General features: G+C 50.5%; 112 protein-coding genes, 10 pseudogenes and 4 riboswitches (1 of these 126 only partly in view). Of the genes and pseudogenes, 41 read left to right on the top strand and 81 right to left on the bottom strand.

Translation table 11 applies throughout. The features are described from left to right. Nucleotides 1–11: 11 nt before the first annotated feature. Entirely contained in the window at nt 12–191 is a 180-nt protein-coding gene (locus tag GHH_RS04625; protein WP_015374287.1) for a hypothetical protein, read from the top strand. Between the two features lie 90 nt (nt 192–281). Next, nucleotides 282–833: a spore protease YyaC gene (yyaC, locus tag GHH_RS04620; protein ID WP_015374286.1), complete on the top strand. Its 552-nt coding sequence runs from the start codon at nt 282–284 to the stop codon at nt 831–833. A 48-nt stretch (nt 834–881) separates the two neighbouring features. On the opposite strand, the gene ptsP is transcribed toward yyaC, so the two are convergent. From ptsP to glcT, 4 genes are all read right to left on the bottom strand, one after another. Next, the gene (gene ptsP / locus GHH_RS04615; protein ID WP_015374285.1) at nt 882–2,618 is read right to left on the bottom strand and encodes a phosphoenolpyruvate--protein phosphotransferase; all 1,737 of its coding nucleotides are present in this window, start codon (nt 2,616–2,618) and stop codon (nt 882–884) included. Then, a complete protein-coding gene (locus GHH_RS04610; RefSeq protein ID WP_011230496.1) occupies nt 2,618–2,884 on the bottom strand; it encodes a phosphocarrier protein HPr in 267 nt (88 codons plus the stop codon). Before GHH_RS04610 ends, ptsP begins: the two co-directional genes overlap by 1 nt. A 106-nt stretch (nt 2,885–2,990) precedes the next feature. Further along, nucleotides 2,991–5,015, bottom strand: a complete 2,025-nt coding sequence (gene ptsG / locus GHH_RS04605; RefSeq protein WP_015374284.1) for a glucose-specific PTS transporter subunit IIBC — start codon at nt 5,013–5,015, stop codon at nt 2,991–2,993. A 231-nt stretch (nt 5,016–5,246) separates the two neighbouring features. Next, entirely contained in the window at nt 5,247–6,104 is an 858-nt protein-coding gene (gene glcT / locus GHH_RS04600) for a glucose PTS transporter transcription antiterminator GlcT (protein WP_015374283.1), read from the bottom strand. Nucleotides 6,105–6,305: 201 nt separating this feature from the next. On the opposite strand from glcT, the gene GHH_RS19620 reads away from it, so the two are divergent. After that, nucleotides 6,306–6,434 carry a hypothetical protein gene (locus GHH_RS19620; RefSeq protein ID WP_015374282.1) on the top strand — a complete coding sequence of 43 codons (129 nt, stop codon included), beginning with the start codon at nt 6,306–6,308 and terminating at the stop codon, nt 6,432–6,434. Between the two features lie 90 nt (nt 6,435–6,524). On the opposite strand, the gene GHH_RS04595 is transcribed toward GHH_RS19620, so the two are convergent. The 5 genes from GHH_RS04595 to GHH_RS04575 form a co-directional block, all read right to left on the bottom strand. Next, nucleotides 6,525–7,694, bottom strand: coding sequence for a cation:proton antiporter (locus tag GHH_RS04595; protein ID WP_015374281.1), 1,170 nt, complete (start codon nt 7,692–7,694; stop codon nt 6,525–6,527). A gap of 305 nt (nt 7,695–7,999) precedes the next feature. Next, nucleotides 8,000–9,292 (bottom strand): ATP-binding protein, encoded by a 1,293-nt coding sequence (locus GHH_RS04590; RefSeq protein WP_015374280.1) that lies wholly within the window; start codon nt 9,290–9,292, stop codon nt 8,000–8,002. A 56-nt stretch (nt 9,293–9,348) separates the two neighbouring features. Next, entirely contained in the window at nt 9,349–9,594 is a 246-nt protein-coding gene (locus GHH_RS04585; protein WP_011230486.1) for a YueH family protein, read from the bottom strand. 65 nt (nt 9,595–9,659) lie between these two features. Continuing rightward, on the bottom strand, nt 9,660–10,409 hold the full coding sequence (locus GHH_RS04580) for an SDR family NAD(P)-dependent oxidoreductase (protein ID WP_015374279.1): 750 nt from the start codon (nt 10,407–10,409) through the stop codon (nt 9,660–9,662). Nucleotides 10,410–10,676: 267 nt separating this feature from the next. Continuing rightward, a complete protein-coding gene (locus GHH_RS04575) occupies nt 10,677–11,351 on the bottom strand; it encodes a hypothetical protein (protein ID WP_015374278.1) in 675 nt (224 codons plus the stop codon). 171 nt (nt 11,352–11,522) lie between these two features. On the opposite strand from GHH_RS04575, the gene GHH_RS04570 reads away from it, so the two are divergent. The 3 genes from GHH_RS04570 to GHH_RS04560 all read left to right on the top strand — a co-directional run bounded on the left by GHH_RS04570 (nt 11,523) and on the right by GHH_RS04560 (nt 12,977). Beyond that, entirely contained in the window at nt 11,523–11,717 is a 195-nt protein-coding gene (locus GHH_RS04570) for a hypothetical protein (protein ID WP_015374277.1), read from the top strand. 200 nt (nt 11,718–11,917) lie between these two features. Beyond that, a complete protein-coding gene (locus tag GHH_RS04565) occupies nt 11,918–12,502 on the top strand; it encodes a cell wall hydrolase (protein ID WP_013145941.1) in 585 nt (194 codons plus the stop codon). A 295-nt stretch (nt 12,503–12,797) separates the two neighbouring features. After that, the gene (locus GHH_RS04560) at nt 12,798–12,977 is read left to right on the top strand and encodes a DUF2187 family protein (RefSeq protein WP_013145942.1); all 180 of its coding nucleotides are present in this window, start codon (nt 12,798–12,800) and stop codon (nt 12,975–12,977) included. Between the two features lie 30 nt (nt 12,978–13,007). Here the strand turns inward: GHH_RS04560 and GHH_RS04555 are convergent, their stop codons facing one another. From GHH_RS04555 to GHH_RS04520, 8 genes are all read right to left on the bottom strand, one after another. Next, complete coding sequence (locus GHH_RS04555) at nt 13,008–13,691, bottom strand: NAD(P)H-binding protein (protein ID WP_015374276.1); 684 nt, start codon at nt 13,689–13,691, stop codon at nt 13,008–13,010. Between the two features lie 53 nt (nt 13,692–13,744). After that, on the bottom strand, nt 13,745–14,242 hold the full coding sequence (gene queF, locus GHH_RS04550) for a preQ(1) synthase (protein ID WP_015374275.1): 498 nt from the start codon (nt 14,240–14,242) through the stop codon (nt 13,745–13,747). Nucleotides 14,243–14,294: 52 nt separating this feature from the next. After that, complete coding sequence (gene queE, locus GHH_RS04545; RefSeq protein ID WP_015374274.1) at nt 14,295–15,029, bottom strand: 7-carboxy-7-deazaguanine synthase QueE; 735 nt, start codon at nt 15,027–15,029, stop codon at nt 14,295–14,297. After that, a complete protein-coding gene (gene queD / locus GHH_RS04540) occupies nt 15,029–15,466 on the bottom strand; it encodes a 6-carboxytetrahydropterin synthase QueD (RefSeq protein WP_015374273.1) in 438 nt (145 codons plus the stop codon). Before queD ends, queE begins: the two co-directional genes overlap by 1 nt. After that, on the bottom strand, nt 15,463–16,134 hold the full coding sequence (gene queC, locus GHH_RS04535) for a 7-cyano-7-deazaguanine synthase QueC (protein ID WP_015374272.1): 672 nt from the start codon (nt 16,132–16,134) through the stop codon (nt 15,463–15,465). Before queC ends, queD begins: the two co-directional genes overlap by 4 nt. A 172-nt stretch (nt 16,135–16,306) precedes the next feature. Further along, nucleotides 16,307–17,419: a GerAB/ArcD/ProY family transporter gene (locus tag GHH_RS04530; RefSeq protein ID WP_015374271.1), complete on the bottom strand. Its 1,113-nt coding sequence runs from the start codon at nt 17,417–17,419 to the stop codon at nt 16,307–16,309. 26 nt (nt 17,420–17,445) lie between these two features. Further along, nucleotides 17,446–18,531 (bottom strand): Ger(x)C family spore germination protein, encoded by a 1,086-nt coding sequence (locus GHH_RS04525; protein ID WP_015374270.1) that lies wholly within the window; start codon nt 18,529–18,531, stop codon nt 17,446–17,448. A gap of 11 nt (nt 18,532–18,542) precedes the next feature. Then, the gene (locus GHH_RS04520) at nt 18,543–20,057 is read right to left on the bottom strand and encodes a spore germination protein (RefSeq protein WP_015374269.1); all 1,515 of its coding nucleotides are present in this window, start codon (nt 20,055–20,057) and stop codon (nt 18,543–18,545) included. A gap of 140 nt (nt 20,058–20,197) precedes the next feature. On the opposite strand from GHH_RS04520, the gene GHH_RS04515 reads away from it, so the two are divergent. Beyond that, complete coding sequence (locus GHH_RS04515) at nt 20,198–21,808, top strand: methyl-accepting chemotaxis protein (RefSeq protein WP_015374268.1); 1,611 nt, start codon at nt 20,198–20,200, stop codon at nt 21,806–21,808. A 59-nt stretch (nt 21,809–21,867) separates the two neighbouring features. Here the strand turns inward: GHH_RS04515 and GHH_RS04510 are convergent, their stop codons facing one another. Both GHH_RS04510 and GHH_RS04505 read right to left on the bottom strand, forming a co-directional pair. Continuing rightward, a complete protein-coding gene (locus tag GHH_RS04510; protein ID WP_081601519.1) occupies nt 21,868–22,908 on the bottom strand; it encodes a hypothetical protein in 1,041 nt (346 codons plus the stop codon). Nucleotides 22,909–23,079: 171 nt separating this feature from the next. Beyond that, on the bottom strand, nt 23,080–23,826 hold the full coding sequence (locus tag GHH_RS04505) for a FixH family protein (RefSeq protein WP_015374266.1): 747 nt from the start codon (nt 23,824–23,826) through the stop codon (nt 23,080–23,082). A gap of 267 nt (nt 23,827–24,093) precedes the next feature. Between GHH_RS04505 and GHH_RS04500 the strand changes: the two genes are divergently transcribed. The 3 genes from GHH_RS04500 to GHH_RS04490 all read left to right on the top strand — a co-directional run bounded on the left by GHH_RS04500 (nt 24,094) and on the right by GHH_RS04490 (nt 27,325). Then, nucleotides 24,094–26,226: an ATP-dependent Clp protease ATP-binding subunit gene (locus GHH_RS04500; RefSeq protein WP_015374265.1), complete on the top strand. Its 2,133-nt coding sequence runs from the start codon at nt 24,094–24,096 to the stop codon at nt 26,224–26,226. A 282-nt stretch (nt 26,227–26,508) separates the two neighbouring features. Further along, nucleotides 26,509–26,916 (top strand): nucleotidyltransferase domain-containing protein, encoded by a 408-nt coding sequence (locus tag GHH_RS04495; protein ID WP_015374264.1) that lies wholly within the window; start codon nt 26,509–26,511, stop codon nt 26,914–26,916. Then, complete coding sequence (locus GHH_RS04490; RefSeq protein WP_015374263.1) at nt 26,906–27,325, top strand: DUF86 domain-containing protein; 420 nt, start codon at nt 26,906–26,908, stop codon at nt 27,323–27,325. Before GHH_RS04495 ends, GHH_RS04490 begins: the two co-directional genes overlap by 11 nt. 27 nt (nt 27,326–27,352) lie before the next feature. On the opposite strand, the gene GHH_RS04485 is transcribed toward GHH_RS04490, so the two are convergent. The 5 genes from GHH_RS04485 to GHH_RS04465 form a co-directional block, all read right to left on the bottom strand. Then, on the bottom strand, nt 27,353–28,006 hold the full coding sequence (locus GHH_RS04485) for a TetR/AcrR family transcriptional regulator (RefSeq protein ID WP_015374262.1): 654 nt from the start codon (nt 28,004–28,006) through the stop codon (nt 27,353–27,355). Between the two features lie 11 nt (nt 28,007–28,017). Next, a complete protein-coding gene (locus tag GHH_RS04480; protein ID WP_015374261.1) occupies nt 28,018–29,043 on the bottom strand; it encodes an ABC transporter permease in 1,026 nt (341 codons plus the stop codon). Further along, nucleotides 29,040–29,768, bottom strand: coding sequence for an ABC transporter ATP-binding protein (locus GHH_RS04475; protein ID WP_015374260.1), 729 nt, complete (start codon nt 29,766–29,768; stop codon nt 29,040–29,042). The genes GHH_RS04480 and GHH_RS04475 overlap by 4 nt, the downstream gene beginning before the upstream one ends. A gap of 132 nt (nt 29,769–29,900) precedes the next feature. Further along, the gene (locus GHH_RS04470; RefSeq protein ID WP_015374259.1) at nt 29,901–30,419 is read right to left on the bottom strand and encodes a GNAT family N-acetyltransferase; all 519 of its coding nucleotides are present in this window, start codon (nt 30,417–30,419) and stop codon (nt 29,901–29,903) included. Nucleotides 30,420–30,648: 229 nt separating this feature from the next. Then, nucleotides 30,649–32,343, bottom strand: a complete 1,695-nt coding sequence (locus GHH_RS04465; protein ID WP_015374258.1) for a M3 family oligoendopeptidase — start codon at nt 32,341–32,343, stop codon at nt 30,649–30,651. Nucleotides 32,344–32,642: 299 nt separating this feature from the next. Here GHH_RS04465 and GHH_RS17950 point away from each other — a divergent pair. From GHH_RS17950 to GHH_RS04445, 4 genes and pseudogenes are all read left to right on the top strand, one after another. Further along, nucleotides 32,643–32,894: pseudogene (locus GHH_RS17950) on the top strand (transposase); the annotation flags it as partial. 288 nt (nt 32,895–33,182) lie between these two features. Further along, nucleotides 33,183–33,363, top strand: a riboswitch (Lysine riboswitch). A gap of 76 nt (nt 33,364–33,439) precedes the next feature. Beyond that, nucleotides 33,440–34,864: an amino acid permease gene (locus GHH_RS04455; RefSeq protein ID WP_015374257.1), complete on the top strand. Its 1,425-nt coding sequence runs from the start codon at nt 33,440–33,442 to the stop codon at nt 34,862–34,864. A gap of 122 nt (nt 34,865–34,986) precedes the next feature. Beyond that, on the top strand, nt 34,987–37,008 hold the full coding sequence (locus tag GHH_RS04450; protein WP_015374256.1) for a S9 family peptidase: 2,022 nt from the start codon (nt 34,987–34,989) through the stop codon (nt 37,006–37,008). A gap of 18 nt (nt 37,009–37,026) precedes the next feature. Then, the gene (locus GHH_RS04445; protein WP_014195275.1) at nt 37,027–37,575 is read left to right on the top strand and encodes a short-chain dehydrogenase; all 549 of its coding nucleotides are present in this window, start codon (nt 37,027–37,029) and stop codon (nt 37,573–37,575) included. A 61-nt stretch (nt 37,576–37,636) separates the two neighbouring features. On the opposite strand, the gene GHH_RS04440 is transcribed toward GHH_RS04445, so the two are convergent. After that, nucleotides 37,637–38,203, bottom strand: coding sequence for a phosphate propanoyltransferase (locus tag GHH_RS04440; protein ID WP_015374255.1), 567 nt, complete (start codon nt 38,201–38,203; stop codon nt 37,637–37,639). Nucleotides 38,204–38,292: 89 nt separating this feature from the next. After that, the gene (locus GHH_RS04435) at nt 38,293–38,742 is read right to left on the bottom strand and encodes a MarR family winged helix-turn-helix transcriptional regulator (RefSeq protein ID WP_014195273.1); all 450 of its coding nucleotides are present in this window, start codon (nt 38,740–38,742) and stop codon (nt 38,293–38,295) included. 216 nt (nt 38,743–38,958) lie between these two features. Here GHH_RS04435 and GHH_RS04430 point away from each other — a divergent pair, with 216 nt between their 5' ends. Then, on the top strand, nt 38,959–39,693 hold the full coding sequence (locus tag GHH_RS04430; RefSeq protein WP_015374254.1) for a ZIP family metal transporter: 735 nt from the start codon (nt 38,959–38,961) through the stop codon (nt 39,691–39,693). A gap of 88 nt (nt 39,694–39,781) precedes the next feature. Here GHH_RS04430 and GHH_RS04425 read toward each other — a convergent pair whose 3' ends face one another. The 5 genes from GHH_RS04425 to GHH_RS04405 all read right to left on the bottom strand — a co-directional run bounded on the left by GHH_RS04425 (nt 39,782) and on the right by GHH_RS04405 (nt 44,341). Beyond that, nucleotides 39,782–40,324, bottom strand: a complete 543-nt coding sequence (locus GHH_RS04425; RefSeq protein ID WP_015374253.1) for an acireductone dioxygenase — start codon at nt 40,322–40,324, stop codon at nt 39,782–39,784. Between the two features lie 29 nt (nt 40,325–40,353). After that, nucleotides 40,354–40,986, bottom strand: coding sequence for a methylthioribulose 1-phosphate dehydratase (locus GHH_RS04420; RefSeq protein ID WP_015374252.1), 633 nt, complete (start codon nt 40,984–40,986; stop codon nt 40,354–40,356). Next, nucleotides 40,983–41,645, bottom strand: a complete 663-nt coding sequence (mtnX, locus tag GHH_RS04415) for a 2-hydroxy-3-keto-5-methylthiopentenyl-1-phosphate phosphatase (RefSeq protein WP_015374251.1) — start codon at nt 41,643–41,645, stop codon at nt 40,983–40,985. Before mtnX ends, GHH_RS04420 begins: the two co-directional genes overlap by 4 nt. Next, the gene (mtnW, locus tag GHH_RS04410; RefSeq protein WP_015374250.1) at nt 41,642–42,883 is read right to left on the bottom strand and encodes a 2,3-diketo-5-methylthiopentyl-1-phosphate enolase; all 1,242 of its coding nucleotides are present in this window, start codon (nt 42,881–42,883) and stop codon (nt 41,642–41,644) included. The genes mtnX and mtnW overlap by 4 nt, the downstream gene beginning before the upstream one ends. A gap of 77 nt (nt 42,884–42,960) precedes the next feature. Beyond that, nucleotides 42,961–43,069: riboswitch (SAM riboswitch) on the bottom strand. A gap of 84 nt (nt 43,070–43,153) precedes the next feature. Beyond that, nucleotides 43,154–44,341 (bottom strand): pyridoxal phosphate-dependent aminotransferase, encoded by a 1,188-nt coding sequence (locus tag GHH_RS04405; protein ID WP_015374249.1) that lies wholly within the window; start codon nt 44,339–44,341, stop codon nt 43,154–43,156. Between the two features lie 97 nt (nt 44,342–44,438). Here GHH_RS04405 and GHH_RS04400 point away from each other — a divergent pair, with 97 nt between their 5' ends. The 6 genes from GHH_RS04400 (at nt 44,439) to GHH_RS04375 (ending at nt 51,629) form a co-directional block, all read left to right on the top strand. Continuing rightward, the gene (locus GHH_RS04400; RefSeq protein WP_015374248.1) at nt 44,439–45,251 is read left to right on the top strand and encodes a carbon-nitrogen family hydrolase; all 813 of its coding nucleotides are present in this window, start codon (nt 44,439–44,441) and stop codon (nt 45,249–45,251) included. Between the two features lie 94 nt (nt 45,252–45,345). Continuing rightward, a riboswitch (SAM riboswitch) is annotated at nt 45,346–45,514 on the top strand. A 138-nt stretch (nt 45,515–45,652) separates the two neighbouring features. Next, nucleotides 45,653–46,843 (top strand): S-methyl-5-thioribose kinase, encoded by a 1,191-nt coding sequence (mtnK, locus tag GHH_RS04395; protein ID WP_015374247.1) that lies wholly within the window; start codon nt 45,653–45,655, stop codon nt 46,841–46,843. Nucleotides 46,844–46,912: 69 nt separating this feature from the next. Beyond that, entirely contained in the window at nt 46,913–47,980 is a 1,068-nt protein-coding gene (mtnA, locus tag GHH_RS04390) for an S-methyl-5-thioribose-1-phosphate isomerase (RefSeq protein ID WP_015374246.1), read from the top strand. Beyond that, a complete protein-coding gene (locus tag GHH_RS04385) occupies nt 47,967–49,127 on the top strand; it encodes a sugar ABC transporter substrate-binding protein (protein WP_011230449.1) in 1,161 nt (386 codons plus the stop codon). The genes mtnA and GHH_RS04385 overlap by 14 nt, the downstream gene beginning before the upstream one ends. Next, a complete protein-coding gene (locus GHH_RS04380) occupies nt 49,124–50,674 on the top strand; it encodes a sugar ABC transporter ATP-binding protein (RefSeq protein WP_015374245.1) in 1,551 nt (516 codons plus the stop codon). The genes GHH_RS04385 and GHH_RS04380 overlap by 4 nt, the downstream gene beginning before the upstream one ends. Then, a complete protein-coding gene (locus GHH_RS04375; protein WP_015374244.1) occupies nt 50,616–51,629 on the top strand; it encodes an ABC transporter permease in 1,014 nt (337 codons plus the stop codon). Before GHH_RS04380 ends, GHH_RS04375 begins: the two co-directional genes overlap by 59 nt. Nucleotides 51,630–52,016: 387 nt before the next feature. Here GHH_RS04375 and GHH_RS04370 read toward each other — a convergent pair whose 3' ends face one another. Further along, nucleotides 52,017–52,511 (bottom strand): methylated-DNA--[protein]-cysteine S-methyltransferase, encoded by a 495-nt coding sequence (locus GHH_RS04370; protein ID WP_015374243.1) that lies wholly within the window; start codon nt 52,509–52,511, stop codon nt 52,017–52,019. Further along, nucleotides 52,501–54,717, bottom strand: coding sequence for a PAS domain-containing sensor histidine kinase (locus GHH_RS04365; RefSeq protein WP_011230445.1), 2,217 nt, complete (start codon nt 54,715–54,717; stop codon nt 52,501–52,503). Before GHH_RS04365 ends, GHH_RS04370 begins: the two co-directional genes overlap by 11 nt. Nucleotides 54,718–54,981: 264 nt before the next feature. On the opposite strand from GHH_RS04365, the gene GHH_RS04360 reads away from it, so the two are divergent. Further along, complete coding sequence (locus GHH_RS04360) at nt 54,982–56,751, top strand: B12-binding domain-containing radical SAM protein (RefSeq protein ID WP_015374242.1); 1,770 nt, start codon at nt 54,982–54,984, stop codon at nt 56,749–56,751. 56 nt (nt 56,752–56,807) lie between these two features. On the opposite strand, the gene GHH_RS19115 is transcribed toward GHH_RS04360, so the two are convergent. The 8 genes and pseudogenes from GHH_RS19115 to GHH_RS04335 all read right to left on the bottom strand — a co-directional run. Beyond that, nucleotides 56,808–56,957, bottom strand: coding sequence for a hypothetical protein (locus tag GHH_RS19115; protein WP_015374241.1), 150 nt, complete (start codon nt 56,955–56,957; stop codon nt 56,808–56,810). Next, the gene (locus tag GHH_RS19110; RefSeq protein WP_011230441.1) at nt 56,950–57,117 is read right to left on the bottom strand and encodes a hypothetical protein; all 168 of its coding nucleotides are present in this window, start codon (nt 57,115–57,117) and stop codon (nt 56,950–56,952) included. Before GHH_RS19110 ends, GHH_RS19115 begins: the two co-directional genes overlap by 8 nt. Continuing rightward, nucleotides 57,114–57,269 (bottom strand): hypothetical protein, encoded by a 156-nt coding sequence (locus tag GHH_RS19105; RefSeq protein ID WP_011230440.1) that lies wholly within the window; start codon nt 57,267–57,269, stop codon nt 57,114–57,116. Before GHH_RS19105 ends, GHH_RS19110 begins: the two co-directional genes overlap by 4 nt. Nucleotides 57,270–57,330: 61 nt before the next feature. Then, nucleotides 57,331–57,530 (bottom strand): annotated as a pseudogene (locus tag GHH_RS04350) (glutathione-dependent formaldehyde dehydrogenase); the annotation flags it as partial. Between the two features lie 85 nt (nt 57,531–57,615). After that, complete coding sequence (locus tag GHH_RS04345; RefSeq protein ID WP_015374240.1) at nt 57,616–58,860, bottom strand: MFS transporter; 1,245 nt, start codon at nt 58,858–58,860, stop codon at nt 57,616–57,618. Nucleotides 58,861–59,025: 165 nt separating this feature from the next. Beyond that, nucleotides 59,026–59,298, bottom strand: a pseudogene (locus GHH_RS04340) (ABC transporter permease subunit); the annotation flags it as partial. Beyond that, nucleotides 59,294–59,473: pseudogene (locus GHH_RS19690) on the bottom strand (sugar ABC transporter permease); the annotation flags it as partial. The pseudogenes GHH_RS19690 and GHH_RS04340, both read right to left, overlap by 5 nt. Nucleotides 59,474–59,606: 133 nt before the next feature. Continuing rightward, nucleotides 59,607–59,846, bottom strand: a pseudogene (locus tag GHH_RS04335) (sugar ABC transporter substrate-binding protein); the annotation flags it as partial. Between the two features lie 117 nt (nt 59,847–59,963). On the opposite strand from GHH_RS04335, the gene GHH_RS04330 reads away from it, so the two are divergent. After that, nucleotides 59,964–60,164, top strand: coding sequence for an alpha/beta-type small acid-soluble spore protein (locus tag GHH_RS04330; RefSeq protein ID WP_015374238.1), 201 nt, complete (start codon nt 59,964–59,966; stop codon nt 60,162–60,164). Between the two features lie 12 nt (nt 60,165–60,176). Here GHH_RS04330 and GHH_RS04325 read toward each other — a convergent pair whose 3' ends face one another. The 3 genes from GHH_RS04325 to GHH_RS04315 form a co-directional block, all read right to left on the bottom strand. After that, entirely contained in the window at nt 60,177–61,226 is a 1,050-nt protein-coding gene (locus GHH_RS04325; RefSeq protein WP_015374237.1) for an anti-sigma factor domain-containing protein, read from the bottom strand. Beyond that, nucleotides 61,223–61,963, bottom strand: coding sequence for an RNA polymerase sigma factor SigI (gene sigI, locus GHH_RS04320; RefSeq protein WP_041470423.1), 741 nt, complete (start codon nt 61,961–61,963; stop codon nt 61,223–61,225). Before sigI ends, GHH_RS04325 begins: the two co-directional genes overlap by 4 nt. 424 nt (nt 61,964–62,387) lie before the next feature. After that, complete coding sequence (locus GHH_RS04315; RefSeq protein ID WP_015374235.1) at nt 62,388–63,803, bottom strand: amino acid permease; 1,416 nt, start codon at nt 63,801–63,803, stop codon at nt 62,388–62,390. Between the two features lie 315 nt (nt 63,804–64,118). On the opposite strand from GHH_RS04315, the gene GHH_RS04310 reads away from it, so the two are divergent. Together GHH_RS04310 and GHH_RS04305 are read left to right on the top strand one after the other, a co-directional pair. Continuing rightward, entirely contained in the window at nt 64,119–64,460 is a 342-nt protein-coding gene (locus tag GHH_RS04310) for a DUF485 domain-containing protein (RefSeq protein ID WP_015374234.1), read from the top strand. Continuing rightward, nucleotides 64,460–65,995, top strand: coding sequence for a cation acetate symporter (locus GHH_RS04305; protein WP_015374233.1), 1,536 nt, complete (start codon nt 64,460–64,462; stop codon nt 65,993–65,995). Before GHH_RS04310 ends, GHH_RS04305 begins: the two co-directional genes overlap by 1 nt. A gap of 59 nt (nt 65,996–66,054) precedes the next feature. Here the strand turns inward: GHH_RS04305 and GHH_RS04300 are convergent, their stop codons facing one another. The 9 genes from GHH_RS04300 to murB form a co-directional block, all read right to left on the bottom strand. Further along, nucleotides 66,055–66,549, bottom strand: a complete 495-nt coding sequence (locus GHH_RS04300; RefSeq protein ID WP_015374232.1) for a GNAT family N-acetyltransferase — start codon at nt 66,547–66,549, stop codon at nt 66,055–66,057. A gap of 26 nt (nt 66,550–66,575) precedes the next feature. Then, the gene (gene menC, locus GHH_RS04295; RefSeq protein ID WP_015374231.1) at nt 66,576–67,703 is read right to left on the bottom strand and encodes an o-succinylbenzoate synthase; all 1,128 of its coding nucleotides are present in this window, start codon (nt 67,701–67,703) and stop codon (nt 66,576–66,578) included. Beyond that, nucleotides 67,700–68,539 (bottom strand): GNAT family N-acetyltransferase, encoded by an 840-nt coding sequence (locus GHH_RS04290; RefSeq protein WP_015374230.1) that lies wholly within the window; start codon nt 68,537–68,539, stop codon nt 67,700–67,702. Before GHH_RS04290 ends, menC begins: the two co-directional genes overlap by 4 nt. Then, nucleotides 68,514–69,683, bottom strand: a complete 1,170-nt coding sequence (locus tag GHH_RS04285; protein ID WP_015374229.1) for a M20 peptidase aminoacylase family protein — start codon at nt 69,681–69,683, stop codon at nt 68,514–68,516. The genes GHH_RS04290 and GHH_RS04285 overlap by 26 nt, the downstream gene beginning before the upstream one ends. Before the next feature lie 116 nt (nt 69,684–69,799). After that, complete coding sequence (locus GHH_RS04280; protein ID WP_015374228.1) at nt 69,800–70,225, bottom strand: threonine/serine exporter family protein; 426 nt, start codon at nt 70,223–70,225, stop codon at nt 69,800–69,802. Nucleotides 70,226–70,240: 15 nt separating this feature from the next. Further along, a complete protein-coding gene (locus tag GHH_RS04275; RefSeq protein WP_015374227.1) occupies nt 70,241–70,984 on the bottom strand; it encodes a threonine/serine exporter family protein in 744 nt (247 codons plus the stop codon). Between the two features lie 839 nt (nt 70,985–71,823). Further along, nucleotides 71,824–72,450, bottom strand: coding sequence for a VC0807 family protein (locus GHH_RS04265; RefSeq protein WP_015374226.1), 627 nt, complete (start codon nt 72,448–72,450; stop codon nt 71,824–71,826). Nucleotides 72,451–72,495: 45 nt separating this feature from the next. Then, nucleotides 72,496–73,437 (bottom strand): diacylglycerol kinase family protein, encoded by a 942-nt coding sequence (locus tag GHH_RS04260; protein ID WP_015374225.1) that lies wholly within the window; start codon nt 73,435–73,437, stop codon nt 72,496–72,498. 110 nt (nt 73,438–73,547) lie between these two features. Continuing rightward, nucleotides 73,548–74,462, bottom strand: a complete 915-nt coding sequence (gene murB, locus GHH_RS04255; protein WP_015374224.1) for a UDP-N-acetylmuramate dehydrogenase — start codon at nt 74,460–74,462, stop codon at nt 73,548–73,550. A 153-nt stretch (nt 74,463–74,615) separates the two neighbouring features. On the opposite strand from murB, the pseudogene GHH_RS18760 reads away from it, so the two are divergent. From GHH_RS18760 to GHH_RS04245, 3 genes and pseudogenes are all read left to right on the top strand, one after another. After that, nucleotides 74,616–74,765, top strand: a pseudogene (locus GHH_RS18760) (encapsulin); the annotation flags it as partial. 8 nt (nt 74,766–74,773) lie between these two features. Beyond that, the gene (locus tag GHH_RS18755; protein ID WP_020754493.1) at nt 74,774–74,980 is read left to right on the top strand and encodes a 2Fe-2S iron-sulfur cluster-binding protein; all 207 of its coding nucleotides are present in this window, start codon (nt 74,774–74,776) and stop codon (nt 74,978–74,980) included. 129 nt (nt 74,981–75,109) lie between these two features. Next, nucleotides 75,110–75,646, top strand: a complete 537-nt coding sequence (locus GHH_RS04245) for an HD domain-containing protein (protein WP_013146000.1) — start codon at nt 75,110–75,112, stop codon at nt 75,644–75,646. 711 nt (nt 75,647–76,357) lie between these two features. Here GHH_RS04245 and GHH_RS04240 read toward each other — a convergent pair. The 3 genes from GHH_RS04240 to asnB all read right to left on the bottom strand — a co-directional run bounded on the left by GHH_RS04240 (nt 76,358) and on the right by asnB (nt 82,190). Then, a complete protein-coding gene (locus GHH_RS04240) occupies nt 76,358–77,398 on the bottom strand; it encodes a ribonucleotide-diphosphate reductase subunit beta (RefSeq protein WP_015374223.1) in 1,041 nt (346 codons plus the stop codon). Between the two features lie 74 nt (nt 77,399–77,472). Continuing rightward, the gene (locus GHH_RS04235; protein WP_081601517.1) at nt 77,473–79,830 is read right to left on the bottom strand and encodes a ribonucleoside-diphosphate reductase subunit alpha; all 2,358 of its coding nucleotides are present in this window, start codon (nt 79,828–79,830) and stop codon (nt 77,473–77,475) included. A gap of 54 nt (nt 79,831–79,884) precedes the next feature. Continuing rightward, nucleotides 79,885–80,080, bottom strand: a riboswitch (cobalamin riboswitch). 202 nt (nt 80,081–80,282) lie between these two features. After that, nucleotides 80,283–82,190 (bottom strand): asparagine synthase (glutamine-hydrolyzing), encoded by a 1,908-nt coding sequence (gene asnB, locus GHH_RS04230; protein WP_041470420.1) that lies wholly within the window; start codon nt 82,188–82,190, stop codon nt 80,283–80,285. Between the two features lie 286 nt (nt 82,191–82,476). Here asnB and GHH_RS04225 point away from each other — a divergent pair, with 286 nt between their 5' ends. Together GHH_RS04225 and GHH_RS04220 are read left to right on the top strand one after the other, a co-directional pair. Next, nucleotides 82,477–83,367 (top strand): C39 family peptidase, encoded by an 891-nt coding sequence (locus GHH_RS04225; protein WP_015374220.1) that lies wholly within the window; start codon nt 82,477–82,479, stop codon nt 83,365–83,367. 129 nt (nt 83,368–83,496) lie between these two features. Then, on the top strand, nt 83,497–85,083 hold the full coding sequence (locus GHH_RS04220) for a multicopper oxidase family protein (protein WP_015374219.1): 1,587 nt from the start codon (nt 83,497–83,499) through the stop codon (nt 85,081–85,083). 262 nt (nt 85,084–85,345) lie between these two features. Here the strand turns inward: GHH_RS04220 and GHH_RS04215 are convergent, their stop codons facing one another. The 5 genes from GHH_RS04215 to GHH_RS04200 form a co-directional block, all read right to left on the bottom strand. After that, a complete protein-coding gene (locus tag GHH_RS04215; protein ID WP_014195232.1) occupies nt 85,346–85,618 on the bottom strand; it encodes a DUF86 domain-containing protein in 273 nt (90 codons plus the stop codon). Further along, nucleotides 85,602–85,757, bottom strand: coding sequence for a putative DNA polymerase beta domain protein region (locus GHH_RS19395; RefSeq protein ID WP_015374218.1), 156 nt, complete (start codon nt 85,755–85,757; stop codon nt 85,602–85,604). The genes GHH_RS04215 and GHH_RS19395 overlap by 17 nt, the downstream gene beginning before the upstream one ends. A gap of 325 nt (nt 85,758–86,082) precedes the next feature. Then, nucleotides 86,083–86,286 (bottom strand): copper chaperone CopZ, encoded by a 204-nt coding sequence (gene copZ, locus GHH_RS04210; RefSeq protein ID WP_011230404.1) that lies wholly within the window; start codon nt 86,284–86,286, stop codon nt 86,083–86,085. A gap of 21 nt (nt 86,287–86,307) precedes the next feature. Then, on the bottom strand, nt 86,308–88,704 hold the full coding sequence (locus tag GHH_RS04205; protein WP_015374217.1) for a heavy metal translocating P-type ATPase: 2,397 nt from the start codon (nt 88,702–88,704) through the stop codon (nt 86,308–86,310). 15 nt (nt 88,705–88,719) lie between these two features. Continuing rightward, a complete protein-coding gene (locus GHH_RS04200; protein ID WP_013523213.1) occupies nt 88,720–89,031 on the bottom strand; it encodes a metal-sensing transcriptional repressor in 312 nt (103 codons plus the stop codon). Between the two features lie 35 nt (nt 89,032–89,066). Between GHH_RS04200 and GHH_RS04195 the strand changes: the two genes are divergently transcribed. Beyond that, nucleotides 89,067–89,510 carry a cytochrome c biogenesis protein CcdA gene (locus tag GHH_RS04195; protein WP_370736689.1) on the top strand — a complete coding sequence of 148 codons (444 nt, stop codon included), beginning with the start codon at nt 89,067–89,069 and terminating at the stop codon, nt 89,508–89,510. Between the two features lie 54 nt (nt 89,511–89,564). Here the strand turns inward: GHH_RS04195 and GHH_RS17935 are convergent, their stop codons facing one another. The 3 genes from GHH_RS17935 to GHH_RS04180 all read right to left on the bottom strand — a co-directional run bounded on the left by GHH_RS17935 (nt 89,565) and on the right by GHH_RS04180 (nt 92,750). Beyond that, the gene (locus tag GHH_RS17935; protein WP_023633952.1) at nt 89,565–90,803 is read right to left on the bottom strand and encodes a peroxiredoxin; all 1,239 of its coding nucleotides are present in this window, start codon (nt 90,801–90,803) and stop codon (nt 89,565–89,567) included. A gap of 137 nt (nt 90,804–90,940) precedes the next feature. Next, nucleotides 90,941–91,669 (bottom strand): sulfite exporter TauE/SafE family protein, encoded by a 729-nt coding sequence (locus GHH_RS04185; protein WP_014195228.1) that lies wholly within the window; start codon nt 91,667–91,669, stop codon nt 90,941–90,943. A gap of 109 nt (nt 91,670–91,778) precedes the next feature. Further along, nucleotides 91,779–92,750 carry a F510_1955 family glycosylhydrolase gene (locus GHH_RS04180; protein WP_014195227.1) on the bottom strand — a complete coding sequence of 324 codons (972 nt, stop codon included), beginning with the start codon at nt 92,748–92,750 and terminating at the stop codon, nt 91,779–91,781. A 205-nt stretch (nt 92,751–92,955) separates the two neighbouring features. On the opposite strand from GHH_RS04180, the gene GHH_RS04175 reads away from it, so the two are divergent. After that, on the top strand, nt 92,956–94,026 hold the full coding sequence (locus tag GHH_RS04175) for a YncE family protein (protein WP_015374214.1): 1,071 nt from the start codon (nt 92,956–92,958) through the stop codon (nt 94,024–94,026). A gap of 60 nt (nt 94,027–94,086) precedes the next feature. Here GHH_RS04175 and GHH_RS04170 read toward each other — a convergent pair whose 3' ends face one another. The 4 genes from GHH_RS04170 to GHH_RS19390 all read right to left on the bottom strand — a co-directional run bounded on the left by GHH_RS04170 (nt 94,087) and on the right by GHH_RS19390 (nt 96,528). Then, on the bottom strand, nt 94,087–94,587 hold the full coding sequence (locus GHH_RS04170) for a ubiquinol-cytochrome c reductase iron-sulfur subunit (RefSeq protein WP_015374213.1): 501 nt from the start codon (nt 94,585–94,587) through the stop codon (nt 94,087–94,089). 62 nt (nt 94,588–94,649) lie between these two features. Continuing rightward, nucleotides 94,650–94,778 (bottom strand): hypothetical protein, encoded by a 129-nt coding sequence (locus tag GHH_RS19615; protein ID WP_011230394.1) that lies wholly within the window; start codon nt 94,776–94,778, stop codon nt 94,650–94,652. Between the two features lie 353 nt (nt 94,779–95,131). Further along, nucleotides 95,132–96,067, bottom strand: coding sequence for a hypothetical protein (locus GHH_RS04165; protein ID WP_031205679.1), 936 nt, complete (start codon nt 96,065–96,067; stop codon nt 95,132–95,134). A gap of 371 nt (nt 96,068–96,438) precedes the next feature. Next, nucleotides 96,439–96,528 carry a helix-turn-helix domain-containing protein gene (locus GHH_RS19390; protein WP_015374211.1) on the bottom strand — a complete coding sequence of 30 codons (90 nt, stop codon included), beginning with the start codon at nt 96,526–96,528 and terminating at the stop codon, nt 96,439–96,441. 228 nt (nt 96,529–96,756) lie between these two features. Between GHH_RS19390 and GHH_RS04160 the strand changes: the two genes are divergently transcribed. Then, nucleotides 96,757–97,722: a multicopper oxidase family protein gene (locus GHH_RS04160; RefSeq protein ID WP_015374210.1), complete on the top strand. Its 966-nt coding sequence runs from the start codon at nt 96,757–96,759 to the stop codon at nt 97,720–97,722. 134 nt (nt 97,723–97,856) lie between these two features. Here the strand turns inward: GHH_RS04160 and GHH_RS19610 are convergent, their stop codons facing one another. After that, on the bottom strand, nt 97,857–97,988 hold the full coding sequence (locus GHH_RS19610) for a hypothetical protein (protein WP_255347947.1): 132 nt from the start codon (nt 97,986–97,988) through the stop codon (nt 97,857–97,859). A 297-nt stretch (nt 97,989–98,285) separates the two neighbouring features. Here GHH_RS19610 and GHH_RS04155 point away from each other — a divergent pair, with 297 nt between their 5' ends. After that, nucleotides 98,286–98,666, top strand: a complete 381-nt coding sequence (locus GHH_RS04155) for a hypothetical protein (protein WP_015374209.1) — start codon at nt 98,286–98,288, stop codon at nt 98,664–98,666. A gap of 322 nt (nt 98,667–98,988) precedes the next feature. Then, complete coding sequence (locus GHH_RS04150; RefSeq protein ID WP_011230387.1) at nt 98,989–99,243, top strand: GlsB/YeaQ/YmgE family stress response membrane protein; 255 nt, start codon at nt 98,989–98,991, stop codon at nt 99,241–99,243. Between the two features lie 515 nt (nt 99,244–99,758). Here GHH_RS04150 and GHH_RS04140 read toward each other — a convergent pair. The 3 genes from GHH_RS04140 to GHH_RS19385 all read right to left on the bottom strand — a co-directional run bounded on the left by GHH_RS04140 (nt 99,759) and on the right by GHH_RS19385 (nt 102,505). After that, complete coding sequence (locus GHH_RS04140) at nt 99,759–100,559, bottom strand: ExeA family protein (protein ID WP_011229854.1); 801 nt, start codon at nt 100,557–100,559, stop codon at nt 99,759–99,761. Next, complete coding sequence (locus GHH_RS04135; protein ID WP_015374208.1) at nt 100,552–101,799, bottom strand: IS481 family transposase; 1,248 nt, start codon at nt 101,797–101,799, stop codon at nt 100,552–100,554. Before GHH_RS04135 ends, GHH_RS04140 begins: the two co-directional genes overlap by 8 nt. 142 nt (nt 101,800–101,941) lie before the next feature. Further along, nucleotides 101,942–102,505: a DUF6431 domain-containing protein gene (locus GHH_RS19385; protein ID WP_011229852.1), complete on the bottom strand. Its 564-nt coding sequence runs from the start codon at nt 102,503–102,505 to the stop codon at nt 101,942–101,944. A 395-nt stretch (nt 102,506–102,900) separates the two neighbouring features. Here GHH_RS19385 and GHH_RS18740 point away from each other — a divergent pair, with 395 nt between their 5' ends. Then, a complete protein-coding gene (locus tag GHH_RS18740) occupies nt 102,901–103,077 on the top strand; it encodes a hypothetical protein (protein ID WP_015373950.1) in 177 nt (58 codons plus the stop codon). Nucleotides 103,078–103,089: 12 nt separating this feature from the next. Continuing rightward, nucleotides 103,090–103,268: pseudogene (locus GHH_RS19685) on the top strand (transposase); the annotation flags it as partial. Nucleotides 103,269–103,355: 87 nt separating this feature from the next. Here GHH_RS19685 and GHH_RS18730 read toward each other — a convergent pair. The 6 genes and pseudogenes from GHH_RS18730 to GHH_RS19295 form a co-directional block, all read right to left on the bottom strand. Next, nucleotides 103,356–103,460: pseudogene (locus tag GHH_RS18730) on the bottom strand (HAD family hydrolase); the annotation flags it as partial. A 494-nt stretch (nt 103,461–103,954) separates the two neighbouring features. Next, nucleotides 103,955–104,701, bottom strand: a complete 747-nt coding sequence (locus tag GHH_RS04125) for a TatD family hydrolase (RefSeq protein ID WP_015374206.1) — start codon at nt 104,699–104,701, stop codon at nt 103,955–103,957. Further along, nucleotides 104,688–105,887 carry a 7-cyano-7-deazaguanine synthase gene (locus GHH_RS04120; RefSeq protein WP_015374205.1) on the bottom strand — a complete coding sequence of 400 codons (1,200 nt, stop codon included), beginning with the start codon at nt 105,885–105,887 and terminating at the stop codon, nt 104,688–104,690. Before GHH_RS04120 ends, GHH_RS04125 begins: the two co-directional genes overlap by 14 nt. Beyond that, on the bottom strand, nt 105,887–106,516 hold the full coding sequence (locus tag GHH_RS04115; RefSeq protein WP_015374204.1) for a hypothetical protein: 630 nt from the start codon (nt 106,514–106,516) through the stop codon (nt 105,887–105,889). Before GHH_RS04115 ends, GHH_RS04120 begins: the two co-directional genes overlap by 1 nt. A gap of 233 nt (nt 106,517–106,749) precedes the next feature. Further along, nucleotides 106,750–107,406: pseudogene (locus tag GHH_RS19300) on the bottom strand (IS3 family transposase); the annotation flags it as partial. Nucleotides 107,407–107,640: 234 nt separating this feature from the next. Further along, the gene (locus GHH_RS19295; protein WP_041470418.1) at nt 107,641–107,913 is read right to left on the bottom strand and encodes a transposase; all 273 of its coding nucleotides are present in this window, start codon (nt 107,911–107,913) and stop codon (nt 107,641–107,643) included. Nucleotides 107,914–108,057: 144 nt separating this feature from the next. Between GHH_RS19295 and GHH_RS04100 the strand changes: the two genes are divergently transcribed. Next, nucleotides 108,058–108,936 (top strand): IS982-like element ISGsp1 family transposase, encoded by an 879-nt coding sequence (locus GHH_RS04100; protein WP_011231214.1) that lies wholly within the window; start codon nt 108,058–108,060, stop codon nt 108,934–108,936. A gap of 458 nt (nt 108,937–109,394) precedes the next feature. Here GHH_RS04100 and GHH_RS18725 read toward each other — a convergent pair whose 3' ends face one another. Continuing rightward, entirely contained in the window at nt 109,395–110,531 is a 1,137-nt protein-coding gene (locus tag GHH_RS18725; protein ID WP_015374200.1) for a hypothetical protein, read from the bottom strand. Nucleotides 110,532–110,915: 384 nt separating this feature from the next. On the opposite strand from GHH_RS18725, the gene GHH_RS19380 reads away from it, so the two are divergent. Further along, entirely contained in the window at nt 110,916–111,173 is a 258-nt protein-coding gene (locus tag GHH_RS19380; RefSeq protein WP_371198469.1) for a transposase, read from the top strand. 70 nt (nt 111,174–111,243) lie between these two features. Beyond that, a complete protein-coding gene (locus tag GHH_RS04085) occupies nt 111,244–111,582 on the top strand; it encodes an IS3 family transposase (protein ID WP_015374199.1) in 339 nt (112 codons plus the stop codon). A gap of 202 nt (nt 111,583–111,784) precedes the next feature. Here the strand turns inward: GHH_RS04085 and GHH_RS04075 are convergent, their stop codons facing one another. Continuing rightward, nucleotides 111,785–112,585, bottom strand: coding sequence for an ExeA family protein (locus GHH_RS04075; RefSeq protein ID WP_015374198.1), 801 nt, complete (start codon nt 112,583–112,585; stop codon nt 111,785–111,787). Continuing rightward, a pseudogene (locus GHH_RS04070) lies at nt 112,578–113,457 on the bottom strand (DDE-type integrase/transposase/recombinase); the annotation flags it as partial. The pseudogene GHH_RS04070 and the gene GHH_RS04075, both read right to left, overlap by 8 nt. A gap of 102 nt (nt 113,458–113,559) precedes the next feature. Between GHH_RS04070 and GHH_RS04065 the strand changes: the two are divergent. Further along, a protein-coding gene (locus tag GHH_RS04065; RefSeq protein ID WP_015374196.1) for an IS1634 family transposase crosses the window boundary here: on the top strand, nt 113,560–114,541 show its 5' portion. Its footprint extends 677 nt past the window's final position; the window shows 982 of its 1,659 coding nt (coding positions 1–982); the start codon lies at nt 113,560–113,562; its stop codon lies off the right edge, out of view.

Raw genomic sequence — 114,541 nt, 5'->3', positions numbered from 1 at the left:
GGGGGATCAGCATGTACGATAAACATTTATACGTCTTTGACGGCAACACCCCGCGCGAAGCGGTCATCCGCAACTATACGACAGACGACTTTGCTGATCTCATCCGCGTGCAGCAAGAAAGTTTAGAAGACGAAGAATCGCTCAACCATGCCGTGTTAATGGAATGGCGCAACCCGTTTAAGCAAACATAAGGAAAAATTTGCAACCCTGAAAAGAAAGGAATCGCCGGCAGCGGCCGCGAATAAGAAAAGGAGACTATCGACAGAAAGGAATCGCGATCGATGAGGACGATTTCCTACAGCGATCCGCTCGCTCCTTTGCTCATTCGCAACGAACTGTTTTCCTTGCTGCCAGCGCACATTTCCCGTTTGACCGTCGTTTGCATCGGCAGCAACCGCATCAACGGCGACAGCTTAGGGCCGTTCGTCGGCACGCTGCTGGAAAACGCTTATCCGGATCATTTGACCGTCATCGGTACACTTAGGAAGCCTGTCGATGCAACGAACATCCATCGTGTTTCCGAGCGGCTGCAACACGAGCGCGGAGCGTATGTGGTGGCAATCGACAGCATTGTCGGGCCGCAGCCGTTTGTCCATACGATCGCCATCCGCCCTGGCGCCCTTTCCCCTGGCACGGCGCTCGGCAAATCGCTGCCACCGGTCGGAGACATCAGCGTCATGGGAGTCATGATGGAGGACACGGCCGATGTAAGCGCGCTTCCGTATACGAATTTGCACATAGTTTACCAAATGGCGAAAGTTATCGCTATCGGCCTTTCGCTTACGGTCCGGCAGCGGTATGGCTATGAATCGTCGACGCCGCTGTTGGCATAACGCAAAACGAAAAAAGCGCGGCGAACGTAAACGTCGCCGCGCTTTCATTCAGGCAAGTGAAAATGTTCGTTTGACAAACGACACGACTTCCTCAGCCGTGCCGAGCGACAACACCGTCTCTTTGATGCGAGCCGCCTCTTCTTTCGACAATTGTTTCAACTGAGCGCGCGCCGGCAAAATCGAGGTGGCGCTCATGCTGAACTCATCAAGGCCAAGGGCAAGCAAAATCGGAATCGCGATCGGGTCGCCGGCCATTTCTCCGCACATCCCGACCCATTTTCCTTCGCGATGGGCGGCATCGATCACGTGGCTGATGAGCCGCAAAATCGCCGGGTTGTACGGCTGGTACAAATACGCAACCCGCTCATTCATCCGATCGGCCGCCATCGTATATTGGATCAGGTCGTTCGTTCCAATGCTGAAGAAATCGACTTCTTTCGCAAACTGGTCCGCCATGACGGCAGCTGCCGGGATTTCCACCATCATGCCGACTTCAATTCCATCCGCAACGGCAACCCCTTGGCGGAGGAGCGCCTCTTTTTCTTCAAGCAAAATGGCTTTCGCTTGGCGGAATTCATCGAGCGTCGCAATCATCGGGAACATGATTTTCAAATTGCCGTACACACTCGCCCGCAACAAGGCGCGCAGCTGCGTCCGAAACATGTCTTGCATCTCAAGGCAAAGGCGGATCGCCCGGAACCCTAAGAACGGATTCATTTCTTTCGGCAGCTGCAAATACGGCAGCTCTTTGTCGCCGCCAATGTCAAGCGTCCGCACAACGACCGGCTTGCCATTCATTTGTTCCAGCACCGTTTTGTAAGCCACAAACTGTTCGTCTTCCGTCGGCAGTTCCGAGCGTCCCATGTATAGAAATTCTGTGCGATACAATCCGATTCCTTCCGCTCCGTTCGCCAACGCTCCTTTCACATCGTCTGGCGTGCCGATGTTGGCAGCCAGCTCGACATGAATGCCGTCAGCCGTCACGGTCGCCTCGTGAACGAGTTTCGCCCATTCTGCCTTTTGCGCCTCATAGCGGGCCCGTTTTTGTTCATATTGGGCGAGCAACTCCGGCGATGGATTGATGATTACTTGGCCGTCGAGCCCATCGACAATGACGATGTCGCCGTTTTTTACTTCCGCCGTCACCGTCTTCGTGCCGACGACGGCAGGGATTTCGAGCGAACGGGCCATAATTGCTGAATGCGACGTCCGCCCGCCGATGTCGGTGGCAAATCCTTTCACATATTGGCGGTTCAGCTGCGCCGTATCGGATGGCGTCAAGTCTTCCGCGATGATCACGACTTCCTCAGAAATGAGGCTCGGGTTCGAGATTGTGACGCCAAGCAGATGGGCGAGGACGCGCTTTGTCACATCGCGGATGTCAGCGGCCCGTTCTTTCATATATTCATTGTCCATCGCCTCGAACATCGAGATGAAAAACGAGGCGGTTTCATCGAGAGCGTACTCGGCATTGACGCGCTCCGTTTGGATTTTTTCTTTAATCGGGTTCAACAATTCTGGGTCGTCAAGCACAAGCAAGTGGGCGGCAAAAATGGCCGCTTTATCTTCGCCAAGCTTTTCCAAGGCATGCTGCTTGATGGCTTCCAGCTCTTCTTTCGCTTTCGCCACCGCCGCCTCAAGCCGCGCTACTTCCGCTTCAACATCGGCAACAGCCCGTTTTTCGGCTGCCAAATCAGGGGTTTCTAAGCGGTATGCCTTCGCGATGGCAATACCGCTCGATGCAGCAATCCCATGGATCGTTTTTTCACGGATTGCGTTTCCCATTATTCTGCAAGACCTTCTTTCGCCAACGTATCCGTTAACGCCGCCATTGCTTCCGCCGCATCGGCCCCTTCTGCCGTGATTTTGATCGTTGCCCCTTTCGGAATGCCTAACGACATGACGCCCATGATCGATTTCAAGTTCACCGTTTTGCCGTTGTACTCAAGCTGGATTTCGCTGTTGAATTTGCTCGCCGTTTGCACCAAAATCGTCGCCGGACGAGCGTGGATGCCGGAATCAGAAACGACTTTAAACGTTTTTTCTGCCATGTTCATCATTCCCCTTTTCTTCAATTTTTTCTTTGCCATCATATCAAATGCAGGGGCGGGAAGGCAACGGAAAATGCTTGTCCCCGCCCCGCGGCGAATAAGCAGCTTAGCGGATCGTCACAACAGCGTCTTCTCCTCGAGCAACTGAGCCTTGCTTGTTGACGTGAACCGTTTCGCCGGCTTGGAGATTCGTGAAAATCACCGGTGTGACGATCGATGGGGCGTTCTGTTTGACATAATCAAGGTCGACGCGCAAAATCGGCTGTCCTTTTTTCACTTCGTCGCCTTCCTTCACAAGCGCTTCAAACCCTTGGCCGTTCAGCTTCACCGTATCGATGCCGACGTGGATCAAAATTTCATGCCCGCCGGCCGACTGAATGCCAATGGCGTGCTTCGTCGGAAAGACGTTGATGATCTTCCCATCAACCGGAGAGACGACCGTGCCGTCCGTCGGCATGACTGCGAACCCATCGCCCATCATTTTTTGCGAAAACACTTGGTCCGGCACTTCAGCGAGCGGAACGATTTCTCCGGACATCGGCGAAGCGATCGTTTCGGACTCCGCGGCTTCCGAAGCCGCTGTTTTCGGCATTTCTTCTTCCGCCGCACGGGCCGGCGCTTTTCCTTGCATGATGTCTTGAATTTGCCCTTTTAATATATCCGATTTCGGACCGAAAATCGCTTGCACGTTGTTGCCGACTTCCAGCACCCCGGCAGCGCCAAGCGCCTTCAGGCGGTCTTTATCGACTTGGCCAATGTCATGGACCGACACGCGCAAACGTGTAATGCAGGCGTCCAAATGTTCGATGTTTTCCTTTCCGCCAAGAGCAGCGAGCACTTCATACGGCAGGTCGCCAGCAGCGGCCGCCTCGGCTTTCGGTGCTTCCTCGACCGTTTTTTCCCGGCCCGGCGTCGCCAAATCCCATTTGCGGATCGCAAAGCGGAACCCGAAATAATAAATCACGGCAAACACCAAGCCGACCGGAATGACGAGCCACCATGCCGTTCGGTTTGGCAGAACGCCAAACAGCAAGAAGTCAATGACCCCGCCGGAGAACGTCATCCCGATTTTGACGTTCAACAAGTGCATGATCATAAACGACAAGCCGGCAAAAACGCAGTGAATGGCAAACAGCACCGGAGCGACAAACAAGAACGAAAATTCGATCGGTTCGGTAATCCCAGTCAAAAACGATGTCAACGCAGCCGATCCCATAATGCCGGCCACAACTTTTTTGTTTTCTGGCCGCGCTTCATGGTAGATGGCAAGCGCCGCTGCCGGAAGGCCGAACATCATAAACGGAAACTTCCCGGTCATGAACGTGCCGGCCGTCAGTTCCACGCCGTCTTTCAGCTGCTCGAAAAAGATTTTTTGGTCGCCATGGACCACTTGCCCGGCTTTATTGACGTATTCGCCAAATTCAAACCAAAACGGTGCATAGAAAATATGATGCAAGCCAAACGGAATCAACGCCCGTTCGATGACGCCGAAAATAAAGGCGGCCAACGGTTTGTTCGCATCGATCATATTGTGCGAAAACGCATTGAGCCCGTGCTGAATCGGCGGCCAGATGAATGTCATGATAATGCCAAGCACGACCGCAGACGCCGCCGTCACGATCGGCACGAACCGCTTGCCGGCAAAAAAGCCGAGATATTGAGGCAGTTCAATATTGAAGTATTTGTTGTACATGTAGGCGGCCAAAATCCCGACGATAATCCCCCCAAAGACGCCGGTTTGCAGCGTCGGGATGCCGAGAATGTTGGCATACGACGGGTCAGCGCCGACCATATCGGCCGTTACACCTAAGATGACGCTCATCGTCACGTTCATAATCAAGTAGCCGATGATCGCCGCCAAGCCTGCGACTCCGTCCCCGCCGGCAAGGCCGATCGCTACGCCGACCGCAAACAAGAGCGACAAGTTGGAGAAGACGATGCCGCCCGCTTGCTCCATCACGTTGGAGACGAGCACGACCCAATCGGCTTTTAATGCGGGAATTTTATCCGTGAGCGCCGGGTTTTTCAACGCATTGCCAAACGCCAGCAAAATCCCGGCCGCCGGCAAAATCGCCACCGGCAACATGAGCGCTTTCCCGACTTTTTGCAGCGTGCCAAACGCTCGCTTCATCTTCATAACCTCCTTTAGGTTCCTTTTCTTAAGTTTTGCAGCAAACAGCCGATTCATGTATCGAAAATGGAGCGGACGCTTCCGAGGGGCATCGGCGCAATAAAAAAGGCATGACTAAAGAGAGGCAAAAAGAACGCTTACAACAGCGCGCATACATTCGCAACTGTTGCCGCCTTATTTGCCCTCTTTACTCATGCCTGATCGAGTCAGTAACACGTAAAGCGAGACAACCTATGCAGTTGTATTGTTCTTTTTCTCCGCCAGCCGTTGCAAATGCAACGTCAAATAGACCGCCTCGGCATCGTCCGCCGGCAGATGAAGCGTTTGCTGCATGACCTTAACCAACTTCCATGCTAGATTATAGCACAATGGATACGCTTCCTTCAAGATTTTCGACAAATTTTTTGGTTCTTCGACTTTTTCACCTTTTTTCATCCGCTCAATCGCATAGCGCAAATGGCGGACGAAACGCAAATAATGAACGCTCTCGCGGTCGATGTCAACGCCAAGCTGTTGCTCGACGATCTTGACAAGGTCAGCAATGAGCTGGGAATATCGATTCGCTTCCGACACGCTTCGTTTCGAAATCGCGCTATGAATATGAAGAGCAATAAAGCCTGTCTCCCCTTCAGGCAGGGAGACTCCGAGCTTTTGTTCAATCGTGCGGGCCACTTCATGGGCAATTTCATATTCCAACGGATACAAGCTTTTCGTCTCAGCCAAAAACGGGTTTTTGACGTCCAATCCTTGTTCAAGCCGCTTTAATGTAAAGGCGATATGGTCCGTCAGCGCCACATGGATGTGCTCGTCGAGCGGTGCGCCCACGCGTTGCTGAATATGTTGAACCACCTCGCTCATGAGGGCGATGAATTCTTCGCTCAATTCCGGAAGCAGCTTTTTGTATTGCTCTTGTTCGCGTTCGTTTTTGAGGACGAAACATTTTTCCACGGCACTTTCCGCAATTTCATCCCCCTTTTTTTTGCCGAAGCCGATCCCCTTGCCGAGCAGGACGACTTCGCCATACGCCGGATGGGAAGCGATTAACACGTTATTGTTGAGCGTTTTTTCGACGCGAAACGGCTGTTCCATCAGGCTCCCTCCTTTCCGCACCCATCGTCTGCCGCTAGTCTATGCAGACTACATTATAAACCGGACGGGCCATCGCTCTCAATGACGTTTTTTGGATGGGGAGATGCTCTTCTCGACATACTAATAAGAGGGCTGGGAGGGAGGAAAGGTTTTGCGGGCATACGGCAAGCGGAGCGAAACGGGCCGAAAGGAGGGGATCGCATGTCGAACAAAGGGAGACAAAACAAGGTGAGCCAAGAAACAGCCAACCCGACCGTCTCCAAGGCGGAGGCAGAAATGGCCAAAGACAGCGTGGATACGGCCAAACAAGCGAAAAAGAACCGCTCGTAGCGACAGCGAGGCTGCCCTTTCTTGGGGACAGCCCCGCTGTTTTGCCGCTATAGCGCCGGCCATCGGCCCGGCCGCCCACTTCGACGGCGACTAGGCCGTCCGGCGCACCGGATGAAGACGGCTGAAAATCATCTTCAATAACGGCGGCGTCACAACAGTCGTTACCAATACGACGATGATCATGACCGCAAACATGTCTCCATCAAGCAGGCCGGCTTCCAAGCCGATGCCGGCGATGATGAGCGCCACCTCACCGCGCGACACCATGCCAGCGCCGACCGCCAGCGAGCTTCCCCACGAAAATCCGGCCCATTTTGCCCCCAGCGCGGCGCCGACAAGCTTTGTCAAAATCGCGAGCGCACTCCAACCGACAATCAGCGGCCAATGCTCGACGATGCCGGAAAAGTCGGCCGCAACCCCGATGGAGGTAAAAAAGACAGGGACAAACAAAGAATAGGCGATCGTTTCCATTTTCTCAAATACTTCTTCCCGATAGTCCGTAAAACTCGCGCCAAGCCCGGCCATATAGGCGCCGATGATCGCCGCCACTCCCGTCGCTTCAGCGAAGTAAGCAAACGCAAAGCAAATGATCAAACCAGCTGACACAACCGTTTCCGTCACACGCAGCGGGGCAAACCACTTTAGCACGAGCGGGATGGCTTTCCAAGCGAGCAAAATGGCAACGGCAAAAAAGATGACTTTTTTCAGCACAACCGCTCCGAGGTCAACGTCACCGCCCGTCAAGCTCAATAAAAACGCCAGCGCGATGACAACCAACACATCGTCGATCACCGCTGCGCCGAGAATCGCAGATCCTTCCTTCGATTGCAGCTGTCCCATCTCTTTGAGCGCCTGCACGGAAATGCTGACGCTCGTTGCGGACAGCAAAAGTCCGAGGAAAAGAGCTGTGCCGGTTTCCATGCCGAACGCTGCGCTAGCCGCATACCCGGCGAGCAGCGGAACGAGAATGCCGAGCACTCCGACCGCCACAGCAGCTTTTCCAGTGCGCCGAAACTGGTCCATATCCGTCTCAAGGCCGGCGATAAACATAAGCAAAATGACGCCGATTTGGCTTAACTCCTGCAAAAGGTCGGTATCCTCGATCACACCGAGCACGCTCGGACCAAGCACAATGCCGATGAGCAGCTTGCCGAGCACGGCGGGCTGGCCAAGGCGCACGGCAAGATCGCCGGCAAGTTTGGCGGCGAACAAAATGACTGCCAGTTGGGCGATGAACACACCATCACATCCTTTTCCCATTATCCCTCCCCAAACTACGTTTATCATGTGCAATAGGTTTCATTTTTAACGGATTTCCGAAAGAAGTCTCCCACTTCAAGCAAAGCTAAGTCGGAATCGTTCCCTGCACGATCGGCAGTTTCGACCCTAAACAACTGAAAGAGAAATTTTACGAACCAAAACGCGCTGTGCACCGACAGGGCCTATGATGATCCGCAAAGCATCGGCCTCTGCCTGCCATGCAACTCGGCTGCCTATCAGCCATCGATTGAGCCGTTAGCCCAAAAAAAAAAACAGACATCCTCGCTCTGCGTGGACGCCTGTTGTTATGACAGCGCATTTTGCCGGCCGTTTGCGGCTTTGACGCCGCCGGACGGAAACGTCAAATGAACAGTCGTTCCCTTCCCAACCTCGCTTTCGATCCGCATCGTTCCTTTATGTTCTTGAACGATTTTCATGCTTGTCGTCAGCCCGAGCCCCATTCCTTTTTCTTTCAAAGTGAAAAACGGTTCACCGATTTTCTGCAGCCGCTCTTTCGAAATGCCGACGCCGGTGTCGGCAACATCGACATAGATCTTCCCGTCCGCTTCCGCAACGTGGACGTATAAAATTCCGCCATCAGGCATCGCTTCGATGGCATTTTTCATAACGTTCAACAACACTTGAACAATTTGGTTTTGATCGCCGTACACACAAGCTTTCGGAGCGGTGTTATGGACGGAAATGGAAACGTTGTTCAACGTCGCCTCATGGCCAATCAAGCTGATGACATACGAAATGGCCTCGTCTAGCAAAAACGGCCGATAATCGTGGCTTTGCGGCTTGGCGAGCACCAGCAGCTCGCTCACAATTTGGTTGATGCGGCCGAGTTCACTTAACATAATGCGCATATAATGATCATTCACTTCGCGCGTTTCTTGCATCATCTGAATAAATCCTTTCATGGAGGTGAGCGGATTGCGGATTTCATGGGCAATGCCGGCGGCCAGCTCGCCAAGGACGGACAGCTTTTCTTTTTTCAAGAGCAGCTCCTCGGCAAGCTTTTGCTGGGTAATGTCGCGGCCGATCGTCAGCAGCCCTTTGCGCGCTCCGTTTTCGTCAAAGAGCGGCACTTTAATGACGTCAAACGTCTTCACTTCCCCATCCGGCGTCGCAAACGACTCCTCGCGGCGGGTGACCGTTCCGCTTTTCCATGCTTCGCGGTCCGATTCGATGCACTGCTCGAAAGCGTCCTTAAAAAACGGCACCAGCTCGCCAAGTTCACGATCGGTTTTCCCGACATAGTCGATACGCTCGAGATGATAAAGCCGCTGTCCGAAATCGTTGACGCGCAGCCATCGACCCTCGCTGTCTTTAAAGCAAACGAAATCGGGCATCGAATTGATGAGCGTAAGCAACTGTTGTTCATTTTCTTCGATCTTTTCCAGCTGCTCGCGTTTTTTTAACAGCTGGTACAAAAAAATAGCCGAGAGCAAAATAAACACGGCCCCTTTGGCGGCGCCAAGCGCCATATATACAGCGCGGCTGATCGACAGCATATTGAGCAGGGTGTCGGTGGCGGCAATCCATAAAATGCTGCCTATGATATATACTGCGATTACCTTTGTTTTGTTGACCACGTTGTCATCGAACCCCTAACATGCAAAGTCGCTGGCGGCCACGGTCGCCCTCTAGGCTACATTTCCCGCGCCCAGCCGAGCAACCGCACGGCCAAGAGGGCGGCGCGCTCATGGTCAAGCCGCTTTTTTAGCGATGCCTCAAGCCGCTCGGCCACCGCCTCCGCCTCTTCCTCATAGGCGAACGAAAATGACCACTCAAGCGCCGGAATGGCAATCACGATATATTCTTCTTTTCGATTTTCGTAAATGTAGACATTAGCCGGAGCTTGTCCGTCCATCACCGGCGTTTTGCGGATTTTCATTTTTCCGTCCCACCTTTTCCTTTCAAGCCGTCCCCATTTTGTTTATTTTAACAAACGCCCGCTCCCTACTCAATATAAATCATTTTCCTTGTCATTCCCCCGTCGATGACCAAATTGACCCCGGTGATAAAATCGTTTTCCTCATCGCATAAATACAGACAAGCGCGGGCGATATCGTCCGGTTTGCCGACGCGGCCGGCCGGGTGCTGCCGGTGGTCAATGTCTCGCAGTTGCCCATAATCGCCCGTTTCAATCCAACCGGGGCTGATGCAATTGACGCGAATGCGATCATCCGCAAACGACACCGCCAGCGCATGGGTCAAAGCGACAAGGCCGCCTTTCGATGCAGCGTACGCCTCGGAATTCGGCTCGGACATGAGCGCCCTTGTCGAGGCAATGTTGACGATGGCTCCGCCTTTTGCATTGCGGCGCATATATTTCGCTGCTTCTCGAGAAGCAAAAAAAGCGCTGCGCAAATTCGTTGACAGCACGTCATCCCACTCCTCAACCGTCAGCTCATACGGCGACTTCCAGCGTGAGACGCCAGCATTGTTGATCAAATAGTCAATGCGGCCGAAGCGGCCGGCAGCTTCTTGTACAAACCGTTCAATATCGTCCACCTTCCGCACATCCGCTGCCACAAAGATCGCCTGGAACCCGTCCGACTGCAATTGCGCGGCGAACGCTTCACCGTTTTGAATATCGCGGTCGATGATCACGACGTTCGCTCCCTGTTTTGCGAATGCTCTAGCGATCGCCTTGCCGATCCCATTCGCTCCACCGGTGACAATGGCTGTTTTCTGTTCCATGCTCATGTGCAATCTCTTCTCCCTTCCTTTGCTCCGTTTGCTTTCGGGTGGGATCCAACTGAAAACGGTAGGCTTTATGCATGACCTGTCTCCCACGATAAGGAACATTTGTTCTATTCATGACCATTTTATACCTTTCGTTCTTTTGGTGCAAGAGGAAGGTGGATGAGGAAAGATACCGATTCATCCCCACTTGCGCTCATGCATGGAAGTAAGGATTTTCTCGGCCCGAGATGTGAAAAAGACCGCCATTCGGCGGTCTTTTTTGGCATCTTACCGATAGGGGCCATACGAGATTGGAAAGCCAGGCGCATACGGGGTTCCTCCGCCATAATATGGAGGCAGCGGCGCGGCAGGATAGCCATAGCCATACGGCATCACCGGGGCATACGGCTGCGGCGCCATCGGTGGATAGTACAGCGGCGCATATGGATGTGCGCCAGGAACGAAACTTGGTGTTGCACCAGCAGCCATTCCAGACAGCGTGCCAGGAACGGCCACGGGAGCCGCGCTGCCAGCCGGGGGAACGTTTTCTGCATACGGAGCTGTCATGCCATATGGAATAGCGGCGTCATGAGGCGTCATCGGCGGCGTGTTTTCTTTCCCACCCATCGACCAAACGGAAGCATGGGCCATATTCGGCATGGCTCCTAAACCGAGCGGCGGCGCCGGCAGCATCATATCGGAGCTGTCCGGACTGTCTGGACTGTCAAGATGGACCGGACTGACAAGCGGCGCTGGCGGCGCAACCGGTGGACACCAATAGCCATAAGGCGCGGCCGGCGGATAATACGCCATCGGCATCACTTGAGTCGGCATCGCTTCGTTTGGCGTCGTTGCCGATAGCGGAGCCATCGGCGGCACATTATTCTCCATCCACCCGGCTTCATTGTCATGGCCGGAAGAGGTTGAAAACGGACCATTCATATACGGTTCCCAATGATTCATTGTTCTCTCCCTTTCTTGCTTATATTCTTGGGGCGCGTACCCACCCATATTGTATGTCGGAACAAGCAAAGGGTGTTTGCCCGGCCAAAATATAGGTATTTAACCCAACAGGCGTCTGTGATACGATAAATAACGGTGACGATGCCGAATCAACGCTTGGGGGGACATGCGATGGATGAAGCACTGGCGGCCAAGCAAATCGATGAATTGCGCAACGGAATCATCTCCGAACTGTTGGTGAAAAAAGAGGACTTCCCTGTTTTTCGTGCCGTGCTTGTCAAACAGCCCGACTTCAAACGATTTCGCGGCATCGCCCAGCGCGGCGGTCATGTTATTTACCACTATATGGATGCTCCGCGCAACTAAAAGCCCCTCTTCCCATGGCTTCACACCCGGCTTTCCGTCCTGGAAGCCGGGTGTTTTTGCTCACGGAGAATTTTCCATCCCTCTCTATGAAACTAGTCATTTCAATGCCTCGCGCGTTTTTTCCATCATTTCGATAATGACTCATCGCGTGATCCTTGTTACTCTAGTAGCGAGTTTGCAAGACAAAAGGAGGGATGTGGATGAAACAAGCAAAAGCATGGGTGACGGCTATGTTGTGCGGCATATTTTTCTTTGCCGGCCATGCCGATGCGGCGACAATCCACACCGTCAAGCGCGGCGACACGCTTTGGAAAATCGCGAAACAATACGGTGTGCCGCTGAAACAACTGCAGCAGACAAATCGCAAAGGCGATTGGCTATATCCTGGTGAAAAACTCGTCATCCCTGATGCCGGCATCACGGCGGCAGAGAAAGATTTGCTCGCTCGCCTCGTCCATGCCGAGGCGAAAGGGGAACCGTACGCCGGGAAAGTGGCCGTGGCAACGGTCGTGCTCAACCGCGTCGACCATCCGGATTTTCCGGATACGATCCGCGCCGTCATTTATGAGCGCTCTGGCGGCCATTATGCATTCACGCCGGTCGCAAACGGATCGATCAACGAACCGGCCGACCGTGAATCATACCGCGCCGTTGAAGAAGCACTTGCTTTTCGCGGTTTAGGAAACGGCTCGCTCTATTTCTATAATCCGAAAACGGCGAAAAGCAAATGGCTGCGCTCGCGCCCAGTGACCGTCGTCATCGGCAACCACGTCTTCGCCAAGTAAAAGAAGGATAGGCTGCCTCAAAAGACCGTTTTCTCCTAAGCGAGGCGCCATATATGGTCTTTTGAGCATATTGGATGCATATATGCATCCATAAGGAAGGTGCCCAAACTCTTTTTCAGGGCACCTTTATTTTAGGAAATAAATCTCTTTACTTGCGCATAAAAATAAGGCACACTAGTAAAAAAGCGCCTAATCCCCGCCAATCGGGGAGCGGCGACGGAATCAGGCAAGCCTCGATTCCCGCGGCCGTTCGCTTGAGCGGTCCATCCATCATTTTGATTAAAGGAGAATGATGATGATCAAAAAAGCGAAAGTCGGAGATATTATCGAATTTAAAAATGGGCTACGCGGCATTGTGGAGAAGGTGAATGAAAACTCCGTCATCGTGGATTTAACGTATATGGAAAACTACCGTGAACTCGATTTGCAAGAACGGACAGTTGTCAATCATAAAAACTATAAGATCATCGAATAAAAAAGAGGCCGCCAAGAGCCTCTTTTTTGTTTACGAAATGCGGGCGAGTTCATCACATTCATAGATATGGACGCCGCTCGTTGCTGACGCCGCCCGGTAAAACATCGCCAAAGCAAGCTGATGGGCATCAACCGGCTTATACTTTTTCCATTTGCCGACGAACAAAAACGGCAACCGGCATAACAACCACCCGGCAAGCGTCTCGCCAAGGCGGAACTCCCGACGCTTGCCGACAAGCAGCGACGGGCGAAAAATATGGAGCGATGGGATGGAAAGCCGCTGCAACGCCTCTTCCGTTTCCCCTTTGACGCGCTGGTAAAAAAACGGCGAACACGGGTTGGCGCCAACCGAAGAGACGGTCAAAAAGCTTTTCACGCGGCACTTTTCCGCCAGCGCCGCCGCGCGCAGCGTATATTCATAATCGACTTGAATGAACCGTTGCTTTGTTTTCGCCTTTTTGCGCGTCGTCCCAAGGCAGCAAAACACATCGTCCACATAAAAATATCGTTTGTACGATTCAAGCCGCGCAAAATCGACGACGACTTGCTGCAGCTTTTCATGTTCCACCGGCAGCGGCGTGCGGACAAAAATGGTCACTTGCCGGTACAAATCCGACTCAAGCAGCAACTTGAGCAGCTCTCCGCCGACCAAGCCGCTCGCCCCAAGCAAAAGAGCTGTTCTTCGCTCCAACGCCAAAACCTCCAAGGCAAACATTCATTGTCCATTATATAGGAGTTGGAGCGAAAAAACTACCTCTTTTTTCATCTCTAGCGGTTGTCGACTTTTTCTGGATACAAGTCGTGGTTGAGCAGCCGGTATTCCGCTATTTTTTCGTATTTTGTCCCCGGGCGCCCCCAATTGCAGTACGGATCGATGGAAATGCCGCCGCGCGGGGTGAATTTGCCCCACACTTCGATATAGCGCGGTTCCATGACTTTAATCAAATCGTTCATAATGATGTTGACGCAGTCTTCGTGAAAGTCGCCATGATTGCGGAAGCTGAACAAATACAGCTTCAACGATTTGCTTTCGACGCATTTTTTGTCCGGGATGTAGCTGATGTAAATCGTCGCGAAGTCCGGCTGCCCGGTTTTGGGACATAGCGAGGTGAACTCCGGACAATTGAACTTCACGAAATAATCCCGGTCAGGATGTTTGTTGTCAAACACTTCAAGAAGATTGGGGTTGTACGTAAACGAATACGTTGTCCCTTGATTGCCAAGCAGCGTCAAGTCTTTCAATTCTTCCTCTTTTCTTCCTGCCATTCCTTCATTCCTCCCTCATTATTCATTGCCGGGCGAATCGCCGCACCCCGCTTTACACGCCGCGCTTGTTTCCCCAAAGAAGCGTGTGCAGCTGCGGCAGGATGTGGACGTCTGCCAGCTCTTCCGAATCGGCGGCTTGTTCCACGAGCCATTCCAACCGACTGAGAAGCTTCGCGCGGAGTGCATCCACATCCGAATCGGCCACATCGGCGTTTCCTGTCTGCAAATAAAACGGAACACCTGGGTAGCGGCAGTGCACCTCTTTCGCATACGCCAAATCGGCGTCATCAAAGACGACGACTTTCAAGCTGATGCGCCGCACCCGGCTTTGGTCAGCCTGCAGCCGTTCCATGATTTGATCGAGCGCCGACCAGTCGGTGTCCATCCCCGAGCTTGGCGGCTTCGGGGAAAGGGTGACATCGTCAATGTCAAGCAGCCAATCCTGCCAACGGCTCCCTTGCGTTTCAACCGCAACCCGCATCCCTTTTTCATGAAGAAGCGCGATGAGCTCCCCAAGAGCCGCAATCAGAAGCGGGTTGCCGCCTGAAATCGTCACGTGGCGGAAGCGGCGGCCGCCCATGGCTTCAAGCCGCCGCCAAATGTCGTCTGCCGTCAACTGCTCGATCTCGTCTTTCGCTGATCCGTCCCACGTAAACGCCGAATCGCACCAGCGGCAGCGATAATCGCAGCCGGCTGTGCGGACGAACATCGTCTTTTGGCCGATCACCATTCCCTCTCCTTGGATGGTCGGACCAAAAATCTCTAGCACCGGAATCGTGCGCGCCATTACCGCTCCCCCGCTTTCGGCCGGTAGACGACATAACTTGTCGGCGTTTCGCGGACAAACACTTGCAAACATGTCGGCTTGTGCGGCAGCGTATCCAAATAGCGCTGAATCGTTTCATAAATCGTGCGCGCCACCACTTCCGTCGTCGGAAACCGATTCGGGTCATGACCGTCAAACCAATCGCTATGGTCATTGAGCAACGTATGATCCAGCTTTCCATGCACAAGCTGTTTGATCGTTTGAAAATTGACCAAAAATCCGCTTTCATCGAGCTCATCGCCAGCAATCGTCACATTGACGATGTACGTGTGGCCGTGCACGTTGGCGCAGCTCCCGGCCGCTTCGTGCGGGATGAAATGGGCGGCGGCGATGTGCATATCTTTGTTCAGCTCATAGCGGTAAGGGTGCATCACTTGCGGATAAAGCTGGTGCATCATGGCCGCTCCACCCCCGCTTTTTCCCGCAAATATTCATCCAACCCGCGCTTGCGCAGCAAGCATGCCGGACATTCGCCGCAGCCGTCGGCGATGATGCCGTTATAGCACGTCAGCGTCTTCGTGCGAATGAACTCGAGCGCCCCGAGCTCATCCGCGAGCTTCCACGTCTCCGCTTTCGTCAGCCACATGAGCGGCGTATGAATGACAAATTCGTAATCCATCGCTAAATTCAGCGTGACGTTCAATGATTTGATAAACACATCGCGGCAGTCCGGATAGCCGCTGAAATCTGTTTCGCACACTCCGGTGACGAGATGGCGCGCGCCCCGCTGTTTGGCAAACACCGCGGCGAATGATAAAAACAACAAATTGCGCCCGTCCACAAATGTCGTCGGCAGCTCGCCTTCCTTTTGTTCAATGGCGATGTCCCGGCGCGTTAGGGCGTTCGGCGCCAATTGCCCAAGCAGCGACATATCGAGCACCGTATGACGAACGCCAAGCTCAGCGGCAATTGCCTGAGCGACTTCAATTTCGCGGCGATGACGCTGCCCATAGTCAAACGTCACCGTTTCCACTTCACCAAACTGTTTTTTCGCCCAAAACAAACACGTCGTGCTGTCTTGGCCGCCGCTGAAGACAACGACCGCCTTTTCTTCATTCATCTTCATCATGATCAACCTCCTTCTGAATCAGCAGCAGAAGAGGTTTCCAAAACAAAAAAGGCCATACCCCTAGGATACAGCCGTCCCTAGTTTTTTATAGAGGGTTTTGCTAGAAACCTCTCCCGTACAAGCGTACGGAATTGCGATTCTTCTGTTTTTCTTCTTTACTATACCATACTTATGGCTTTTGTTGTAGCGTCTTTTTCACTTTTTCCGCTGTCCATACATACACATACAGGAGCGGAACATACACCGCGACAAGATAAAACCCTGCCTTCGCTGTCCATTCCGTCAACTGCTCAATATCTGTCTTCTCTTGGAAAAACAGCGTCCCGACAAATAAGCAAGCGAGCAACACGGGAAGCGAACGGCGCTGCTGAACAGCGAACAGCTGTTTGATCACGCGCGTCGCCGCCCAAATAGAGACCGCGATGATCGGGAACACAACGAGCACATAAATCGAGATGACAATATACTCCATCCGCTCGATAAACGGCACTTCCGGAATTTTGGCCAGCGTCAGCGTCGGCCATGTAATATGCTGAATTTGCTCTTTGTTATAAAACACGATGGAAATAAGGATCAAAACAAAATAAATGAACATCGTAAATGCGTTGGCCGCATGCGCCCACTTTTGCGAGGACGGAGCCTGTTTTAAAAACGGGTAATACATCAGCAGCATTTCAAACCCTAAATATTGCAGCACCATCTCTTTCGATGCTTTTGCCAATTGCCCAAACGAATGGTCGAACACCGGCAATAAATTCCGGTATTGAGCATACTCAAGCGGAAAGAAAACCATCGGAAAAATCGTCAACAGCGGAGTCACCACCCCCCAAACGCATAAGCCGACAACGACGCGAAACCCGCCGGAGACGGCGTAATACGTCAGCAGCAAAAACATAAGGCTGAACTGCCACGCCCCCATCAACGGGAACACCCATACTTTAATGATTTCAATGTATGATTGAAGCACCATAAACGCCGCCAACGCGTAGTAAAAAAGAAGTCCAAGGCTCAGCACCCCGCCGATCCACCGCCCGAAGTACTGTTCATGAAGCGACACGAGGTCTCCGCCTGATGGCAAATGCGACAGCAGCCGATACATCAGCCAAATCAACACGTGCGCCGCCAGCCCGGCCATTAAGACTGCCATCCAGGCATCCTGCCCCGCCTCTTTCATCAGTGGACGCTGAAAATTGAGTGCCCCGACCCCAACTTGCGTAGCATGAATGACAAAAAACACAAGAAACGGGGAGATGAGAAACCGTTCCTGAATGGCCTGCTTCATCCTAATCCCTCCTCATGTTCCCCGTCTTATTCGCCAATGCCGGTATGGACGATATCCACCGTGACGTGCGGGCGGATGTCTAGATCCGGGTATTCACGGTAAAACGCGTCGGAATCCCAATGTCTTGTCACACTGCGAACAAAATCGCCGATGCCGAGCGGGTCAATCCGTTTTTTCTGAAAATAACGGAATAACCGACGCATATTATGCTCCAATTCGTTTTGCATTTTTTTCTTCACATCAGCAAACAAATCTTGACCCGGCTGATCGAGCCATGACGGGTAATCCCGCACCGACGCATGGATATGGACGAACACATCAAGCACATGGCGGCTTCCATCACGCTTCCATTCATATTTCGACTTCGCCCATAAGTTTTGCAGCATCACCCGATCCTCGCCCTGTTTCCCGCGATTCCCAACCTTCAGCTGGTAGACGCCGTTTTTCGTTTCTCCAAGCAAAATTTTCATTAAAAACGAATCACGCAAACTCACATGCCCGACATATTGGTCGTCGCGAAACAACGCGACCCCTTCAAGCTTGACGAAATCTCCTTTTTTTTCAAAATACGGCAAAAACGGATCGCTGCCTGGGGAAAAATAGCGATACAAAAACAAGTGCAAATTCGTTTTCGGCAAGTTCATCGACTGCTCATTCTGCTCCACCAGATTCGGCAAATACAACGTATCGCTCAGCGTCGTTTTCGCCGTGATTTTCAGCAGCTCCTTCGCGCTTTCTTCCGCTACGCCAAGCAGCAAATGACTGCCGACTTTGTTGTTGCGCGCGAGGCTGTGCGTAATTTGCGTCACCCCCCGCCGAGCAAACTCCTTGCCGAACAAAATCAAGCGCAGCTGCCCTTCCTCAACCGGCAGCGCGGATTTCGATGACAGGCGCGGAATCAAGTCGTAGACCGTCGGCGACGTCGTCGTCAGCACATTCGGCTTTGTCATCGGCCCTTGCTTAAACGTCGGGTACACCGCAGTGCCCGTGTAGCGGCCGTTCTCGAAATCATACCCCATCTGTTGAATAATTTGAATTTCGTCAATCGGCCGCGAACTGACGCAGCCGCCAAGCAACAGCAGCGCACCGACCCATGCGAGCCCACGCCTCATCATGATCCCCCTTACTCATCAATGTCGCGTTTTTGCTTCGCCGCATTCGGATCGTAACGAACCCGCGACCGCGGACGAAGAAACATCGGCCGCTCCGCCGTTTCACTGTATGGCGAACGAATGAATGTATCGCGGAAGCTGCGAACACGAAATGGATAAAACGGCAGCAAATACGGATAACCAAACGACTGCAGCCGCCCTAAATGAATGAGCAGCCCGCAGACGGCAAAGATAATGCCGATCCCGCCCCAGAAAGCGGCAAACAAAATAAATGGAAACCGGATGAACCGAATCGTGTTGGACATTTTGAAAATCGGCGTTGTAAACGAAGCGAGCGCCGCCAACGCGACGACAATCAACAAAATCGTACTCGTCAGCCCGGCATCAACGGTTGCTTGCCCGATGACAATCCCGCCGACAATCCCGAGCGTTTGCGCGACTTTCGTCGGCAGCCGCGCCCCGGCCTCGCGCAACAGCTCAATCGTAATTTCCAAAAACAGCACCTCGAGCATCGGCGGAAATGGCACGTTCGAGCGTGAATAAATGATCGGTCCAAGCAAGTCTTCGGGAATCATTTCATAATGATACGTCAGCACCACCACATAAATCGGCGACGCCAACACGGAAAACGCAACGCCGAAAAACCGAATGAGCCGGAAAAACGTACCGAGCACCCATGGCAAGTAATAATCTTCGGGCGACGTAAAAAAATCGAAGAGAGCGGCGGGGCCAATCACGGCATACGGGGAGCCGTCGCAAAAAATGGCCACCTGACCCGACACAAGCGCATAGATGACCCGATCGATCCGCTCGGTCGAGATAAAAAGAGGAAACGGCGTCCGTGAATTATCCGCGAGCAGCTGATCCAAAATAGCGTTGTCAAACACGACGTCAAAATGAATGGACTCAAGCCGCTGCGTCACCGTTTGAATGACTTCCGGATTGGCGACGCCATCGATGTAGGCGATGACCACTTTCGTTTTCGACACCGAACCAATCGACATTTCCCGAAAGACAAGATTCGGCGTCACCACTTGCCGGCGGATGAGATGCAAGTTGACCCCGACGTTTTCCACAAACCCGACTTTCGGTCCGACGACGCTGAATTCGTTTTCCGAATCATTGTTTTCCCGAAGCCCTAAATTTTCGGCGGCGGCGCTCATGAGCGCCGCTTTGTTTGGTTGCCCGCGGAATGTGACCGCGACAAACCCTTTCAGCACCTTCTCTTCAATCAGCGCCGTGTCTTCACTCACCTCAATGCGCTGAATCGGCACGATTTGCTGCAAGTCTTCCAAGCGGACCGTCGGATGGTTTGGAATGTCGTTTTGCAAATGGCAAAGAATCCGCTCTTGCAGCACTTGCGGATCGACGAGTGAATCAAAATAATAAATCGACAGCTCCTTGCCTCCCACAACAAACGACACTTCGACAAAATCGCTCGATTGCCGCAGCGTTTCCCAAAGCTGCGAAATGGGCCGCTGAGGGGGGCGTTTTTTCTTTTTTTTCCAAAATGAGAATAAACCCACGAACATCCCCTCGCCTTTCCGTTTACGGAATAGTCTCCCAACCGATCGATATTTTTATGCATCCCCCTTTCATCCTATTGATTCGACAAAATCTTCTATATATTATTGAAAATAGACAAATGAAAAAAGGAGAATCGTCTATGAGCGAACTGACGAACCAGCGCCGGGCGAAACGAGCGTTGAAAAAAGTGACAGAAACGGCGGAAGCGCTGCGGGAGATGATCGACCGAACCCGTCCGCTTGAAGAACAGCTTGACCGCATCCGCACCTTTTTAGACGAGCGGCTCGGCCGTGATGAATATTTTGTTCTTGTCGATGAAAGCGGATACGGAGTTGTCCATACGAACCGCCTTCGCGAGGGAAGGGTGTTTGCCGACCCAGTCGGGCTGGCTGCCGCCCGCACGAATGAGCCGCTCTTGCAAGTGTACGAACGCGATACGGGCGAGGTGCTGATTGACGCCAGCTGCCCGTTTTGGACGGAGCCAGGCGGAAGGCGGTTCAATTTGCGGATGGGGCGGCTCATGCACCGTCCGTATTTGCAATGGGTGTTAGCAAGCGTCGCCATTGCGCCCGCAGCCGTTGGGCTGGCCGCTTCCATCGCAGGGGCGCCGCCCGTTTTTGCCGCGCTGTGCGCCGCTCTCGCTGGGCTTGGGCTTGGCGCCGCCTGGCATCGGGCCATTGCCGCCGAGCTTCGCCATTGGTACAGCGTCGCCCGCACCGTCTCCTCGGGTCAATTGCAGACAGAAGTGAAAACGACGGGAAAACGGGATGAATTTCATCAAATCGCCTACGAAATCAACAAAATGATTCTCGGCATCCGCACGATCATCCATGAGCTTGGCAAAGCGGCCAAAACGGTGCATGATGTGAGCGTTGAACAGCAGATGGAAATGCGCCGCCTCTCTGAATCGTTTGACGAAATCGCCGCCGCCGTCGAAACGTTCCGCGAAGGGGCGAAACAACAAACGACCGCCGTCGAGCAAGCGGGTGACGTCATCGGGCAGATGGTGGAACGCGTGCAACTCATGCGGGCCGCCGTTGAACGCGTCGTAAGGCAAGCGGGCGACGCTTGGTCGTCAGCAGCAGAAGGCATCCGCCTCATTGAGGAAACGAAAACAAACATGGACGCGATGCAGCGCGGCATCGGCGAAATGACTGCCCTCATCGACAAAGCAGCCAATGAAGCAGCGCGCGTTCATGAGATGATCGCCGCCATTCGCACGATCGCCAAACAAACGAACTTGCTCGCCCTAAACGCCTCGATCGAAGCGGCGCGGGCGGGTGAAGCGGGCCGCGGTTTTTCGATCGTCGCCGAAGAAGTCCGAAAGCTCGCTGAAGATACAAACGCGTTCGCCGCTGAAATTTTTGCTTCGCTCGACGCCATGACGAACGCGCTCAAAGAAACGGTGCAAGCTGTACAAGGAAGCGGCCTCCGCGTTGAAACAACGAAAGACTCGCTTTGGAAAACAGGGGAAACGTTCACATCGTTTCAAGGCATGTTCGCCCAACTGAACGACTTGCTTCAGCAAAACGAAGCGTATGTTAACGCCATCACCGCCGACGGCGAGCAGCTCGGCGGACTGATGGAAGACGTACGCACCGTCGCCGCCGATTTTTCAAACATGGTGCAAGAAACGGCGGCTGGGCTTGAGCAACAAACGCTCGCCCTTCACCAGCTGGCTCGGGAAGCCGACACGTTGGCTGCGGCAGCGCGCGATTTAGAAAACATGATCGCCCGCTTCCACTCATAACGCAACGAAGCCCTTTCGTCCCCCTTCACCAAAAAACTTTGGGGAACGAAAGGGCTCATTTACTGGCGCGGCAGCTGCCGGCGCCAAAGAAGCCACAAAAGCACAAGACTCATATAGCCAAACAGCGGATAGATGAATGACAGCAGCTCCCCGTAATGAAACGGGCTGACCGCCGCAAACAGCAAAACGAGCAGCACGCCCAGCCATTTCCCGCCAAGCGGCGCCCAAACGCGCACTTGGCGTGCAAGTCCAAACATGCCGCCGATGACCGATGTAAAAATTTCTCCGTAAATGACGACGACATAAAGCCAATACAACACAGTAAAAAACGTATGAACGACTTCGGCCATTGGAATATCATAATCGTCCTTGTGTGGAAACGACAGCAGCACCATATGGTTCAACAGCAGCAAAACCGTCAGCACCATTCCGCCTAACATCGCTCCGCGCCTCACCGCTCGCTCATCGGTCGCTTCGCGGGCGATGGGGACAAGCACCGCTTGGGCCATCGCCAAGTTAAAAGCCGCATAGGAAAACGGGGACAACATCGCCTTGAGGGAATAGTCCACCGCAGCCATGTCCGGACGGCATAAATCGCCCGCCACGATTGTTTTCACAAAGGCGATGGCGCTGAACAGCACCATCATCGGCGCGACAAACACGTTGACGCCAAACAGCCCTTTGCGGTCAAGCAGCATAACCAAAAGCGCCAACCCGAGCGTCAGCGCGACGCCTGCCTGCCGCGGCCATCCGATCTGCTCTTCAAACACCGCTCCCGCCCCGGCGATCATCACCGCCGTCACCCCGGCGATCATCGCCGTCATCACGAGCGTCACAAACGGGCTCAACATGTTCCCGAACAAATAACGATTCAATTCATCATAGGACGCGGCTCCGATGCGGCGCGCCATCACCATGAGCCGCGCGCCGCCCCATGTGAACAAAACGCCGCTGACCGCCACCCCGATCGTCCCAGCCATTCCGTAGCGGGTAAAAAATTCAATAATTTCCCTGCCAGTCGCAAATCCCGCTCCAATCACCGTGCCGACGTAAACAGCGGCGATTTGCCATGCTTCCGACCACTCGTGTCTCTTGCCCAAATCCTCCATCTCCCTCTCTTGTCCGTTGCTTTATTGCCATATATATGTCCGGCATGGACAAGAAAGACGACAGAACGAAAAAAGAAGGCATCCGAGACAAGATGCCTTCTCACACACCGCAAACTCTCTTCATTTCATGAATATGACGTGCGATGTGAAATCGCGTTTCCATCAATGAACCGTCACCTGTTCGACTTGATGTTCGTGCAGCCCGCCGCTTCCTTCGACGTGCACTTTCACCGAATACGTTCCCTTGTTGGCAAACGTGGCCATGGCTTCGTATTCGCCGTTTCCTTTTTCATCTGCATCCACAAATTCATGCTTATTGTCCGCCTGCCAAATTTCAAAGCGAACGGTGGCGTTCGTAAACGGCTTCCCATCTTTGGTGAGGTGAACGGTCAATGCCGCCGGTTTTCCGGCTTCGAACGAACGGGACGACAGCGAAATGGCGACGGCGCCATGATGGTGTTCTTCAGCACTGCCTTGGGAATTTTCGCGCGCACCGTCAGCCGTCGCCGCCTGTTCCGGGCTGCCGGCGACAATATCTTTCTTCGGCATGTTATGCATGTCGCGCGCCGTCACATGGGCGACCACCGAATATGTTCCCGCTTCGGTGAACGTTTTTTCCACCGAGTATCGGCCGTCGCCGTCATGCTTCGCTTCAAGCATTTCCCGCTCGTCGCTTCCATGCTTCCATACTTCAAACTTGACTTCGTTCGCATCGTCTACTTTTTCGCCGCCGTACGTCACGACGCAGGCGAGCTTGGTCGGTTTGTTCAAATCGATATGATCCGGCGCATCGATTTTCACGTCAAGCACGGCCGGCGTCTCGGCTTGCTTGTTGTGATTTGTACAAGCAGCCATGATCATCATCCCCAAAAGTACAACAGCAAACGCGAAACCAACCTGTCTTCTCATCTTCACCTTTCTCCTTTTTCCTTCAAATTCATGATCATCATGAGCACCAAAGACGGAGTCTTTTCCGCCTCTTTTTCTGTTTTTCACTTTATCATAGCTTTGCCGCACCTACATTAGTATTCACCATTTTTTCAAAAACATTTCATCGTTATTACAATTTTTTTGTACAAAACACTTGAAAGTCAAAAAAGGTCAAAGTATAATAAAGTCAGAAAGTCAAAGAAAGTCAAAGTCAAATCCCGAATAAGAGAAAAGGGGGTATGTCTCATGCTATGCCAAGCATGCCAACAACGTGAAGCAACAGTGTTTGTCAACTTGCAATGGAACGGGGAAAAACAACAACTTCACCTGTGCCATGAATGCTATGAAAAGCAAAAACAACAACTGTCCATTCCGATGAACTTCGGCTTTTCACCGTTTTCCTTTGATGACTTCTTTACTAGCCCGTTCACAGCCGCCAACGCCGGAATGAGCGCGCCGAAAACGATGGCGAAGCGCCCGCAAAGCCATGGCGGTGGATTTTTGGATCAATTCGGCCGCAACTTGACGCAAATGGCGAAAGCGGGCTTGATCGATCCGGTCATCGGCCGCGACAAAGAAATCGCCCGCGTGATCGAAATTTTAAACCGCCGCAACAAAAACAACCCGGTGTTGATCGGGGAGCCGGGTGTCGGGAAAACAGCCATCGTTGAAGGGCTCGCGCTGAAAATCGCCGAAGGGCAAGTGCCGGAAAAACTATTGAACAAAGACGTGTACTTGCTTGACGTGGCGTCGCTTGTCGCCAACACCGGCATCCGCGGTCAATTTGAAGAGCGGATGAAGCGGCTCATCGCCGAACTGCAAGAGCGGAAAAACATCATCTTGTTCATTGACGAAATCCATCTGCTCGTCGGTGCTGGAGCCGCTGAAGGCTCGATGGACGCCGGCAATATTTTAAAACCGGCGCTTGCCCGCGGCGAACTGCAAGTCGTTGGGGCGACGACACTCAAAGAATACCGGCAAATTGAAAAAGACGCGGCTCTTGAGCGCCGCTTCCAACCGGTCATCGTCCACGAGCCGACCGTTGAGGAAGCGATCGCCATCTTAAAAGGCATTCAGCCAAAATACGAACAATTCCATCATGTCCGCTATACGGACGAAGCGATCGAAGCGTGCGTGAAATTGTCGCACCGCTACATTCAAGACCGCTTCCTCCCGGACAAGGCGATCGACTTGCTTGACGAGGCCGGCTCGAAAGCGAACTTGCGCCTCGGCCCGACCGATGAAAAGCAGCTGCAAGAGCGGCTGATGCAAATCGCAAAAGAAAAAGAACAAGCGGCGAAAGAAGAAAACTACGAATTGGCGGCGAAACTGCGCGCTGAAGAGCTGAAGCTTGAAAAACAACTCGAGCAAGGCGTCACCCAAGAACGCCCAACAGTCGATGTGGCGGACATCGAGCAAATCATTGCCGAGAAAACCGGCATCCCGGTCGGCAAACTGCAAGCCGATGAAAAAGAAAAAATGAAACATCTCGAAGAAAACTTGGCGAAAAAAGTGATCGGCCAAGCGGAAGCGGTGAAAAAAGTCGCGAAAGCCATTCGCCGCAGCCGCGCCGGCTTGAAAGCGAAACACCGCCCGATCGGTTCGTTCTTGTTCGTCGGCCCGACCGGCGTCGGGAAAACGGAGCTCGCCAAAACGCTCGCCGAGGAGCTGTTTGGCACAAAAGACGCCTTGATTCGCCTCGATATGAGCGAATACATGGAGAAACATTCGGTCTCGAAGCTGATCGGTTCGCCGCCGGGCTATGTCGGCTTTGAAGAAGCCGGACAGCTGACGGAAAAAGTGCGCCGCAACCCATACAGCATCATCTTGCTTGACGAGATTGAAAAAGCGCACCCGGATGTGCAGCACATCTTCCTGCAAATTTTGGAAGACGGCCGCTTAACCGACAGCCAAGGCCGCACCGTCAGCTTCAAAGACACCGTCATCATTGCGACAAGCAACGCCGGCGCAACCGATAAAAAAATCACCGTCGGCTTTGAAAAAGAGGGCAACGGGCAAACAAGCGTCCTTGACTCGCTCGGCGCCTACTTCAAGCCGGAATTTTTGAACCGCTTCGACGCCATCATCGAGTTCAAGCCGCTCGAAAAAGCGCACTTGCTTGAGATCGTCGACCTGATGCTCGCCGATGTCAAAGCAGCGATGCGCGAGCAAGGCATTGAACTCGAAGTGACCGAAGCGGCGAAAGAAAAACTGGCCGAACTCGGCTACCATCCGGCCTTCGGCGCCCGCCCGCTCCGCCGCGTCATCCAAGAGCATGTCGAAGACAACATCGCCGACTGCCTGCTTGACGCAGATCAATCGGTGCGCGCAATCCGCATCGACGTTGCAGGAGACGCCATTGTGGCGAAAATCGCCTAATTGTGGCTTAACGGCCAACGCGCACACCTATATCATCCATCATCCGAATGACTGGAACACCGTCTCATCCCGTTTTTCGGAGTGGGGAAGTGTTTTTAGGGAAGAGCAGCAAAAAGAGCCGCCCCGAAGTTTGTATGTAAGGAGGAAATGAATCAATCAGCCCCTGCTTCTTTCGCTCAGAGGGATTGGCGCATCATCGCCATCCCTTTTTCTTTTTCCGTCTTTTCTCCAGGAACGAAAAAATTTTGCTATAATGAAGAAAAACGCAAGGGGGCACCGCGATTGCCAAACGAAATGGAGACGATCATCGTTGAGACGCTCCGCCCGGCTCTTCACCCGTTCGTCATCTACTTGTTCGGTTCAGCCGCCCGTGGGGCGATGCGCCCAGACAGCGATGTCGACATCGCCTTTGTCAGCGACGGCGTGCCGCATGATCCGTATGAGCTGTTTCGGCTCGCTGGGGAGTTGGCTGGCAAGTTAGGACGCGATGTCGATCTTGTCGATTTGCGCCAAGCCAGCACGGTGTTTCAAGCGCAAGTCGTCTCGAGCGGAAAGGTGATCGATTGTTGCGACGAACGGAAACGAATGGAGTTTGAAATGAAAACGTTGAAAATGTATGCAAAGCTGAATGAAGAGAGGGCGCCAGTATTAAAACGAATTGCAGAAAGTGGGTCGGTGTATGAAACATGATGTGATTTTGAATAAGGTCAGCATCATTGAACGATGTCTGAAACGAATTGACGAAGAATATGACCATGATCCAAAAAATTTACAAAATTACACAAAGCAAGATTCGATCGTTCTTAATTTGCAGCGGGCTTGCGAGGCATGCATCGATTTGGCCATGCATATCGTGGCCGAGCAGAAATTCGGACTGCCGCAACATAGCCGCGATGCGTTCTCCCTTCTTGAAGAACACGGCGTGATCTCTCCTGCCGTAAGCCAAAACATGAAGGCGATGGTCGGATTCCGCAACATCGCCGTTTGCGACTACCAACAACTGAACCTTGGCATTTTGCAAGCCATCATCGACCACCATCTCGATGATTTTAAACACTTTGCCAAAGCCATCCTCGATTATGCCAAGAAAAACGGCTAGGCCGGCTCCCACGCGGAAGCCGGCCGTCTAGCGCCGCAAACCGTTCATCAACACGTGAATCGTCCGCTCCATCTCCGCCTCATCGTCCCAATTGTGGTCAGGCAAAAGGAGAAAACGGGCGGCCAAAAAGCCGGCGAGCGATGTGATCGTCAGGCGGATGACGGAATCGACCGGCAGCTCGACCAACTCTCCTTTCTCTTGAAAATGGCGGACAATACGGGCAAATTTTGGATACACGTGCTCTGTAAACACGCGTTGAAAACATTGTTTAATCTCGGAATGAAAGGCGAGCTCCTGCCAAAGCACGCGAATCGCCGGCAAATACGTTTTCACAAAGGCGTAGCGGTTGGCGAGCACCGCGCGCAAAAACTGTTCGTACGTCTCATATTCGTTGTCAAACACTTCGCGGACGAATTCTTTCGCCAAAAACGGGGCGACCGACTTAAACAACGTCGGCGTGACGATGGCCAGCAGCAAATCTTTTTTCGTCTTATAATGGCGGAAGATCGTCCCTTCCGCCACCCCAGCCTTTTTGGCGATTTCGCTCGTCGACGTCGCCGCATAGCCTTTCTCGGCAAACATTTCAACGGCAGCTTCCAAAATTTTCAGCTGCTTTTCACTGAACTGCCCTTCCTTGCCGCCGATTTGCAGCAATTCCTGAATCCATGAATGCTCGCTCATGACTCTACTCCTTACAGCTTGCGGTATTTTTTCAGCGCTACTACATTTAATAGCATAAAGAGCAACGTAAAGCCAAGCAGCACGTACACATCCACGGCGATGGCGCGCCACCCTTCTCCGCGCACCATAATGTCGCGCAGCGCGTCCGCCCCGTAGGTGAGCGGCATGATGACGCTCAGCGAGCGAAGCCATTCTTCCATCGTGTCAAGATTGAACAAGCCGGAGAAAAACACTTGCGGCACGACGATAAGCGGGATAAACTGCACCATTTGCAGCTCGTTGTTGGCGAACGCCGACAGCAGCATCCCAAGCGCAAGCGCCGTCATCGCCAGCAAAAACGTAATGAGCAGCACATACCAAAACGAACCTTCCATCATCATGTCCAGGACATCAATGGCAAACCATGAAATTAAGCTTGCCTGAATCGTCGTAAACAACCCGAACCCGATCATGTAGCCGGCGACCATTTCCCAGCGCCGAAGCGGCGTCGCCATCAGCCGTTCGAGCGTCCCGTTCGTCCGCTCGCGCAAAAACGATACCCCGGCGATCAAAAAGACGAAAAAGAAGACGAAAAAGCCGATCAACACGGGGCCGAAATAATCAAATGACGCCATATCGCTTGACCCGTGCCAATACGTGGTGTTCAGCTGAAACGGGGGCTTTGGCGCCATGGACTGAAACGCCTGTTGCACCGCGGCCATCACCGCCTGGTTGGCAGTCGGGTCGCTTCCTTCCAGCGTGACGTGCAGAGCGCTTCCGTTCATGTCAAGCCATGCGTCAATGTCTTGATCGTCCAGCTGCTTTCGCGCCTGTTTAGCCGACAGCTCTTTCACTTTCGCCCCTGCTTCTTTCAACTTGTCCACAACCGCCTCAGGCACGTGTTCGCTGACGGCAATGGCTGGTTTGTATTGTTCTCCATTAAACACCAAATCCATTAACAACAAGACGAACATCGGCGCGACAATCATAAGCGCCAGCGTGCGCTTGTCGCGGAAAAACTGGCGGATGATGCGGACGACAATGGCCAACACTCTCATCGACGGACACCTCCAAACGTCAAAAACGCTTGCTCAATCGTTTCCGCCCCTGCTTCCTGTTTCAATTCATCCGGGCGGCCGACGGCGATCAGACGGCCTTCGCGAATCATGCCAAGCCGCCCGCACTTTTCCGCTTCATCCATCACATGGGTCGTGACGACAATGGTTGTGCCGCGCTGGCGAATCCGCTCGAGCTCCGCCCAAATCGATTGGCGCAGCACCGGATCGATGCCGACCGTCGGCTCATCCAAAATGAGCACGTCCGGTTCATGAAGCAAGGCGATCGCCAGCGACAGCCGGCGCTTCATCCCTCCTGAATATTGGTGCACCGGCTTTTTTCGATCATTCGTTAAGTTGACAAGCGCCAGCATGTCATCGATCCGCTCTTTTTGTTTTTTCCCTCGCAACCCGTAGATGGAAGCAAAAAATTGCATGTTCTCCAGCGCGGTCAATTCTCCGTACAGGGCATCCGACTGGGCCATAAAGCCGATCCGCTTCATGGCGCCAAGATTGGGCATATTCACGCCCAGCACGCGAATCGTCCCTTCACTCGCTTGATCAATGCCGGCGATCATGCGCACCAACGTCGTTTTTCCTGCACCCGACGGGCCGAGCAGGCCGAAAATTTCTCCCGCGCGGACATCCAACGACACATCGTCGATGACCACTTTTTTTCCAAACCGCTTGGAGACACGCTCGACTTGAATACATGGATTGGCGGTCATTGCTTTTCTCCCCCCCTCTGCTCAGTAGTGAGTAATCACTCATATATAGTATAAAAAAGATAAACCCTTTCGTAAAGTGAGTAATCACTCACAAAATGAATTTTTTAAGCTGCCGACGGTTCGGCAGCCCACCTACTGTTCCATCAATTGGACGTCTCGCCAGCCGTAGCACCACTCCCATAACGCTTTCCCTCCGATTTCCACCCTTTCCTCGGCCACTTTTTCACCGCCAAGCCGTTCGTAAAAACCGCGTGACGGATTGTCGGCAAGCACCCAGACAGTCAGCGAATGAATGCCTTTTTGCGTCAAATCGCGGGTCAACGCTTGAACGAGTTGCCGGCCGAGCCCTTTTCCTTGCACCTCTTTAAGCAAATAAATCGCATACAGCTCCCCGTCATACTTCGCTATCGGACCGTCGGCTGCCCGATTTGGTCCGCCGGAGACAAATCCAACGACGCGCCCGTTTTCCTCGGCGACAAACACAGAATGACCCGATTGGCTGAGCACCTTCTCCCATAAGGGTTGTTTTTCTCCCACTGACAACGTCTCCAAGTATGCGTCTGGCACGATGCCGCTGTATGTCGTCTTCCAACTTTCAACGTGGACCGAAGCGATGGCCGATGCGTCGGCCCATGTGGCTTTACGGATCATCGTTTTCCCCCTTTTCCCCAGTTTGATAGAAGTTTTCAAATTGAACGCTCTCCCTCCTACGCTTGAGCTTTGAGGTGGGAGATTCTTGGGAACACCCGCCCCACAGCAGGCTGTCAACCAAGCCATCCCCACCCTCTTCTGCTCACGTGTGGAAGTGGGGGTCTTCTCGGCGCGAGATGATAAAGAAAAGCAGGGCGGTGCCGTTCCCGCCCGCCTTTTTTGCTTCTTTTTACAAGGCTTTGTCATCGACGCTGTCGAGCCATCGTTCAATATGGCCGACGACCGAAGCGACCGCCCCGTCAGCAAACGGCGACTGTAGGTTGGCGCTTTGGACGAGCTCGGTGAACGGCCGGCTGCCGCCCAATCGACAAAGCGCCACATAGTCGCGCCACGCCGCAGCCCGGTCGTCTTGCGCCCGCTTCCAAAATTGGAACGCGCACACTTGCGCAAGGGTGTAATCAATGTAATAAAACGGGTCGGTGTAAATGTGCCCTTGCCGCTGCCAAAACCCGCCGCGCTCAAGGTAGTCATGGCCGGCGTAGTCTCTTGTCGGCAAATACGCTTTTTCGATGCTGCGCCAGACACTCTTCCGCTCCGCTGGCGTCATATCCGGGTTCTCGTAGACGGCGTGCTGAAATTCATCGACCGCCACGCCGTACGGCAAAAACAAAAGCGCGTCGCTCAAATGGGCGAACCGGTATTTGTCGGCGTCGTCGGCGAAAAAGAGCTCCATCCACGGCCAGGTGAAAAACTCCATGCTCATCGAATGGATTTCACACGCCTCAAGCGTCGGCCAGTTGTATTCCGGAATGTCGTAATGGCGGCTTTCATACACTTGGAACGCATGTCCGGCTTCATGGGTGAGCACATCAATGTCGCCGGACGTCCCGGTAAAGTTCGAGAAAATAAACGGCGCCTTGTAATCATCGATATACGTGCAATAGCCGCCGCCCGCCTTCCCTTTTTTGGCGACGAGGTCCATCAATTCGTGTTCGACCATATAGCGGAAAAACTCGCCGGTTTCCGGCGACAGCTCTTCATACATGCGCCGGCCGTTTTCGACAATCCAGCTGGCATCGCCTTTTGGCGCCGGGTTGCCGGTTGGAAACATAAACGGTTCGTCGTAATAGTAGAGCTTCTCGACCTTGATGCGCTGCCGCTGGCGCTCGCGCAGCTTGGACGCGAGCGGGACGATGTGCGTTTTTACCTGCTGGCGATAGCCTGCAACCATGTCGGCATTGTAATCGGTCCGTCCTAAACGGGCATAGCCGAGCTCAACAAAGTTTTTGAACCCAAGCTTCCGGGCGATCGCTGTGCGGACGTGGACGAGCTCATCATACAGCTCATCGAGCTCTTTTTCGTGGTCCGTGAAAAACGAAAACCGCGCTTCGCTCGCCCGTTGGCGCATCGTGCGGTCCGGCGACTCGACAAACGGCTGCAGCTGGGCGAGCGTCCGCTCCTCTCCTTCAAACATGATTTTCGCCGATGCAATGAGCTTCGTATATTCGCTGGCCAGCTTGTTTTCTTTTTGCAAGTCTTCGACAACCGCCGGCGCGTATGTTTTCAGTTGCGTTTCCGCCAACGCAAACAGCTGTTTTCCCCACACTTGTTCCAATTCAGCGCGGAACGGCGAGGAAACAAGCGCGCGGTAATAATCGTTGACGAGCCCCTTGACGACCGGCTCGGTTTCGTCGAAAAAGTCCTGTTCTTGTTTATAAAATTGATCGTTTGTATCAATCGTATGGCGGATGTGGCAAAGGTTCGCCATCGTGCTGTAGCGGCGGCGCAGTGCATTGATCCGCTTCATCGCCTCGTGCTGCAAGGCGGCGCTCCCGGCATGGCGGAACGAATCAAGCGCTTCTTGAAACGATGCTTGCAATTGAGCGATGTCCGGCCGCTCGTAACGAAATTCGGAAAACTTCATGCTCTGTCCCTTCTTTCCTTTCATTTTTACATTTTTTCATCACTCAGCCGACCTACTGTTTATTCGCCATGAATCCTCAAAATCCTTCTCGATTTCCCATTCTCTGGGTTCATCACCACAAATTATACTAATCATTTCACTCATATTTCGCAACCTTTGCATAATATATAAAAAACCACCCATATATGCGCATAAAAAGGCTCTTCACCAAAATTTTGCGCTTTCTCTTTTCCATCGGTCCATTAGGCGCGTTGGAAATCTTTATCTGAGAGAGCGTGCAAACGTTCCGAAAGAATGTGCAAAATCTGGAACAATTGGAGGCTTGGATTCATCGTTATTCGTTTTGTCCTTGTTCAGTTGTGCGAGCCATCGCAAAATCACTCGTCAAACGAACAGACGAAATCATATCATGCATTTTATCGTCTTATTCGAATGGGAAAATGGAGGAAACGAATAACAAGATTAAGCGGATCAAACGTCGGGGATACGGATACAGAAATATCCAACGTTTTGCATTTCGGGTTCGGTTAGAAACAGCTAACATACTTTAATGGCTAGTGCAAGTACATCTTTTAGTTTTTAGTGATGAACCATTCTCTGAACAAATTTCCATTTTATTTCCTCATAGAAAAAGAAGGCAACTATCATGATCTTGATCTTCGCAACCATTTCTATTTTTCAAAAACAAATCATATTCCCATTCGCGCCCTCTTCCCCCTAGAAATAGCGGCCATGGATTGGGAATCTCGTCCCATCTTCTGTATTTCCCAAAAACATATTGACGATTTTTGTCGAATCAGGTAAGATAGTGTCGGCAACCATATACCCCCTCTCCACTTCAATGGGATAGAGGTTGCGGTGAACAAAAGTAGCGCTGCCGAGGCTCGGAGCGGTCCATGACGCAGCGGGAAAGGGTTCACCGCCGAAGTTTGCGGCGCGCTCCGGCGGCGCAAGCTGGGCCTGCGGCCGAACAGGCGCAGGACTGCCATCGCCCTTGGGCGATGGAGCGCTATCGCCATTCAGTTGGATGCGAATCGATCATGCACCCGCTGAAAAGGCGCGGGTGCTTTCTTTTTTCGAAAGGAGCGTTTTGACCTTGGATCAGCAACGAAAACTTGGCATTTGGGTGTTAACCGCGCTTGTCGTGGGCAATATGGTCGGATCCGGCATTTTCATGCTGCCGCGCTCGTTGGCGGAAGCGGCGAGCCCCATCGGCGTGATGCTCGCCTGGCTGTTGACCGGAGCCGGCGTCCTCATGACGGCGGTTGTGTTTGGCAACTTGGCAATCCGCAAGCCCGAGTTAGGCGGCGGACCGCAAATTTACGCGAAGGAGCTGTTTCCGAAAGGCTCCAATCTCTCGATTTTATCGGGATTTATGTCATCATGGGGCTACTGGGTCGGCAACTTTGCCGGCAACGTGGCGATCATTACAACATTTGCAAGCTACTTGTCGACGTTTTTCCCGGTTCTGACGAGCGGCCAAACGGTGTTCACCGCCGGGGCGTTCACCTTGAAGCTTGGGAACTTGTTGACGTTTCTCGTCTGCACGGCGCTCCTTTGGGGGATGCATATCATCATTTTGCGCGGGGTAGAAGGCGCTGGCAAGCTGAATTTTGTTGCCACCGCGGCCAAAGTGCTTGGCTTTTTCCTATTTATCGTCATCGCGCTGTTTGCCTTTGACAAAGCCGTCATCGGCCCGCTTGATGCCCCTCGCTATGACGGGAACGGACAGCCGATCGGTTTGCTTGCGCAAATCAACAATGCCGCCTTGTCGACGTTATGGGCGTTTGTCGGCGTTGAATCGGCGATGGTGTTCGCTTCCCGCGCGCGCAAACAAGCGGACGTAAAACGGGCGACGATCGCCGGCCTGCTCATCGCCTTAGCCATTTACATCGGCATCAGCTTTTTGGTGATGGGCGTCTTGCCGCAACGCGAACTGATTCAATCGGAAAAACCGCTCGTGGACGCCATCAATGCCATCGTCGGACCGGCGGGCGGCTACGTGTTGGCTGGCCTTGGGCTGATCAGCTTGCTCGGCTCAACGCTCGGCTGGATTTTATTGAGCGCGGAAGTGCCATACCAAGCTGCCAAACAAGGACTGTTTATGCCGGCCTTTTTGAAAGAAAACAAGAAAAACGTGCCGAGCTTCTCGCTCACGTTGTCGAACGCCTTCGCGCAATTGTTCATTTTCTCGACCATTTCCCATTCGATGGCGGCGGCGTTTGACTTCGTCATTTACATCGCCACGCTCGCTTATCTCGTTCCATATTTGATTGCTTCCGTCTTCCAGCTGAAGCTCACGCTCACTGGGGAAACGTATGCGGCAGGACGGGAGCGGCTCGCGGACGGCATCGTTGCGGCGCTGGCAACATTGTATTCCGTCTGGGTCGTCATCGCCGGGACGGCGGATATGAAAACGTTCCTGCTCGGCGTTGCCTTGCTGGCAAGCGGCGTGATCTTCTACCCGCAGGTGAAAAAGGCAGCGCAGCAGGCAAATGAAAAGCAAAAACTGTCGGCATAGCCAAAAAACGGACGCCTATCGTTTGGGCGTTCGTTTTTTTCTGTTTTGGGGCAGGATCTTTTCTTTCGTAAGACGAAATATACAAGATGGTTCCATTTTTGAAGGAAAGAGAGGTCCTGCTGATGAATAATAACGAACACCCGACGAAACGCCGCGGCATGACGGCGGAAGATTTGCTTCGCCTCCGCTCGGTGCGCGACCCGCACTACGCCCCGGACGGAACGCGCGTCGTGTTTGTGGAAAAATCGATCGACGAAGAAAACCAATACCGCTCCCATCTATATATGTGGACGGAAGACGGCGCCGTCCGTCCATGGACGTTCGGGCGCTGTCGCGACACGAAGCCGCGCTTTTCCCCGGACGGCGAAACGATCGCCTTTTTGTCCGACCGCTCTGGGCGCACACAGCTTTGGCTGTTGCCTGCCAATGGGGGCGAAGCGCGCCAGCTGACGTTTTTCAAAAACGGCGTGCGCGATTACGTTTGGTCGCCGGACGGGACGTTTCTCATCGCCCTAACGACGCTTGGCGATGATGAAACGATTGAAGACCGCGAAGAGCCGGAAAAAGCAGAAGTGAAGCGAGCCGACCTGAAACCGCGCGTTGTCGAGCGGCTGTATTACAAGTCGGACGCCTCCGGCTTTCTTGACGGCAAACGGGCGGTGCTCGCGCGCATCGATGCGCTGTCAGGAAAAATCGAAGCGTTGACGGGCCGCGAGGAGGAAATCGGTTCGTTTGCGATTTCGCCCGCTGGACGGACGCTCGCCTTTGTCGCCAACCGAAACGAGGATCCGGACACCACCTTTACCCGCGACATCATTTTGCTCGATCTCGAGAAAAAAACAGAAACGAACTTGACGAACGGCTGCGGCGCGTTCGCCTCGCTCGCCTGGTCGCCGGACGGAATGAAGCTTGCCGCCGTCGGCCATGATTTGGCTTGTCTCGGGGCGACGCTTCACCGGCTTTATGTCTTTGAGCCGGAACGTGGAACGAAGCGGGTGTTGACCGCCGACTGGGACGTCCATCTCGGTGACGCCATGGTCGGCGACATGCACGCTGATGCGAAAGGCCCGGGCCCGATTTGGGCGAGCGACGGAAGCGGCCTGTATGTCACCGCCTCGGAGCGCGGACGCGTCAACGCATATTTCGTCTCGCTCGCCGGCCCGATCGTTCCAGTGGTCGAAGGCGATTTTCATCTATACGGATTCACCGTCCATCCGGATGGACGGCAAGCTGTCGCCGCCATCAGCTCGCCTACGTCCGTTGGCGATTTATATGCGGTCTCGCTTGCCGATGGAACGAAAACACGACTTACGCGTGCCAATGAAGCGCTTGAACATGAAGTGGCCTTCGCCGATGCCGAACCGTTTACGTATCGATCGGCGGATGGTTGGGAGATTCAAGGCTGGATCATGAAACCGCCTGAGCTTGACGAAGGAGAAAAGGCGCCGCTTGTCGTCGAAATTCACGGCGGGCCGCATGCGATGTATGGATTTACGTTTTTCCATGAATTTCAGCTGCTCGCTTCATCCGGTTATGCCGTGCTGTTTACGAACCCGCGCGGCAGCCACGGATACGGCCAGTCGTTTGTCAATGCGGTGCGCGGCGACTATGGCGGCATGGATTATGAAGACATTATGGCTGGCGTCGACGCCGCCATCAGCAAGTTCGACTTTATTGACAAAGAACGGCTTGGCGTCACCGGCGGCAGCTACGGCGGATTTATGACGAACTGGATCGTTGGGCATACCGACCGATTCAAAGCGGCTGTCACTCAACGTTCGATTTCCAACTGGCTCAGCTTCTCTGGCGTGAGCGACATCGGCTACTTTTTCACGAAATGGGAAGTCGGCTGCGACGTTTGGGAAGACGCTGAGCGGCTTTGGCATCATTCGCCGCTCAAATACGTCAAACACATGCGCACACCGCTGTTAATTTTGCATAGCGAACGCGATTACCGCTGCCCAATCGAGCAGGCCGAACAGCTGTTTGTCGCCTTAAAGCAGCTCGGGCGGGAAACAAAGCTCGTCCGCTTTCCGGACGCCAACCACGATTTGTCGCGCACCGGCAACCCTGCTCTTCGGCTTGAGCGTCTTCGCCATATCGTCGACTGGTTTGACCGCTATTTGAAAGGAGCATCGCATTAATCCGAAAGGAGAACCACCATGCACGCACTCGTCATCGGTGGGACAGGCATGTTAACCGACGTGTCGCTTTGGCTCGTGCGAGAAGGGTACCATGTATCCATCGTCGCCCGGAACAGGGAACGGATGGAACGGCTCATCGCCCGCGCCGCACATCTGGAGGCCATTACCCCGCTTTTGGTCGATTATCGCGATCATGATGTACTATGTTCCTTGATTCACCAAACAATCAATGAAAACAGAGCCTTCGACCTTGTTGTCGCATGGGTGCACAGCGACGGGAAACAGGCGTTTCCGGCCATCATCCGGGAAAATAGCAGACATCCCGGTCCTTGGCGTCTGTTCCACGTGCTCGGCAGCCGGGCCCATCCGGCCGAGGCAAAGCGGGAACTCCGTTTGTCTTCCGCTTGCCTGTACCGGCAAATTCAGCTTGGCTTCGTGATCGAAGAGCACAGCACGCGTTGGCTCACCCATCAAGAAATCAGCAGCGGCGTCATTGACGCCATTCGGCGTGATGCGCCGTTTCATCTTGTCGGCACACTAGCATCAGAGAAGAAGCGGCCGCATTAATGGGAAGCGCCCTCTCGTTTGTACCGAGAGGGCGCTTTGTCCGCCTTTGGCGCGGATGGTTTCACGATGGAAGCAGTTCGACATAATCGCCCGTTTTCAAGCCGGCCGCGTTCGCTTCATCGGTGTCAATGTGCATATCTAATGCAAAATCTTCGCTGACGCGGACGATCACTTCGTCAAAAATGAGCGCCCGCTTCCCTTGCGTTTTCACTTTCACAACTTGTTTATCGCGGACGCCAAACGTCTCGGCATCTTTCGGCGTCATATGAATGTGGCGCTTGGCAATGATCACCCCTTTGTCGACGGTCACCGTCCCCTTCGGTCCGTGAATCGTAATGCCCGGCGTTCCGTCAATATCGCCGGATAAGCGGACCGGGGGCGCGACGCCGAGCTTGAAGCTGTCGGTTTTCGAAATTTCAAGCTGGGTGAGCGAACGGACCGGTCCGAGGACGCGGACGTTTTCAATTTTCCCTTTCGGCCCTTCGACCGTCACCGTTTCCTTGGCGGCGAACTGGCCAGGCTGCGACAACGGCTTGAGCACCGTCAGCTCGGCGCCTTCGCCAAACAGCGCCGCCATGTGTTCTTTTGATAAATGAATGTGGCGATTCGATACCCCTACTGGAACCATCAATGGTGATCTCTCCTTTTTTGCTGGCTATGGTATGTTCTTTATATAACGTATCCATTTCCGGCAAAATTAAAGAGGCCGACCTCGCGTCAGCCCCTTGTTTTTGCCCCATATCCTAATTTTTTCAGCAGCGCAATCGCCTGCTCTTTTTCTGCCGCCGTCAGCGCCGAAACCGTTTCGTGAATTTTTTCCGCATGCTCGGGAAATACGCGTTCAATAAACCGCCGCCCCTCTTCTGTAATGGACGCGTACGTGACGCGCCGGTCCTTTTCGCAGGCGCGGCGGACGATCAATCCTTTGTTTTCCAGTTTGTCAATGACGTAGGTGATGCTCCCGCTCGCCAGCAAAATTTTTTCGCCAATTTGCTGGAGCGGCTGATCCCCTTTATGGTATAACAATTCTAACACGGCAAATTCGGTCGGATTGACCCCGAATGAGTGGATTGATTTGTTCACTTGGTCGCTTACGGCGCGGTAAGCCCGCGACAATACGATAAACAACTTTAGCGATTGCTCGAGTTCTTGCTCTTTTTGTTCCATGCCATCCAACCCTTTGCATTTAACCATTTCTTACTTGCATTATACTTGAACAGCAAACAGGCAGGCAACCGTTTTTGCCAGGCGCTGGTCCATTTTTCTCGCCAGCGGCCGTTCCTTTCGCTATGATAATTTTGTTATAGGGCAGCGCTTGGGCGATTGTCACATTTGTGGAAACGGCGCATATGAAAAAATAAAGGCTGATGAAGGGGGAATTGGATGAACGGGGTATTGACCGGCAGTGTGCTGTCCGCCTTATCGACCGGACTTGGCGCTGTGCCGATTTTGTTTATGGCCAAATCGCTCACCCACCGCTGGCGCGATGTGCTCCTCGCGTTTTCAGCCGGCATTATGATGGCGGCCTCGATGACAAGTCTTATTCCCGAGGCCCTGCGGTCCGGCGGTTTTGAGGCGCTCGCCATCGGATTGGCGGCGGGGGTGCTCGTGTTAACGTTGCTTGAGATGACCGTCCCCCATATCGACTTGGAGCATACGAAAAGCGGCTTGCAATTCGACGAAAAGGCGATGCTCATCATCGCCGCCATTGCGATGCACAATCTCCCCGAAGGGCTGTCAGTCGGGGTGAGCTACGCCTCAGACGGCGCTTCGCAAATCGGCAATTTGATCGCATTGGCCATCGGCTTGCAAAACGCGCCGGAAGGATTTTTGGTCGCCTTGTTTTTAGTCAATCAGCAGATTGGCCGCTTTAAAGCGTTTGTCATTGCCACGTTAACCGGCGCGGTCGAAATTGTGACGTCTTTGCTCGGCTTTTATTTAACCTCTCTCTTCCGCGGCCTCGTTCCATACGGGTTGGCGTTTGCCGCCGGGGCGATGCTGTTTATCATTTACAAAGAACTCATTCCCGAAAGTCATGGCGACGGCAACGAACGGATCTCGACGTACGCGTTTATTATCGGCATTTTGTTTATGATTTTGTTAACCGAATCGTTTTAGCGATCCCCCCTTCCGTCATCGAGACAGGCGCTCCTCTCCATACAGAACGAAACACCCCGCTGCCTTGCCTGGCAGCGGGGTGTTCTCATTATTGGACGGCCTCTTCTTTTTCTTCATACGGATGGGCGACCCAGCCGGACGGGTCGATGAACAGACGGACGGCTACGACTTGGCGGTCGTCCATGAGCGTAAAGTAGTGCGGATTCCCTTCCGGCACGGAAATGACGTCGCCGGCTTCAAGCTCTACATCAAAATAACCGGTTTCTTTGTCGCCTTTGATGATGAAAATGCCATGGCCGGCCGTAATGGCGCGCACTTCATCTTCCGTATGGATGTGCACTTGTTCAAATTTTTTCAGCAGTTCATCCAAGTTCGGCGTCGCATCGGACAGAGCGACGATATCCCATGTTTTGTAGCCGCGGCGCGCCGCCAAATCTTCAATTTCATCTTTGAACGTCGCCAAAATTTCATTTTTCTCTTCATCCGTGAGTACGTATTTGTCACGCAAATGCTCCGGCAGTTTCGTGATGTCCCAATGTTCATACAACACCCCTTGACTGTTCAAAAACGCGCGCACATTGTCTTCTCCTTCAATCACTTGGCCCGTTTTTCTCACTTTGATGACGGCCATGTCAAAATCCCCCTTCTAAAAGATGTATATTAACCAACCGGCAGGCCGGCCCGTTGCAAAAGCAGCCGCTTCACCTGCCAGCTGAACAAAAACTCCCACGCTTCCAAATGTTTTTTCGCTTCAAACGCCGTTCGTCCCCAGACGGTAATGCCGTGGTTGTGGATCAACACGGCGCCGGCGTCGCCATGAACATGGTTCGCAAACTCCCGAGCCAGCGTCGGGATGTCGGCGTCATTGTTAATGATCGGGATGCGCACTGCGGCGTTTTCTTCCCAAATGCCAAACGCCTTGATGATTTCCTGGCCGGAAAAGACTGCTTCCCCGTTTGACGCATACAGTTCAGAAATCAAATTGTTGTCCACGGTATGAACGTGCAAGACGCAACCGGCGTTTGTGCGGTTGTAAATTTCCACATGCAGCAGCGTCTCCGCTGATGGCTTTAAATGTGTTTTCTCCGCTGGTCGGCCGGCAGCGTCAACGAGCAAGAAGTCCTCATCCGTTTGCTTCCGCTTATCCTTGCCGCTCGCTGTCACCAAAAACGTCAACGGGTCGTCCGTCACTTTGATCGACAAATTGCCGCTTGTTGCGAAAAACCAATCGCGGGCGGCGAGCTCGGCTTTCACTTCCGCAAGCTCGTTCCACTTTTTCACGACGATGCTCATACGATCACCTCCATTCGCTGCAACGCATCCATCACGTCAAAAAACGTCGCAAATGGCGCGTGCGGCAGGTCAAGCTCTTGACATTTTTCAAGCAGAAAATCGCGCGCCAGCACATAGTCGGCTTGCCTGGCCACCGCCAAGTCGGTGATCGAATCGCCGATGACGACGTGATACCCGTCCGGGCGGGCAAGCCTGCGCAATAGCGACGGCTTGCAGCAGCCGCAGCCGTTTTGGCACCGGCTGTCACATGCATGCGGCCATGTGATGCGGATCGTCTCACCGCTGAAATCGGAGCCGTTGCAAAAAATCCGCTCCGGTTCAATGAGCCCTTCAAGCAGCGGATAGACGAAAAAGTCGATGCCGCCGCTCACGATATAGAGCGGGATGCTTTGCTCTTTTGTCCATGCGACAAACTCGCGGAACCCTTCGCGCAAGCGGGCGGTGCTAAGCAAAAAGTCAACAATCTCCCCTTTCAGCGCTGACGGAAGAAGCGAAAACATTTTTCCGACGCCTTCCTGAACGGAGATGCGCTGGGCGAGAATGTCGTCCTTTAGCGCCTCCCACTCCGGCGGGGCGAACTGTTTCATAATCGCGATGATGTTGTCGTTTTCCGTGATCGTGCCGTCAAAATCGCAAAAAAGAACGAGTTGTTTCGTCATGCTTCCACCTCAATAGCGCCCCAGCGGTCGATCGCCTTTTGCAGCGCCTCGTTGTCTTTCGCCGCTTCACGAAGCGGACGGCCGACCAGCGCTGCGTCGATCGCCGCGCGAAACGCCCGTCCGCCGCCGATCGCCCCGTCCGGGTGGCCGTGGATGCCGCCGCCGGCGTTGACGACGCTGTCAAGGCCAAAATCGCGGACAAGGAGCGGCACCAAGCCCGGATGGATGCCGGCCGATGGCACTGGAAACGCCCGGGCAAACGGCTCTTGTTCATCGGTCAGCGCCCGGGCGATGCCAAGCGCCTGCTCGCGCTCCAAGGCGACGCTGCCGTACGGCGACGGGAACAGAACAAAGTCGGCGCCGGCAAGCCGCAAAAGCTTTCCAAGCAAGAGCGACGGGGCGACGCCGTAAAACTCCGACGGCGTGATCGCGCCGCTGAACGCCGGGTGGGCCATGATCGGAACGGAAATCTCTTCATCTTCCCGCAACCCTTGCAGGACGTCCAATCCATAGGCGAACACGTTGAACAACAGCACATCGGCGCCAAGCTCAGCCGCCCGTTTCGCTTTTTCTTTCAGTTCAAACGTTTTGCCGGTCAAGTTGACGGCATACAGCGTCCGCTTGCCTGTTTGTTCGTACACCTCTTCGAGCGCCGCTTTGCCTTCTGTAATGCGCTTCGCAAATGGCAGACGATCGCTGTCAAACAAAATTTCGTCATCTTTGACCAAGTCAACGCCGCCAAGCGCTTGCTTTTTCAACTCTGATGTCAAATACGCCAAATCGCGGCCGACGATGCCTTTGAAAATGCTCATCAACAGCGGGCGGTCGTACACTCCGACCTTTTCGCGAATGCCGGCGATGCCAAAGCGCGGCCCCGGAAACTGCCGCTTCCATTCTTCCGGAAATGCCAAATCAAGCAACCGCACTTCCCCGTCAAGCGACAGCTTGCCGAACGTCGTCACCAACAATGCTGGCAAATCGGCGCTGAAGTTCACCGTCGGATAGGCGATTTTGACGATCGCCCGCTTCAACCGCTTGCCGAAATAGGCGTTTACCCGCTCGCTCTCGCCAAGCTCCTCGACCGCAACGACTTCCCCTTTATGTTTGCGGAGCTGGTCTTGCTCCAGCTGCGGCAAGTCGGTCCATGTGCCGACCGTCAAGCCGAGCGCGATCCCTTCGGCCTTTTTGCGAATGTCTTTCTCGTCATGAAGCAAATACGTCGCAATGACTGCACTCATCGCCCATCCCTCTTTCAATATATGGCGAAATAAAAAAGCCCCTTCCTAAGAAGAGGCGTCATTCATTCATGGCGCTCTTCTTATCTCTCAGCGTTTCCGCTGCAAGAATTAGCACCGTGCTTGGCGCGCGCCAAGCCGGTTGCCGGGCTTCATTGGGCTCGTCCCTCCGCCTGCTCTTGATAAGAAAGCCTGCTCGTTTATGCACTTGTCAAGCAATTGGCAAATTTACTTTGAATTATGCCATCACCGATTGGCGTTGTCAATCATTTTTCAAAAATTTTTTTCAAACAATCCAAGGCGGCCGATCCGCTCCGCTGCTTCGCGAAGCCGCGCTTCATCGGTCAAGAGGCCGACGCGCACATACCCTTCGCCGTGCTCGCCGAACCCGATGCCTGGGGCGACGGCGACATGCGCCCGCTCAAGCAGCATGTCGGCAAACTCAGCGGATGATATGCCTTTTGGCAGCGGAAGCCAGGCGAAAAACGACCCGGATGGCGCCTGCACCTCCCAGCCGGCCTCGCAGAGCGCAGCGATGAACGCATTGCGGCGCGCCTCATACAATGCGACCAGCTCCGTGACACAATCTTGCGGACCAAGGAGCGCCGCGGCGGCCGCTTCCTGGATGGCGCCGAACAAGCTGACATACAAATGATCCTGCAAAAGCTCAAGCGCCCGAATGATCCGCTCGTTGCCGACGGCAAACGCCACACGCCAGCCGGCCATATTGTATGTTTTCGAAAACGTATAAATTTCGACGCCGACGTCTTTCGCCCCATCGACTTCCAGGAAGCTGACCGGTTTCCGGCCGTCAAAGCCGATCGCCCCATAAGCGAAATCGTGCACGACGGCAATGCCGTGCTTGGCGGCAAACGCCACCGTCTCCGCGAAAAATTCCTTTGTCGCCGTCGCGCCGGTCGGATTGTTCGGATAGTTTAAAAACATGAGCTTCGCTCGGTCGGCCACTGCCGCCGGAATGGCTTCATAGTCCGGCAAAAAACCGTTTTCCGCAACAAGCGGCATCATTTCCATCCGCGCGCGGGCAAGCGCGATCCCCGACCAATAGTCCGGATAGCCCGGGTCCGGGGCCAGCACCACATCGCCCGGGTTGACGAGGCAAAGCGGCAGCTCGACAAGCCCGGCCTTGCCGCCGAACAAAATGGCGACTTCGCGGTCTGGATCGATGTTCACCCCGTATTCACGCGCGTAAAACGCGGCGATGGCTTCTTTCAAAAAGAAGTAGCCTTGAAACGGCGAATATTTATGGTATTTCGGATTAGCCGCCGCCCGCTGCATCGCCTCAACGATATGCTTTGGCGTCGGCTGATCCGGGTTGCCTTGCCCTAAATTGATCACGTCGCATCCGGCCTTGATTTTCTCCCCGACTTTTGCGACAAGCGAGGCGAAAAATTGCTTTGGCAGCTGCTCAAGCAACTCGGAAAAAGGAATTTCCATCGTCATCGCCCACACCTTCTTAAAAAATTCTTGAAATTCTAGTGCAACATCATATATCGTAAAAAGCAAAATGTAAAGCAAAATTTTTTCGAGGTGAAAACTCATGACGATCCGCATCGCCTGCCTCCAGCTTGATATTGCGTTTGGCGACCCGAACGAAAACGAACGGCGCGCGGAAAGCGCCATTGAATCGGCCGTCAAGGACGGCGCGAATATCATCGTGCTGCCGGAATTATGGACGACCGGCTACGATTTGACGCGCCTAGATGAGATTGCCGACGAAGGCGCCGAACGGGCCAAAGCGTTCGCCTCCCGCCTAGCGCAAGCACACAGCATCCATCTCGTCGCCGGCTCGGTCGCTAAAAAAACAACAACCGGCGTGACGAACACGATGATCGTGGCCGACCGGAACGGTCAAATCGTCGGCGAATATAGCAAACTCCATCTGTTCCAATTGATGGATGAACATTTGTATTTGCAGCCGGGAAGCAGCTTAGGCTTGTTTTCGCTCGACGGGCTTTCATGCGCCGGGGTCATTTGCTATGACATCCGCTTTCCGGAGTGGATTCGCGCCCATGCTTTGGCTGGGGCGGAAGTGCTGTTTGTCGTCGCCGAATGGCCGCTTCCCCGCCTGCACCATTGGCGGACGCTCTTGATGGCGCGGGCGATTGAAAACCAATGCTACGTCGTCGCCTGCAACCGGGCTGGCCGCGACCCGAACAACGTCTTTGCCGGCCATTCGCTCGTCATCGACCCATGGGGCGAAGTGATCGCCGAGGCGGACGAGAAGCCGGGCATTCTCTCGGCCGACATCGATCCCGCGCTCGTTGCGGACGTCCGTGCGCGCATCCCGGTGTTTGCCGACCGCCGGCCGCACGACTATGAAACGGCAAAAAATTTTTTCAAAACGTATTGACAATCGATTGGCCGACCATGTATCATTCGAATCAAACAACCAAACGATTGAGAACATCGTGAAAATTCCCGAAACTGAATACAAGAAATCGGTACTCTTATCAAGAGTTGGCTGAGGGAATTGGCCCAATGAAGCCCAGCAACCGACCGTAATGCTATCGTGAGATAGGGCGCACGCCAAGGGCGGCGCCGGAAGCGTCATGCTTCCGCAGGGCACGGTGCTAAGTCCAACAGAAAGACCGATGTCTTTCTGAAAGATAAGAGGCGCGAAGAACGAATGAATCTTCAAGCCTCTTTCCGTATGCGAAAGAGGCTTTTTCATTTGTCGGAAACGCCGAGTTTTAGCGCGCGTCAGAACCGGCATTTGAAAACGAGCGAAATGAAAAAAGGGGGAACAAGGCAATGACCACTGTTCAAACATCGGTTTACGAACCGCTGACCGAACCGAAGGCGGTATCTCTCGCTGTCCGCCTCGGCTTATTCCGCGACGGGGCGCCTCTTTTGTGCCGCGAGATCGGCGACGGCAACTTGAACTTAGTGTTTCATATCGTCGACCAAGAAACAAAGCAAGGCGTAATCATCAAACAAGCGTTGCCGTACGCCAAAGTGGTCGGCGAAAGCTGGCCGCTTACGTTAAAGCGCGCCGTCATCGAAAGCAACGCGCTGCGCACGTTTGCGAGCTATGTGCCGCAATACGTGCCGAAAGTCTACTATTCTGACGAATCGCTCGCCATTACGGTGATGGAAGACTTATCCCGTTTGCAAATCGCCCGCAAAGGGTTGATCGAAGGAAAAACGTATCCGCTTTTGTCCCAGCATATCGGCGAGTTTGTCGCCAAGACGGCGTTTTATACGTCTGATTTCGGCATGAACCAGCAAGAGAAAAAGAAATTGGCGCAAAGCTTCGTCAATCCGGAACTGTGCAAAATCACGGAAGACCTCGTCTTCACCGACCCGTTTTTTGACCACGAAACGAACAACTTTGAAGACGAATTGCGCCCAGACGTTGAAGCGCTTTGGCGCGATGACCGCTTGCACCTAGAAGCAGCAAAGCTGAAGCGCAAGTTTTTAACCGAAGCCGATGTGCTCTTGCATGGCGATTTGCATACCGGCAGCATTTTCGTAAGCGCCGACGAAACGAAAGTGATCGACCCGGAATTCGCCTTTTACGGTCCGATCGGGTTTGACCTTGGCCAATTTTTCGCCAATTTGCTGTTAAATGCGTTGTCCCGCCCTGAATTAGAGCGCCAACCGCTCTTTGACCACATCGACCGGACATGGGACGTCTTTGCGTCCGTGTTCTCAACCCTTTGGCGCACCGAGAGCGTGGAAACGTACGCCGCGACGCCGGGCTTGCTCGAGGACGTGCTCCGGCACGCGTTCATCGATGCTGTCGGCTTTGCCGGCTGCGAAGTCATCCGCCGGACGATCGGCCTCGCCCATGTGGCGGACCTTGACGGCATCGAGCACAAAGATGAACGGCTTGTTGCCAAACGGCATGCGCTCCGCCTCGGCCGCCGCTTGATCATTGAGCGGGCTGAGCTGACAGGAACGGATGGCTTCCGCCGGCTGCTCGCCGAAACCAAGCAGTAATGCCATTCGATCCGGCCCGCCGGCGACGGGCCGGACAAACGAACAACGCCAAAAGAAAGGAAGACAGCAATGAGCACATTTGCCATCCCGCGCTCAGTCGAATGGCGCGAGACGCATGTGACGATTTTAAACCAACAAAAACTTCCAACAGTCACGGAATATATCGACTTGCACACCATTGAAGACGTATATGACGCGATCGCCACGCTGAAAGTGCGCGGCGCGCCGGCGATCGGCATCACTGCCGCCTATGGCTTGGCGCTCGCCGCTTCGAGCTATGACACCGAGTCGGTCGATGAATTCCGTCGCCGCTTAAAACAGGATCGCGACTACCTGGCCGGCGCCCGACCGACCGCCGTCAATTTGTTTTGGGCGCTCGATCGGCTCGTCACCGCTGCGGCCGACGCCCTTTCCGTCAACGAGGCAAAAACGGCGCTCATCCATGAGGCGATCCGCATTCAAGTGGAAGATGAGGATGTGTGCCGCCGCATCGGCGAATACGCGTTGTCGCTCTTTCGTCCGGGCGATCGGGTGATGACGATCTGCAACGCCGGCTCGATCGCCACCGCCCGCTACGGAACAGCGCTCGCCCCGTTTTATTTGGCGAAAGAAAAAGGAATCGAGCTATCCGTCTACGCTCTTGAGACACGTCCCGTTTTGCAAGGGGCGCGCCTGACCGCTTGGGAACTGATGCAAGCGGGCGTTGATGTGACGCTCATCACCGACAACATGGCAGCGCAAACGATCAAGGCGAAAGGCATTGGCGCCATCATCGTCGGCGCCGATCGGATCGCGCGAAACGGCGATACGGCGAACAAAATCGGCACGTTCGGCCTCGCCCTGCTCGCGAAGTCGTTTGACATTCCGTTTTACGTCGCCGCGCCGCTGTCCACGATCGATTTGACGACGAAAACAGGTGCGGACATCCCGATCGAAGAGCGCCATCCGGATGAAGTGACCCACATTGCCGGCGTGTGCATCGCCCCGGAAGGCGTCAACGTATACAATCCGGCGTTTGACGTAACGCCAAACGAACTCATTACCGCCATCATTACCGAAAAAGGCATCATTCGCGGCAATTACAACGCAACGCTGCCATCATTATTCACAAAGGAGGAGCAACATGAAACGATTTAAGGCCTTATCTTCCCTTTTTCTTCTTTTCTTTGCCGTGTTCTCCATCTTGGCTGGCTGCACACACGAGCAAGATGCCGTTAGCTCCAAGCCAGCCAACGGAGCCAAGACCACGAACAACAAAACGGAAACGACATCCAGCCACTCGACGGCAACAAGCGACGAGCAAGCGGCCATTCCTGAAAAGTTGAAAAAGCCGGTGAAAATCGCCGCCATTATGCAACTGTCCATCGGCACGTTCTCATCGCAATACATCGCCGGCGTCAAAGAACAAGTGCAAAAATTCGGCGGCGAGGTGCAAATTTACAACGCCGACAACGATTTAACCAAAATGGCATCGTACGTTGAGACGGCCATTACGCAAAATGTTGACGCCATTTTGCTTGACCACGGCCGCGCCGATGCGCTCGAAGGCCCGGTGAAAAAAGCTGTCGCCAAAGGCATTCCAGTTGTGGCGTTTGACAACGATTTGAACATTCCCGGCGTCACCGTCATCGACCAAGACGACTACAGCCTCGCCTGGAAAACATTAAAAACGCTCGCAGAAGACTTAAACGGGGAAGGCAACATCGTCACGATTTGGGTCGGCGGCTTTACCCCGATGGAACGCCGCCATGTCATTTATGACGCGTTCAAAAAACGCTATCCGAACATTAAAGAAATTGCCAAGTTTGGCACGGCGAGCGCCAACACAGCTTTGGACACACAAACGCAAATGGAAGCGATTTTGAAAAAATACCCGAACAAAGGCGACATTGACGCTGTCTTCGCAACTTGGGACGAGTTCGCCAAAGGGGCGACGCGCGCCATCGAGCAAGCTGGGCGCACGGAAATTAAAGTGTATGGCATCGATTTGAGCGATGAAGACTTGCAAATGATCCAAAAACCAAACAGCCCATGGGTGGCGACAACGGCGACCGACCCAGCCGAAGTCGGCCGCGTCCAAGTGCGGTTCGCGTATCAAAAAATCGCTGGAGAAAAAACGCCGAACATTTACTCGCTTGAGCCGCATTTAGTGAAACGGTCCGATCTTCCGGACAAACAAGTGTCGATGAATGAGCTTTCGCAATACATCCCGGGCTGGGGGCAATCCAATGTCGCCATCTCGCCGTGGATGAAAACGTTGGAAGCCCAGGTGAACAAAAAATGAACGGGTTGTCAATGCGGGGCATGGAAAAATCGTTTGGCGCCGTGCGCGTGCTCGACGGCGTGGACTTCGACGTTCGTCCTGGCGAAGTCCACGCCCTTTTAGGCATGAACGGCGCCGGCAAAAGCACGCTCATGAACATTTTGGCCGGCGCCATTCCGCCTGACGCTGGTACGATCACGATCGACGGTACGATATACACGTTTTCATCGCCGCGCGAAGCAAAACAAGCCGGCATCGGCCTCGTCGTTCAAGAAGTTGACACAGCGCTCTTTCCCGGCTTGCCGATTTACGAAAATGTAGCGGCGGACGAGTTCGTCCATGTGAAGCAACGGCCGATTCGCTCGCTGCGTCAAGAAAAAGAGCGGGCCGCCGCCCTGCTTCGCCGCGTCGGCCTGTCGTTGCCGCCGACGAAATTGGTTCGCGACTGCTCGCTCCATGAAAAGCAGCTGATTGTGCTCGCCAAAGTGCTGTCATCCAACGCGCGCTATATCATCCTAGACGAACCGACGGCCGCCTTAAGCGAGGCGGAAACAAGGCGTCTGTTTGCCATCATCGATGAACTGAAGCAGCAAGGCGTCGGCTTTATTTACATCTCTCATAAACTGAAAGAAGTTCAGGAGATCGCTGACCGGCTGACGATTTTGCGCGACGGCCGCGTCGTCTATCACGGAGGCGCCCGCAGCCTGCCGCTTGAGGACATCGTCCTTCATATGACTGGAACGAAGCGGACCGCCGCCGCGAAACAAGCACGCACATACAGAAGCGACATCGCGTTTGCCGCCCGCGGAATGTTGATCGACAAAACCGGGACAACAGTCGACCTATACGCCCACCGCGGCGAAATCGTCGGCATCGCTGGCCTCGTCGGCGCCGGCAAGACGGAGCTTGCCGAAAGCCTCATCGCCCACCGGAACACATCCGGCGAGTGGGAAATTGATGGCAGACGCTATGTGTTCTCATCGCCTTATGAAGCCATCGACGCCGGCCTTTGCCTCATCCCGGAAGAACGGCGCAAACAAGGGTTGTTTTTGCCCGAATCAGTGAAAACGAACTTGACCGTCCGCCTTCTTTCCCGCCTGTCGCGCTGGCAATGGATCAGCCGGAGGAAGGAAACGGACGCCGCCGACGAACTTGTCCGCTCGCTCGGCATCCATCCGCCGTCGCCTTCGACCGCTGTCCGCCACTTAAGCGGCGGCAACCAGCAGAAAGTCGTCATCGGCAAATGGCTCAACACAAACGCACGCGTCTTTTTGTTTGACGAACCGACCAAAGGAATCGACGTCCATGCGAAACAAGAGGTGTTTTCCATCATTCGCTCCCTTGCCGATGAAGGAAAAACGGTGCTGTACTTTTCCAGCGAATTTCAAGAGCTGCTTGACATTTGCGACACCATCTACGTGATGGTCGACGGCCGGCTGCTCGCTCGCCTGCCGGCCGCTGAATTGACGTATGAACAGCTTGTTTACTATTGCAGCGGAGGTGAGATCCATGAGCCAGCCAGCCGTTTCCACAGCGCCGTCGAAAAAAACGGCGCCGTCCATTCTTGAATGGTTGTATAAACACGGCACCTTGCTGGCCATTCTTGCCGTGATCGCCTACTTCGGCATCACGCAAGACCGATTTTTTACGTATGAAAACTTCAGTGACATTTTGCGGTCCATTTCGATCGTGACGCTCGTGGCAATCGGCATTACGTTTTCGCTCATCGTCGATGGCTTCGATTTGTCGGTCGGTTCGACAGTGAGCTTGGCGACGATTGCCAGTGCGGCGGCGCTCGTCCTGTACCGCCAAGAAATTTTCATCACCCTGCTCGTGCCGCTGTTGCTCGGCATTGCTGTCGGGCTCTTGAACTCGTTGTTGATCGTCAAATTCAAATTGCCCGATTTGCTCGCGACGTTGGCGACGATGTACGCCATTAACGGCGTGCAGCTCACCTATACGAAAGGGTTTTCGATCTACAACGACATGCCGCTGCCCGATGGCGGCACGGCGCCGGGCAAATTCATTCCTTCCTTTTTATTTATCGGCCAGGGAGAGCTGTTCGGCGTACCGTTTTCTGTCTTGCTTATGCTGTTTGTCGTCATTGCCGCTCATCTGTTTTTAACGTACACGAAACCCGGCCGCCTCTTTTATTTGACCGGGGAAAACCGCGAGGCGGCAAGGCTCTCAGGCATCCCGGTCAACCGCTATCGGACATATGCATACGTCATCAGCGGGTTTTTTGCGGCCTTAGGCGGCATCGTCCTTGCCTCGCGCATCGGCACCGGGCAAGTGTCGGCCGGCGCCTCTCTTTTAATGGACAGCGTCGCCGCCGCCTACATCGGCTTTTCCGTCTTTGGCGCCGGCAAGCCGAACGTCATCGGCACATTGTTCGGCTCGATTTTAATGGGCGTGTTGCTGAACGGCTTGACGATGATGAACGTTCCGTATTACGCCCAAGACATTATAAAAGGCGCCATTTTAGTCGGCGCCCTCGCCTTGTCGCATTGGCAAAAAAAATAACGCCCGATCTCTGCCCCCGTGGATGGCAATCCTCGGGGGCAGACGCGTTTTTCATATAGATGCAACGAAGAAGTTTACCATATCCTTGACGGAAAAGCGGTTTGTCCATTTTCGACTGTCGAAGGCAAGCAACAGGCTTGCCCCGTCACGCCTTGGCGTGACGGAAGACCGAACAACCACCTGCTTCACAGACCCATATATGGGTCTTTAAGCGGCGTTGTTCGGTCGCCCGACAGTCGATCAAATACTTGATAAAAGCTATAAATGGTAAAGCTTCAAATTGCATCTATATAGACAAGCCATCAGCTTCTTTTTCCGCCTGCTTCATTGCAGCATCCGCATACAACGCCTTCCAAACTCTTTGCCTGTTCCACGAACGCAAGAGCGTCATCTACGTAAGCGGCGCTCAAGCTCCAACAGCTTCGCCTTCACATCGGTGCGGCTTCCGGCATAGCCAATGAGAGCGCCGTTTTTGCCGACAACACGGTGGCACGGAACGAGAATCGACAGTTCATTCGCCCGGTTTGCCTGGCCGACGGCGCGCACCGCTTTCGGGCGGCCGATTTGCGCGGCGATGTCAGCGTATGTCGCCGTCTCGCCGTATGGGATGCGGCAAAGCGCCGCCCACACCTCTTCTTGGAAGGCTGTTCCCTTCCACTTCAGCGGCAAGTCAAATACTTGGCGTCGACCGTGGAAATACTCATCCAGCTGCCTAAGCGCGCGTTCAAGAAGCGGCGACCAGCTTTTGACAACCGAATGTTCGCCGGCGAACGCGCGCCATTCTTCTGGAAACAGCTCGACTTTGACAATCGCGTCGCCGTCGGAGGCGACGTAAATGTCGCCGAGCAGCTCTGAGCGGTATACTGCATATTCAATCGTCATCGTCGTCCTCTCTTTCCATTCGTTCGATCGGCAACGTGATATGGAACGTCGTGCCGACGCCGACTTCGCTTTCCACTTCAATTTTCCCTTGGTGCTCTTCTATGATTTTATAGCTGACCATCAAGCCGAGGCCGGTGCCGCGTTCTTTCGTCGTATAAAACGGCTCGCCAAGCTTTTTGATTTTATCTTTTGGAATGCCGCATCCTTGGTCGGTGATGGAGATGCGCACATAGCACCCGGCGCGGGTGATGCGCACCGTAATGTCCCCGCCTTTTGGCATCACTTCGATGGCGTTTTTCAAAATATTGATGAACACTTGCTTCAACTGATTCGGCTCGCAATACACCGGCGGCAGCCCGCGCTCGAAGTCGGCGATGATTTGCACGTTGTGCATCATCGCTTGGGCGCTGATCAAATCGATCGTGTCTTGCATAATTTTGCAGATATCATTTTGTTTGTACTGCACCGCCTGGGGCTTCGCCAGGACCAGAAACTCGGTGATGATCGACTCAATCCGTTTCAATTCCGACATAATGACATTAAAATACATCGAATAGTCGCCGTCAATGCTTCCTTGCAACAGCTGAATGAAACCCTTTAGCGCCGTCATCGGATTGCGGATTTCATGGGCGATGCCGGCGGCCAATTCCCCGACGACGTTGAGCGTATCCGACTTGCGCAGCTGCAGCTCCATCTCCTTGCGCTCGGTCACATCGCGCAGCATCATCATCCCGACGCCGGGAATCACTTCCTTTTTCAGTGAAAACTCAATAATTCTCCCTTTTCCCTCGTCGAAAAATTCGACCTCGCCGCTCGCTTCGCCGGTGCGTTGGCATTGTTGAAGCAGCTTGTTGAGCTGGCGGCGCGCCCGCTCCGGAACGAGCTCGACCACCATTCGGCCAAGCAGCGCCTCCTTTTCGACGGAAAAAATGCCGCAGACAACCGGATTGGCGTCGATGATCCGATGCTTGGCATCCCAAAGCAAAATACCATCCATCGCATGATCGAAAATGCTCCGGAACTTTTGCTCGCTTTCGCGCAGCTCGCGCTCGATTTTCCGCCGCTCGCTCACATTGCGGAAAATCGTCAAGTGGTACCCGTCGATCGCTCCTTTTTTCATGGTGAACTCGAGCTGCTTATCCTCACCGTTCGGCATATGAAACGTCAGCTCGTCACGGATTTCCCCTTTGCGCCGGAACTCGCTGAAAATGCGTTTCACCTTTTCGTCCCCATAGTCGACAAAATCAAACAAATTGCGGCGCACAAGCAAATTCAAGGGCAGCTCAAACGTCCGGCTCGCCGCCGGATTGGCGTTCAATATGTAGCCAAAATCGTCCCAAATGAGGATCGCCTCATGCGCTTGTTCGAAAATAGCCCGGAACCGTTCTTCGCTTTTTTGCAACTTGATTTCCATATTTTTTCTTTCTGTCACATCGCGCATAATGGCCATGTAAAACCCGCTATAGACGTTGGAAGTCGCCGTCAGCTCAAACATTTTCACCGTTCCGTCCGGGCGGACAAGCGACAACTCGCCTTTGGCCGTTCCCTTTTCTTTCACTTCCGCGAGCAGCCGAGCGAACTCATTGGCGCATTCGCGGGCGACGAACTGCTGAAACGACAAATTGAGCAGTTTTCCTTTTTCCAAGTTCAAGCTCATCGAAAACGCCGGATTGACATCGATAAACCGCCCAAATTCATCGAAAATGACGATGCCGTCAACGGCGCGGTTGAATACGTCGCGAAACAAAAACTCATGAATGATGCGTTCGCGCTCAAGCGCCTTATGGGCTGAGATGTCGCGCATCATGACAAGGTCAAATTCGTCGAACACATCCTTTTTCATCGAAAATTCCACATGCTTCACTTTGCCGTCCGGCAGTTTGATGAGCAGTTCATCGCTGAACGAACCGAACTTTTGCAACATCGAGCGCTGAAACAGCAAAATATCGGGCGGCACAAGTTCGAGGAACGAAGAAAACGAATGGCCGATCAACGAAAACTTATCCATCTCAAACAGCTTGCACGCCGCTTCGTTCACATCGACAAATTCACCGTTTTTATTTAAAATCACGATCGCATCGAGCGACCGCTCAAAAATGATCGAATAACTGTTCAACCGCTCTTTTAACCGCCGATTTTCCTCTTCAAGCGACCGCACATCCGGCGATGCATTTTGTTCTTCCCGAGGAGAAAGGCTTTGGGCCATATCCATCTCTCCTTGTCTATTCAAACCATTCAACGAAATATATATTCGATGTGGAAAAATTTACTCCTCCCTTGATTTACGAAGATTTTTTAAAATTCTTTTCCACAATGTTCGACAAGTTTTTCTGCTTTTTCATTTGGCTAAACTGCATGATAGTCAACTCTCCCCCCTCGCTTAAAGCCAAATGAAAGCTTCCAATTGCATCTATAGATTATAGACAAAGGAGTTTTGCTGCTATATTATAGACAAAGGGGTTTTGTTGCGATGAACATCGTCTGTGCGACATTGAACGCCAAATACATTCATATGAATTTAGCCATCCGCTATTTAAAAGCATACGCTCAGCCCGAATTTGACGTCAAGCTTGTTGAGTATACGATCAAAGACCCGGTGCTGAACATTGTGACTGATTTGTACCAACGCCGTCCGGATGTCATCGGCTTCAGCTGCTACATTTGGAACATTGAAGAAACGATCAAAGTCGTCAAGCTGTTGAAAAAAGCAGCGCCGAATATTGTCATCGTCGCCGGCGGACCGGAAGTGTCGTACGATGTGCGTGAATGGATGGAGCGGGTGCCGGAATTGGATTTTATCGTCATCGGTGAAGGGGAAGAAACGTTTAAACAGCTGCTCTTTGCCTTAGAAGGCCGCAAAGAAGTGGCAGATGTCGCAGGGCTGGCGTTTCGCGATGGAAAGCGCATCGTCGTCAATCCGCAGCGAAACAAAATCCGCCTTGCTGATATGCCGTCGCCGTTTCGCTTTCCGGAAGACATCCCACATCTTCCGAACCGGATCATCTACGTGGAGACAAGCCGCGGCTGCCCGTTCAGCTGCCAATTTTGCCTGTCCTCGATTGAAGTAGGTGTCCGCTATTTTGACCGTGAAAAAATCAAGGATGATTTGCGCTATTTAATGAAGCACGGAGCGCGGACGATCAAGTTCGTCGACCGGACGTTCAACATCAGCCGCAGCTATGCCATGGACATGTTTCGCTTTTTAATTGACGAACATGTACCGGGAACGGTATTTCAGTTTGAAATTACCGCCGACATTATGCGCCCGGAGGTCATCGAGTTTTTAAACAAGGAGGCGCCGCCCGGGCTGTTCCGCTTTGAAATCGGCGTCCAGTCGACAAACGACGAAGTGAACCGTCTCATTATGCGCAAGCAAAACTTCGCAAAACTTTCGCGAACGGTGACGATGATTAAAGAAGGCGGGAAAATCGCCCAGCATTTGGATTTGATCGCCGGTCTGCCCGAAGAAGACTACAACTCGTTCCGAAAGACGTTTAACGACGTGTTCGCCCTTCGCCCGGAAGAACTGCAGCTTGGCTTTTTGAAACTGCTGCGCGGCACTGGGTTGCGCCTGCGCGCCGAGGAGTACGGCTATGTGTATATGGACCATGCGCCATACGAAGTGCTCGCCAACAACGTCTTGTCGTTTGATGACGTCATCCGCATCAAGCAAGTGGAAGACGTGCTCGAAAAGTATTGGAACGCCCATCGAATGGACGAAACGATCGAGTACTTGGTGACCGATGTGTTCCCATCGCCGTTTGACTTTTTCCAGCAATTTGGCGCGTATTGGGATGAGCGCGGCTGGGCGCGCATTGGCCATCAGCTTGAGGATTTATTCCGCCGCCTGCATGAGTTTTTACGTACGTGTGCGCCAGAGGCCCTGCCTGTCGCCGAATCGCTCATGAAATACGACTACTTGCGCAACCAAAAATACAAACCGCGCAAGCCGTGGTGGGAAGAAAAAACGGAGAAAACGACGCGCACGACCGTCTACCGCGCGCTGCTTGAGCGCCCCGAGGCGCTTGGGGAGGACTTTGCCGCCCTCGGGCTCGGGGAAAAGGAATTGTTTAAACATACGGTCGTGGAAATCGTGCCGATCGATGTCGGCCGCTATATCGCCGCGAAGCAGCTCTCGTTTGCGCCAACGGCCATCGTCGCCTATTTTGATCCGTCCGGCACCGGCGCAACGCTGTTTTCCGCGCCGCTGTCCGCCTTGTCCGCTTCGGCATCCGCCTAACGGCCAAACGCCGGAGGCACGGCTTTTTTGTGCACCACGCGAAAAAGCAGGGAGCGTTATCCCTGCTTTTTTCGTTTCTTTTCATTTTCTTTCGCCCGTTTTTGTTCCTCCATGATCCAAAGCGGCTCGTGGGCAGCGAAATCGCCCCATTCAAACGCCATTTCTTCATTTCGTTGGGCAGTCCGCCCTTTTTGCTCTTTACCCATCCCCGCCTCCTTGCCGCCCTTTTTTCGAATTGCGGTTCGCGCCGCGGATCATGTCCTCCTCGCCGGCATATTGTGCCGCAAATTCGGTATCCGGCAAGCTTTCCGTTGGCGTTTTATTGTTGTTTTTCGCTGCGTCAAATTTCACTTTTCGCTTCATCATCGTTTCGTCTCCTCCTCATCAACCGTTTTCCGCTCATAAGCGACAAGCACAATTTCTTCTCCTGTTTCTTCACGCAGCCGCTGTTCGAGTTGCTGGAGCTGGCGAAGCGTCCCGTCTTGCAGGCGGGCAACCGGGAATGCAATGTCAGTCACATCGATCCTCCTTCCCGCATTTTTTCTTATCGTGTCTCCGCTGCGCCAACTTTATGCGCCGCTACGGTTTGAGTACCACTTTAATGCAGCCGTCTTTTTTTCATCGAAAATCTCGTATGCATATTGCGCCTCGTCAAGAGGAAGACGGTTCGTGATGATATCAGTCGGGTCGAATTTTCCTTCGACGATCCATTCGTACAGCGTCGGAATGTAATGAATGACCGGCGCCTGCCCCATTTTCAGCGTAATGTTGCGCGAAAGCACGCGCAAATATTCAGCTTGCCCGCCCGGGTAGCCGCCAAACGTTTCAGAATAGCCAAAGTTATGCCTTGGTATGTGACGGCTCTCATCCTCTTCCTCCTTTCTCTCCTTCCGGACGGATCAGCCAAACGACAAGAGCTCCGCCAAGCAACGCCAGCCCGCTGAGCAAGAACAAAAGCGGACCGGCGCCGCTTTTCATCAGCCAGGCTGCCAACGGCGGTCCGGCAGCCACGCCGATAAAACGAAGCGAACTGTAAAACGATGTCACCGTCCCGCGCTCGCTTTTCTCAATTCCTTCCGTGATAAGCGCATCTAAACACGGCAGCGCAGCGCCGATGCCGATGCCGGCTGCCGAGAACAACGCCAGCCAAACGGAAAGGGATGGATGAAGGGGAACGAGGGCCAACGCAGCCGCCAATAGAACGGAGCCGGCTGCAGCGCCCCATTTCATCCGCTGTTTCCGGTCGCCAATCGCTTTCCCGGCCGCAAATGAAGCGAGGCAGAGCGCCCCGAGCGGGATGGCGAGCATCCATCCTTTCTTGATTCCGTCAATGCGATAAACGTCTTCAAGACGGTTGGAAAGAAAAAACAAAAAGGCAAATAACACGAGCATCAATAAACCACCGATCATAAAAACACCAACAAGCCAACGCCCTTCGCGGCGGAAAATCGCCGCCACCACCGCAATAAAATCCCGAAACGGCAACGGCCGCTCCCGACGCGCCGGCACCTGGATGGACCAAACCATCATTGCTGCCGATAGCAGGCAAAAGACAGGGAACGAAAAAAATGGAAAAAACCAAATGATGCCAGCCAGCATCGCCCCGAGAATCGGGCTTAGCACTTTGCCGAACGTGTTCGCCGTTTCAACCGTCCCTAAACAGCGGCTTGCCTCCTCCTCATCCGGAAACAAATCCCCGACAAGCGGCAAAACGATCGGAAACGCCCCGGCCGCCCCGAGCCCTTGCAACATGCGCCCGGCGATCATCCAGCCGTACGGGTCGCTCACCCGCCAAGCAGCCCATCCCGCCAGCCCCCCTCCCACCGCCGCCAGCAACAGGCTTGGAACGATGACCATTTTTCTCCCGATGCGGTCGCTTATATATCCGGCCAGCGGAATGAACAAAATCGCCACAACGGAATACATCGTGATCAGCAGGCTCGACTGCAGCGGCGTGATGTCGAGATGCCGTTCCATCGCCGGCAGCACCGGGATGAGCATCGAATTGCCCAGCGTCATGACAAGCGGAATCGAGGCAAGCGCAGCGACCGCCCACCCCCGACCAGCCTGCCTCCCTGCCTGTTTTGACAGCTGCACCGTCCATTCCATCGCTTCGGTCCCTTTCTTATGAAGTCGATATTTCCACTTATATGATGTGCGTTTTTTTCATGGATATGCCGCGCGAAAAAAAGCTGCCGCCAAAGGAGGACAACCCTCCGTTTGGCGAACAGCCCCTTCTTGTCATGACCGGAAAACCGTTGTACAAAACGTCCGTTATTTTCCGCCCGTGAACGAAATTCCTTTGATGAAGTAGCGGTTGAAAAAGGCGTAAATGACCAACACCGGCAGCGTAAACACCATGGATGCCGCCATAATGTAGTTCCAATAGCTGATGTACTGTCCTTTGAAGCTATTGAGGCCAAGCGGCAGCGTAAACAGCTGTGGATCGGACAAAATAATGAGTGGGCGCATGAAATCGTTCCACGAACCCATGAAGACGAAAATGGCCTGAGCCGCCAGAGCTGGACGAGCGAGCGGCAATGTCATGCCCAACAATTGCACTTAATGTCATGCCCAACAATTGCACTTTATGAAAGGCCAGAAAGATCGCAAACCAAATCGGCCCGATAATAAAAAGAAGCAGCACAAATAAAGTAGGAGACAAAAACAGGTAGCTTGCCCCCGCTTCGCGCCACATTCGCTTCGTTGACATTCTTTTCATCTTATTCCCTCTCCTTGCCGAGAATCGAAAATCGCTATTCCTCTCTTTCTAACGCAGCCGAAAACAGCTGCGGTTAGAAAGAAAGGAACAGCTCCCTGGCAGAGCATGCCCGTCTGCCAGGGGCTGATTCGCCTTATTTGCTCTCGATTTCGCTATTGGCCGTTTTTTGCGCTTCTTTCAATGCCTCAGCAAGCGGACGTTCACCGAGGAAAGCGCTGACAAATTGGTTATTGAAGTTGTTCGTAATAATCGGCAAGTTCGTTCCGTTTTGCCATACAGTTGCATACGATGCGCCAGCGACAAGCGGTGCACGCAGCGGATCTTTGTCAAATCCTAGTGCCGCAGCGACCGATTTGCGCGTCGGCAAAGCGTATCTTATTTGCAATCTTTTTTAATGAAAAATTCCTCCTGTAATTCCCAACCATATCTCTTTGTTCGGTCGTCCATACTAATCATACCTCATCAAAAAACCATCAAGGAGGAATTTCATATGGCTCGTTCAAGCAACAAACTGCTTGTGCCAGGCATTGAACAAGCGTTGGAACAAATCAAATACGAAATCGCCCAAGAGTTTGGCGTGCAACTTGGGGCTGGCACGGTTTCGCGCGCCAACGGCTCCGTCGGCGGGGAAATTACAAAACGGCTCGTCGCCCAGGCGCAAAGCGAACTGGCCGGCCGGAGAACAGAATAAAGCCGAGCGCCATCACTCGGCTTTTTTTGTTTTGGAATTCATTGCTTCCGAAGGACGGCCGGGATGGGCCGGATGGCGCCGCTCTTTTTGGTCGTTGCCATCCGGCCGGCCGCCTGCCGCTTTTTTCTCTACATAATGACCGCCCGGCCGCGATGGTCTGGCGTTTCCATGTTTTTTCCCTTTCGGAGACATTTCCTTGTTTGACGGAGAGCTTTCCTTATTTAAACCGGGGTTTTTCCGCTCGTGCGGCATCTGTTTTTCTTTTTTCTGCTGTTTTGTCTTCTGTTCCCTATGCTTCTGTTTCACTTGCGCCGGCTGTTCCAGTTTTCTCCCTTTTGATGGTGATGCTTTCTTTTCACTCTTTCCGACTTGTCCGTTCCCTTTGTCCGGCTTGGTGGATGTAGACGAGGCCGGTTTCACCTTTTTCTCGATTTGCAATAATTTTCCGGTTGTCATCCCCCGTTTGACAGCTTGGTTGCGCACGGCCATCGTACTATTGGCCGTGGTAATGACAATCCGGTCATCCGCCACTGACCGCTGGATATCGGCGAGCGCGGCAGACAGCTTCCGCGCCGAAGAGGCGTCGCGCTCCCTCTCCACCGTCGTAATCAGCACTTCCCCGCCTTTCTTTAAATACCCCTTTTGTTCGCTTAGCGCAATGATTTGTTTCGCTACCGAAGAAAACGGTTGACGTTTCCAGGAAGGAAGCGCCGTCAGCACCTTCTTTCCTTCCTCATTGTAAGCCTTCAGTGTCAACACGCGCAGCTCCGCATCGACTCCCGCTTCCATGCTTGGGTTGATGTCGATCGACATGTAGGCGTACACCGCATTAGAAGGCCATTGAATCCAAGTCGCCAGAAGCACCGCGGCCGCCGTCAGAACGCTTATGAGCGCATATCGAAACGAACGGCGGCAAAACGGAAAAGGACGGCCAACCGCATTCGCTTTGACCTCTTCTCCAATCTCCCATTCTTTTTCTTTTTTCAATCGAAGAAATTCCCCTTCCGGCGTCAATACCGTGACGAACTCTTCATCCAACTCCAGCACAATTCCCTTTTTCACGATGAAAGCACCCCTTTTATATAGTCCTTTAGGTAAATGTAATCGCCTGCCAAAATAACCGCGATCGCAATAATGTATTTTCTATTTCTCTCAATCGTCTTGCGGCTGACCGACGCCATCGTTTCCAGCTGTTTGATTGGCAGTTGCTTTTTTCGAAACAACAGGGCGAGCCATTCCTCGTTCGCCACAAGCAACTCGGCGACGCGAATGGCATTGAGGCGGGCGTCTTTATGTTTTGGCGATTGTTCGACTAAATCGTGAAAATGAATGCCGAATTGTTTCAGCACTTGCTGGTAATGAAGAATTTCTTCCCGACGCTGTTCTTGTTCGATTTGCCTATAAAACTCCTCAACCGATAATTTCGCATCTACGTACGTTTGCGCCGCCTGCTCGCCGTTTTCTCCATCTTCGACATGCCATATGGCCTCTCGCATTCTCACCTCTTTTCGAATGTAATCGATGAGGCGCCGCTTAATGAGCAGCTCCGCAAACGACAGAAAGGAACCTCCTTTGTGCAACGCATATTTTTCAATCGCTTCGTTAAAAGCGATCAGTCCAATGCTCGCCTCATCATCTTCCTCATGAATGAACCTCTTGCATACACTTGAGACTGTTTTAACGATAAACGGCTTATATTGCCGGATGAGCTCATTGCGCAACGCTTCATTTCCCCGCTGAATTTCCACAACCGTCCGTTCAAGCGTTCTCTCTCTTCTTTTCAATAATGTCCCAAACACCCTTTTCACCCCGCTTATACAAAGCCGGACTGACGCTCGTTCTTTATATTATTCGCACATCGCAACCCAAATATGGCCGTCGCTCAAAGGGGATTTTTTCAAGTCGCTCAAGTGAACACAAGTCCCCAAAAAGGCTCAACGCCGCCTGCGCCGAGCACACGCCCTCCATCAGCAAAAATCATGTATTTCTGTGCTTGACGGTTTCAAAACATCTCACGCTTTCTTCTGTAAGGGAAAATCAGTAAATCAACATTTTTCAGACATGGTGACGCGCGAAAAAGCCTCACTTGTCAAGTACACTTTGTGGAGATGAACCCTTCTAAATGAAAAAAGAGTGAAACGCGGTGTTGCCGAAAAATTTGACATAATGGAAAAAGGGGCTGTTTCCCCATTTGGGTCAGCCCCTTTTTCATTGTTTGGCCGTTCATCCGGCCTTTTCTTCCGTCCGTGCCATTTCATTCAGCTCACTATGCTTGCGGCCGTAGATAAAGTAAATCACTAAACCGATCAGCAGCCACGAGACAAAACCGATCCATGTCGTCGCCGGAAGCTGAAGAACGAGGTAGCCGCAGAATAAGACAGCCAAAATCGGGATGACTGGGACAAACGGAACGCGGAATGCCCGCTTTAAGTCCGGCTGCGTTTTACGCAGCACCAACACGCCGATCGAGACGGTGATAAAGGCAAAGAGCGTGCCGATGTTCGTCAGTTCCGCCAATTTGTTGAGCGGAATGATGCCGGCAAATACCGCTACAGCCGCTCCCGTCAGCCACGTATTGACATACGGCACTTGGCGCGTCGGGCTGATGCGGGCAAACACTTTCGGCAGCAAACCGTCGCGGCTGATGGCGTAGAAGAGACGCGTCTGCCCATACATCATCACAAGGAGCACGGTCGTAATGCCGGCGATCGCCCCGAGCGAAATAAAGCCCGCCACCCAGTCTTGGTGGATATAGTTTAACGCAAACGCCACTGGGTTTTTCACGTTGAGCTGCTCGTACGGAACGATGCCTGTCAATACGAGCGAAACCGCAATATACAACAATGTGCACACAAGCAACGAGACGATAATGCCAATTGGCATATCGCGCTGCGGATTGCGCACTTCTTCCGCCGCCGTCGACACCGCATCAAAGCCGATGTAAGCGAAAAACACCGTCGCCGCGCCGGTCGCTACGCCAGAGAAGCCATACGGCATAAACGGCGTCCAGTTCTCCGGTTTGACGTACCAAACACCGACCGCCAAAAAGAGCAGCACGACCGCCACTTTAATGGCAACGATCACCGCGTTAAAACGCGCCGATTTTTTGGCGCCTAAGTTCAACAAAAACGTAATGAACAGAATAATTAAAATCGCTGGCAAATCGATGAACGTTCCTTTCGCCGGATCATACGCGCTCGTGAGCGCCTTCGGCAGCTCGATGCCAAAACCGGCAAGCAACCCTTGGAAATAACCGGACCAACCGACAGCGACCGCCGACGAAGCAATCCCATATTCCAAAATCAAATCCCAGCCTAAAATCCAAGCGAATAATTCACCGAATGTCGCATAGCTATATGTGTATGCGCTCCCTGACACCGGCACCGTCGAGGCGAACTCGGCGTAGCAAAGCGCCGCAAACACACACGCCAACCCAGACAAAACGAACGAAAGAACGAGAGCCGGACCAGCATGTTCCGCCGCCGCCACCCCGGTCAGGACGAAAATGCCTGTCCCGATAATGGCGCCGATGCCGAGCATCGTCAAGTCGAATGCACCTAACTCTTTTCGCAGCGAAGCTCCTTTCGTCCCCGACTCCTTAAGCAACGATTGAATCGGTTTTTTACGAAACAAATTCATAGATGTCTCCCCTTGTCGTTTTTTGTAGAAAATTGTTGAATTTTATTGTCGAATACAGTTGACATTCTACATGATCCTTGTTTTTTTGTAAAGTGCGAAAATAAGAAAAACAGCAAAAAAATTTTCTCCGTTTTGTGCGGTAAAGCAAAAAATAGTTTTTAAAAATAACAAAAAACATCAATTTACAAATTTTTCAGATAAATGTATAATGAATGTGTGACAAATTTGTGTCAGAAAGGGGGGCACATCCACCGTTTGCGGCAGAACAGTTCATAGTCCTTTTTGAAAACGCTTTAATGACAAGGAGGGATTACAATGGCAGTGAAAAAACAATCAAGGGTCGACCAGGGCGGCATCAACTATGATGCCATCGCTCAATCCGCTTCGTTCCGCGGGCTCATTCAGGCGAAGAAGCGCTTCATCATCCCAGCCACCGTCTTTTTCTTCGTCTTTTACTTCGCCCTTCCGGTGTTGACGTCGTATTCGAAAGCGCTCAACGCACCAGCGATTGGGCCGGTCAGCTGGGCGTGGCTGTTTGCCTTTGCGCAGTTTATTATGACATGGGCCTTATGCATCCTTTATTCGAAACGCGCAGCACAATTTGATGCCATCGTCGAGCAAGTGAAGCAAGAAGCAGCGGAAGGAGGAAACACGTAATGCACGGGCTCGCCTTTTTCCTCTTCCTCATTATCGTCGCCTTGACGCTTGTCATTACGTACTACGCCTCGAAACGGACGAAAACGACAAGCGAATTTTACACCGCGGACAGCAGCCTCACCGGCTGGCAAAACGGGCTCGCCATCGCAGGCGATTATATGTCCGCCGCATCCTTCTTAGGAATCGCTGGCATGATCGCGCTGACGGGATTTGACGGCTTCTTTTACAGCATCGGCTTCCTTGTCGCTTATCTTGTCGTCTTGTATATCGTCGCCGAACCGCTTCGCAACCTCGGCAAATACACGATGGCCGATATGATCGCCGCCCGTTTTGACGATAAGAAAGTGCGCGGCGTCGCGGCGTTAAATACGATCGCCATCTCGATTTTCTATATGATCGCCCAGCTTGTCGGCGCCGGCGGCCTCATCAAGCTTCTGTTGGGTCTAGACTACATTTATTCCGTCTTGATCGTCGGCATTTTGATGACGGTGTACGTCGTCTTCGGGGGCATGACAGCAACGAGTTGGGTGCAAATCGTCAAAGCCGTCTTGCTGATGGTCGGTACGTTTATCATTTCCATCATCGTCTTTGCCAAATTCGATTTCAGCATCGCCAAAATGTTCCACGAAATGAAAACAGCGACGCCGCTTGGCGAGGCGTTTTTAAACCCGGGCAACAAGTTTAAGGATCCACTCGATACGATTTCACTCAACTTGGCGCTCGTGTTGGGGACGGCCGGGCTGCCGCACATTTTGATCCGCTTCTTTACGGTCAAAGACGCCCCGACTGCGCGCAAATCGGTCGTGTATGCGACATGGATCATCGGGATTTTCTATGTCCTGACCATCTTTTTGGGGTTTGGCGCCGCCGCGTTTGTCGGCTATGACAAAATCGTCGCCGCCAACCCGGCCGGCAATATGGCCGCCCCGCTGTTGGCGGAAGCGCTTGGCGGAGATTTCTTGTTCGCTTTCGTCTCTGCCGTCGCCTTTGCGACGATTTTGGCCGTTGTCGCCGGACTTGTGTTGTCAGCCGCCTCGGCGTTTGCCCATGACTTTTACAGCCATATTTTGCGGCGCGGCCAGGCGACGGAAAAAGAACAAATGCTCGCCGCCCGCTGGGCATCCGTCGGCGTCTCGGTGTTGTCGATTTTGTTAGCGCTGTTTGCACAAAAAATGAACGTCGCGTTCCTCGTATCGCTCGCATTTGCGGTCGCCGCCAGCGCCAACTTGCCGACGATCGTATTCACCATTTTCTGGCGCCGCTTTAACACGACTGGAGCGATTACGGGGATGCTTGTCGGCCTGATCAGCGCCTTGGTGCTCGTCTTCTTCAGCCCGAACGTCTGGTCGCCGCAGCCGGGCGCCGCCATTTTCGTCGGCGAACCGCTCTTTAAGCTCGCCAACCCGGGCATCATCTCGATTCCGCTCGGCTTTATCGGTGCGATCGTTGGCACGCTCGTCTCGTCGAAAAAATCGGATGAAAAGAAATATACGGAAATTGTCGTCAAAGCAAATACTGGGATAGGACGCGTGTAACACAGCAAAGAAGGGGCTGGCCCAAAACGTGCTTGCGTTTGGGTCAGCCCCAATTAGCATTATAACAGTTTGTATAGGTAATATTCATTTACAAATTCCCCATTCACTCTTAACGATTGAACCCTCTCGCCTTCTAATACGAACCCCATCTTCCTATATAAGTTGAACGCCTTATCGTTCCCTTTCATGACCGTAAGTCCTAATCTCAAAATTCCAACTTCCTTTGCCCACTCAAACGCTTTGTTGAATAGTTTAGTGGCAATGCCCTGTCCTTGATAGTCTTCAAGAACTCCCAAAACAACATTGGCAGAATGTCGATTTCGTTTTACATCGCCTCCTATGACAGCAAGGAACCCGACAAGCTTGTTTTCCGTTTCAGCAACAAAGATCATTTTATTCGGCTCAGACAACATTCTTTCAATCGATTTACTTTGTTGCTCAACCGTTGTTTGCCGTTCGCCAGGCTCAAATAACATAAAACCAGATTCATCAATTTTTTTGCACAACTCCAAGAAATGTTCCGCATCGCGAACTTCAATCGGTCTGATCATCATTTTTTCTTTCTCCCTTTTATCATCCTTTATGCCGTCGCCGTACGATGAAACACCTTCGCAAACTGCGTATACCGCTCCACTTGGCGGCGGTCGACGTCATAGCCGATGCCGAGAGCGTCCGGCACGCGGATCAAGCCGCCTTGCACCTCGACTTCCGGTGTGATAATATCCCGCTCCCAATAATGCGACGACGCGGCGGTGTCGCCGGGAAGCGCGAAGTTTTCCAACGTCGTGATCGCGATGTTGTGGGCGCGCCCGACCCCTGCTTCCAGCATCCCCCCGCACCAGACCGGAACGCCGCGCTCAGCGCAAAGATCGTGGATGCGCTTCGCCTCCCAAAGCCCGCCGACGCGCCCGATTTTGATGTTGATGATGCGGCAGCTGCCAAGGTCAAGCGCCTTGCGCGCATCGTCATAGGAACGAATGCTTTCGTCAAGACAAATCGGAGTATGCAGAAGCGGCTGCAGCCGGGCGTGATCGAGGAGATCGTCAGCGGCGAGCGGCTGCTCGATCATCAGCAGCCCGAATTCATCGAGCGCTTTCAACCGATCTGCATCGGCAAGCGTATACGCTGAATTGGCATCGGCCATAAGCGGCACGTCGGGAAACGCGCGCCGCACGTCGCGAATGACATCAACATCCCATCCCGGTTTGATCTTCACTTTGATCCGCCGGTACCCTTGCGCCACATACCGCTCAATCACCTGGAGCAGATCGGCAACCGTCGGCTGGATGCCGATGCTGACGCCGACTTCAATGTCCTTTTTCGTTCCTCCGAGAGCTTGAGAAAGCGGAACGCCGAGCCGCTTGGCGTACAAATCCCATACCGCCCCCTCAAGCGCCGCTTTCGCCATGTTGTTTTGGCGGATGGCGGCAAAGCGCTTTGACAGCTCCTCCGGGTGGTGAATCGGCTCAGCCAACGCAAGCGGCACAAGGAAATCCTCGAGCATATGCCAGTTCGTTTTCACCGTTTCCTCGCTGTACCACGGGGCGGAAAATGCGACCGATTCACCCCAGCCGGAAACGCCGTCGCGATCGACAACTTCCACTAAAATCAACTCTTTCCTTTGAAACGTGCCGAAGCTCGTCGTAAACGGCGCCTTCAACTCCATTTGCAAATGGCGCAATATGACGTACTCGATGTTGATCGTCATTCTTCTTCCCCTTTCTGCTGCCATCGTTCACTCCGCCGCTTCCATATGTAATAAAGCACTCCTTCCTCCAGGCAGCGCCAAGCGCCGGCGGCAATCCATCCTTCCGCAAGCAGCCGCTGAAACAAGGCGCGCGTCGCCAGCCGCCACTCAAGCGCCAGCGCGAAATCCTGCTCTTTCAGCTGCGGAAAGTCAAGCGGGATGGCTGTCAACAGCAACGGCGCCGCTGTTCCATCGATGTCTCTCGGCACCGGCTGCAACAGACCGTCAGCCCTTTGCCCTGCCTCGAGCACCGTCAACCTTCTGGCCTTGAGAAGATCTGCTTCAACCAAATTCCGTTCCCCAGTCACTCGCTCATCAAGCCGCCATTCGACGATGAAGCGGTCAGACGGCAGTTGACCGTTCAACGCGTCATTCATTTCGCCGTAGCAGTTTTCCACATACTCGACGCCAACAGCCCCAAGCTTCGCCAAGTTCAAATAGCCGTTGCGGCTTTGCAGCGGATCATACGTCCAGCGGATGACTCGGTAGCCGCGCCGCCGCGCTTCTTCCGCCTGCTTCCTTTTCAGACGGCAGCCGATTCCTCGGTCGCGAAAGGAAGCATCAATCCCCATCATATGGGAACAAAGATACACTTCCCCGTTTCGAAACCCAGGGAAGCTATACACAAAGCCGACGAGTTTCCCGTCCATATACGCGCCGATCACAATGCCGCCGTTTTTTGCCGCCGTCAACGTTTGATGGAGCGGAACCGGCGCTGTTTTCCAAATCTCCTCCTCAAGCTTGGCCATCTCTTTCAACTGTTCGATCGTCTCAAGGATTTGCAGCGACAGAGACACGCCCGTTCTCCCCCTGCAGCGCAAACGTCGCAAACGTATTGATGACCGTTCGCGCCAAAATTTCCACGCCGGAAAGCAAATCATCGCGCCGGAACGTCATGTTCGGATGATGGAGCCCTGGACGCAAGTCGCAGCCCAATCCGAGCATCGTTGTTTTCAGCTCCGGTTTTTTAAAGGAATAAAAATGGAAATCCTCTCCTCCCGATGTCACAACCGGCGGAACGCATTTTTCCGTCCCCAAAGTCGTGATAATCGCCTCCTCCATCAGCCGCACCGCATCTGAATCAGGATCAGCGGCGACGATGCGCGTCCGCTCAACAAGCTCAATATCAGCTCCGTAAATCGCAGCGACCCCGTTGATCACATGGCGCAGCCCCTCGACGAGCCGCTCCATCGCCTCGTTCGTTTGCGCCCGCAAATCAAGGGCAAATTCCGCGTAGTCCGGGATCGTGTTCGCATCTTTTTCACCGGCGTGAAACTTCGTCATTTTGATCGACGCCGGCACTTGCGGATCAATATGAATTTTGCCGAGCTCTTGCACAATGGCGCTGCCGACTTCAATGACATTGACGCCTAAATGCGGCCGCGCCGCGTGCGCCGCCACACCGCGGATCCGCCCTTCGATGCATTGCGCCGCCCCATGGATGATCGCCGGCGCCGCATATCCGCCTTTCACTTCTTGAATCGGCCGCAGGTGAACGCCGTATAAAAACGACACGCCGTCGACCGCTCCTTTTTCGATCAGCTTTAACGCCCCTGTTCCTTTCTCCTCGGCCGGCTGGAACAAAAACCGGAGCGTCCCCGGCGGCTCATAGCCGATGCGGCGAAGCAGCTTCGCCACCCCGAGCACGATCGTCATGTGGGCATCATGCCCGCACGCATGGTTCGGCTGCCAAACGCCGTTCACTTCTTGCCAAAGCGCATCCATATCGCTGCGCACCCCAACCGTAAACGGCCCGGCGCCGATTTCCGCCACCACACCCGGGCAATCGGCAAACGTCCGCACCCGATATCCTTCGCGCTCCAACTCTCGGCGGAGAAATTCAGTCGTTTGCCACTCTTCCCAGCTGATTTCTGGATGGCGGTGAAGGTGATCGAAAACCTCCCATAGCTCCGCTTTCATCTGCTCGATAATGTCTTTCATTCCGCTCTCCCCCGCTGTTTCAAAATCGATAGAAAAAACATCGTTATATTCATTATAATATTCAGACAAACAAATACAACGATAGGCAAATGATTGGAAAAAACAGACACGTGCCATTACGGGCGGCGCTTTACCAGCTGGTTGACGACCTCAGAAAAAATGAGCCCCATCGCAATCGCCCCGGAAATCATGAACGCTTTTGCCGCCAACGGAATCGCTGCATTGTAGTCGTTCATGACGACATGACGCATCGCTTCAAATGCCGTCCCACCTGGAACGAGCGGGAGAATGCCAGGAACAATAAAAATGGTTGCCGGCGCCCGATAGCGCCGAGCAAACGCATTGCTTAAAAAGGCGACGAAAAACGCGGCTATAAACGTCGCAATCACACTGTCTACGCTCGAACGTACAGCAAACGTATAGGCCACCCATCCGCTCATCCCGACAAATCCGCTATGCGGCAACAGCCGCGGCGGAACATTAAAAATCATGCCAAACAACGTTGACGCCACAAAGCTAAGCAGCAACTGCATAACAATCATGACCTGTGCTCCCTATCATCGAATAGATAAAACAAAGGCGATGCCAGTGCCGATCGCAAACGCCGTCAAAAACGCCTCGGCCCCGCGCGACAATCCGGCGATGAGATGGCCGGCCATTAAGTCACGCACCGCGTTCGTAATGGCCAGCCCCGGCACGAGCGGCAACACCGAGCCGATGATCATGTTCCCGACGTCCCCGCCAAATCCGGCCTGCACCATTAACAATACGAGCCCCCCGGCGACAAAAGAAGCAAAAAATTCCGCGAAAAACCGGATTTTCACAAACCGATGCACCATCTCAAAACACCAAAATGCCACCCCTCCGGAAAAAAGCGATGGGAAAAAGTGAACCATCCCTCCAATCAATGACGCAAAACAAGCACTCGCTAACGCTGCGGCGGCGGTTTGCTGCCAAAGAGGGTAACCCATCGGGGCGCGCCCGATATCCTCGAGCTCCTTTCGCGCCTTTTCAAGCGTCAATTCACCGCGGCTGATGCGCCGGGAAATATCGTTCACGACCGCCACTTTCGCTAAATCAGTCGAACGCTCGGAAATGCGGATCAATCTGGTTGAGTCTGTCCCTTCAATAGAAAAAATAATGGCCGTTGGTGTGACATAACCATGGGAGCGCGGCATGCCAAACGAAGCAGCGATGCGCGTCATTGTATCTTCCACCCGATACGTCTCTCCGCCGCTTTCAAGCATCAATTTTCCCGCTAATAAACAAACCTCAACAATATCATCCACCCGCTCCGTCATAACCGGTTTGCTCCTTTCGTTTTCGCTCGGCATGGCATTGGCCATCCCGTTTTCCCCTGCCGGGCGCTCATCGCAAAAACAAACTCCCACCAAACAAATTGGCAGGAGCCGCCTCGGATATCGTCTTTGTCAAACTTGTTTCCATTATAGCAAACAAGCGGTTGACTGCCAAACCGTGAAGGAACTCTCACCGTTTCCCTTTCTTTCCTATTTTTCTGTTTCTTTCGCCTGATTTTTCGCTCCCACAGTCGAAAAATAGCGCACCGGCGGAAGACGAGACAGCGGTTCAACAAAATGAACAAACGAACACCAGCACAAAAATAGAAACGAACTCGTCCCCCACGCAAGCGATCAAGATAGAAACAAAAGGGAATATGTACCATAAAACTGCTGCCAGCGCCAAAGCAAACGGTCAAAAACACCAAGCGGCGGTTGCTGTGAACAAACAAACAGAGTCTCGTGTCTCGGTTTCCCATTCACAACAACTGAAGCAGGCAGCTGCACCGCAAGTGAAAGCCGACCATCCGGCAGGCCAAGGGAAACAGAACAAGCAAGAAAACAATAGAAAATGAGTTCCGAATGACATACTCCCGCCACCTGCGTATTATGAGTTCTTCATTTAAGATGAGAAAGGGGCTGACCCAAAAGGCTGTCTGACTTCAAGATAGACACGAAATATAGTGCGGAAGAAGCGGTCAATGCCGTATATAGAGAGACGAAAGGGGGTGTCCTGATCCTTTTGGGACACCCTCTTGGCGTTTGGCCATGTGCAACGCCGCTCCCTTTTCCCTGTTTCTTCAGTTGCCCGTTTTGCTTTCGACCGCTTCTCTCCTTTACGCTCACGTCGAATGATGGCGGTTCTCCCGCTCCGAGATGATTTTCGAAATACGGACAAACCCCAACATACAGAGAATCGTGATCCCCCAACCAATGCCTTCGCGAATGACAATCGCACGGTCAAACGCTTCGACGTCGTAGCGAACGATCAAGTACGCCTTAATCGCCGCTAACAGCCCGTCGCGCAAAGCAAAACCAACAGTGATCCATTGAAAAAGTGAAAAGACATCACGTTCCAAAAACCGTCTTTTCATGACCGAGCGCGGAGCCCCCTGCATTTCCACAAAATCAAGAGAAAAATAAAGCAACAACGGGCGCTTGACAACGACCGTCACCAAAAAAAAGACAGACAAAACAATCGAGTACCAGACGTCATTCCATAACATCTGCAACGCAGAGCCAGCGAATATGTTCAACAGCGTACTAACGGCCAGATTAACAATCAAAAACGTGCCGAACCATTGCACTTTGCGAATACGCCAATAGCGATAAACGGTATAAACCGCTCCCGGCACGGTACAAATCAACATCGCCCCGTACTCCCCGACCGGGCTGCGCAATGCATGCCAGAGCATGATCGGAAACACCACATAGAATACGACATCAAACATGACCATCCGCTTCCCCACCACTTGTCTCCTCACTCCCCCTTTCTCTTTTCACATACGCCCTCATCATCCACCGAGTTCCGCGCCAATGACTCGCATCCTTTTAGCCTCAATCCAAGCCGACACCTCTCCCACCCCCGCTTCCTCTCCATCAGCGTGAACGGGGACAGGAGCGGCAGGGCGAATGTGCACGTTCCGCCCGGCAAACACGGAAACTTCTTTCATTCGCACATGCCCGCCCCAAAATACGGTTAAAAACAGCCCAAGAATTTTCCAACGCTGCATCGGCCCGACGACCGTCACATGAAGCAAGCCGTCATCACCCCGGGCGGACGGGGCGATGCGCATACCTCCGCCGTAGTACGGATGATTGGACACAGTCGCCATCCAAGCTTGCTGAAATGAATAGTTTCGCCCGTCAATGCAAATGTCAAGATCGACGGGTCGATAGCGGAATAGCTCTATCACTAAATAAAGCACGTAAATAAGCGAGCCAAGCCCAAAACGATTGAACCGCCCTTTCCATGCCGAACGGTTGGCCATGCGGGCGATATGGGCGTCAAAACCGCAGCCGACGCTGTTGGCAAACGCGCCGTCGGGCACGGCGCTGCTGGCAAAACGGCCGAGATCGAAAGACAAAACCCTGCCTAGCCGAACGTCACTCAACAGCCGTTGGAGTGCCTGTTTCGATGTTCGGGCAAGCCGGAAGCCGCGGACAAAGTCGTTTCCCGTTCCGGCCGGAATGCAGCCAATCGCAACGTGCGGAAACGAACCCGCTCCGTTCACCACTTCATGCACGGTCCCGTCGCCCCCGACCGCCGCGATCACCGTCGGCTCAGCGCTTTCCTCGCCAATTCGTCGGGCGATTTCCTTTCCTTCCCCCTTTCGGGTCGTCCAATATGCCTGGTAGGCGATTCCTTCCCGATCGAGCAGCGGTTGCAGCTGCTTCCAAATCGACACGGACCGGCCGTTTTTGGCGGCTGGATTGATCATGAAATAAAGGTTCATCCTCTCCCCCCATTCATAATCCCTTTTCTTACCTATTGGCGGTTTGTTTCATTTTTCCTCTCGGCGAAATAAGAAAAATCCGAACCCGCAAACCGGATTCGGATCCTCCGTCATTCCTCGCCAATAATTTTGACTTCTAATTCCAGATCGACCCCGAATTTTTCTTTCACTGTTTTGCGCACCATGTCGATCGTCGCGATGTAATCGGCAGCCGTCGCATTGTTTTTGTTAATAATGAATCCTGCATGCTTCGTCGACACTTCCGCACCGCCGAATCCTTTTCCCTGAAGGCCGCTGTCTTGAATGAGCTTGCCGGCGAAATAGCCCGGCGGCCGCTTAAACACGCTGCCGACCGACGGATACTCAAGCGGCTGTTTCGATTCGCGCTGAAATGTTAAATCATCCATTTTCGCCTTGATTTGTGCATAGTCGCCCGGCTGCAGGGAAAAGACGACTTCAAGCACAATATCATGCGTCCGGCTGATGATGCTTGTTCGATAACCGAGCTCCAGTTCCTCGTTTGTCAATGTTTTCAACTCGCCGGCGAGCGTCGCCACCTTGACATGGTCAAGCACATCTTTCACTTCCCCGCCGTACGCTCCGGCGTTCATCATAATCGCCCCGCCGACCGACCCCGGAATGCCGCAGGCGAACTCCAACCCGGTGAGATGTTGTTCGAGCGCGAACCGCGACACCGCTTTAATATCCGCCCCGCTTTGGGCGATCACGTTGTTTCCTTCACGCCAAATGCGGTTGAGATGCTTCAGCTGCATGACAATGCCGCGCAGCCCGCCGTCGCGGATGATGACGTTCGAACCGTTGCCGAGAAGGGTAAACGGCAGGCCGTACTCCTCTTTCAGCCGCAGCACCTCGATGACTTGCTCGTACGTTTCCGGCCAAACGAGAAAATCAGCCTTGCCGCCGATCCGCACTAATGTATGGTTTTTCATCGGCTCATCGCGCAGGACGTTTCTTTCCCCACAAATCTCTACGAGTCTTTGATAAATATGTTCCGCACGTTTCATCGTTCTGTCTCACCTTCTTCGCTCATTCCATGCCGCTTGGCGGCATTCATTCCACATCGTTTCCATTATCGCCGGAATCGCGCCGCATATCAAGTGGGCAATGTTCCTTATTCTGTTTTATTCCGGACCAGGAGAAAAGGTGACGTTCGAAGTGACATTGAACAGGCGAAACAGCTCGGCAGCCCGATCGACTTTTCCGCCGCCGCCAACGCCGCCCAGCAGTGCACGCTGCTCGAGGACGATTTGATTTTCAATGGTTCAACTGAATTTGGTTTGTCATTCAAATCGAACAAAAAGGGAAAACGTTCACCGTGCAGCCAGCCCCCGGCGTTTCGCTTCTTGACGCCGCCCTAGGACAAGGTGTTCTGCTCGATCACAAATGCAAAAAAGGAACGTGTGGCCGTTGCATGGTCACCGTTCTGGCCGGCGCTCACCTTCTCGCTCCGAAAACGCGGCGCGAGCGCGAAAAAACGGATCAACCAGCCAAACGGCTTGCCTGCCAAGCACAAATCCAATAAGCCGAGCGCTATTTTAGCACGATCGGCTTATTTTTTCCCATGCAACCGCTCCCACCTACTTTCTCTCATTGCCTGACTCTTTACGCCATGGTATGATGGTGAGAAATACAAAAAACGGAGGGGATGCCTATGAGAACGGTCACCTTAACCGACGTCTTTGCCCATCCGATTGCGCAAAAATATTTAAAACGATCCGGCCTCGCCCACGCCATCACCGCGGCGTACCATGCCTACCACCTTGCCCTCCGCCACGGAGTGAACGTCGACTTGGCGACAAAAGCGGCACTGCTTCATGATATCGGCCATTACACATGGTACAAAAACGGCCGTTGGGACTACGAACAATACCGGCAAAACGACATCCATGCCATCAAAGGGGCCGAGCGCGCCCATAAGCTGCTGATCCGCCTTGGCGAACATCCGCAAAACGCTAAGGAAATTGCCCTGGCGATTTTGCTTCATACCGATTCCTACCTTCCAGAAGGAGAATGGAAACGAACGCCGCTTCAAGCCATCGTCAAATGGGCCGACGAAGCCGACGAGGAGCCCGGCGGCCGCCACCATTATCGAACGATCAGCGACGACTTAGCGTGGAAAAAAATCCGCCAGCTCGACGAACTCGTCAGCCGTCAGCACGGAAAAGAGCGGCTCGGGGATATTGTTTGACCGCTTGCCTTGATGTCGCCATTCCCCTTGAACAGACGCGAAACATCGCCACGAACAATGTATGCTCTGAACGGAAACAGCTCACCCTTTCATCAGGTGGGCTGCTCGCGCGCCAGCGACACAGAACGATACACACCATCGAATGCCCTCTTATATCCTCATCGTCCACTCACGCTTTAAGACTGCTTGGCACCATCTGTCCCGCCAAAACGCCCGCTGCCGTTCTTCCCAAAAAACGGAAAGCCTTGGAGCACCGTCGCAACGCACCGTTTTCCTGCACTTACCGCTCTCTTCTTCGTAAATGTTCAATTTAACATCTTTCCGAAAGAAGTCTCCCACTTCGAAGCGAAGTGAAAGTGGGAGATGAATGTCGGTTGGCGTCAGCCAACGAATAGGATAGAATATGGCTAGAACGGACACCTTCGGAACGAAGGGAAGCGTAAAGGGTTCTTGTGTGTGGCTTACCGTTCGGCGAACACACACAAGTCGCTCGAAGCCCCCATCTCTAAGCGAAGCGTAGGTGGTGGGTAGTTCACAAGGACGTTTTTTCTCATTATACCAAGGTAAGGCGCCCAAGCCTACCGTCCGACAACAAGCCGCAACATCTCTTTTCCTTTTCTCTTCCCCATTGTATAATGCAGCGAGAATCCCTCCGTTAATCATGTTTTCCGGTAAAAAACCGCGTTGGACGATGCCCCAACGCGGTTTTCCTTACAGCTCATCAAACCCATTATCGACTTGTACTTTCGTATACTGGCGCGGTTTTTGCTCGAAGAAGTCTGATTTGCCGAGGTCGACTTCTTCATACGCTTTAATCCAGCGGAGCGGGTTCGTCCGGTAGCCGTCAAACGGGCGGTCAAATCCGAGCTGGTGGGCGCGGACGTTGGCGTAAAACTTAATGTACGCTTCCAAATCAGCCAAGTCGATGCCATCGATGTCATTCCCAATGATTTCCCGAGCCCATTCGATTTCCAGCTCTGCCGCTTTCATAAACGTGTTCCGGACGAAATCGACAAGCTCCGGCGTCCGATACTCTGGGTATTCGTTCAACACTTCCTTGAAAATTTTTGTAAACAAATCAACATGAATGTGCTCGTCACGGTTGATGTAATTGATCATCGTGCTCGTCGCCACCATTTTTTGCTGGCGCGCGAGGTTGTAGAAGAACGCAAACCCTGAGTAGAAAAACAGTCCTTCTAAAATGACGTCAAAAACGATCGAGCGCAACAAGTTTTCCACATTCGGCTCTTCGGCAAACGCCTTGTAGCCGTTCGTCACAAAATCGTTCCGCTTGCGCAGCGTCGGTTCGTTTCGCCAAAAGTCGAACACTTCATCTTGCTTTGCTTTCGGCACAAGGCTCGAGAGCACGTACGAATAGGAATGGTTGTGAATGACTTCCTGCTGGGCAAGCATGATCATCAAGGCATTGATGCTTGGATCGGTAATGTAATCCGCCACACGTCCCGCGTAATCGGTTTGAATGCTGTCAAGCAGCGCCAACAGGCCGATGATTTTCAAAAACGCCTCCTGTTCGCGGGCGGTCAGCTGCGGAAACTGCTTCACATCTTGGGCCATATTGATTTCAAACGGTGTCCAAAAGTTGGCGAGCATTCGCTTATATTTCGCATACGCCCATGGGTAGGCGATATCGTCCCAGTTCAACACATTCGAGCAGCGGCCGTTGATGATGCCCGTCGAACGGTTCGGCGCCTCTGGATCCATAATCGGCCGTTTGACTAAGCTGATTGTCATGATCCATTCCTCCCTTTCAGCTAAGCTTCGGCGTGAATCTTTCCCCGGAATCGGCAACGTCCGGGGGAAGACCGTCAGCTCGCGCAAGAATCGCACTCGTCGATCGTCCCCGATGTCGAACGCACGTAATACGTCGTTTTCAGCCCCGACTTCCACGCCGTCAAATGCAAATCGAGCAGCTCTTTTGCCTTAATCGTGTTCACGACGTAGAAGTTAAAGGAGATGGCTTGGTCGATATGGCGCTGGCGGGCGGCGTTTTGCTTGATGCTCCAGCGCTGGTCGATATGGTACGCCGATTTGTAATACCATGTCGTCTGTTCGTTTAAATCCGGCACCGTAACGGGAATCTTATAATCTTTCTTTTCCTCGGCGTACACTTTTAAGAAAATCGGGTCAATGCTCGCTGTACTGCCGGCGATGATCGACGTCGAGGCGTTCGGCGCCACCGCCATCACATAGCCGTTTCGCATCCCATAGCGGGCCACGTCTTGCTTCAGCCGATCCCAATCCAATTCACCGTGGCTTTCGTAGCCGCGCCGCTCAAAATAAGCGCCTGTCTGCCAATCCGATCCTGGAAACGCCGGGTAGCTCCCTTTCTCTTTGGCGAGCTCCATGCTCGCTTGAATCGCCAAATACGCGATCGTTTCATACAGCTCGTCGGCATAGCGGACCGCTTCGTCCGACTCCCAGCGAATGCCTTTTAACGCCAACAAATGATGCCAGCCAAAGGTTCCAAGCCCGACAGCGCGGTATTTTTGATTCGTCAGGCCGGCTTGCAGCACAGGGATATTGTTTAAATCAATGACATTATCGAGCATCCGCATTTGAATCGGGATCAGCCGCGCCAAAACGCCGTCGGTCACCGCCCGCGCCAAGTTGATCGACGATAAGTTGCAGACGACAAAATCGCCTGGGATTTTCTCAATGATGATCGTCCCATCTTTCACATATTGCCGCTTCGTCACTGTCGGGCTTTGGTTTTGCGCGATTTCCGTGCAAAGGTTGCTGCAGTAGATCATCCCGAGATGGCGATTCGGATTTTGCCGGTTCACTTCATCGCGGTAAAACATAAACGGCGTCCCCGACTCGAGCTGGCTGCGCATAATGCTTTTCATCACGTCGATCGCCGGCACTTTTTCTTTCGACAGTCTTGGTTCGTTGACACATTGCCAGTATTTCTCCCGAAAGCTGCCGCACCCTTTTTCCTCATCATAAAAATCTTCCAAGCTAAACCCCATCACCTTCCGCACTTCATGCGGATCAAACAAATACCAGTCGCCGCGCTGTTCGACTTGCTCCATGAACAAATCAGGGATGCAAACGCCGGTGAACAAATCATGCGTCCGCAGCCGTTCGTCACCGTTGTTGAGCCGCGCATCGAGAAACGCAAAAATGTCTTTATGCCATACATCCAAATAGACGGAAATGGCCCCTTTTCGCTGTCCTAACTGATCGACGCTCACCGCTGTATTGTTCAACTGCTTCATCCACGGGATGACGCCGGAGGAGACCCCTTTGAATCCTTTGATGTCGCTGCCGCGCGAACGGATTTTGCCTAAATAGACGCCGATGCCGCCGCCCGATTTCGACAAATTGGCGATGTCGGTGTTGCTGTCATAAATCCCTTGCAAGCTGTCATCGACCGTGTCGACAAAGCAGCTCGACAGCTGGCCGTATGACTTTCCGGCATTGGCAAGCGTCGGCGTCGCCACGGTCATGTATAAGTTGCTTAACGCCCAATACGCTTCCTTCACGAGCTCAAGGCGCCGCTTGGGTGGTTCATTCACCATTAGCGTCATGGCGATGACCAAAAACCGCTCCTGCGGCAATTCATACAGCCGCCGCTCATAATCGCGGGCCAAATACCGATCAGCGAGCGTGCGCAGCCCGATATACGTAAACAACAAGTCTTTGCCTGGATCAAGAAATGAGCCAGCCGTCTCGATCTCTTCTTTCGTATAACGCTCAAGCAATAGCGGGCTGTACACCCCTTGTTCTGTCAAAGAAACGATTAATGAATAAAAATCACCATATCGCTCGCGCGCATCGTACCCGCGCTGCCGCGCCGCCTCGCGGTACAGTTGCTGCAAATACAGCCGGGCGCACACAAATGTCCAGTCCGGCTCCTCCTCACTAATATACGACAGCCCTTCCAAAATGGCGGTTTGATACAGCTGCTCGAAGGTGACCATCTCTTTTCGGCTGAGAAGCTGCCATACACGTTCTTCATATTCCTCGAGCGACAAACGGACAAAGTCTGCCGCCGCCTGCTCCACCAACCTAGCAAACTCCTCGCGCGAAAATGATTTCTCTTTTCCTTGATCATCGACAACAATAGACTTCGTGGACACTGTCATTCGTTTCCCCTCTCCTCCATAAAAAAATCCGCTCGGGCAGGCGAGCGGATGAAACGACAGACGGAAAAAAGGCATACGAAACCCTTTTTCTTTTCCCCTATCGTTTCATCTTCTCACACCCCGAAGAACATGAAACGTTCCAAGCAAGGCAGGTCTCCTGACTCGTGCATCGTCCTACTTTGGGGCCTTCCCAGCGGCGCGCCGAATGGCTCTTGCCGCCAGTGGCCATCCCATTTCGTCCGCACATACAGTTGCGGGGGCAGTTCCGGATTCACACCGGATTCCCTATTAAGTCCTGATGGACACCATTGCTTGGCGCAACGATATATAGTTGTTTAAAAAAGAGAACAAAACAATATATAGTAGATGATCATCCTGATGGAACAAGCATATACCAAAACCGGGAGAATTGCAAGAGTGGGAGAAAGCAAATTTTCTCTTTCGCTTCGCCAAAGGCAAGGAAACTGTCCGCACCATCGAAAAAGGCGTTCTAGGTGTCGCCCTTAGAACGCCCTGTCGTTTCCCTGCTACGCCTCCAAAACAGACGCTGGCCGCTCCTCGTTTTGTACGGATTGAGCAAAATCGTACTTCTTTTCCACATAGACTTGATGCCAAACCATAAACGCCAAGACCGTCCACAGCTTGCGGCTATGATCCGCCTTGTGGCGGGCATGTTCATCCAGCAGCCGATAGAGCACGTCCTTATGGAACAGATGATCAGTTTCGCTTTCGTTGATGAGCTGTCTCGCCCAGTCATACATTTCGTTTTTCAGCCAGTGGCGAATCGGCACGGGAAACCCTAATTTTTTCCGGTTTAACACATGATCCGGTACGATGCCCTCGGCCGCTTTGCGCAAAATATATTTCGTCGTGCCGTTGGCTGTTTTCATGTCAGGGGCGATTTGCCTAGCAACCTCAAATACCTTTTTGTCTAAAAAGGGAACGCGCAGCTCAAGCGAATGGGCCATCGTCATTTTGTCCGCTTTGACTAAAATATCGCCCCTTAGCCATGTATGAAGATCAATATACTGCATCCGGTTGACGGGTGGGTAATGAAGCGTTTCGCGGTAAAAAGGAGCCGTCACCGCCGTATATTCGCGCCCCTCTTGGTACGTTTTGAGCAACGCCGCTTTTTCCTTTTCGCTATAGATTTTCGCATTGCCGACATACCGTTCTTCAAGCGGCGTCGTTCCGCGCTCCAAAAAGCTTTTTCCTTTCATTCCGTCCGGAAGCATCTTCGCGATCACCCGCAACACCGCTTTTACGATGTTTGGCATGCGCGCAAACAGCCGCAACGACTCTGGTTCGCGGTAAATGTTGTAGCCGCCAAACAGCTCGTCCGCCCCCTCGCCGGAAAGCACAACCGTGACATGCTTTCTCGCCTCACGAGCGACAAAATACAGCGGCACAGCCGCAGGATCGGCAAGCGGATCGTCCATATGCCACATAATTTTCGGCAGCTCTTCCATATACTCCTGCGGTGAGATGACATAGCTAATGTTGTCTACCCCAAGCTTCTCTGCGGTTTCTTTTGCGACATCGATTTCACTGAACCCTTCCCGCTCAAACCCGACGGAAAATGTCTTCAGGTGCGGATGGAATTGTTTCGCGATGGCGACGATGAACGATGAATCAATGCCTCCCGACAAAAACGCACCGACCGGCACATCGCTGCGCATATGGACGTTGACCGAATCAAACAGCGCATCGCGGATTTGCTTGACAAGCTCCTCTTCCGATTGGCGAATGGGCTCGAAGGATGCCTTCCAATAACGATGAATGGTGAGCGGTTTTCCGACTTTTTTCTTGAGATAATGCCCCGGCTCCAGCTTGTAAATGCCGGCCGACATCGTCAGCGGCTCAGGGACATATTGGAATGTTAAATAATGCTGCAGGGAATCACCGTTTGGCGATTCCTGTCTGAGGGCCAGCAAGATGCTTTTCTTTTCCGAAGCGAAAAATGTGCGATCTCCTTGCTCCGCATAAAAAAACGGCTTAATGCCGAACGGATCCCGCGCCGCAAACACCGTTTTCTCTTGCTTGTCCCAAATGACAAACGCAAACATCCCGCGCAGCTTTTCGACCGCTTTTTCTTTTTCCGCGCTGTAAAGGGCAACAATCACCTCGGTATCCGAATGCGTCGCAAACGAATATCCTTTCGCCGCCAGCTCTTCCCGCAATTCAAGATAGTTGTAAATTTCCCCGTTAAAAATGATCCAATATCGATCGTTTTCATAAGACAGCGGCTGATGTCCCGCCTCCAGATCGATGATGCTCAAACGCCGAAAACCAAAACTCACGTAGTCATCAAAAAAATACCCCTCATCGTCGGGGCCGCGATGGGTAATCAGGCGGTTCATCTCCACCAACGTTGTTTTCCATGTTTGCTCAATCGCTCTTGGGCGATCATGAATACAGCCAATAAAACCGCACATGGCGATGATTGTCCCCCCACTTTGCTAAGAAGAATCCAAAAACAACACCAAAAACCTTTTTGTTTAAAACTAAAATGATTTATACAAAGACACTTTCATTCTATCGTACACAACATCAAGTTTCAAAAACAATCTGTTTCCATTTTTTCAGGAAAACTGCTTGCAAGATTTTCAGTTTCTCATAATATTAACGATAAAATATGGAGAAAGTGTGAATTTCACCATTTTTGCACATAGATCTGTTACGATAAAAACACACACGTGTTATAAAGGAGTTGAGAATGGCTTGTTAGCGTTTATCCTTTTTTTGACTTTTCTCATCGTTTCCCTTTGTTTTGTTCTCTTGAGAAGACCTCTAAACGGGAGGATGGATCAACTGTCGCTCGGATTGTATATTTCCTGTTTCTTGCTATTGGCCGCCTCATTATCCTATTATGCAGGTTCGGCCCAGACAGGCGATGCCATCAAAGCCTTCATACAGAACAGAAACAGCAGGGAAACCAATCCGTCCCCCAGCAATCAAGCAAAGGAGGCGAATCGATCAGTTGCCTCTTCAAAGAAACAAGCGCTAAGGACATCCGTCCTGATTGACGCCCCCCTTTTGTCTCAGCTTCCGGAACTGCCGAGGGGATGCGAAGTAACCAGCTTGGCCATGCTCTTGAATCATGCCGGCATTCGCGTCGATAAGATGACGTTGGCGAAACAAATCAAGAAAAATCCTACTCCGTATCAAGTGCGAAATGGCCAAGTGTTTTACGGCCACCCAAATGAAGGGTTTGTCGGCGATATGTATACGTTATCGAAGCCTGGATACGGCGTGTACCATAAGCCGATCAAGCAGTTGGCTGAGCGGTACTTGCCTAACCAAATCATCGACTTAACAGGGCAATCGTTTGAGAACATCTATACATACTTGGCCAAAGGCACACCGGTTTGGGTGATCACCAACACCACCTTTCGTCCTCTTCCTCCCTCTGCCTTTCGGGAATGGCAAACCCCGCAAGGCCCGATCAAAATCACGTACCGGGAACACGCGGTGCTCATTACGGGATACGATGAGCAGTACATTTATTTCAATGATCCATTGACCGCTGTCAAAAACCAAAAAGCGCCGAAACAAGACTTTATCGACGCTTGGGTTCAAATGGGACGGCAGGCGATTACCTACCACCGTTAGACATCGGTGAATCCGAATCGCTTGCCTTTTTTTACATTTCAGTTGAACGATTTTCTCCATACATTTTGCACATCTATTTTTTATCATATCATTGCATCTCCCACTACAAGCTTAAGGAGGGAAAACGACATGAAAAAATGGCTGCTTGGCGCCATTTTCGCAGGAGTAGCAGCGATTGGCGCAGCTTGCTCAAATCCATCTTCCATGCAGGGACACGACATGTCCGGCATGAATATGGAAAAAGAAAATACTTCCGCTGAAACGAGCAAGCAGCAATTGCCTTTAGCAACCAATACAGAAGTATTATCCGGGAAAGAAATTCACCTTACTGCGAAGGAAGCGTTATTACCCATTAATGGTCAAATCAAACTCCCGGTATACACGTATAATGGATCCGTGCCTGGTGCACAAATCCGCGTGAAGCAAGGAGACAAAGTAAAAATCGTAGTAAAAAATGAATTGCCGGAACCGACAACGATTCACTGGCACGGCTACCCTGTTCCAAATAACCAAGATGGAGTACCGGGTGTCACGATGGACGCCATTAAACCGGGTGAAACGTTTACGTATGAATTTACAGCAACCGTGCCGGGAACGTATTGGTATCATTCCCATCAAAAAAGCGCCGAGCAAGTGGACAAGGGATTATACGGTACATTAATCGTAGAACCGAAAAATGAAGAAAAAGTCGATCGAGATTACACGCTTGTATTAGATGAATGGATGAGCGACCCGGACGCCGAAAGCCATATGGACATGAATATGAGCGGCATGGATCATAGTAATATGAATAATGGAAATAGCTCTGATAATCAACAAATGGATATGAACAGCATGGGACATAATATGAATATGTACGATATTTTCACGATTAACGGAAAAAGCGGGGCTGCTGTCCAACCGTTAAAAGTGAAAAAAGGCGAAAAAGTGCGGCTTCGTCTGATCAATGCAGGGTACATGTCCCACAAGCTTCATTTGCATGGACATGAGTTTAAAATTGTCGCAACGGACGGCCAACCGTTAAAGAACCCGCAACCAATCAAAGATGAACTGTTGAATATCGCTCCGGGTGAGCGCTACGACATTGAGTTTATCGCCAATAACCCGGGTGAATGGCTGCTGGAATGCCACGGCAATATGAAAGGCACCGATGGCATGAAAGTGAAAATTCAATACGAAGGACAAGCAAACAATACGGACAAAGCAAATGCAAAAGAAAACCTCCCTGTCGCGGATATGACAACATATGGAAAATATGAAACAGGTCCATTTACGTTAGACCAAAAATATGATGTAGAGTATACAATGGATTTAGGAACGGCCATGGGCAAAAATGGCATGATTTTCACGATTAATGGGAAAACGTATCCTGACACAGCGCCTATTCATGTGAAGACAGGAGATTTCGTAAAAGTAAAAATCGTGAACAACTCGCCGATGGATGTACATCCGATGCATTTACACGGCCATTTCTTCCAAGTGTTAAGCAAAAACGGCAAGCCGGTCACAGGCTCTCCATTGATAAAGGATTCCTTAAATGTAAACCCTGGTGAAGAATATGTCGTCGCGTTTAAAGCGGATAATCCGGGAAATTGGATGTTCCATTGCCATGACTTGCACCATGCTTCAGCGGGAATGGTGACAGAAGTCAAATATACCGACTACAAATCGGACTATACTCCAGATCCGAATGACACAACCAATAAAGGTGAATAAAAAAGCTGAAGGGGCTGACCCAAAACACAAATGCGTTTTGGGTCAGCCCCTCTTTTCTTATTAGCATATATAGGTATAAAACAATCACCAAAAAACAATATGTTATATTTTGTTTAAGAAAAATCACTCCCTTAGGCCAACCCCTTTTTTGAATAACGAGCTATCCCCAAACAGCGCATACGGTTTGAATTGAAGTCTAACTTTCATTTAGCAATCGTTCAACGTGCTGTTTTAATACAGGAATCTTATTTCGAACGACATCCTACACAATTCGATAATTAATGGAGAAATAACTGTGGATCAGCATATCCCTCATGCCAGCCATCTTTCTCCATTCGATATATGGGGATGCTTGCCTAATTTCGTCTGGAATGTTTTTGGCTGCTTCTCCAATCACTAATATGTTTTTAATGACTGCGTCTGATACTAAATCATTATCTAAAAAGTCATCATAAGAAAGCCCTTGGGTGTACTTCTCAATTTTCTCTGCAGCAGCCAAAATATCTTGCAAAAAGACGCTAGGATCCCTCTGCATACTTAACACTCCTTAAAATAGTTGGCTTTAATCCTGGTTTGATATCATCTACAATCACTAAATCCACTGGTTTTTGAAAATGATCTTCCAAACTCAGTTTCAACTCCATATAATGATCAAACGTCACCGCATTATCCATAAATTCCACCAACACATCAATGTCACTTGATTCCCTTTGTTCCCCCCCGACTGTACGAGCCAAATAACCCGATTCGCTTCACACCATACTTTTTCTTCCACAAATCTAAACATTTCGATATTTCATTAAGGATGTCTTGTTGTGATAGCAAATAACCCCCCTTTTTCCGCGCCTGTTACTTTCATTATAACATCTCGCTTTCTCGATATTCTTCAAGAAGAGAAAAAACTTTCCCCAGCCGAGAACTCGTTTAGGCAATGACAATGTCCCGTTACGCTCTGGATAAAAAAGTGCCCCGTCATCACTTCGGGGCACCTTCCGTATGTTATTTCACATCATATCCTTGCTCTTCAATCGCTTCTTTCAGTTTTTCTACGCTGACCTTTGTTTCATCATACTCCACATCGACAGTTCCTTCTTGCAAATGCACTTCTACACGGCTGACGCCATCCAACGCTTGAAGGGCATTGGTCACCGCCGCTTTGCAATGTCCGCATGTCATTCCTTGTACTTGTAATGTAATGGTCATCGTCCATTCCTCCTTGAATGTTTATAGTTTCACGCGTTTCAAACGAAGCGCGTTGGCGACAACCGACACAGAGCTGAATGCCATCGCCGCTCCAGCGATCCATGGCTCCAATAATCCGAAAGCGGCGACCGGAATGCCAATCGTATTATAAAACAACGCCCAGAACAGATTTTGCCGAATGTTTTTCATCGTTTTGCGGCTCAACTCAATGGCTTTCGGGATATGGCGCAAATCGCCGCCGACCAAGGTCACATCAGCGGTCTCGATGGCGACATCAGCTCCTGTGCCAATCGCCATCCCAATATCCGCTTTGGCCAGAGCTGGAGCGTCGTTAATCCCATCGCCGACCATCGCCACACGTTTTCCTTGCTTTTGCAATTCCTCGACGATGTTCGCTTTGTTTTCCGGGAGCACCTCGGCGTACACATGCTCAATGCCTACTTCATTGGCGATCGCTTCCGCTGTCCGTTGATTGTCCCCTGTTGCCATATAGACATCGATGCCCATTTGTTTTAATGTTTGAATCGCTTCTTTCGAGCTTTCTTTCACCGTATCCGCGACAACAATGATGCCGGCAAGCTGTCCATCGATGGCAACGAGCATCACTGTTTTCCCTTGTTTTTCAAGCTCTACCATTTTATCTTCATGCACAGAAATCGCTACAGAGCGTTCCTTCATCAATTTTCGCGTCCCAATAAGGATGCTTTTTCCGTCAATGACAGCTTCAATTCCGTGGCCGGTAATGGCGGAGAAGTGCTCCAATGGCTTCATCGAAATCGCTTGTTTCTTCCCGTATTCAACAATCGCATGAGCCAGCGGATGCTCCGAAGCGCTCTCGGCGGAAACCGCATAATCGAGCATGTCCTCGCGGAAGGCTAGCACATCGGTGACTTCCGGTTTTCCTTTTGTCACGGTTCCTGTTTTATCGAGTAATACGGCATTGATTTTATGCGTTCCCTCTAGGTACTCACCTCCTTTAAAGAGAATTCCTTGTTCTGCCCCTTTTCCTGTACCGACCATAATCGATGTCGGTGTGGCCAAACCGAGCGCACAAGGGCACGCGATGACAAGAACAGCGATGGCCACCTCAAGAGCTTTGGCCAAATCACCCGGCGCAACGAAGAAGTACCAGATTAGAAAGGAAACAACCGCAATTCCGACAACAATCGGTACGAAAATGCCGGAAATGGTATCCGCCATCCGCTGAATCGGGGCTTTCGACCCTTGCGCCTCTTCAACGATTTTAATGATATTGGCCAGCGCGGTATCTTTTCCGACTTTTTCGGCACGAATGGTCAGTACGCCATTCGTATTCATCGTCGCCCCGATCACATAGTCGCCTTCCTTTTTATCAACCGGGATCGATTCACCGGTAATCATCGATTCGTCTACGGAAGATGCTCCGGCGATGACCATACCGTCTACCGGAATTTTTTCTCCTGGCTTGACAACGATCGTATCGCCGATCACCACTTCCTCGAGCGGAACTTTTATTTCTTCCCCATTACGGATGACAGTAGCTTCCTTTGCCTGCAGGCTGACTAGCTTCGAGATCGCTTCGGTTGTCCGCCCTTTCGCAAGAGCCTCAAAGTATTTGCCGACAAGCACAAGCGTAATCAAGACGGCGCTTGTTTCAAAATACAGTCTTGGCATATAGTCAGGATTCCCAAGTGTCCGAAAAGCTTCGTACAAGCTGTAAACGTACGCGGCCGATGTTCCAAGCGCCACTAGGACGTCCATGTTCGCGCTCTTGTTTCGCAACGCCCGGTACGCCCCGACATAGAAAGGACCGCCGATGTAAAACTGAACGGGTGTAGCTAAAAGAAGCTGAAACCACGGATTCATCAAGAGCTGCGGCATCGGCAAGCCGATATCAAACGGCATATGAGCCAGCATCGTATAAAGCAGCGGCAACGATAAGATGATGGAAATGGCGAGTTGCCGTTGCTTCTGTTTCAGCCGCTCTTCTTTCCGGCCAGCATCGTCTTGTTCTTCGTTTCGAATTTGCCCCTTATACCCAAGCTTTTTGATTTTCTCTAAAATGTCTTCGACAGATGCAACACCCTCCTTGTATTCGACCACCGCGCTGTTTGTCGCCAAGTTGACAGCAGCGCTTGTCACACCTTCCATCCGATTTAACCCTTTTTCAATCCGCGTCGCACAGGCCGCACATGTCATTCCTTCAATATCAAGCGTCACTTTTTCCGTCGCAACGCCATACCCCAAATTCTCAATTTTCGTTTCGATATCGGCGATCGTTTGTTTTGATGGATCGTATTGAATCGTTGCTTTTTCCATGGCCAAATTGACATGGGCTTTGACGCCGTCCATCTTATTTAATACTTTCTCAATCCGATTGGCGCACGCGGCGCATGTCATGCCCGTCACCTTCAGCGTCACGGTTTTCGGCTCTCCCATTTCCCTTTCCCTCCCTTACTTCGAAAATTGTTTCATCACATCCATCAATTCGCGAATCGATTCGTCTCCGCTCCCTTCACGGATCGCTTTCGCCACGCAATGGCTCACGTGGCGTTCAAGCAGCTGCAGCCCGACTTGGTTCAACGCCGCTCTGATCGCTGAAATTTGCACTAAAATATCGATGCAATAACGATTGTCCTCCACCATTTTTTGTACACCGCGCACTTGTCCTTCGATGCGCTTCAAGCGCTTGATAATGCGTTCGATTTCCTGTTCTGTTCGTGGAACCATTTTTTTATCCACATGATGATCTTCATAATGGTTCATCAAACATCACCTCTTTTAATTACATTATACCGGTAATGGGTATAAAATGCAACAGAGATCCCCTCTACAAATCATGTTCACCACAAAACCGTAATCAATACCTGCGCAGGAAAAAGCCCGCTTTCCACAAAAAATTCACAATTTTAATTGGCATAGGATTCGCTGCGGGCTGGACTCCCTGCACAGGTCCAATTCTTGTATCAGTGATCGCGTTGGCGGCTACCAAACCGAGTGCAGCCATGTTATATATGTTCGCCTATGTATTAGGGTTTGCCGCACCTTTTTTCATCATGTCGTTTTTTATCGGCAAGTTAAATTGGATAAAAAAATATAACACTGTCATCGTCAGAGTCGGGGAAATTCTGATGGTTATCATGGGAATTATGCTGTTTCTTGATTGGATGACAAAGATTATCATCTCTTTTTACCGATTTGTTTGGAGGATTCACAGGTTTTTAATATCAAAAATATCCTACTGAGTGGATAGTCACAATTCCTGTCACTTCCACTCAGCAGGAACCATCATTTACCTTTTATTGAACTCCTGAAATCATGCGATCCATCGTTTCATAAGACATAGGACCTATATACTTATCTCTAATAACCCCGTTTTTATCGATGATATACGAAGTGGGGATCGTTATTGCACCGTATAGATTTCCAATTTCCCCTTGCTCATCAAGCACAACTTTAAATGTCACTCCCTTATTTTTCACAAAATCGTTCACCGCGTCAGGACCTCGTTCGCTATTCGTTAAGTTGACTGCCAAAATTTCTACATTGTTATTTTTATTGTTTTCGTAGAACTTTTGCATTTCCGGCATTTCAGCTCTGCAAGGCGGACACCAAGTAGCCCAAAAATTCAATATCACTGTTTTTCCACGCAAATCAGACAATTGTATGTTGTCGCCTGTAATTGAACGCAATTCAAAATCTGGGGCAATTTCTCCTTTATTCGTACCGATTTTTCCTGAATCCAATGAAGTAGATAGAACCGATTTTGATTTAACCTTTCCCACTTCATGTTGACTGTTAAAAATAGAAGATACAGCAATACTTACCACCATCACACCTAAAGCCAGTTGATTAGCCTTCCTTCCCCGTCCTTTATTCCTCTCCTCAAGAACTTCTTCTCTTTCTCGCCTCTCTAACCAATATGAAATACATATAAAAACGATAACGAGAGATCCATACAACCATACTTCTTTTGATACGATTCCTGTATTTACAAAATATTTTTTATACATGGCTAGTTCGAATTGAATGAGATGGAACCATATAAGAAGTTGCAATAAAGTTTTTTGAGCTTTGACTCGTGATGCTACTATAAAAAAACAAATCGCTGCTATTGCTTGCAAAATGATGAAATAATTTTGGGAATTTTCCATTACTCGGATCCATGCAAAAGTGCTAAAATAGCCAAAATATACTGGAACCATTGCCCGTGTATAAGAAACCACAGGAATATTCTGCTTTTTTACATATAACCAAGTATAGACCGTGATAAAAACAATCGCCATACTAACGCCAACATATCCCCCGTTAAAATAAAGGATTGTCATCGGATTTTGTAAAACTGAATTTGGATGTAAAACGACATAACTAAATTTCCAAATGAGTACACCGTTAATAAAACTGTTCAAAATTAAATCCATGATATTTCGCTCTATTTTTAATACTTTAATACCATAATAAAACATGACATAACTTATCAATAAGCCGCTGATAAGCAAAAGATTTTCGCCCTGAACGACTATATTGCCGAATTGCAATATACATTCCCCCAAAATTCATATTTCTATCGGTATTAGAAAGGATTCTTCTTTGCGACGAAAAAAATACAACTATAACTACATCACCCTAACCATCTTGAAACGTTCTTCCAAACATTGTTACTGCATCATCTTCTTTAAAACCAATAAGTGATGGTATCTAACACGCCAAGCAATACCATCACAATTCCAGCGGTTTGCTGAATGAGCTTCCCTACCCGTCTTCCTTTTTTCATGACAGCACCGCTCAATCCTAAGTACCAAAGGATGAGGATGAAGAAAATAACCGGTACAGAAGTTCCGACGGCAAAGACGCTCGGCAACAACACTCCATAAGACGTTGAGTATACGAGAGGCATTAGAGTAACAAAAAATAGAACAAACATCGTTGGACAAAAAGCCAACGAAAAGCCAAATCCCATGAAAAACGAACCGATTTTTCCTTTTGCCCATCCCTTCGGCACTCTGAACAAAGTGACATTCCAATACATTTTAAAAAGCCCTAACAAATACAAGCCTACGAGAACAAGAATCGGGCCAATCAGCTTTCTTAACCATGGAAAGTATAGTGTCAGTGTACTTTGAATCTCCTTCCCCATCAACCAGACGATCAAGCCTAACCCGGAAAAAGCGATGACCTTTCCGAAAATAAATAAAAGCAGTTCTTTCCAAGCGATCCCCTTTTGCAGAGATTGGTTGCTGTACAACGTGATTGCTCCTAAGTTGCTAGTCAGCTGGCACGGAGCCATCGCTCCGACGATGCCAAGAAGAAACGCTGACAAAACAGGAAGCGCTGTTGTGCTGTTGGCCATATTCAGAAACGGCTGGCTCAGCAGGTTGCTGATTTGGCTTAGGAATGAATACACTCTTCTTCTCACCCTCTCCATCCGTTACTTATATTGTAGCAGTGAATTTTGCAAAAATTATGGAGCGATATATTTTTAGGCAAACAAAAAGACATGCGCCCGCATGTCCCTATATTTCCCCTTCTGATGCTAGTTTTGTCCAACTTCCACCGTTATTTTTTGTCATAAAAATATCCCCGTTCATTGTAACGATCACAATTTCTTTGTCGTTTGCTGGATTAGAAGTTATATACATGATATGATCTTTTTCATCCAATGGCGGAACAGCAAGAACTTCTTCGTGTTTTGTGTCTAATGATTGTTTGATGAGTATAGACTGATCATTCTCTACAGCTGCAAATACAACCGACTTTTCTTGAAACATAAATGTCGTCGTATCAATTTTTCTCGTAAACCGTTCAAACGTATTCCCGTTATCTCTCGAAATGAAAACTCCCTCGGCTGTACTAATCCCGACCATATTTTCATCCGTTGGGTGAGCCACAATCGTTCTCGCTGCCGTTTGCGGCAGGCCATTCAATTGACTTGGCGACCACGTTTTGCCGTCATCTTTGCTGTAAAATACCCCTCGTCCGAGCGTTTCATTTTCTTCTTGATTCACCACATAGATGGTATGGCTTTTATAACCAACCGTCATATAATGGAAATCGGACTGTTTATAAAATCCTAAATTCATTAATGTTTGTCCATTATCAAAACTTTTCACAAGACCAAGTGGATTTCCTAACGATGAACCTTCTTCAGGATGTCCCGATGAATAAAAGCCGTCGTCCGTAGCTGAAAAGCCCATATAATCATGTTTATTGGAAACCGTTTCATACCACTTATTGTCTTGGTAAACGAGCAACCCTTCATGAGTAGCAAAGTAAACCGCATTTTGATTGCCTGCATAACCAACCCCATGCAAATGTTCGATCTTCCCTTCCTTTTTTTCTTTAAAGAAAGGATTATTGGTAACAGATACATTCGATTTTGACTGTTCTTTGCTCGTAATAAAAGCCTGTTCTTTTTCGTTGGATGATGAACAGGCGCTTAGAAGAAGAGCGGATGTGATGATGATGACTTTCTTCATTTTTGTCATAGATGTTCATTCCCCTTCATGCATAGTGTAAATCGTTGCATACTTTTATACTTTATCGGATAAATTTGCAGAATGTATGGATTTCAATAAACTGTAACGATTTGAAGATATTTTATTGCTATTGTGAAATTAATCACAGCAACCTCCCCCATTTGCCACTATCATGTCGGTAGACTCAACCTAAAGCAAAAGGAGGAAACCGCTCATGCGCAAAACCGCGATTGTATGGTTATCGTTATTGGCGATGTTGGCGTTTGTTCTCGGGGGGTGCGCAGCCAATTCCCCTCAAGACAAAACCGAACCAGAGAAAAATGGGCAGCCAGCCGCCCTTGAACAAACACAAGAAACGAACAAATTCTACTTTACTGCCAACGAGGGCGGAAGCATTTCAAAAATTGATGCGAGAACAAACAAAGTGGTCGGAACGATCAAAGTCGACGGCGCGGTCCATAACGTCCAAGTTTCTCCCGACGGAGCTATTCTCGGCGCTACGTTAGTTCCGGCCATACAACACGGGCATGACCAGTCGATGGATATGAAAGGAATGGCGTTGTTTTATGATACGGAAACGAATGAATTAATCAAAAAAGTGGAAGTGGGACACCATCCCGCCCATATCGTGTTTACTGAAAACGGCAAATACGCCCTTGTGACCAATAATGAAGACAATAACGTTTCCGTTATTGATCTCGCGAGCTATTCAGTCATTGAAACCATTCCAACCGGAAAAGGCCCGCACGGGCTTCGCATTTCCAAAGACAGCCAATACGCGTATGTCGCCAACATGGGGGAAGACAGCGTCAGTGTTCTCAACTTGCAAACAATGAAAGAAGAAAAGAAAATCACAGTCGGATCCATCCCTGTCACAACCGGCATTACTTCGGACGGCAAAACGTTAGTCGTAACGTTGAATGCTGAAAATGCCTTGGCCATTGTTGACGTAACAAGCGGGAAAGTGGAAAAAATCCCTGTCGGGCAAGGGCCAGCCCAAGTGTACGTGTCGCCTGACGATACGTTTGCTTATGTCGCCAATCAAGGGACGAAAGAGGCGCCCTCTCATTCTGTAAGCAAGATAAACTTAAAAACGAAACAAGTCGTGGCCACAATTGAAACAGGAAACGGAGCGCATGGGGTCGTCACAAGCCCGGATGGCAAGTATGTTTTCGTTACGAATATGTTCGACAACACCGTGAGCGTCATTGATCAAGAACAAAACAAAGCAATCCAAACGGTTCAAGTAGGCGAAATGCCCAACGGGATCAGCATCATGCCGTAAAGGAAAAAGTAGCAGGTTGGACGTTCCAGCCTGCTGTTTTTTCTGCGGAATAACGGATTTTCATTTTTCCCTTTTCCTCGGGCTCAGTACGGCAATATACACATTGCCATCTTGAATATAAGCGTCAAATGTATCTAACGGTCTTGGCGGTGGCCCCCCTACATTGATACCGTATTCGTCATATTGCCCCGCGTGGCACGGACATAAGAAGCGGATGCCTGTTTTCTGCATGTTCTCCTCAGCATCTCCAACGGTACACCCTAGATGGGTGCAAATCGGGGACATAATGAGTAAAGAACCATCTTCATTTTTGTTAATGTAGACAAACCCTTCCCTTTCCTGTTTGGTCCATGCATCTTTTATGGTGACTTTATACGGCACCTTTTTAGGGAATTCTCCCTTTTCTAATTCGCTTAGAGGACCGAGATTGGCCATTGAACTTGTATTGACCGTTTTCTTATCGTTGCTGCAGGCAGCCAGTCCTGCAGGCAATACCGAAACAGCCAGCAGTTCAGCCGCCCCCTTTAACGACCTGCTAAGAAACTCTCGTCGATTCAACATAAGATTTCCCCTCCTTGCCTCCTCTAATAGTAGGGAGGTGCGTGAAATAAGAGGCGAATCGATCAGCGTTTATCGCGCAATGCGAGTTTTACTGCAAAATACACGACCAATCCAATGGCAAGCAAATTAAGAAACCAGCCGAGAATGCCAAACCCCATCATCCCCCAGCCACTCATCATCCCGCTCATCATCCTCATCACCTCCTGCATGATCTAAAAATCATTCTCACCTATCGCTAACCATTTATGTCATAATTTCGCCTGACTTGAATGAAAAATCTAATTGGAACTCCAAGCACCCTTTTCCGCATCTTTAGCATTTGTCAATACTCCCATTCACACTTGATGCAGCCAAAAATTGATCCACAACGTTTTCATCCTCTCTCCTCTTGCTTTACTTTCAGAATAGAGAAAAACTGTGGAGAAAATATTGATAAAAACCTACAAATATTTGTCAAGGCTTTCACAAAAGTTCATTTCCCTTTTAGTCGCCACGCCTTCTATTGGTCAAAACAAATGCCGAGAAGATCTCGGCAGCCATCATCTTATGAAACTTTCGCAAATCCAACCATACCAGATTCTTTATGCCCTGGAACCGTACAATAAAATCGAAACACACCGCGTTCGATTGGTATGAACGTCACCTCGGCTGTTTTCCCCGGCAAGGAATGAACATGAACGTCCGCATTTTCTGCATGGTTTCCATGGTCATTCTGCTGTAACAAAATCTTCATATTTTCGAATTCGATATCGTGTTCCATTTGACCGCTATTTTTCAGAATTAAGGTAACAGGCTGTCCTACAGTCAGTTGCAAACTCTCAGGAAAGTAATAAAATTCAGTCGCTTCAACCACTACCTTTTTCCCCTTTGTTTCGATGCTTAACGGAGATGCAGTCTGGTTGTGGCCCTCCATAAAATGGTTTATAGGCGGATTCGTTATCGGAAGATTAGAAGATCGAGAAAATTCATTATATAAATGGTTATACAAATAGAAAAACAGCGGAAGGACGATTGCTAACCATAGCGGGTTATGGAATAGTTTATTGATCAAAAACGCACGGTTAAAACCCGTTTCTTGTTGAAGCATGTATAGAACAATACAAGCCATTCCAACAAATAGAACAAGCATGATGTGAATCGTAGAATCCCGATATTCAGGCGCAATCATTTCTCCTAACATCGCTCCCATCATGCCGCCCATGACTCCTGATAAAACACCGTCGATGATGGCCATGATGCTGATCGGCATCCCAGCTAAAAATCCAGCTAAAAACCCAAAAGCCATTCCTAAAATGGTTGACAAAAAGAGATTGCCGTTGTAAGAAATCCCAGCCAGCAGGCCGCCCGTCAGCCCAGCCAACATTCCTAACGCCATCGCCGCCATCATTCCAGCCATGCATGTGATTTTCTTCCTTTTGATAAAGATGAAAGCAATCACAATGAAAGACAAAACCGCCGCGATCCCCCCAGTGAATAACATCGGCAACGGATGATCCCTCCTGCAAATGTTTATTTGTACACATATATGTGTGCAAATAACAGGTTAGTCCATGTCAGTGAACATCCCGGCTGAGTTTGAGCGAAAACAGAGGGCGTGTCATCCGATTACAGCTTTTTGTATTACACCTGCATGTATTCTGTTCTTGAGCGCTCTCCCACCTACGCTTAGAGGTGGGAGATTCTTGGGAACACCCGCCCCACGGCAGGCTGTCAACCAAGCCATCCCCGTGCGTCCCACGGTTCAGCTGCCTTACAAAGACAGCAAACGAAGCCTCTCATTTTGGAACACTCTTTGCAGCCAAGCCCCGACCCTGTTGTTTCATACGCTTGATTCCACTCGGCCAAAAGACTTTACACAAACCGGCAGCACCCAATCGTTTGGTTGATGAGCTCCGCTTGTTTTCGGGTGGGATCCAACCGAAACCGATAGGCTCTATGCATGACCTTCCCTCCTATTTTAGGGAACGTTTGTTCTGTTCGTGCCCATTTTATACCTTTTGTTCTTTTGATGCAAGAGGAAGATCGATGAGGGAAGACACCGATTCATCCCCTACTGACGCTCACGCGTGGAAGTGGGGGTCTTCTCGGTTCGGGATGATCAAACGACTATCCACACATGCCGCAGCATATGATGAAATTGTGATACCTTCTCTAAAGGGGGAAGAGGGAATGCATGGTTACTTGCCGGAAAATCCTCAAACGCCTATTATCACGCCCAATGTAAAAGATGCGCCATTTCGGGTTCTCAAAAACGGGGTAAAACAATTTCACTTGCGGGCGGAACCGGTCGTGCATGAGTTGGTAAACGGAATTAAAATCCGCGGGTATGGATACAACGGAAGTATTCCCGGGCCGACAATTCTTGTCAATCAAGGGGACTATGTTCAAATTACAGTCGAAAACCGTTTGCCAGAAGCGACATCCGTCCATTGGCACGGATTAATTGTTTCCAACCGAATGGACGGCGTACCCGGCCCTGGGGGCAGCCCGATTATCCAACCGGGGGAAAGTTTTACGTATGAATTTCGCATCCAACAGTCAGGAACGTTTATGTACCACAGCCATGTCCATGATGCAAAACAAGAGTTAATGGGATTAGTAGGCATGCTTATTTCGCGCGGCATATACGAAGAACCCGTGGACCGCGATTATGTTCTGTTGCTTCAAGAGTGGGCTGTGCAGATGGAGATGCATCAGCAAACTAGCAGCCATCCAATGAATGATCACCCTTCCAAACAATCGGCATCAAATATATATGACATCGATCCAATGTCAATGATGTTTAATTTTTTCACAATTAACGGCAAAGCCTATCCTGATACCGCTCCTTTATTTGTCCGATATGGCGAGCGCGTCCGTATTCGCCTTGGCAATTTAAGTATGGATTCTCATCCGATGCATTTTCACGGGCATGAGTTTAGTGTCACCGCGGTTGACGGAAATCCGATTCCTATGATGGCAAGATTAAAACGAAACACGATTAATGTAGCGCCAGGAGAAACATGGAACATCGAATTTTTGGCCAACAACCCGGGAAATTGGGTCTTTCACTGTCATAAACCTCACCATACAACCAACATGCATTCGATAAAGGACATGGGCGGCATGCTTACGATGGTCCGCTATGCAAAATAGATGAGCATTCAAGAAAAAACGGCATCGCTGCCGTTTTTTCTTCTCTCGATTCTCTTGCACCTGCTTGATAGTCAAGCAAATTATTTAACTTACTCGGACTCACCGTCAGCCGAAAGAAAAAGTGAACGGCGCGCTCACCGTTCGCGATGCGTATGAATCCATTGCACAAACTGTTCGATCACTTGATCCAACAAGTCGATGGTTGCCGTATCTAATCGATTGGCGTTAACCGAAACGCATGATAAACTAAGCGTATATTCAAACAAAGTTTTGGAGGGACAACCTTGGATCAGTTGCTACATGTATTCGTAAAAGTAGTGGAAAAATTATAAATCCCTAAAAGTGATAAACGAGAAACTAATATTTTGATTAACGAAGAGGCAGATTCACCCGTTCCCTCAAAACGCCGCCATGATCATTGACATGAACTTTCCAGCCTCACCCACGACGCCGCAACTCGAGCCAACGATCAATCAAATGAAAACGGAGAAAAAGCTTGTTCAAAACATAGTTTTCTTTCCCTGCTCCACGTTGTATAATCAAAAAAGAGGAGGTGAACAAGCATGGAACGCGATACCATCGTGAAAGAAGTAGTCGAGGCGCTGAAAATGTTTTCCCACGACATCCGCACCCAAATTGACGAAATGGGAAGCCAACTACGAGCAGAAATCCAAGACACAGCTAACCAACTGAGAGCAGAAATGCAAGACATGGCTAACCAATTGAGAGCGGAGATGCAAGACACAGCCAACCAATTGAGAGCGGAAATGCAACAATTTCGCGCCGAGGTGAACGAGCGGTTTGACCGACTCGAGCAAAAATTCGCCGGCTTGCGTGTGGAGCTGACAGAAACGCAAGAAACCGTCCATTTCCTCGCGTCCAAAACCATCCAGCATGAGAAAAAACTCCACCATCTTGCCAAGCAACTTGAATTCCTTCGCTAGTTTTCCTTCATCGGAAAGCCGCGTTTGACTGCGAGTCAAGCGCGGCTTTGATTTTTGCATCTCGTCTTCTTCGATCCCGATCAAATCCCTCCTGCCCGGCCGCGCACGAAGATGGAAGAGAAGCTGGCGATTTATCCGTCATCATGAACACAATGGTTTCCAATACGCAGCCAAAACTCTGCCCCCGGACAAAACGCCAAAAACAGAGAACGCGTGCCGATAAAGTTATGATGGGGCTTTTGCGTGCATAATTGCTGCTCCTTTTGACGCACAATATAAATACGAAAGAAGCCTTTTCATGATTTTGAGGGAGGAATCATCCATGTCATTTTTGTGGAGCTTGATTGTCGGGGGCGTCATCGGTTGGCTGTCAGGTCTTCTGACAGGCCGCGATATTCCAGGAGGGATCATTGGCAACGTGATCGCCGGGTTTATCGGAGCCTGGCTTGGAACGGCGCTCTTTGGCAACTGGGGGCCGACCATCGGCGGATTTGACATCATCCCAGCCCTGATCGGTTCGGTTATCCTCATTTTGCTTGCAAGTTTTGTCATTCGCAGATTGCGTAGGGCGGCGTGAACGACGCCCCTTTCGCGCTTTGCAGCCGAGATCGGTCTGGTCAGGTCAGTTTCTTGAGGTACAACCAAAACCAATCGGCTTTATCCATAGGTTCCCCCACTTACATGGATTGCGTGGAAGTGGGGGTGTTTCCGACCAAAGTCAAATCGGCAGACGACACAACGGTATCTATAAGATGCCTTTGATCGACTCCCGAGGGGCGAAACTGTTGGATGATTGCGCATTTCTTTTTTACGTCCCTTGCCATTCGTTTTGCATCGAGCGATAGAACCATGAAAACCATCACGTTCCTTCGATCAGCTCAATCACGTCCGCTAAATGTAAATTAGCACATTATTTCAGAATCCCTTTTTCAAATTATTTCGGACGGATTCGGAAATAATGTGCAAAATCTTTGCGAATTATTCCAGGTTTTGCAGATTATTTCCGAACATTTGCACATTATTTCGGATGATTAACTAGAATGAGGATGGATCGGGATGAAACATAACAGGGGCCGATCAGCCCCTGCTGTGTCAGTACCCCATTTCTTCGGCTGCCATACGCACAATGTCTTCGTCAATCATATGTTTTTTTAATTGAGCGCCGTATAACAGGCAAGTGGTGGCGAGGTTGTTGATGATCCGCGGCCACCCCTGCGACTGCAGGGCGATCGCTTCTAAGGCAGCTGGGGTAAAAATCGGGTGTTTCGCCCCCGCCTGTTTCAGGCGGTGTTCGATATATCCTACCACTTCTTCCTTATCAAGAGGCCCCATCTGGTATCGCATGATGATTCGTTGGTGAAGCGGACGGTGTTGATTCAACCGTAGTTTTGCCTGTAAATGGGGCAGCCCCGCCAAAATCAAGACAAACGGATTTGTTGAGTCCATGTGAAAGTTGAACAGGATCGCGATATCCTGCAGAAAGGCATCCTTCGCTAAATGCATTTCATCGAGGATGAACACTGACGTTACCCGTTGTTCATGATACAAGCGCTCGATCCCTTGTTGGATTTGATAAAACAAGTCGACCTTGCGGTATTTCGGCTCTTCCCCGAGCCCGAAGGCAAGGCCGCGATAAAAGTCCATCACGCTTCCCGTTGACAATGGAAAATAAACGACGTGATACAGTGACGGATTCAGGGATTCCTTAAACGCCCGAAGGGCGAATGTCTTGCCGGCCCCTGGTTCACCGATCAATAGCCCGATCCCTCTTGTTCGTTTCACGTAGTCCAAAGCGGCGAGGGCCTCTTGATACGAGGCCCCTTGATAAGCCTCTGGTGGATTCGTCTCCTTCGAAAACGGCTCTCGGGAAAGGGAATAAAACGTTTTATACATCGTTTTCGCCTCCCTCTACCGGAACCGCCGCAAACGGTGACCGATGGCGTTTCACATAGGCATTGTCCTCGAAGCGAACAAGGACCGCTTCGGCGACCCGTTGACCGTCTTCGTACACATACACGCCTTGTTCATCATAACGGAGTTCGATCGATTGTCCGATGAACCGGGGCGGAACTTCATACAGCTGCTTGTTCAACGTGACCGTACCATCGGCCTTCACTTTACGGTATTCGCGTTTCAAAAAGATCGAGTCGAGCCAATCCGAATCGTCGACGAACGACACCAAATGGACTTGCGATTGAAACACTTCATGTGGCGTCTTCCCGTTCAACGAGGCATGCGGTTTTCGATGGTAATCTTCCTCCAACCACTTCCAAAATCGCTCGTTTAGCTCTTCGAGCGACTTCGGTGAATTCATTTCGAGCAACGGGTAAAACCGCGTCTGTACGGTGCGGAAAAATCGTTCGATTTTCCCTTTGCTTTGCGGATCGTACGGCTGGGTATGGATCAAGGTGATCCCTAACTCCGCGCAGGCGTACTGCAAGGGTTCCGCCCGATAAATCTTGCCGTTATCCGAGTAAATTCGCTTCGGCTTTCCGTATCGAAGCAGCGCTTCCTTGGTTACGATCCGCAACCCGTCAAATTTCTCGGAAGAGAAAAACTGAGCGTACGGCACGACCCGCGAGCAGTCATCGATATAGGCAATCAAAAACGTTTTTTGCGTTTTGCCATTCACGCGAATCAACGGGCCATGGGACAAATCACCTTGCCAGAGCTCATTGACCTGATCGTACGCGAATCGTTTTCGTTCAGGAATCGGTAAAATTTCTTTCCCCACGAGGTTGTATTTTTTTAAAAGTCGGTATATAGTGAAATAAGAGATGGATTGGATTTCCCCCTGCTCGATAAGGTGTTGGTAAAACACCGTCACGGGCATGTGGGGGTGTTTTTTTCTCAGGGCTAAAATGTGATCCTCTTCTTCAGGTGACAGCCTCCGGGAATGGCCACGGTCCGACCGTCGTTTCGGCTTCAGCGCCTCAAAGCCCCCTTTTTTGTACTGCGTGCACCAGTCGAGGATCGTTTTGGCGGCGATGCGTTTCTCTCCATGGTGGGGAACTTGATGGATCCGTTCCGCTACTTCCTTCAAGTACGTTTTTGGATCGACTTGTCCATTCACCAATGGAGCGATCAATCCATACCGAAATAAAGCGATCTCCTGTCTCATCGACTCATTCATTTCGATCTCCTCCTTCGTTCATCCCATTCTAGGACCTTATCGGTCCATCCTGTCTCTATCCTATCGGATCATTCCCCCGACCGTCGAGAGGAAAGGTTTGTGGAATCTATAAATGATTCCATATAAGGGGATATAAGTAAAATCAGGAAATGAATGTACGTGCAAAAAGATGCGTCGATCGGTGCTCCCATATCTCTTGGATGACGAAAAAGAGGCCGATCTCCTCCATCGTCTGGATCCACCATAGGGCTCGTTCTCTCGCTTGGGCGATGGCAGGACCAATTTTTCTCCAGCGCTCCGCAAAAAACCAATGAAGGTGGTTCAAATTTCGGAATAAACGTCGGACATAAAATAAAACCCCTTCATCCGTAGGAAGGAGTGGAGCCTCCTCCATCCCCCGTTTCGGAGTCAGGCCCAACCGTTCTTTCACCACTCTCCATATGGTGGGCAACGTATACTGAAAATAAGGGAGAAGAAATGAAGGCAACACGGCCACCGTCCTCCTGCACTCCGGGCAGCGATACCGAGCGATCCAAATGCGATAAGACTGATGCGACGTCACGGCATTTCGTTCGTAGTACCCATGGCGATAAAGAGGGCGTTTTGCCTGGCAATGAGGGCACCGCTTAAGAAGGGGAAAGTCGTTTTGTTTTCCCCGCTGGGCATATGTCTGGACATCGACCTGAAAGTCATGAAACCGAATCACGTCCTCGTCCCCCCTCTGGAAATCACCCATGTCCCATTCCGAAATAATTCACAAAAAATTTAGCACATTCTTTCGGAAAGGGGGAGAGGGATATTCCGAAGGAATGTGCAAAAAAGAGTCTTTTTTGTGCGGAAATAAAGTGATAATTTACAGCTAAACGCTTTTCCGCCATCGAATTGAGCCGCAAGTCGTACTGTTCGAAAGCTAAACACTGTGTAACGCCCGAGTTCGACAGTTTTGAGACCATTTTAGGCAAATGAAAATGGTTAAAATGCTGTAATATCAAGGATTTCACGATGCGGATCCTAGAAAAAAACGCTGAATTTCATAGGCACACGACTTGACAAATTAACCTTTTAAAATAGCCAAATATCGTTTATAATATAGGCATGTACATGCGGAAAGTAACACGCAAAAATAAAGATGGAACGACCGTGGCGTATCTCCAGCTTGCTCACAACGAATTGGATCCGAAGGTCAAATATGCGAAAACGAAGGTGATTGATTCGTTTGGGCGCGAAGACGAGGTGGATCGCGCTGTCTTGGAGCGTCTGGCCAAAAGCATTTCGTGATCCTTTCTCCTGACTCATGAATCGTGGCCGAAAGTAAGGGACGAATGCGAGCGTCTTATGCTTGGACATTTTTCTTCAAAAACGGAGACCTTGATCAACGAACCGAGCTGACGGCCAAACAAGCGCAACTCTTTGCGGCTCTAGGGCTGGAACCTCCTCCGAAGATCCTAGGCATCCATCCTCGCCCCTAGATACACGCCCGAAGTGTGCTCAAATGCCTCTCGTCCCTTTTGTATCAAGGGTCGAGAGGCATTTTGTTTGCCTAGTCACTGTCGAACTCGGGTAACGGAATTGGGCACAATAACGCACTTGACCCCCGCGGCCAAAGCAGCTCGAAGCCCGTTTAACGAGTCCTCAAAAACAATAGCTTCATCAGGCCGAACAATAAAAAATCCCTTGAAGCCTTGTGGCTCAAGGGATTTCGCTCGATGATTCCGACTGGGCTCGAACCAGCGACCTCCACCCTGTCAAAATAGAAGGGAAAAAAATAAGTTAATTAAACTATGTAAAATGAGATAAATAAAACTTGAAAACACTGCATTTTTCAAAGGTTTGTTATTCAAATGAGTTAATAAAAATTAAATAAATTAATCGTGTTAAAGTACCTCTTGTGCAAGTTTTGTGCAGATTTTTCTTCGGTGTGTAGTATGTGGTTACCCGATTGATCATTAAAAAATGTTAAAGATTTTGGCTACCCTGAAAATAAAAATAAAGGAAATTTATTTTCATACTACGTTGTGAAAAGAAAAAGAATTTTTCATGGATTTCTCTGTTAAAGTTTATTTGTTGATTTCCGTTTGACAATACCTAAAATAGAGACTCCAAGTTAGTTGGAAGACTCTATTTTTTTGATTGATATGAAGAAACTTGTCTAGACTTAATCTTGTTTCATGGGGGTATTTAAATCCCTTTCAATTAAGATCCGTTTAAAATTTTTAAAGATTATTTCCTTAAAATTAGGTATCAAATCATTAAATTCTTTATATATTGTCACGATATTATCTGGTGTACAAATTTTATTGTTAAAACGGATGAATGGCCCATCGGTCTCAAACAAAAGTCTATCTAATGGAATCCTCTTAATTATTTCTTTTCCTTTATTGGAATGCAGCATCCTATAGTTAACGGAAAAATAATATCCTTCTTCAACAATCTTGTCTAATGTAGACAGTTTGCCAGAATACCAATGAAAGATTGCATGTTTTACATGGTTGCTTTTTAATATTTCAAGCACTTCATCTTCAGCTTTTCTAGAATGAATGGTGTATATGCGCCCCTTATTAAAGGTAGGATTAGTAATAAACTCAAAATTATTGATTTGTCGTTTAATGCTATACAAATTTTCTCCTTGAAAGTCTAATCCTACTTCTCCAATATACTTCGTATAGTTAACAAGCTTCTCAAAAAGTTTTCTGTTCAAATCATATTCACTGGCCAACTGGGGATGGTAACCTAAACAAAGACGAATGTACTTATAGCTAGAAAAGCGTTCGCAATGTCTATCAAATATTTCAGGAAGGTTCGTTACAAAAAGGGTATAAATTTTCTTTTTTTCGTAACCTTCAGCTATTATATTTGGGTTAGAGTAAAAATCGATATGGACATGTGAATCAATAAGGTGCATATCGCATCATAAACCTTTCAAACTCATCTGCGAATGTTTCTAGCATTTGTTTTGTTTTTTGTAAAGCAAATTCGTCATTGTAATACTCTTTACGTATTTGTAAGTGAGAAAATATAGACTGGTTTCTAATCAACTCAACGTATTCTGAAAAATATTCTAGATTTGACACATAGTCTTTTCGATAATCTGCTTCTGCTATATCTTTTAACTTGATTTCATATGGATATTGATAGGTCACATCGAATAGCTCCATTTCGTTGGCAGCCAACGAGATTTTTCTTAGCAAACATGGTATACATACTCCGCATTGCCCTTTATGATTTCGGTCCGGGTTAATCCTACTCTGTCCACATGTAAAGGTGTTTACAATTTGGTTTTTAAAATCTTGAGACAGTCCTTGCAATATTTGAGCCTTAGTCTTGAAGATAAATGGATTCTCAATCTTTACATCTATCCCTAACCGATTCAATAATTCATTGAATAGATAAATGGTGTATGGATGCGTAGTCTTAGTCGTATATCGACCTTTCAGCTCTGGATTCAAGCTTAACACACCATTCTCATAAATATATACACGCTTGTACTTTTCATGAGTCAGGCTCTTTGCTATAGCCAGTGACATATATAGAAGTGATCTAGTTGACTGAGTATACACAGCCTTTTTGATGTCGTGTCTGTTAATCAAGTGAACTGAGCTATCTGGAAAAACAGTATGATAAAAATCTCTTATTTGCTTCTGTTTTGTTTTTTCCTCGCTTTTATTAACAAATCCTATATAATCACTGTGAATGCCGGATTGCAGATTATGAAACGCTCCAGCGAAAGAATCTAGCCCCCCTGAGAAAAGTGTGACAGTATCAATTCTATCATTATCGTCCAAAATCGCACTATTAGTTTGTTCCTCTAATTTATTTTCGATAAATGTAATAGTGTAATATTCCTCCGAGACCCAATGTAACAATGTATGTATTAAGCATTTAGAAGAATCCCACTTATCAACAAAATATACAGGTATTTCGAGATCGATCCTTCTCGGTACAACCTTGTTTATAGAAATATCTGCATAGTATACTGAGGACATTACATTAACAATATCTATTGCTAATAATCTACTATGCGTGTCAGTATGAAAATGAAACTCATCAAAGAACTTTTGATAATTTTGACTTAAATCTAATGTTTTCATTAAAACTCACCAAAAGTGACTTGAGATGTTTGTTCTCTAATTTTTTGAAGTACAGATGTAAGTGGGATTTCTTTCTTAATAAATCGCTGTATTTCATTGTTAACGGTTGCTGTAAAAATTCTATCGGTGGCATTTGTAAGTATTATTTCGATTTGCTTTCTTGAGAGCTCCTCATATATATCTCTCAATGTATCATAAAGTTCTTGTTCAAGAATTAGAAAAATGACTTTATAGAATAGAAGTTGAGCAAAGATAGCTACATCAAACTCCCCATCTAGAAATTGAACCATTACTAACTTAAAAGCCTTTTTCAATATTTTAGAGTCAATTATTGCTTCTTTCTCAATCTCACCAATAATCGATTCAAAAAACTCTTCCCGGCTAATTTCATCTTCTTTTAATTCTTTTAATGTTCTTCCATTGTATCCGCTCGCTTTTGCAGTTATAAATGCATTAGAAACAACATCAAATGATCTAAGTAGCACTGTTTCATTTAAATTTCTTTCTAAGACTCTGTTGGTTAGTATTTCTCGTGTAACTTCTGGAGCATTTTTGCTCAAATCGGTCAAAGGCTGATTTCTTAAAAGGGTTTTAATTTTGTCATTCAAACGTCTTTTGGAAGTTCCCATTTTGATTTCCTCCTAAACTCCTTATTATATAGAATTATGACAAAAATCAGTTTATTTTTCTATAAATTCGACAAAAAAGTTAAAAAAATAACAAAATTAGAGGAACTTAAGTTAGTTACAGAAAAACAAATATCTAATAATTCATGTGCTTTTTCAACGACCTCATTAAGTACTTCATCCATTGGTATTATGTCAAGAAAATGGACACGTTAAACAGAGAGAAATAGCTGAATTTATGCAGCTACTTTTCTCTGATTAGCGTAATAAGCAGCCTCAAGTTCACATGGCGATACATGGCCAAGAGTGGAATGACTTCTCTTACAATTGTAGAAGCATTCGATGTACTCAAAAATGACTTGTTTCGCTTCTTCTTGTGTACGGAATCGATTCGGATAGATGCTTTCTTTCTTGATTAAGCTATGAAACGACTCCATACAAGCGTTGTCGTAACAGTTCCCACGTCTCGACATACTGACTTGGAAATGATGCTCTTGTAACAGCTGTTGATAATCATTCGACGCATACTGTCTTCCACGATCCGAGTGGTGGATCACTCTTCCTGTTGGTTTCTCGTTGTTTAACGCTCGCTGTAACGGTTTGATGACTAACTCTTTGGTCATTCGGTTATCGATATACCAACCTACGATCTTTCGTGTATATAAATCCATAATGCTCGCTAAATACAACCATCCTTCACCAGTAGGAATGTACGTGATATCGGCCATCCATACTTCATTTGGATCCGTTACTTGAAAGTTCTGTTCTAACAGATTCGCATACACGTTGTAAGGGTGATTGCTATTGGTCGTTGTCTTGTATTTACGTACCGTAATGGATCTCAATCCTTCTTCACTCATGATTCGTGCTACTGTCCTTTGGGATACACAAACCCCTTGTTTGCGGTAGTTCTTGCGTCATTTTCGGACTTCCGTAAATCTTGCGTGACTTCAGATACTCATTTCAAAACTGTTGGGTCAGTTATTCTTTTTTCACTTTTTGGTTGCTTTTTGGGCGTTTCAACCATGCATAATACCCACTTTTTTAGAAACACTGAGAACTTGGCACATCTTCACAACAAGAAACTCATTTCGGTGTTGAAAAATGAATGCATAAATTACTTCTGGTTAAGATGCATAACGTTTTTTTAGAATCGCACATTCCTCCTCCAACTCTTGATTGCGACGACGTAACTCGATGATTTCTTGATTTTGTGACTTGATGTTGCCTGAACCCACAAAACTTGTGCCATTGCTTTCTTTGTATTCTTTGACCCAACGATGAAGAGCGTTATAAGCCAAACCTGACTCTTTTGCCACTTGGGCGATGGACCTGTCCCCCTCCAAGCATAACTCAACGGCTTGAATCTTGTATTCTTGATCAAATGTTCTCTTTTTCATCATTGGACACCTCGAACCGATTGTAATTAAGTTTATTATACCCGTGGTGCTAGATAAAACTCAGACAAGCATAAAAATAGCCCTTGCTGGCGGATCTCCAGTAGAATGAAAGTGTCACCCAACATTCGAAAGGAGAGATCCCCCATGCAAGAGCACTTTCATTTTACTACAGATCCAGCCAAACTTCAAAAACAATATGCCGCTATTTTCTGTTTTGTTTCTGCCCAACTGTCGTTGATTCAAATGTATCTTCATCGCCGCAACCGTCACTTGGTCAAGCAAGAAGACGAAGTGGTCATGGCGGTTCACCTTTTGGGGAAGCTGCTGGGCTTTTCTTCCGAACGAGCCTGGCATCGTTTTGTCACGGGAAATTTGTTCACAAACGGCTCGTTTCTTGAACGCTCCCGATACAACCGCCGCTGCCGGGCGCTTGGTTTCGCCATCAAATGGATCCGTCATGAGCTGGCGAAACGTGGCCAACACCATGCTTATGCGGTCGTCGACAGCTTGCCTCTTCCGTTGTGCCATCCCGCAAGAATGCAGCGCGTCAAGCGATTTCGAGGGATCGCGGATATGGGGTATTGTGCTTCCAAAAAGCAATGGTACTACGGTTTCAAGCTGCATCTTCAAGTGACCAATCAAGGGCTGGCCATGGGCTATGTCGTGACGGAAGCGTCCTGCCACGACGTCAAAGCCGCTGAAACGGTGATGACTCAAATCCCTCATCCCTACAACTTTGGGGACAAAGGGTACATCAGCCACGCTCTTCGAGAAAAGCTGTACGAAGAACACCAAGCCGCGTTCTGGACACCGTCTCGACACAATCAAAAGCACGGCCCATCCAAGGCATGGGAAGAATGGATCAGGAAAAAACGCAAAGTCATCGAGACGGTGTTTTCGATTCTCGTAGACCAATACCGGATCACCGACATTCGAGCGAATTCCATTGCCGGGTTTGAAGTGGCACTCGATGGCATCTTGTTGGCTTATTCCTTGGTCACACTAGGGCTGGTTGAGCGCTGACGCTCAACTAGCACCACGGGTTTATTATAATTTCTCTGTTCTCGGTGTCCACTTTTTAGACTAACATCATCTTTGTACATCTATACTCCATATCGATATTTTCTTCACCGTTTATTAACGTACAATGTTCTAATTGCTTTTTTACAAAAGGTTTATCAACTAATAATACGACGATTATACCTTTTACATATCTACTCAAATGATTCTTACGGTGCAATACCTTTATATTCATTTTCCTCTTGATCAAATTCAATTGCTGCATTTGCCAATACCCTGATTCAAAAAATGGGATCTAACCTAGTCCATGTTAAGTTTAAAACCAAATTTCTTATATTGCTCGTCTAAATGCTCTTTTGGTTATTGCCGCTCTATCAAAATTCTTCCATTCAAAACTGTATAATACTAAGTAAGAATATGATGGAAATTTTTAGATCATTTTGTGAAAACAATCTTTATTATTAAATCCTACGACAATCTTTTTTCTTTTCCTTTACAAATTTCTCAAAGTCTTGATTTGTCCACTTCGTAAATCCATAGGTGTGATGAAATTCTTCGTGTAATTCAGGCTTTAATGGTATCCCCAAGCCATATTTAAAATGTAGATCTTGACAAGTTTTACTTAATAAGGTTAGCTCTTCTTCTGTATATTGGCCGATAGTCGAATAAATTGGAAGTCCTGTTAATTCAAATGTTTCTTGTACAATGGCATGAAAAGGATGATGTTCGTTGGCATGATGAATAACAAGTTTACCTTTTTCATTAGAAATGTAGCACCTATAATTTGTCGCTTGTAAACTTGCTTGTTTCCACTCATTAATGCTTCTTCTTAAAAATTTCGAAACAGACGATACACCATTTTTCCAGTTATGATGTTTTTCCAAACTAAAATCTTTTAGACATCCACATGACTTCGTGTGTCCATTCATGAATTTATCTCTTGTTGTATATGTAAATTCGCCACAATCACATATAAATTCCCATAATACTTCACCCTTTGAACTTCTAAAATCTGCCATTCTTTTTGCGGTTAACATATTTCTCTTTACACCGCTTATATCTTCTATCGCATGATTTAAGCATCCACAACTTTTTTTAGCCCCGCTGGTTAGATGGCCGGTTGCGGCCTCATCCGTATTTCCACAATCACATAACACTTTCCAAAGGTAATAACCATTTCGTTTTTTATTCAATTTCTTTGTTACCGTCAACCTTCCAAATCTTTTTCCAACCAAGTTTGGTGACTTTAAGCATCCGCATGAATTTTTTCTTCCACTTGATAAATCTCTTGTTTTAGCGGTAGTAATTTCACCACAGTTACATAAACATTCCCAAAGAAATTCCTTTGTTTTTGGGTTATAGCAAAAATCCACTACTAACAGATTTCCAAATACTTTTCCCAGTAGTTCTGCTCGATTTCCATGCCTACAACCACAATGACTCCTTCTTTCCCTTCTTAGGTCACATCCATTTACAGAAAAAAGAAAATTTGGATTACAATCACAATAAACTAACCAAATATAACTTCCATCTTTGGCTTTCCCAACAACCTTTACCGCCGTTAAAAAACCAAACTGTCTCCCAGTGATATCTTTCATTATCTTTTCCACCCCTTAAGTCGTACTATTAAAATTAAGTTTTGACGACATTAAAAGGTTTTAGCCTAAAACAATTTGATTTATTCCACTCAAATTGTTTTCTGCAACTAAAAATTTAAGCGAAATGCAATGAAAAAGTTTAGCACCTTATGTTCCACAAAAGTAAATATAATCCATATACCAATATAAATTATCTTACCCTATAAGGCTTGACATGGAGCCTCTGCGTGCATGGATTCTTTTGCGAAGGCCGCAGCACAAAAGGAGTTCGCAGAGGCAACCAGCCTACCATGCACGCCACTCCATGTAAAGCCGTGTTTCTGAAATTATATTTTGTGAGAAAACTGACCTGTTTTGTTTCCAATTTAGTGCTTAATTTTTATCTTGCATTTTGCTAAAGTTTTATTTTGCATTAAACAAAAGCTACAAGTAGCGAAAGAAGCATTAGAAGTCGGAAATAAAGCATTGGTAGCTAGAAGATACGAGCTTAGCCCTAATCTCGTACAAAGATGGGTGAAGGCATACGAAGAAGGACAACTAGGGCTAGAAATCGTTTCCTCTCCTTCTTCAGCTGAAATCAAAAGGCTGGAGGAAGAAAACGAACAGCTCAAGAAGCTATTAGGGGAAAAAAGAAGCTATTAGGGGAAAAAGATTTAGAAATCGCGATTTTGCGTGATTTGATAAAAAAGAAGAACCCTCACTTACTGAAAAATTGGAAGTAGCCGAGCAGTGGATCGAGAAAGGATATCCGATTACAAAAATATTGGAGGTTCTAGAAATTAATCGCTCAACCTACTATTATCAACAAAATGGAAAAGTGAAGGAGAAAACAGTAGGTGGGGGACGTCCAGAACCCGGCTACTCTCTAACGACAACTGGCGAAAAAGTGTCAGACGAACAAATACAAGAATGGCTCTCCGAGCTTGTGATGGGAGAAGGATTTGCCTACGGATATCGCAAACTGACCATTCAGTTAAGAAGAGACCATCAGCTTGTGATCAGTAAGAAAAAAGTGTACCGATTATGTAAAGCGATGGATTTACTACTGTAAACTAGCACATTATTTCAGAATCCCTTTTTCAAATTATTTCAGGCGGATTCGGAAATAATGTGCAAAATTTTTGCGGATTGTTCCGGATTTTGCACATTCTTTCGGAACGTTTGCACGCTCTTTCAGATGAAGATTTCCAGCGCGCCTGATGGACCGATGGAAAAGAAAAAGCACAAAAGAGGCCGATTCGGCCCCTTTCATGCTAATACCCCATTTCCTCTGCGGCCATGCGCACCACTTCTTCGTCAATGGCGTCCTTTTTCAGCTGATACCCGTATAACAGGCACGTCGTGGCCAACGTGTTGATCACCCGAGGCCATCCCCGCGACTGCAGGGCAATCGCCTCTAACGCCGATGGGGTGAAGATCGGGTGCTTCGCCCCGGCCTGTTTCATCCGATGCTTGATGTAGTCCGCCACCTCTTCCTTCTCCAGCGGCCCCATCCGGTATCGCATGATGATCCGCTGGTCGAGAGGGCGGTGCTGATTGAGCCGCAGCTTCCCCTGTAAATGGGGCAGCCCGGCCAAAATCAAGACAAATGGGTTGGTCGAATCCATCTCAAAGTTGAACAAGATCGCGATGTCCTGTAAAAATGCATCCTTCGCTAAATGCATCTCGTCCAAAATGAACACCGGCGTGATCCGCCGTTCATGATACAATCGCTCGATCGCCTGCTGGATTTGGCGGAAGAGGTCTACCTTGCGGTACTTCGGTTCCTCTCCTAATCCCAAGGCCAAACCACGGTAAAAATCCATCACGCCTCCGGTGGATAACGGAAAGTAGACGACATGATACAATGATGGATTCAATGATTCTTTCAGCGCCCGAAGGGCGAACGTCTTGCCCGCCCCCGGCTCTCCGATCAACAGCCCGATCCCCCGGGTTCGTTTCACGTACTCCAGCGCCCGCAACGCTTCCTGAAACGCCGCCCCTTGATACGCCTCGGACGGGTCTGTTTCTTTCGCAAACGGCTCCCGCGAGAGGGAATAAAACGTTTTATACATCCTGTTCGCCCTCCTTCGCCGAAACCGCCGCAAACGGCGACCGATGGCGCTTTACATAGGCGTTGTCCTCCAAACGAACCCGAACGGCCTCCGCCACCTTCCTTCCATCTTCGTACACATAGACGCCCCGTTCGTCATAGCGGAGTTCAATCGATTGCCCAATGAACCGGGGCGGCACTTCATACAGCTGCTTGTTCAAGGTGATCGTTCCATCGGCTTTGACCTTGCGGTGCTCCCGCTTCAGAAAAATCGCATCCAGCCAATCGCTATCTTCGATGAACGACACGAGATGCACTTGCGATTGAAACACCTCATGCGGCGTTTTTCCGTCCAGTGAGGCGTGCGGTTTTCGATGATACTCCTCTTCAAGCCACCTCCAAAAGCGCTCGTTCAGCTCTTCGAGCGACTTCGGGGGATCCAACTCCAGCAGCGGATAAAACCGCGTCTGTACGGTGCGGAAGAACCGTTCGATTTTCCCTTTGCTTTGCGGGTCATACGGCTGGGTGTGGATGAGCGTAATTCCCATCTCGGCGCACGCATACTGCAGCACCTCGGATCGATAAATTTTCCCGTTGTCCGAGTAAATGCGCTTCGGCTTCCCGCAACGAAGCACCGCTTCCTTCGTGACGATCCGCAGCCCGTCAAACTTCTCCGAAGGGAAACTATACGTACGGCACCAAACCGCGAGCAGTCATCGATATAGGCGATCAAAAACGTTTTCTGGGCTTTCCCATTGACTCGAATCGTTGGTCCATGGGATAAGTCCCCTTGCCAAAGCTCATTGATCTGGTCATACGCAAAGCGCTTTCGCTCCGGCATGGGCAAGATTCTTTCCCGACAAGGTTGTGTTTTTTCAACAATCGGTATATAGTAACTCACATTTCGCACCCTCCCAACGAAAATCGGGAGGATTTTTTGTGTCCATCGTCGAATGAATCCTTGACACACAAGGAAAGTGAAGGAGTTTTTCTCTCATGAACGTTCAAGTCAAAAAGGTCTATCGTAATGATTATTTGAATATAATAAGTGCCCTATTCAAGAAACTGGGCCTGCCCCAATTGATTGACCATCTCGTTCCCGTTGATCCACAGTGCCAGACTCGAGTCAGCGATGCCGTTCAGGCCATCATCTACAATCTGTTTGACGGCCGGCAAGCCCTCGTTCACGTGGAACGATGGGCTCAGGAGATCGATCTAGAGAAACTCATCCGTCCCGGTCTCCATCCTTCCTGGTTGAACGACGATGCCTTGGCTCGTCATCTCGACCGCTTGTATGAGGCCGACATTCACAAGGTGATCAGCACTTGCTTGATTCACATTTATCGCAAAGAAGGCCTTTCCCTCCGAGCCTTTCACGCCGATACGACGGACAAGACGGTTTACGGCGCGTATGAATCGGCCTCATTAGAGGCTTTGCAGATCACACATGGCTATAACCGCCATCATCGTTGGCAAAAACAGATCGGCTTCGGACTGGTCGGCAACGAGGACGGCATCCCGTTTTACGGCGATGTGCACGACGGCAACCTGCCCGATAAAACATGGAATCCCGAGGTGCTGTCTCGTGTCCATGAACAGCTGAAGCAGGCCAAAATCGAAGACGAATGGATTTACGTGGCCGATTCCGCCGCGATGACGAAAGAGACCCTGGCGCAAACCAAAGCGGCCAACGCCTTTTTGATCACCAGAGGCCCTTCGTCGCTCCGGATCGTGAAAACCGCGCTGGCCGAAGCGGATGCTGAGGACACGACGTGGAGCGATCCCTTTACGTTGGCGGAGAGAAACGGCGCCACGTACCGGGTATGGGAAACATCCTCCACCTATGAAGGCCACCCCGTTCGGCTGATCGTTGTTGAATCGAGCGCGCTCGACCAGCGAAAAGGAAAGACGCTTGAAAAAGAACGAACCAAAGAAGCGGAGCTTCTTCGCGAGGAACAAGCCCATTGGGAGCGCCACC

Origin of the sequence: Geobacillus sp. GHH01 (assembly GCF_000336445.1) — a bacterium.
Lineage (GTDB): Bacteria > Bacillota > Bacilli > Bacillales > Anoxybacillaceae > Geobacillus > Geobacillus zalihae.
Note: the sequence above shows the minus strand (reverse complement) of the source record. Positions and strands in the feature narration are given on the sequence as shown.

Excerpts from the sequence above, each read along its gene's own strand:
- GHH_RS04180 (WP_014195227.1), bottom strand. The coding sequence starts at position 92,750 with ATGACAAAAATGAAGAAAGTCATCATCATCACATCCGCTCTTCTTCTA.
- mtnK (WP_015374247.1), top strand. The coding sequence starts at position 45,653 with ATGACCACTGTTCAAACATCGGTTTACGAACCGCTGACCGAACCGAAG.
- GHH_RS04220 (WP_015374219.1), top strand. The coding sequence starts at position 83,497 with ATGAAAAAATGGCTGCTTGGCGCCATTTTCGCAGGAGTAGCAGCGATT.
- GHH_RS04430 (WP_015374254.1), top strand. The coding sequence starts at position 38,959 with ATGAACGGGGTATTGACCGGCAGTGTGCTGTCCGCCTTATCGACCGGA.
- asnB (WP_041470420.1), bottom strand. The coding sequence starts at position 82,190 with ATGTGCGGTTTTATTGGCTGTATTCATGATCGCCCAAGAGCGATTGAG.
- GHH_RS19295 (WP_041470418.1), bottom strand. The coding sequence starts at position 107,913 with ATGAAAAAGAGAACATTTGATCAAGAATACAAGATTCAAGCCGTTGAG.
- copZ (WP_011230404.1), bottom strand. The coding sequence starts at position 86,286 with ATGACCATTACATTACAAGTACAAGGAATGACATGCGGACATTGCAAA.
- GHH_RS04205 (WP_015374217.1), bottom strand. The coding sequence starts at position 88,704 with ATGGGAGAGCCGAAAACCGTGACGCTGAAGGTGACGGGCATGACATGC.
- queE (WP_015374274.1), bottom strand. The coding sequence starts at position 15,029 with ATGGCGCGCACGATTCCGGTGCTAGAGATTTTTGGTCCGACCATCCAA.
- GHH_RS04485 (WP_015374262.1), bottom strand. The coding sequence starts at position 28,006 with ATGAGCGAGCATTCATGGATTCAGGAATTGCTGCAAATCGGCGGCAAG.
- glcT (WP_015374283.1), bottom strand. The coding sequence starts at position 6,104 with ATGGAACAGCCGTTTCGCGTCGAAAAAACGCTCAACAATAACGTGTTA.
- GHH_RS18740 (WP_015373950.1), top strand. The coding sequence starts at position 102,901 with ATGCGGAAAGTAACACGCAAAAATAAAGATGGAACGACCGTGGCGTAT.
- GHH_RS18725 (WP_015374200.1), bottom strand. The coding sequence starts at position 110,531 with ATGAAAGATATCACTGGGAGACAGTTTGGTTTTTTAACGGCGGTAAAG.
- ptsG (WP_015374284.1), bottom strand. The coding sequence starts at position 5,015 with ATGAAGCGAGCGTTTGGCACGCTGCAAAAAGTCGGGAAAGCGCTCATG.
- GHH_RS04275 (WP_015374227.1), bottom strand. The coding sequence starts at position 70,984 with ATGACGGAGCGGGTGGATGATATTGTTGAGGTTTGTTTATTAGCGGGA.
- GHH_RS04570 (WP_015374277.1), top strand. The coding sequence starts at position 11,523 with ATGGATGAAGCACTGGCGGCCAAGCAAATCGATGAATTGCGCAACGGA.
- GHH_RS04465 (WP_015374258.1), bottom strand. The coding sequence starts at position 32,343 with ATGAAGTTTTCCGAATTTCGTTACGAGCGGCCGGACATCGCTCAATTG.
- yyaC (WP_015374286.1), top strand. The coding sequence starts at position 282 with ATGAGGACGATTTCCTACAGCGATCCGCTCGCTCCTTTGCTCATTCGC.
- mtnA (WP_015374246.1), top strand. The coding sequence starts at position 46,913 with ATGAGCACATTTGCCATCCCGCGCTCAGTCGAATGGCGCGAGACGCAT.
- GHH_RS04150 (WP_011230387.1), top strand. The coding sequence starts at position 98,989 with ATGTCATTTTTGTGGAGCTTGATTGTCGGGGGCGTCATCGGTTGGCTG.
- GHH_RS04385 (WP_011230449.1), top strand. The coding sequence starts at position 47,967 with ATGAAACGATTTAAGGCCTTATCTTCCCTTTTTCTTCTTTTCTTTGCC.
- GHH_RS19390 (WP_015374211.1), bottom strand. The coding sequence starts at position 96,528 with ATGCATAGAGCCTATCGGTTTCGGTTGGATCCCACCCGAAAACAAGCG.
- queC (WP_015374272.1), bottom strand. The coding sequence starts at position 16,134 with ATGAAGATGAATGAAGAAAAGGCGGTCGTTGTCTTCAGCGGCGGCCAA.
- GHH_RS04585 (WP_011230486.1), bottom strand. The coding sequence starts at position 9,594 with ATGAAAATCCGCAAAACGCCGGTGATGGACGGACAAGCTCCGGCTAAT.
- GHH_RS04500 (WP_015374265.1), top strand. The coding sequence starts at position 24,094 with ATGCTATGCCAAGCATGCCAACAACGTGAAGCAACAGTGTTTGTCAAC.
- queF (WP_015374275.1), bottom strand. The coding sequence starts at position 14,242 with ATGGCAGGAAGAAAAGAGGAAGAATTGAAAGACTTGACGCTGCTTGGC.
- GHH_RS04525 (WP_015374270.1), bottom strand. The coding sequence starts at position 18,531 with ATGAGGCGTGGGCTCGCATGGGTCGGTGCGCTGCTGTTGCTTGGCGGC.
- GHH_RS19110 (WP_011230441.1), bottom strand. The coding sequence starts at position 57,117 with ATGATGAAGCGAAAAGTGAAATTTGACGCAGCGAAAAACAACAATAAA.
- GHH_RS04300 (WP_015374232.1), bottom strand. The coding sequence starts at position 66,549 with ATGATGATCAGACCGATTGAAGTTCGCGATGCGGAACATTTCTTGGAG.
- GHH_RS04625 (WP_015374287.1), top strand. The coding sequence starts at position 12 with ATGTACGATAAACATTTATACGTCTTTGACGGCAACACCCCGCGCGAA.
- GHH_RS04505 (WP_015374266.1), bottom strand. The coding sequence starts at position 23,826 with ATGAGAAGACAGGTTGGTTTCGCGTTTGCTGTTGTACTTTTGGGGATG.
- GHH_RS04170 (WP_015374213.1), bottom strand. The coding sequence starts at position 94,587 with ATGTTGAATCGACGAGAGTTTCTTAGCAGGTCGTTAAAGGGGGCGGCT.
- GHH_RS19615 (WP_011230394.1), bottom strand. The coding sequence starts at position 94,778 with ATGATGAGCGGGATGATGAGTGGCTGGGGGATGATGGGGTTTGGCATT.
- GHH_RS04115 (WP_015374204.1), bottom strand. The coding sequence starts at position 106,516 with ATGGGAACTTCCAAAAGACGTTTGAATGACAAAATTAAAACCCTTTTA.
- GHH_RS04440 (WP_015374255.1), bottom strand. The coding sequence starts at position 38,203 with ATGGTTCCAGTAGGGGTATCGAATCGCCACATTCATTTATCAAAAGAA.
- GHH_RS04375 (WP_015374244.1), top strand. The coding sequence starts at position 50,616 with ATGAGCCAGCCAGCCGTTTCCACAGCGCCGTCGAAAAAAACGGCGCCG.
- queD (WP_015374273.1), bottom strand. The coding sequence starts at position 15,466 with ATGATGCACCAGCTTTATCCGCAAGTGATGCACCCTTACCGCTATGAG.
- GHH_RS04560 (WP_013145942.1), top strand. The coding sequence starts at position 12,798 with ATGATCAAAAAAGCGAAAGTCGGAGATATTATCGAATTTAAAAATGGG.
- GHH_RS04195 (WP_370736689.1), top strand. The coding sequence starts at position 89,067 with ATGGGTATAAAATGCAACAGAGATCCCCTCTACAAATCATGTTCACCA.
- GHH_RS04360 (WP_015374242.1), top strand. The coding sequence starts at position 54,982 with ATGAACATCGTCTGTGCGACATTGAACGCCAAATACATTCATATGAAT.
- mtnX (WP_015374251.1), bottom strand. The coding sequence starts at position 41,645 with ATGACGAAACAACTCGTTCTTTTTTGCGATTTTGACGGCACGATCACG.
- GHH_RS04345 (WP_015374240.1), bottom strand. The coding sequence starts at position 58,860 with ATGGAATGGACGGTGCAGCTGTCAAAACAGGCAGGGAGGCAGGCTGGT.
- GHH_RS04285 (WP_015374229.1), bottom strand. The coding sequence starts at position 69,683 with ATGAAAGACATTATCGAGCAGATGAAAGCGGAGCTATGGGAGGTTTTC.
- GHH_RS04165 (WP_031205679.1), bottom strand. The coding sequence starts at position 96,067 with ATGTTATTCACTGGGGGGATCGCGGCGGTTTTGTCTTTCATTGTGATT.
- GHH_RS04280 (WP_015374228.1), bottom strand. The coding sequence starts at position 70,225 with ATGATTGTTATGCAGTTGCTGCTTAGCTTTGTGGCGTCAACGTTGTTT.
- GHH_RS04445 (WP_014195275.1), top strand. The coding sequence starts at position 37,027 with ATGCACGCACTCGTCATCGGTGGGACAGGCATGTTAACCGACGTGTCG.
- GHH_RS04575 (WP_015374278.1), bottom strand. The coding sequence starts at position 11,351 with ATGAATCATTGGGAACCGTATATGAATGGTCCGTTTTCAACCTCTTCC.
- GHH_RS04175 (WP_015374214.1), top strand. The coding sequence starts at position 92,956 with ATGCGCAAAACCGCGATTGTATGGTTATCGTTATTGGCGATGTTGGCG.
- GHH_RS04155 (WP_015374209.1), top strand. The coding sequence starts at position 98,286 with ATGGAACGCGATACCATCGTGAAAGAAGTAGTCGAGGCGCTGAAAATG.
- GHH_RS19115 (WP_015374241.1), bottom strand. The coding sequence starts at position 56,957 with ATGGGTAAAGAGCAAAAAGGGCGGACTGCCCAACGAAATGAAGAAATG.
- GHH_RS04480 (WP_015374261.1), bottom strand. The coding sequence starts at position 29,043 with ATGAGAGTGTTGGCCATTGTCGTCCGCATCATCCGCCAGTTTTTCCGC.
- GHH_RS04125 (WP_015374206.1), bottom strand. The coding sequence starts at position 104,701 with ATGCACCTTATTGATTCACATGTCCATATCGATTTTTACTCTAACCCA.
- GHH_RS04370 (WP_015374243.1), bottom strand. The coding sequence starts at position 52,511 with ATGACGATTGAATATGCAGTATACCGCTCAGAGCTGCTCGGCGACATT.
- GHH_RS04515 (WP_015374268.1), top strand. The coding sequence starts at position 20,198 with ATGAGCGAACTGACGAACCAGCGCCGGGCGAAACGAGCGTTGAAAAAA.
- GHH_RS04330 (WP_015374238.1), top strand. The coding sequence starts at position 59,964 with ATGGCTCGTTCAAGCAACAAACTGCTTGTGCCAGGCATTGAACAAGCG.
- GHH_RS04140 (WP_011229854.1), bottom strand. The coding sequence starts at position 100,559 with ATGTATAAAACGTTTTATTCCCTTTCCCGAGAGCCGTTTTCGAAGGAG.
- GHH_RS04135 (WP_015374208.1), bottom strand. The coding sequence starts at position 101,799 with ATGAATGAGTCGATGAGACAGGAGATCGCTTTATTTCGGTATGGATTG.
- GHH_RS04380 (WP_015374245.1), top strand. The coding sequence starts at position 49,124 with ATGAACGGGTTGTCAATGCGGGGCATGGAAAAATCGTTTGGCGCCGTG.
- GHH_RS04365 (WP_011230445.1), bottom strand. The coding sequence starts at position 54,717 with ATGGCCCAAAGCCTTTCTCCTCGGGAAGAACAAAATGCATCGCCGGAT.
- GHH_RS04435 (WP_014195273.1), bottom strand. The coding sequence starts at position 38,742 with ATGGAACAAAAAGAGCAAGAACTCGAGCAATCGCTAAAGTTGTTTATC.
- GHH_RS04580 (WP_015374279.1), bottom strand. The coding sequence starts at position 10,409 with ATGAGCATGGAACAGAAAACAGCCATTGTCACCGGTGGAGCGAATGGG.
- GHH_RS04595 (WP_015374281.1), bottom strand. The coding sequence starts at position 7,694 with ATGGGAAAAGGATGTGATGGTGTGTTCATCGCCCAACTGGCAGTCATT.
- GHH_RS04315 (WP_015374235.1), bottom strand. The coding sequence starts at position 63,803 with ATGAATTTGTTTCGTAAAAAACCGATTCAATCGTTGCTTAAGGAGTCG.
- GHH_RS04450 (WP_015374256.1), top strand. The coding sequence starts at position 34,987 with ATGAATAATAACGAACACCCGACGAAACGCCGCGGCATGACGGCGGAA.
- GHH_RS04405 (WP_015374249.1), bottom strand. The coding sequence starts at position 44,341 with ATGACGATGGAAATTCCTTTTTCCGAGTTGCTTGAGCAGCTGCCAAAG.
- GHH_RS04305 (WP_015374233.1), top strand. The coding sequence starts at position 64,460 with ATGCACGGGCTCGCCTTTTTCCTCTTCCTCATTATCGTCGCCTTGACG.
- GHH_RS04120 (WP_015374205.1), bottom strand. The coding sequence starts at position 105,887 with ATGAAAACATTAGATTTAAGTCAAAATTATCAAAAGTTCTTTGATGAG.
- GHH_RS04475 (WP_015374260.1), bottom strand. The coding sequence starts at position 29,768 with ATGACCGCCAATCCATGTATTCAAGTCGAGCGTGTCTCCAAGCGGTTT.
- GHH_RS04245 (WP_013146000.1), top strand. The coding sequence starts at position 75,110 with ATGAGAACGGTCACCTTAACCGACGTCTTTGCCCATCCGATTGCGCAA.
- GHH_RS19620 (WP_015374282.1), top strand. The coding sequence starts at position 6,306 with ATGTCGAACAAAGGGAGACAAAACAAGGTGAGCCAAGAAACAGCCAAC.
- GHH_RS04240 (WP_015374223.1), bottom strand. The coding sequence starts at position 77,398 with ATGACAATCAGCTTAGTCAAACGGCCGATTATGGATCCAGAGGCGCCG.
- GHH_RS04420 (WP_015374252.1), bottom strand. The coding sequence starts at position 40,986 with ATGAGCATCGTCGTGAAAAAGTGGAACGAGCTTGCGGAAGTGAAAGCC.
- GHH_RS04400 (WP_015374248.1), top strand. The coding sequence starts at position 44,439 with ATGACGATCCGCATCGCCTGCCTCCAGCTTGATATTGCGTTTGGCGAC.
- GHH_RS04470 (WP_015374259.1), bottom strand. The coding sequence starts at position 30,419 with ATGATCCGTAAAGCCACATGGGCCGACGCATCGGCCATCGCTTCGGTC.
- GHH_RS04530 (WP_015374271.1), bottom strand. The coding sequence starts at position 17,419 with ATGAAGCAGGCCATTCAGGAACGGTTTCTCATCTCCCCGTTTCTTGTG.
- GHH_RS04100 (WP_011231214.1), top strand. The coding sequence starts at position 108,058 with ATGCAAGAGCACTTTCATTTTACTACAGATCCAGCCAAACTTCAAAAA.
- GHH_RS19395 (WP_015374218.1), bottom strand. The coding sequence starts at position 85,757 with ATGGATAATGCGGTGACGTTTGATCATTATATGGAGTTGAAACTGAGT.
- GHH_RS04425 (WP_015374253.1), bottom strand. The coding sequence starts at position 40,324 with ATGGCCGTCATCAAAGTGAGAAAAACGGGCCAAGTGATTGAAGGAGAA.
- GHH_RS04215 (WP_014195232.1), bottom strand. The coding sequence starts at position 85,618 with ATGCAGAGGGATCCTAGCGTCTTTTTGCAAGATATTTTGGCTGCTGCA.
- menC (WP_015374231.1), bottom strand. The coding sequence starts at position 67,703 with ATGACGATCAACATCGAGTACGTCATATTGCGCCATTTGCAAATGGAG.
- mtnW (WP_015374250.1), bottom strand. The coding sequence starts at position 42,883 with ATGAGTGCAGTCATTGCGACGTATTTGCTTCATGACGAGAAAGACATT.
- GHH_RS04200 (WP_013523213.1), bottom strand. The coding sequence starts at position 89,031 with ATGAACCATTATGAAGATCATCATGTGGATAAAAAAATGGTTCCACGA.
- GHH_RS04490 (WP_015374263.1), top strand. The coding sequence starts at position 26,906 with ATGAAACATGATGTGATTTTGAATAAGGTCAGCATCATTGAACGATGT.
- murB (WP_015374224.1), bottom strand. The coding sequence starts at position 74,462 with ATGAAACGTGCGGAACATATTTATCAAAGACTCGTAGAGATTTGTGGG.
- ptsP (WP_015374285.1), bottom strand. The coding sequence starts at position 2,618 with ATGGGAAACGCAATCCGTGAAAAAACGATCCATGGGATTGCTGCATCG.
- GHH_RS04235 (WP_081601517.1), bottom strand. The coding sequence starts at position 79,830 with ATGCCTTTTTTCCGTCTGTCGTTTCATCCGCTCGCCTGCCCGAGCGGA.
- GHH_RS04610 (WP_011230496.1), bottom strand. The coding sequence starts at position 2,884 with ATGGCAGAAAAAACGTTTAAAGTCGTTTCTGATTCCGGCATCCACGCT.
- GHH_RS04160 (WP_015374210.1), top strand. The coding sequence starts at position 96,757 with ATGCATGGTTACTTGCCGGAAAATCCTCAAACGCCTATTATCACGCCC.
- GHH_RS04075 (WP_015374198.1), bottom strand. The coding sequence starts at position 112,585 with ATGTATAAAACGTTTTATTCCCTCTCGCGGGAGCCGTTTGCGAAAGAA.
- GHH_RS04260 (WP_015374225.1), bottom strand. The coding sequence starts at position 73,437 with ATGAACCTTTATTTCATGATCAATCCAGCCGCCAAAAACGGCCGGTCC.
- GHH_RS04555 (WP_015374276.1), bottom strand. The coding sequence starts at position 13,691 with ATGTTTGCCTTGGAGGTTTTGGCGTTGGAGCGAAGAACAGCTCTTTTG.
- GHH_RS04310 (WP_015374234.1), top strand. The coding sequence starts at position 64,119 with ATGGCAGTGAAAAAACAATCAAGGGTCGACCAGGGCGGCATCAACTAT.
- GHH_RS04565 (WP_013145941.1), top strand. The coding sequence starts at position 11,918 with ATGAAACAAGCAAAAGCATGGGTGACGGCTATGTTGTGCGGCATATTT.